This window comes from Microbacterium sp. 2RAF4 (assembly GCF_052115285.1).
GTDB classification, from domain to species: Bacteria; Actinomycetota; Actinomycetes; order Actinomycetales; family Microbacteriaceae; genus Microbacterium; species Microbacterium oxydans.
Genome location: NZ_JBFRGI010000002.1, coordinates 948613 through 1061258, shown reverse-complemented (window position 1 = coordinate 1061258; position 112646 = coordinate 948613). Strand labels below are relative to the sequence as shown.

At 68.4% G+C, this 112646-nt stretch carries 108 protein-coding genes and 1 tRNA gene (2 of these 109 only partly in view); 61 read left to right on the top strand and 48 right to left on the bottom strand.

Annotated features, from left to right (window positions below; translation table 11 throughout):
* Positions 1-44 carry the start of a phosphoglucomutase (alpha-D-glucose-1,6-bisphosphate-dependent) gene (pgm, locus tag AB4070_RS09610; RefSeq protein ID WP_441979881.1) on the bottom strand. Its footprint begins 1600 nt before the window's first position, so the window shows 44 of its 1644 coding nt (coding positions 1-44); the start codon lies at positions 42-44; the stop codon falls past the left edge of the window.
* Between the two features lie 169 nt (positions 45-213).
* On the opposite strand from pgm, the gene pheA reads away from it, so the two are divergent.
* Positions 214-1164, top strand: a complete 951-nt coding sequence (gene pheA, locus AB4070_RS09605) for a prephenate dehydratase (RefSeq protein WP_441979880.1) — start codon at positions 214-216, stop codon at positions 1162-1164.
* A 28-nt stretch (positions 1165-1192) separates the two neighbouring features.
* Here pheA and AB4070_RS09600 read toward each other — a convergent pair whose 3' ends face one another.
* From AB4070_RS09600 to AB4070_RS09590, 3 genes are all read right to left on the bottom strand, one after another.
* Entirely contained in the window at positions 1193-1402 is a 210-nt protein-coding gene (locus AB4070_RS09600) for a hypothetical protein (protein WP_045264467.1), read from the bottom strand.
* Between the two features lie 83 nt (positions 1403-1485).
* Entirely contained in the window at positions 1486-2526 is a 1041-nt protein-coding gene (locus tag AB4070_RS09595; RefSeq protein ID WP_441979879.1) for an LLM class flavin-dependent oxidoreductase, read from the bottom strand.
* A gap of 153 nt (positions 2527-2679) precedes the next feature.
* Positions 2680-3102 (bottom strand): Hsp20/alpha crystallin family protein, encoded by a 423-nt coding sequence (locus AB4070_RS09590; protein ID WP_441979878.1) that lies wholly within the window; start codon positions 3100-3102, stop codon positions 2680-2682.
* Positions 3103-3236: 134 nt separating this feature from the next.
* On the opposite strand from AB4070_RS09590, the gene AB4070_RS09585 reads away from it, so the two are divergent.
* Positions 3237-3563 carry a MerR family transcriptional regulator gene (locus AB4070_RS09585; RefSeq protein WP_046747595.1) on the top strand — a complete coding sequence of 109 codons (327 nt, stop codon included), beginning with the start codon at positions 3237-3239 and terminating at the stop codon, positions 3561-3563.
* A 54-nt stretch (positions 3564-3617) separates the two neighbouring features.
* Positions 3618-5348 (top strand): cation:proton antiporter, encoded by a 1731-nt coding sequence (locus AB4070_RS09580; RefSeq protein ID WP_441979877.1) that lies wholly within the window; start codon positions 3618-3620, stop codon positions 5346-5348.
* A gap of 141 nt (positions 5349-5489) precedes the next feature.
* On the opposite strand, the gene AB4070_RS09575 is transcribed toward AB4070_RS09580, so the two are convergent.
* The 5 genes from AB4070_RS09575 to AB4070_RS09555 all read right to left on the bottom strand — a co-directional run bounded on the left by AB4070_RS09575 (position 5490) and on the right by AB4070_RS09555 (position 9332).
* Positions 5490-6929 carry a dicarboxylate/amino acid:cation symporter gene (locus AB4070_RS09575; protein ID WP_441979876.1) on the bottom strand — a complete coding sequence of 480 codons (1440 nt, stop codon included), beginning with the start codon at positions 6927-6929 and terminating at the stop codon, positions 5490-5492.
* A gap of 126 nt (positions 6930-7055) precedes the next feature.
* Complete coding sequence (locus AB4070_RS09570; RefSeq protein ID WP_282848957.1) at positions 7056-7292, bottom strand: helix-turn-helix domain-containing protein; 237 nt, start codon at positions 7290-7292, stop codon at positions 7056-7058.
* Positions 7289-8056: a hypothetical protein gene (locus AB4070_RS09565; RefSeq protein WP_441979875.1), complete on the bottom strand. Its 768-nt coding sequence runs from the start codon at positions 8054-8056 to the stop codon at positions 7289-7291. Before AB4070_RS09565 ends, AB4070_RS09570 begins: the two co-directional genes overlap by 4 nt.
* Positions 8056-8703 carry a hypothetical protein gene (locus AB4070_RS09560; protein WP_441979874.1) on the bottom strand — a complete coding sequence of 216 codons (648 nt, stop codon included), beginning with the start codon at positions 8701-8703 and terminating at the stop codon, positions 8056-8058. The genes AB4070_RS09565 and AB4070_RS09560 overlap by 1 nt, the downstream gene beginning before the upstream one ends.
* Positions 8703-9332 carry a hypothetical protein gene (locus AB4070_RS09555; protein WP_441979873.1) on the bottom strand — a complete coding sequence of 210 codons (630 nt, stop codon included), beginning with the start codon at positions 9330-9332 and terminating at the stop codon, positions 8703-8705. The genes AB4070_RS09560 and AB4070_RS09555 overlap by 1 nt, the downstream gene beginning before the upstream one ends.
* 204 nt (positions 9333-9536) lie before the next feature.
* On the opposite strand from AB4070_RS09555, the gene AB4070_RS09550 reads away from it, so the two are divergent.
* From AB4070_RS09550 to AB4070_RS09535, 4 genes are all read left to right on the top strand, one after another.
* A complete protein-coding gene (locus tag AB4070_RS09550; protein WP_046747599.1) occupies positions 9537-12071 on the top strand; it encodes an ATP-dependent Clp protease ATP-binding subunit in 2535 nt (844 codons plus the stop codon).
* Between the two features lie 200 nt (positions 12072-12271).
* Positions 12272-12772, top strand: a complete 501-nt coding sequence (locus tag AB4070_RS09545) for an amino-acid N-acetyltransferase (RefSeq protein ID WP_046747600.1) — start codon at positions 12272-12274, stop codon at positions 12770-12772.
* A 71-nt stretch (positions 12773-12843) separates the two neighbouring features.
* Positions 12844-13494, top strand: a complete 651-nt coding sequence (locus tag AB4070_RS09540) for a hypothetical protein (RefSeq protein ID WP_441979872.1) — start codon at positions 12844-12846, stop codon at positions 13492-13494.
* A 374-nt stretch (positions 13495-13868) separates the two neighbouring features.
* Positions 13869-14279, top strand: coding sequence for a hypothetical protein (locus tag AB4070_RS09535; RefSeq protein ID WP_046747602.1), 411 nt, complete (start codon positions 13869-13871; stop codon positions 14277-14279).
* Positions 14280-14345: 66 nt separating this feature from the next.
* Here AB4070_RS09535 and radA read toward each other — a convergent pair whose 3' ends face one another.
* Positions 14346-15713: a DNA repair protein RadA gene (radA, locus tag AB4070_RS09530; protein WP_441979871.1), complete on the bottom strand. Its 1368-nt coding sequence runs from the start codon at positions 15711-15713 to the stop codon at positions 14346-14348.
* A gap of 100 nt (positions 15714-15813) precedes the next feature.
* On the opposite strand from radA, the gene AB4070_RS09525 reads away from it, so the two are divergent.
* Genes AB4070_RS09525 through cydC form a run of 5 tightly spaced genes read left to right on the top strand, consistent with a single transcriptional unit; the run spans position 15814 to position 22309 of the window.
* Positions 15814-16524 (top strand): helix-turn-helix transcriptional regulator, encoded by a 711-nt coding sequence (locus AB4070_RS09525; RefSeq protein WP_127012686.1) that lies wholly within the window; start codon positions 15814-15816, stop codon positions 16522-16524.
* The gene (locus AB4070_RS09520; protein WP_029259882.1) at positions 16511-17926 is read left to right on the top strand and encodes a cytochrome ubiquinol oxidase subunit I; all 1416 of its coding nucleotides are present in this window, start codon (positions 16511-16513) and stop codon (positions 17924-17926) included. Before AB4070_RS09525 ends, AB4070_RS09520 begins: the two co-directional genes overlap by 14 nt.
* 14 nt (positions 17927-17940) lie before the next feature.
* Positions 17941-18969, top strand: coding sequence for a cytochrome d ubiquinol oxidase subunit II (gene cydB, locus AB4070_RS09515; protein WP_441979870.1), 1029 nt, complete (start codon positions 17941-17943; stop codon positions 18967-18969).
* A complete protein-coding gene (gene cydD, locus AB4070_RS09510; RefSeq protein ID WP_441979869.1) occupies positions 18966-20624 on the top strand; it encodes a thiol reductant ABC exporter subunit CydD in 1659 nt (552 codons plus the stop codon). The genes cydB and cydD overlap by 4 nt, the downstream gene beginning before the upstream one ends.
* A complete protein-coding gene (gene cydC, locus AB4070_RS09505; RefSeq protein ID WP_441979868.1) occupies positions 20621-22309 on the top strand; it encodes a thiol reductant ABC exporter subunit CydC in 1689 nt (562 codons plus the stop codon). Before cydD ends, cydC begins: the two co-directional genes overlap by 4 nt.
* 40 nt (positions 22310-22349) lie before the next feature.
* On the opposite strand, the gene AB4070_RS09500 is transcribed toward cydC, so the two are convergent.
* Entirely contained in the window at positions 22350-23126 is a 777-nt protein-coding gene (locus AB4070_RS09500) for a hypothetical protein (RefSeq protein WP_282848340.1), read from the bottom strand.
* Positions 23127-23254: 128 nt separating this feature from the next.
* On the opposite strand from AB4070_RS09500, the gene AB4070_RS09495 reads away from it, so the two are divergent.
* Both AB4070_RS09495 and AB4070_RS09490 read left to right on the top strand, forming a co-directional pair.
* Entirely contained in the window at positions 23255-24301 is a 1047-nt protein-coding gene (locus AB4070_RS09495; RefSeq protein ID WP_441979867.1) for a hypothetical protein, read from the top strand.
* 45 nt (positions 24302-24346) lie between these two features.
* Positions 24347-24437, top strand: a tRNA-Ser gene (locus tag AB4070_RS09490).
* A gap of 142 nt (positions 24438-24579) precedes the next feature.
* On the opposite strand, the gene AB4070_RS09485 is transcribed toward AB4070_RS09490, so the two are convergent.
* The gene (locus tag AB4070_RS09485; protein ID WP_441979866.1) at positions 24580-24909 is read right to left on the bottom strand and encodes a DUF6119 family protein; all 330 of its coding nucleotides are present in this window, start codon (positions 24907-24909) and stop codon (positions 24580-24582) included.
* Positions 24910-25086: 177 nt separating this feature from the next.
* Between AB4070_RS09485 and AB4070_RS09480 the strand changes: the two genes are divergently transcribed.
* Together AB4070_RS09480 and AB4070_RS09475 are read left to right on the top strand one after the other, a co-directional pair.
* The gene (locus tag AB4070_RS09480; RefSeq protein WP_441979865.1) at positions 25087-25380 is read left to right on the top strand and encodes a hypothetical protein; all 294 of its coding nucleotides are present in this window, start codon (positions 25087-25089) and stop codon (positions 25378-25380) included.
* Positions 25367-25531, top strand: a complete 165-nt coding sequence (locus tag AB4070_RS09475) for a hypothetical protein (protein ID WP_441979864.1) — start codon at positions 25367-25369, stop codon at positions 25529-25531. The genes AB4070_RS09480 and AB4070_RS09475 overlap by 14 nt, the downstream gene beginning before the upstream one ends.
* Before the next feature lie 44 nt (positions 25532-25575).
* Here AB4070_RS09475 and AB4070_RS09470 read toward each other — a convergent pair whose 3' ends face one another.
* The 3 genes from AB4070_RS09470 to AB4070_RS09460 form a co-directional block, all read right to left on the bottom strand.
* The gene (locus AB4070_RS09470; RefSeq protein WP_441979863.1) at positions 25576-26511 is read right to left on the bottom strand and encodes a CPBP family intramembrane glutamic endopeptidase; all 936 of its coding nucleotides are present in this window, start codon (positions 26509-26511) and stop codon (positions 25576-25578) included.
* 256 nt (positions 26512-26767) lie between these two features.
* The gene (gene bla / locus AB4070_RS09465) at positions 26768-27703 is read right to left on the bottom strand and encodes a class A beta-lactamase (protein WP_441979862.1); all 936 of its coding nucleotides are present in this window, start codon (positions 27701-27703) and stop codon (positions 26768-26770) included.
* A gap of 57 nt (positions 27704-27760) precedes the next feature.
* The gene (locus AB4070_RS09460; protein ID WP_441979861.1) at positions 27761-28372 is read right to left on the bottom strand and encodes a TetR/AcrR family transcriptional regulator; all 612 of its coding nucleotides are present in this window, start codon (positions 28370-28372) and stop codon (positions 27761-27763) included.
* An 87-nt stretch (positions 28373-28459) separates the two neighbouring features.
* On the opposite strand from AB4070_RS09460, the gene AB4070_RS09455 reads away from it, so the two are divergent.
* Positions 28460-29104, top strand: coding sequence for a hypothetical protein (locus tag AB4070_RS09455; protein WP_441979860.1), 645 nt, complete (start codon positions 28460-28462; stop codon positions 29102-29104).
* 100 nt (positions 29105-29204) lie between these two features.
* Here AB4070_RS09455 and AB4070_RS09450 read toward each other — a convergent pair whose 3' ends face one another.
* Positions 29205-30146, bottom strand: a complete 942-nt coding sequence (locus tag AB4070_RS09450; protein ID WP_441979859.1) for a LysR family transcriptional regulator — start codon at positions 30144-30146, stop codon at positions 29205-29207.
* 121 nt (positions 30147-30267) lie between these two features.
* Between AB4070_RS09450 and AB4070_RS09445 the strand changes: the two genes are divergently transcribed.
* The 5 genes from AB4070_RS09445 to AB4070_RS09425 all read left to right on the top strand — a co-directional run bounded on the left by AB4070_RS09445 (position 30268) and on the right by AB4070_RS09425 (position 35409).
* Positions 30268-31272, top strand: coding sequence for a DUF1852 domain-containing protein (locus AB4070_RS09445; RefSeq protein WP_441980561.1), 1005 nt, complete (start codon positions 30268-30270; stop codon positions 31270-31272).
* A gap of 20 nt (positions 31273-31292) precedes the next feature.
* Positions 31293-32327, top strand: a complete 1035-nt coding sequence (locus AB4070_RS09440) for a methionine synthase (RefSeq protein WP_441980560.1) — start codon at positions 31293-31295, stop codon at positions 32325-32327.
* A 141-nt stretch (positions 32328-32468) separates the two neighbouring features.
* A complete protein-coding gene (locus AB4070_RS09435) occupies positions 32469-33218 on the top strand; it encodes an alpha/beta hydrolase (RefSeq protein ID WP_441979858.1) in 750 nt (249 codons plus the stop codon).
* Positions 33219-33281: 63 nt separating this feature from the next.
* Positions 33282-33671, top strand: coding sequence for a VOC family protein (locus AB4070_RS09430; protein WP_441979857.1), 390 nt, complete (start codon positions 33282-33284; stop codon positions 33669-33671).
* Between the two features lie 331 nt (positions 33672-34002).
* Positions 34003-35409 carry a protein kinase domain-containing protein gene (locus tag AB4070_RS09425; RefSeq protein ID WP_441979856.1) on the top strand — a complete coding sequence of 469 codons (1407 nt, stop codon included), beginning with the start codon at positions 34003-34005 and terminating at the stop codon, positions 35407-35409.
* A 34-nt stretch (positions 35410-35443) separates the two neighbouring features.
* On the opposite strand, the gene AB4070_RS09420 is transcribed toward AB4070_RS09425, so the two are convergent.
* Positions 35444-35881, bottom strand: a complete 438-nt coding sequence (locus AB4070_RS09420) for a hypothetical protein (RefSeq protein WP_441979855.1) — start codon at positions 35879-35881, stop codon at positions 35444-35446.
* 217 nt (positions 35882-36098) lie between these two features.
* Between AB4070_RS09420 and AB4070_RS09415 the strand changes: the two genes are divergently transcribed.
* Entirely contained in the window at positions 36099-36437 is a 339-nt protein-coding gene (locus tag AB4070_RS09415) for a DUF7882 family protein (RefSeq protein WP_441979854.1), read from the top strand.
* A 66-nt stretch (positions 36438-36503) separates the two neighbouring features.
* Here AB4070_RS09415 and AB4070_RS09410 read toward each other — a convergent pair whose 3' ends face one another.
* Positions 36504-36653, bottom strand: coding sequence for a hypothetical protein (locus tag AB4070_RS09410; protein WP_282848363.1), 150 nt, complete (start codon positions 36651-36653; stop codon positions 36504-36506).
* A 101-nt stretch (positions 36654-36754) separates the two neighbouring features.
* Here AB4070_RS09410 and AB4070_RS09405 point away from each other — a divergent pair, with 101 nt between their 5' ends.
* The 3 genes from AB4070_RS09405 to AB4070_RS09395 all read left to right on the top strand — a co-directional run bounded on the left by AB4070_RS09405 (position 36755) and on the right by AB4070_RS09395 (position 38256).
* The gene (locus AB4070_RS09405; RefSeq protein ID WP_441979853.1) at positions 36755-37285 is read left to right on the top strand and encodes a hypothetical protein; all 531 of its coding nucleotides are present in this window, start codon (positions 36755-36757) and stop codon (positions 37283-37285) included.
* Positions 37286-37350: 65 nt separating this feature from the next.
* Entirely contained in the window at positions 37351-37647 is a 297-nt protein-coding gene (locus AB4070_RS09400; protein WP_441979852.1) for a DUF7882 family protein, read from the top strand.
* Between the two features lie 36 nt (positions 37648-37683).
* Positions 37684-38256 carry a hypothetical protein gene (locus tag AB4070_RS09395; RefSeq protein ID WP_441979851.1) on the top strand — a complete coding sequence of 191 codons (573 nt, stop codon included), beginning with the start codon at positions 37684-37686 and terminating at the stop codon, positions 38254-38256.
* A 50-nt stretch (positions 38257-38306) separates the two neighbouring features.
* Here the strand turns inward: AB4070_RS09395 and AB4070_RS09390 are convergent, their stop codons facing one another.
* The 3 genes from AB4070_RS09390 to AB4070_RS09380 all read right to left on the bottom strand — a co-directional run bounded on the left by AB4070_RS09390 (position 38307) and on the right by AB4070_RS09380 (position 40300).
* Entirely contained in the window at positions 38307-38492 is a 186-nt protein-coding gene (locus tag AB4070_RS09390) for a hypothetical protein (RefSeq protein WP_441979850.1), read from the bottom strand.
* A gap of 46 nt (positions 38493-38538) precedes the next feature.
* Positions 38539-38682: a hypothetical protein gene (locus tag AB4070_RS09385; RefSeq protein WP_441979849.1), complete on the bottom strand. Its 144-nt coding sequence runs from the start codon at positions 38680-38682 to the stop codon at positions 38539-38541.
* Between the two features lie 217 nt (positions 38683-38899).
* Positions 38900-40300, bottom strand: a complete 1401-nt coding sequence (locus tag AB4070_RS09380; protein ID WP_441979848.1) for a threonine/serine ThrE exporter family protein — start codon at positions 40298-40300, stop codon at positions 38900-38902.
* Positions 40301-40659: 359 nt separating this feature from the next.
* On the opposite strand from AB4070_RS09380, the gene AB4070_RS09375 reads away from it, so the two are divergent.
* From AB4070_RS09375 to AB4070_RS09365, 3 genes are all read left to right on the top strand, one after another.
* Complete coding sequence (locus AB4070_RS09375; RefSeq protein WP_441979847.1) at positions 40660-41016, top strand: hypothetical protein; 357 nt, start codon at positions 40660-40662, stop codon at positions 41014-41016.
* A gap of 63 nt (positions 41017-41079) precedes the next feature.
* On the top strand, positions 41080-41334 hold the full coding sequence (locus tag AB4070_RS09370) for a hypothetical protein (RefSeq protein ID WP_441979846.1): 255 nt from the start codon (positions 41080-41082) through the stop codon (positions 41332-41334).
* The gene (locus tag AB4070_RS09365) at positions 41331-41774 is read left to right on the top strand and encodes a BLUF domain-containing protein (RefSeq protein ID WP_441979845.1); all 444 of its coding nucleotides are present in this window, start codon (positions 41331-41333) and stop codon (positions 41772-41774) included. The genes AB4070_RS09370 and AB4070_RS09365 overlap by 4 nt, the downstream gene beginning before the upstream one ends.
* An 18-nt stretch (positions 41775-41792) precedes the next feature.
* Here the strand turns inward: AB4070_RS09365 and AB4070_RS09360 are convergent, their stop codons facing one another.
* The 4 genes from AB4070_RS09360 to AB4070_RS09345 form a co-directional block, all read right to left on the bottom strand.
* On the bottom strand, positions 41793-42443 hold the full coding sequence (locus AB4070_RS09360) for a TetR/AcrR family transcriptional regulator (protein WP_441979844.1): 651 nt from the start codon (positions 42441-42443) through the stop codon (positions 41793-41795).
* A complete protein-coding gene (locus tag AB4070_RS09355; protein WP_441979843.1) occupies positions 42440-44620 on the bottom strand; it encodes a YhgE/Pip family protein in 2181 nt (726 codons plus the stop codon). Before AB4070_RS09355 ends, AB4070_RS09360 begins: the two co-directional genes overlap by 4 nt.
* The gene (locus AB4070_RS09350; protein WP_441979842.1) at positions 44617-47595 is read right to left on the bottom strand and encodes a YhgE/Pip family protein; all 2979 of its coding nucleotides are present in this window, start codon (positions 47593-47595) and stop codon (positions 44617-44619) included. Before AB4070_RS09350 ends, AB4070_RS09355 begins: the two co-directional genes overlap by 4 nt.
* A 66-nt stretch (positions 47596-47661) precedes the next feature.
* A complete protein-coding gene (locus tag AB4070_RS09345) occupies positions 47662-48216 on the bottom strand; it encodes a hypothetical protein (protein WP_441979841.1) in 555 nt (184 codons plus the stop codon).
* Between the two features lie 122 nt (positions 48217-48338).
* Between AB4070_RS09345 and AB4070_RS09340 the strand changes: the two genes are divergently transcribed.
* Entirely contained in the window at positions 48339-49166 is an 828-nt protein-coding gene (locus AB4070_RS09340; RefSeq protein ID WP_441979840.1) for an SDR family NAD(P)-dependent oxidoreductase, read from the top strand.
* Here AB4070_RS09340 and AB4070_RS09335 read toward each other — a convergent pair whose 3' ends face one another.
* Both AB4070_RS09335 and AB4070_RS09330 read right to left on the bottom strand, forming a co-directional pair.
* Positions 49167-49820 carry an NADPH-dependent F420 reductase gene (locus tag AB4070_RS09335; protein ID WP_441979839.1) on the bottom strand — a complete coding sequence of 218 codons (654 nt, stop codon included), beginning with the start codon at positions 49818-49820 and terminating at the stop codon, positions 49167-49169.
* Between the two features lie 11 nt (positions 49821-49831).
* Positions 49832-50932, bottom strand: a complete 1101-nt coding sequence (locus AB4070_RS09330; RefSeq protein WP_441979838.1) for an LLM class flavin-dependent oxidoreductase — start codon at positions 50930-50932, stop codon at positions 49832-49834.
* 95 nt (positions 50933-51027) lie between these two features.
* Between AB4070_RS09330 and AB4070_RS09325 the strand changes: the two genes are divergently transcribed.
* Positions 51028-51519 (top strand): MarR family winged helix-turn-helix transcriptional regulator, encoded by a 492-nt coding sequence (locus AB4070_RS09325; RefSeq protein WP_441979837.1) that lies wholly within the window; start codon positions 51028-51030, stop codon positions 51517-51519.
* 16 nt (positions 51520-51535) lie between these two features.
* On the opposite strand, the gene AB4070_RS09320 is transcribed toward AB4070_RS09325, so the two are convergent.
* The 4 genes from AB4070_RS09320 to AB4070_RS09305 form a co-directional block, all read right to left on the bottom strand.
* Complete coding sequence (locus AB4070_RS09320; RefSeq protein ID WP_441980559.1) at positions 51536-53794, bottom strand: beta-glucosidase; 2259 nt, start codon at positions 53792-53794, stop codon at positions 51536-51538.
* A gap of 95 nt (positions 53795-53889) precedes the next feature.
* The gene (locus AB4070_RS09315) at positions 53890-54762 is read right to left on the bottom strand and encodes a carbohydrate ABC transporter permease (RefSeq protein ID WP_441979836.1); all 873 of its coding nucleotides are present in this window, start codon (positions 54760-54762) and stop codon (positions 53890-53892) included.
* Positions 54759-55697, bottom strand: a complete 939-nt coding sequence (locus AB4070_RS09310; protein WP_441979835.1) for a carbohydrate ABC transporter permease — start codon at positions 55695-55697, stop codon at positions 54759-54761. The genes AB4070_RS09315 and AB4070_RS09310 overlap by 4 nt, the downstream gene beginning before the upstream one ends.
* Positions 55678-56970 (bottom strand): extracellular solute-binding protein, encoded by a 1293-nt coding sequence (locus AB4070_RS09305; protein ID WP_441979834.1) that lies wholly within the window; start codon positions 56968-56970, stop codon positions 55678-55680. The genes AB4070_RS09310 and AB4070_RS09305 overlap by 20 nt, the downstream gene beginning before the upstream one ends.
* Before the next feature lie 163 nt (positions 56971-57133).
* Between AB4070_RS09305 and AB4070_RS09300 the strand changes: the two genes are divergently transcribed.
* The 3 genes from AB4070_RS09300 to AB4070_RS09290 are packed head-to-tail and all read left to right on the top strand — an operon-like array spanning position 57134 to position 58819.
* Positions 57134-58144, top strand: coding sequence for a LacI family DNA-binding transcriptional regulator (locus AB4070_RS09300; protein WP_441979833.1), 1011 nt, complete (start codon positions 57134-57136; stop codon positions 58142-58144).
* 55 nt (positions 58145-58199) lie between these two features.
* Positions 58200-58418: a type II toxin-antitoxin system VapB family antitoxin gene (locus AB4070_RS09295; protein WP_441979832.1), complete on the top strand. Its 219-nt coding sequence runs from the start codon at positions 58200-58202 to the stop codon at positions 58416-58418.
* A complete protein-coding gene (locus AB4070_RS09290) occupies positions 58415-58819 on the top strand; it encodes a PIN domain-containing protein (RefSeq protein WP_441979831.1) in 405 nt (134 codons plus the stop codon). Before AB4070_RS09295 ends, AB4070_RS09290 begins: the two co-directional genes overlap by 4 nt.
* A gap of 76 nt (positions 58820-58895) precedes the next feature.
* Here AB4070_RS09290 and arfA read toward each other — a convergent pair whose 3' ends face one another.
* The 5 genes from arfA to AB4070_RS09265 all read right to left on the bottom strand — a co-directional run bounded on the left by arfA (position 58896) and on the right by AB4070_RS09265 (position 64852).
* Complete coding sequence (gene arfA, locus AB4070_RS09285; protein WP_441979830.1) at positions 58896-60431, bottom strand: arabinosylfuranosidase ArfA; 1536 nt, start codon at positions 60429-60431, stop codon at positions 58896-58898.
* 50 nt (positions 60432-60481) lie between these two features.
* Positions 60482-61417, bottom strand: a complete 936-nt coding sequence (locus tag AB4070_RS09280; protein WP_441979829.1) for a carbohydrate ABC transporter permease — start codon at positions 61415-61417, stop codon at positions 60482-60484.
* A complete protein-coding gene (locus AB4070_RS09275; protein WP_441979828.1) occupies positions 61417-62364 on the bottom strand; it encodes a carbohydrate ABC transporter permease in 948 nt (315 codons plus the stop codon). Before AB4070_RS09275 ends, AB4070_RS09280 begins: the two co-directional genes overlap by 1 nt.
* Positions 62361-63698, bottom strand: a complete 1338-nt coding sequence (locus tag AB4070_RS09270) for an extracellular solute-binding protein (protein WP_441979827.1) — start codon at positions 63696-63698, stop codon at positions 62361-62363. Before AB4070_RS09270 ends, AB4070_RS09275 begins: the two co-directional genes overlap by 4 nt.
* A 107-nt stretch (positions 63699-63805) precedes the next feature.
* Entirely contained in the window at positions 63806-64852 is a 1047-nt protein-coding gene (locus tag AB4070_RS09265; RefSeq protein WP_441979826.1) for a LacI family DNA-binding transcriptional regulator, read from the bottom strand.
* A gap of 74 nt (positions 64853-64926) precedes the next feature.
* On the opposite strand from AB4070_RS09265, the gene AB4070_RS09260 reads away from it, so the two are divergent.
* The 8 genes from AB4070_RS09260 to AB4070_RS09225 all read left to right on the top strand — a co-directional run bounded on the left by AB4070_RS09260 (position 64927) and on the right by AB4070_RS09225 (position 77616).
* Positions 64927-66186 (top strand): D-arabinono-1,4-lactone oxidase, encoded by a 1260-nt coding sequence (locus AB4070_RS09260; protein WP_441979825.1) that lies wholly within the window; start codon positions 64927-64929, stop codon positions 66184-66186.
* Between the two features lie 591 nt (positions 66187-66777).
* A complete protein-coding gene (locus AB4070_RS09255; RefSeq protein ID WP_441979824.1) occupies positions 66778-69924 on the top strand; it encodes a carbohydrate binding domain-containing protein in 3147 nt (1048 codons plus the stop codon).
* A 154-nt stretch (positions 69925-70078) separates the two neighbouring features.
* A complete protein-coding gene (locus AB4070_RS09250) occupies positions 70079-71098 on the top strand; it encodes a LacI family DNA-binding transcriptional regulator (RefSeq protein WP_441979823.1) in 1020 nt (339 codons plus the stop codon).
* Positions 71098-72639, top strand: coding sequence for a sugar ABC transporter ATP-binding protein (locus AB4070_RS09245; protein ID WP_441979822.1), 1542 nt, complete (start codon positions 71098-71100; stop codon positions 72637-72639). The genes AB4070_RS09250 and AB4070_RS09245 overlap by 1 nt, the downstream gene beginning before the upstream one ends.
* Positions 72640-72821: 182 nt before the next feature.
* Positions 72822-73820, top strand: a complete 999-nt coding sequence (locus tag AB4070_RS09240) for a substrate-binding domain-containing protein (protein ID WP_441979821.1) — start codon at positions 72822-72824, stop codon at positions 73818-73820.
* A 78-nt stretch (positions 73821-73898) separates the two neighbouring features.
* Positions 73899-75506 (top strand): sugar ABC transporter ATP-binding protein, encoded by a 1608-nt coding sequence (locus tag AB4070_RS09235; RefSeq protein WP_441979820.1) that lies wholly within the window; start codon positions 73899-73901, stop codon positions 75504-75506.
* Complete coding sequence (locus AB4070_RS09230) at positions 75503-76582, top strand: ABC transporter permease (protein WP_441979819.1); 1080 nt, start codon at positions 75503-75505, stop codon at positions 76580-76582. The genes AB4070_RS09235 and AB4070_RS09230 overlap by 4 nt, the downstream gene beginning before the upstream one ends.
* Entirely contained in the window at positions 76579-77616 is a 1038-nt protein-coding gene (locus tag AB4070_RS09225; RefSeq protein ID WP_441979818.1) for an ABC transporter permease, read from the top strand. The genes AB4070_RS09230 and AB4070_RS09225 overlap by 4 nt, the downstream gene beginning before the upstream one ends.
* 80 nt (positions 77617-77696) lie before the next feature.
* Here AB4070_RS09225 and AB4070_RS09220 read toward each other — a convergent pair whose 3' ends face one another.
* A complete protein-coding gene (locus AB4070_RS09220; protein WP_441979817.1) occupies positions 77697-78542 on the bottom strand; it encodes an NAD-dependent epimerase/dehydratase family protein in 846 nt (281 codons plus the stop codon).
* 57 nt (positions 78543-78599) lie between these two features.
* Here AB4070_RS09220 and AB4070_RS09215 point away from each other — a divergent pair, with 57 nt between their 5' ends.
* From AB4070_RS09215 to AB4070_RS09195, 5 genes are all read left to right on the top strand, one after another.
* Positions 78600-79607 (top strand): LacI family DNA-binding transcriptional regulator, encoded by a 1008-nt coding sequence (locus tag AB4070_RS09215; protein WP_441979816.1) that lies wholly within the window; start codon positions 78600-78602, stop codon positions 79605-79607.
* Between the two features lie 90 nt (positions 79608-79697).
* Positions 79698-80417: an L-ribulose-5-phosphate 4-epimerase gene (locus AB4070_RS09210; protein ID WP_441979815.1), complete on the top strand. Its 720-nt coding sequence runs from the start codon at positions 79698-79700 to the stop codon at positions 80415-80417.
* On the top strand, positions 80414-81997 hold the full coding sequence (locus tag AB4070_RS09205; protein WP_441979814.1) for a xylulokinase: 1584 nt from the start codon (positions 80414-80416) through the stop codon (positions 81995-81997). The genes AB4070_RS09210 and AB4070_RS09205 overlap by 4 nt, the downstream gene beginning before the upstream one ends.
* A gap of 9 nt (positions 81998-82006) precedes the next feature.
* Entirely contained in the window at positions 82007-83530 is a 1524-nt protein-coding gene (gene araA, locus AB4070_RS09200) for an L-arabinose isomerase (protein WP_441979813.1), read from the top strand.
* Positions 83527-84447 carry an aldose 1-epimerase family protein gene (locus AB4070_RS09195; RefSeq protein ID WP_441979812.1) on the top strand — a complete coding sequence of 307 codons (921 nt, stop codon included), beginning with the start codon at positions 83527-83529 and terminating at the stop codon, positions 84445-84447. The genes araA and AB4070_RS09195 overlap by 4 nt, the downstream gene beginning before the upstream one ends.
* Positions 84448-84490: 43 nt before the next feature.
* Here the strand turns inward: AB4070_RS09195 and AB4070_RS09190 are convergent, their stop codons facing one another.
* The 3 genes from AB4070_RS09190 to xylA all read right to left on the bottom strand — a co-directional run bounded on the left by AB4070_RS09190 (position 84491) and on the right by xylA (position 88154).
* Positions 84491-85480, bottom strand: coding sequence for a hypothetical protein (locus tag AB4070_RS09190; RefSeq protein ID WP_441979811.1), 990 nt, complete (start codon positions 85478-85480; stop codon positions 84491-84493).
* A 78-nt stretch (positions 85481-85558) separates the two neighbouring features.
* The gene (gene xylB / locus AB4070_RS09185) at positions 85559-86956 is read right to left on the bottom strand and encodes a xylulokinase (protein ID WP_441979810.1); all 1398 of its coding nucleotides are present in this window, start codon (positions 86954-86956) and stop codon (positions 85559-85561) included.
* 7 nt (positions 86957-86963) lie between these two features.
* Positions 86964-88154: a xylose isomerase gene (gene xylA, locus AB4070_RS09180; RefSeq protein ID WP_441979809.1), complete on the bottom strand. Its 1191-nt coding sequence runs from the start codon at positions 88152-88154 to the stop codon at positions 86964-86966.
* Positions 88155-88278: 124 nt separating this feature from the next.
* Here xylA and AB4070_RS09175 point away from each other — a divergent pair, with 124 nt between their 5' ends.
* On the top strand, positions 88279-89433 hold the full coding sequence (locus tag AB4070_RS09175) for an ROK family transcriptional regulator (protein WP_441979808.1): 1155 nt from the start codon (positions 88279-88281) through the stop codon (positions 89431-89433).
* 43 nt (positions 89434-89476) lie between these two features.
* Here the strand turns inward: AB4070_RS09175 and AB4070_RS09170 are convergent, their stop codons facing one another.
* Positions 89477-90049, bottom strand: coding sequence for a GNAT family N-acetyltransferase (locus AB4070_RS09170; RefSeq protein ID WP_441979807.1), 573 nt, complete (start codon positions 90047-90049; stop codon positions 89477-89479).
* Positions 90050-90051: 2 nt separating this feature from the next.
* A complete protein-coding gene (locus AB4070_RS09165) occupies positions 90052-90363 on the bottom strand; it encodes an NIPSNAP family protein (RefSeq protein WP_441979806.1) in 312 nt (103 codons plus the stop codon).
* A 77-nt stretch (positions 90364-90440) separates the two neighbouring features.
* On the opposite strand from AB4070_RS09165, the gene AB4070_RS09160 reads away from it, so the two are divergent.
* Together AB4070_RS09160 and AB4070_RS09155 are read left to right on the top strand one after the other, a co-directional pair.
* Positions 90441-91334 carry a formylglycine-generating enzyme family protein gene (locus AB4070_RS09160; protein WP_441980558.1) on the top strand — a complete coding sequence of 298 codons (894 nt, stop codon included), beginning with the start codon at positions 90441-90443 and terminating at the stop codon, positions 91332-91334.
* Positions 91335-91421: 87 nt separating this feature from the next.
* Entirely contained in the window at positions 91422-92924 is a 1503-nt protein-coding gene (locus AB4070_RS09155) for an arylsulfatase (protein ID WP_441979805.1), read from the top strand.
* 47 nt (positions 92925-92971) lie between these two features.
* Here the strand turns inward: AB4070_RS09155 and AB4070_RS09150 are convergent, their stop codons facing one another.
* Positions 92972-94000, bottom strand: coding sequence for a LacI family DNA-binding transcriptional regulator (locus AB4070_RS09150; protein WP_441979804.1), 1029 nt, complete (start codon positions 93998-94000; stop codon positions 92972-92974).
* Positions 94001-94127: 127 nt separating this feature from the next.
* On the opposite strand from AB4070_RS09150, the gene AB4070_RS09145 reads away from it, so the two are divergent.
* The 7 genes from AB4070_RS09145 (at position 94128) to AB4070_RS09115 (ending at position 104658) form a co-directional block, all read left to right on the top strand.
* Complete coding sequence (locus tag AB4070_RS09145; protein WP_441979803.1) at positions 94128-95363, top strand: amino acid ABC transporter substrate-binding protein; 1236 nt, start codon at positions 94128-94130, stop codon at positions 95361-95363.
* A gap of 7 nt (positions 95364-95370) precedes the next feature.
* Positions 95371-96255: a branched-chain amino acid ABC transporter permease gene (locus AB4070_RS09140; RefSeq protein ID WP_141368535.1), complete on the top strand. Its 885-nt coding sequence runs from the start codon at positions 95371-95373 to the stop codon at positions 96253-96255.
* 73 nt (positions 96256-96328) lie between these two features.
* The gene (locus tag AB4070_RS09135) at positions 96329-97354 is read left to right on the top strand and encodes a branched-chain amino acid ABC transporter permease (protein WP_441979802.1); all 1026 of its coding nucleotides are present in this window, start codon (positions 96329-96331) and stop codon (positions 97352-97354) included.
* Positions 97351-98130 carry an ABC transporter ATP-binding protein gene (locus AB4070_RS09130; RefSeq protein ID WP_441979801.1) on the top strand — a complete coding sequence of 260 codons (780 nt, stop codon included), beginning with the start codon at positions 97351-97353 and terminating at the stop codon, positions 98128-98130. Before AB4070_RS09135 ends, AB4070_RS09130 begins: the two co-directional genes overlap by 4 nt.
* Positions 98120-98872: an ABC transporter ATP-binding protein gene (locus AB4070_RS09125; protein WP_441979800.1), complete on the top strand. Its 753-nt coding sequence runs from the start codon at positions 98120-98122 to the stop codon at positions 98870-98872. The genes AB4070_RS09130 and AB4070_RS09125 overlap by 11 nt, the downstream gene beginning before the upstream one ends.
* A gap of 283 nt (positions 98873-99155) precedes the next feature.
* Positions 99156-103253 (top strand): PQQ-dependent sugar dehydrogenase, encoded by a 4098-nt coding sequence (locus tag AB4070_RS09120; protein WP_441979799.1) that lies wholly within the window; start codon positions 99156-99158, stop codon positions 103251-103253.
* A gap of 106 nt (positions 103254-103359) precedes the next feature.
* Positions 103360-104658: an MFS transporter gene (locus AB4070_RS09115; protein ID WP_441979798.1), complete on the top strand. Its 1299-nt coding sequence runs from the start codon at positions 103360-103362 to the stop codon at positions 104656-104658.
* A 15-nt stretch (positions 104659-104673) separates the two neighbouring features.
* On the opposite strand, the gene AB4070_RS09110 is transcribed toward AB4070_RS09115, so the two are convergent.
* From AB4070_RS09110 to AB4070_RS09100, 3 genes are read right to left on the bottom strand one after another with little or no spacing between them, the layout of a single operon-like run.
* Positions 104674-105891 (bottom strand): LCP family protein, encoded by a 1218-nt coding sequence (locus AB4070_RS09110; RefSeq protein ID WP_441979797.1) that lies wholly within the window; start codon positions 105889-105891, stop codon positions 104674-104676.
* A gap of 59 nt (positions 105892-105950) precedes the next feature.
* The gene (locus tag AB4070_RS09105) at positions 105951-107336 is read right to left on the bottom strand and encodes a sensor histidine kinase (RefSeq protein WP_441979796.1); all 1386 of its coding nucleotides are present in this window, start codon (positions 107334-107336) and stop codon (positions 105951-105953) included.
* Positions 107333-107998: a response regulator transcription factor gene (locus AB4070_RS09100; RefSeq protein ID WP_441979795.1), complete on the bottom strand. Its 666-nt coding sequence runs from the start codon at positions 107996-107998 to the stop codon at positions 107333-107335. Before AB4070_RS09100 ends, AB4070_RS09105 begins: the two co-directional genes overlap by 4 nt.
* Positions 107999-108123: 125 nt before the next feature.
* Between AB4070_RS09100 and AB4070_RS09095 the strand changes: the two genes are divergently transcribed.
* Both AB4070_RS09095 and AB4070_RS09090 read left to right on the top strand, forming a co-directional pair.
* A complete protein-coding gene (locus tag AB4070_RS09095; protein ID WP_441979794.1) occupies positions 108124-108504 on the top strand; it encodes a hypothetical protein in 381 nt (126 codons plus the stop codon).
* A gap of 42 nt (positions 108505-108546) precedes the next feature.
* A complete protein-coding gene (locus AB4070_RS09090) occupies positions 108547-109398 on the top strand; it encodes a hypothetical protein (RefSeq protein WP_441979793.1) in 852 nt (283 codons plus the stop codon).
* A 29-nt stretch (positions 109399-109427) separates the two neighbouring features.
* On the opposite strand, the gene AB4070_RS09085 is transcribed toward AB4070_RS09090, so the two are convergent.
* Positions 109428-109793, bottom strand: coding sequence for a winged helix-turn-helix transcriptional regulator (locus tag AB4070_RS09085; RefSeq protein ID WP_046747643.1), 366 nt, complete (start codon positions 109791-109793; stop codon positions 109428-109430).
* A 99-nt stretch (positions 109794-109892) separates the two neighbouring features.
* Here AB4070_RS09085 and AB4070_RS09080 point away from each other — a divergent pair, with 99 nt between their 5' ends.
* Positions 109893-111248, top strand: a complete 1356-nt coding sequence (locus AB4070_RS09080; protein WP_441979792.1) for an MFS transporter — start codon at positions 109893-109895, stop codon at positions 111246-111248.
* 11 nt (positions 111249-111259) lie between these two features.
* Here AB4070_RS09080 and AB4070_RS09075 read toward each other — a convergent pair whose 3' ends face one another.
* Positions 111260-111856, bottom strand: coding sequence for a TetR/AcrR family transcriptional regulator (locus AB4070_RS09075; protein ID WP_441979791.1), 597 nt, complete (start codon positions 111854-111856; stop codon positions 111260-111262).
* Positions 111857-111902: 46 nt separating this feature from the next.
* Here AB4070_RS09075 and AB4070_RS09070 point away from each other — a divergent pair, with 46 nt between their 5' ends.
* A protein-coding gene (locus AB4070_RS09070) for a DMT family transporter (RefSeq protein ID WP_441979790.1) crosses the window boundary here: on the top strand, positions 111903-112646 show its 5' portion. The gene runs 276 nt beyond the window's last position; the window shows 744 of its 1020 coding nt (coding positions 1-744); it begins with the start codon at positions 111903-111905; its stop codon lies beyond the right edge, outside the window.

The window sequence follows — 112646 nt, the reverse complement described above, 5'->3', positions numbered from 1 at the left end:
ATCAGGTCACTTTCCTCCGCGGGGAGGCCGGCACGGCTCGTCATCCTCTCAGTCTGCCCCCTGTTCGGCATGATCGCATCCGGGAGAGGCCCGCTTCCTCCCCCGCCTCGCCGTTCTCGTCGCGATATGACAGCCAGAACCGCCGACGAAGGTGCAATATTGCGACGGGAGGAGAAGTCACCCGGGGGAGCGGCGGCGTCACCGAGGGATAAGGTGAAACCCGTGACTGAACGCCGCACCTACAGCTATCTCGGCCCCGCCGGCACCTTCACGGAGGCGGCGCTCGATCAGGTGGCCGAAGCCCGCGGTCAGGAGTGGCGCCCCGTGCACAACGTGGGCGAGGCTCTCGCCGACGTGCTCGAGGGGCGCAGCGACGCCGCGATGATCGCGATCGAGAACTCGATCGAGGGCGGGGTCTCCACCACGCAGGACGCTCTGGCGACCCTCCCCGGTCTGCGCATCATCGGCGAGTACCTGGTGCGGGTGAACTTCGTGCTGGTCGCCCCGCGCGGCACGACGCTCGACCAGGTCGAGGTCATCGCGGCGCATCCGGTCGCCTACGCGCAGTGCCACGGCTGGCTCGGCGCGCACCTGCCGTCGCACTCGCACGTGCCGGCCTCGAGCAACGTCGCCTCCGCGATCGGTGTCCTCGACGGAACTCTGCCGGCCCAGGCCGCCATCGCTGCTCCCGGCATCGTGAACCACTACGACGTCGACGTGCTGGCGGAAGGCATCGGCGACAACGCGCAGGCGGTGACCCGTTTCGTGCTGGTCACCCGCACGACCCGTTCACCGGAACCGACCGGTGCGGACAAGACGTCCCTGATCGTCGAGCTTCCGCACGACCACCCCGGATCGCTCCTGGAGATGCTCGAGCAGTTCTCGACCCGCGGCATCAACCTGTCGCTCATCGAGTCGCGGCCCATCGGCGATGAGCTGGGGCGCTACCGGTTCGTGATCGACGCCGACGGCCACATCGAGCACGAGCGCATGGCCGATGCGCTGCTCGGCATCCGCCGGTTCAGTCCTCGTGTCGTCTTCCTCGGGTCGTACCCGCGCGCGGACCGTCAGATCGTGCAGTACCCGGACCGCTACTCGGACGACGTGTTCGTCGAGGCGCGCGATTGGCTCCGCGGGATCCTCTCCGGCGAACCGGAGTCCTGACTCCCCGTTCGTCAGGCCGTGGAGGCGCTCAATGCTCCTGGAAGCGCGGCCAGTCGCTCCCCGGCGTCATGTGCGAATGCAGCGCACCCTTCGCCGAGGCGAGGCTCGGGTAGGTGCCCGTCGTCGCGTCGGCCCCGACCATCGTGACGGTGTAGCCGTCCTCGTCGTGGCGGATGCTGCCGACCACGCCGTTGCGTCCGTAGGCCACCCAGAGTGCGAGTGTCTTCGTGGTGCTCATCGTCGAACCCCTCTCTCTGCCGCCGAGGCTACGCCTGCCCGCACGGTAAGGCCAGGGCTTGACAAGCGCCCGTCACCGTCGGTTCAGAGAGCGGCGGCGATGAGCTCCAGAGTCTGCGCTCGTCCGGTCGGGGCGTCCTTCGGCTCGGCGTCGTAGGCACCGGCGACCGGAGAGAGCATGACCTCGTCGACGCCGTGGCGCTCGGCGAAGGCACGCACCTCGGCCGCGACGCTCTCACCCGTGCCGACGAACCAGCGAGCGCGGGCGGCCTGCACGACCTCGTCGGTCGCCGGGTCGGTGGCGGCGGACATCGCCTGCTCGACGGTCTCGAGCGCGGCGAGGGGCTGATTGAGCCGCAGGCGCGCCATCATCCGCAGCTGCGGCAGCGCGCGAGCCTCCGCCTCGTCCTGGGTCGGCGCCGCCACCGCGTTCACGGTGAGGAACGTGCGCGGCTCAGGGTGCTCTTCGCTGGGACGGTACCCGGTGCGGTAGAGGTCGAGCGCGCGTTCGAGACCCTGCCCCGAGAAGTGGTTGGCGAAGACGTAGGGCAGCCCGTGGGATGCGGCGAGCTGGGCCGAGTAGTCGCTCGAGCCGAGCAGCCAGACCTCGGGGGTTCCGGTCGCGGCCGGAGTGGCACGCACGGTGTACTCCCCACCCGAGGTGAAGCGCAGGGCGGCTCCCTCACCGGAGAGGAGCGCGGCGATGTCCTGCACATGGCGCGGGAACTGCTCCACGTCGCTCGTGGTCCCCGAACCGCGGAGCAGCTGAGTGATGACCGGGTCGCTTCCCGGTGCGCGGCCGAGGCCGAGGTCGATACGGCCGGGCGCGATCGCCTCGAGCGCCGCGAACTGCTCTGCGACGATGAGCGGCGCGTGGTTGGGCAGCATCACGCCGCCCGAACCCAGCCGCACCCGGGAGGTGCGAGTGGCTGCGGCGGCGATCAGCACCGGGGGAGTGGTCGACGCGACCGACGGCATGTTGTGGTGCTCGGCGAACCAATAGCGGCGATAGCCGAGGCGGTCGGCGACCTCCGCGAGAGCGAGCGAGGCGGCGACGGCCTCTGCGCTGGTCTGGCCGGTGCGAACCGGGACGAGGTCGAGGACGGAGAGAGCTGTATCGGGCATCCTCCGGTGCAACGCGTCCGCAGGCGCCGTCATTCCCCGTCTCGCCCGGTTCGCCCGACGGTGTTCAGGACCCGCCGGGGTGGGGGCGACGGCCACGCCGCCCCCACCCCGGCGGTCAGGCCTTGATCCGTTCGTCAGGCCTTGATCGGTCGGTCAGGCCTTGATCGCCTCGCGCTGATCAGCGGACTCCACCGTGATCTTGCGCGGCTTGGCGCGCTCGCTCACCGGGATGATCACCGACAGCACACCGCTCTCGTACGAGGCGCTGATGCCGTCGAGGTCGACGCCCTCGCCGAGCGAGAACTGCCGCAGGAAGGAGCCGGATCCGCGTTCGCGGGCGAGCCAGCGCACACCGTCACGGGTGTCGGGGGTGCGCTGGGCGCGGATCGTGAGCTGACCGCCGTCGAGATCGACATCGATCGAGCCGGGGTCGGCCCCGGGAAGGTCGGCGTGGAGCACATACCGGTCTCCGTCGCGGAACAGGTCCACCGGCATCGGCCGGGGAGCGCGAACGGAGTCCAGCACGCTCGCGGCGAAGCGGTCGAGCTGGCTGAAGGGGTCGAAGGTCAGTGCCATGAGGTTCTCCTTTCGTGCTGCCCAGAGGGCGAATCGATGGTGCAGGAGATCTGCACCGTTGCTATAGATTTTTTATACGACAACTCGTGCTAGATTTGCAACTCCGATTCCCGTCGACCCCAGGGGATGACCGCATGCCGCATCGTGACAGCCGGACGCCGCTCTACGGCATCGCCGTCGCAGCGCAGCTGGTCGAGCTCCCCGAGGCGACGCTCCGCCTGTTCGAGAGCAAGGGCTTGCTCACCCCCGCCCGCAGCGAAGGCGGAACCCGCCGCTACAGCGATGACGACATCGAACGGCTGCGGCGGGCAGCCTCACTGCGTGAAGACGGGGTGAACATCGCCGGGATCGCTCGGATGCTCGATCTGCAGGATGCGAACGACGACCTGCAGGTGCGCAACGAGCAGCTCCGCGAGGCTCTCGATGCTCAGCGCGGGAGAGGCCGCCGCTCCGCCGACTGATCGATGGTGCGAAGCGGTCGACCGCCCATCGGACCCGACCACTACCGTTGAGGCATGGAAGCAGGCATCTTCTACGTCCTCGTCGGCTCGGTCGCCGTCGCCGCCTTCGCGCGGTGGCGTGGATGGCCTGCACCGCTGCTCGTGACCATGGTGGCGCTCGCTGCGTCGTTCCTCCCGTTCGTGCCCGATCTCGACATCGACGGGCATGTGCTCCTGAGTCTCGTGCTGCCGCCGCTGCTGTACTCGGCCGCCCTCGACGTCTCCTTCGTCGGGTTCAAGCGCAGCCTGCCGCAGATCCGCCGTCTCGGGATCTGGCTCGTGCTGCTCACGGCCCTCGCGGTCGGGTTCGTCGCCTGGTGGATCCTGCCCTCGCTCACGCTTCCCGGCGCACTGCTGCTGGGCGCGATCGTCGCTCCTCCCGACGCGGTGTCCGCAGCGGCGATCGGTCGTCGGCTCGGACTGCCTCGACGCATCATGACCGTGTTGTCGGGCGAGAGCCTCATCAACGACGCGACCTCGCTCACCCTGTACCGGGTCTTCGCGGCGATCCTCGCAGGGGCGACGGTCTCGGTGTGGGGCGGTGTCTGGCAGTTCCTGCTCGCGGTCGGCGTCGGCGTCGCCGTCGGACTCGTCTTCGGGATCGTCCTGCACCAGCTGCGCATGCGCATCAGCGATCCGGTCGTCATCGGCACCTTCGGGCTGCTCGCTCCGTTCGGCGCCTACGCGATCGCCGAGCACCTGCTCGGATCCGGGGTCCTCGCGGTCGTGGCGATGGGACTCTACGTCGGCTACAACTCGCCGCGCACCGACTACACCACACGCCAGCAGGAGAAGCCGCTGTGGCTCTCGGCAGATCTGCTCCTGGAGAGCTTCGTCTTCGCCTACATCGGACTGCAGTTCCCGCGAGTGCTCAGCGATCTCGGCAGCGAGTCCGTCGGACAGATCCTGCTGCTCTCCGGCGCGGTGCTGCTCGTGGTGGTCATCGTGCGACCGCTGTACATCTACCCGACCAGTGCGTGGTCGAACTTCCAGGACCGCAAGCGTCTCGAACGCTGGGATCGCGGCGTGGAATCCGGGGAGTTCGAGAAACGTCATCGCACGTCGCGCCGCTGGGGGAACTACACGGCCGACGAACTGCGCAGCCACATCGTGCGGGAGCAGATGGCGGGGCTCACCCTCACCTGGAAGGACAGCGCCGTCATCTCCTGGGCGGGCATGCGCGGGGTGGTGACGCTGGCGATCGCGGTGGCGGCGGCCGACCTCGCGACCCTCGACACCGAGGCGTCGCACGCGATCGTCGTCGTCGCGTTCATCGTGACGGTGGGCACCCTGCTGCTGCAGGGGCTGACGCTGCCCATGCTGATCCGTGGCCTCGGCATCGAGCGAGACGCGGACGAAGCGGAGGACGAGGCGGCTCTTGCCGAAGTGCGAGAGAAGAGCCGCGAAGCCGGCAAGGCCTATCTCGCCGAGAAGCGCGTGGAGTGGGAGGCGAAGTACGGCGAGGTCGATCTGCGCGTGTTCGACGCGTTCACGAAGCGCATGACCCGGGTCGAGAAGGACACCGACGAGGCGCAGAAGGTCGAGGATGCCGCGAGCCGGCCCTCCTACGACGACCTCGTCGCGCTGTCCAGGGGGTGGTTGCAGGTGCGCCGCGACATCCTCCTCGCCGAGCGCGACGCCGGCAACCTCGACGAAGAGGTGATGCGGGAACTCATCGCTGCGATGGACGCCGAGGAGCTCGCGCTCGACACGCGCGGCGCCACCCGCCAACAGAGCCGCGCCTGACCCTCCCTCCCTCCCTCCCGCTCTCCTCGCTCCTCGCTCCGCCGAGACCCATCGTCGTCGCCCAGACCCATCGTCTGAGACGTCTGCGACCGTGGGTCCCGACGACGCGCGTGGGTCTCGGCGGAGGAGAGAGAGAGAGGGTCAGCGAGCGCTGACCGGCTCCTTGTCGGCGGACGCGTCCGACTCGGGAGCGTCGTCGTCGCCGGAGTCGTCGTCGCCGGAGTCGTCGGCGAAGGGCAGGCCCTCACGCGGTGCGTTGTAGAGCTCCTCGTTCAGGATGCCCTCGCGCTTGGCGACGATGGTCGGGATCAGCGCCTGACCCGCGACGTTGACCGCGGTGCGGCCCATGTCGAGGATCGGGTCGATCGCGAGCAGCAGCCCGACGCCCTCGAGCGGCAGGCCGAGCGTCGACAGCGTCAGCGTGAGCATGACGACCGCGCCCGTGGTTCCGGCGGTGGCGGCTGAGCCGACGACCGAGACGATGACGATCAGCAGGTACTGCACGAAGTTCAGCTCGATGCCGAAGAACTGCGCGACGAAGATCGCGGCGATGGCCGGGTAGATCGCTGCGCAGCCGTCCATCTTCGTGGTCGCGCCCAGCGGCACGGCGAAGGAGGCGTAGGAGCGGGGCACGCCGAGGTTGCGCTCGGTCACGCGCTCGGTGAGGGGCAGCGTGCCGATCGAGGAGCGGCTGACGAAGGCCAGCTGCACCGCGGGCCACACACCGGAGAAGTACTGCTTGATCGACAGGCCGTGCGTCTTGACCAGGACGGGGTAGACGACGAACAGCACGAGCGCCAGGCCGATGTAGACCGCGGTGGCGAACCAGCCGAGCGAGGCCAGCTTCTCCCAGCCGTACTTGATCACTGCAGAGCCGATGAGTCCGAACGTGCCGAGCGGGGCGATGCGGATGATCCACCACAGCACGCGCTGGATGACCTTCAGCAGGGACTCGGTGAAGACGAGGAACGGCTCTGCCTTCTTGCCGGCCTTGAGCGCCGCGATGCCGACGACGGCCGCGACCACGATGACCTGCAGGATGTTGAAGCCGACGCTGGAGCTGAAGGTGCCTTCGACCGCGCCGGGGTTGGTGCTGACCGTGAGCCCGAGGAAGTTCTGCGGGATCAGGCCCAGCAGGAAGTTCCACCAGGTGCCGACCGTGTACGGGTCGCCGGTCTCGAGGCCCTCGCCGGCCCGGTTGCCCGGCTGGATCACGAGGCCGAGGACGATGCCGATGATCACGGCGACGAACGCGGTGATCGCGAACCACAGGATCGTCTGCCCGGCCAGGCGTGCGGCGTTCTGCACGCGACGCAGGTTCGAGATGCTGGCGACGATGGCGGTGAAGATCAGCGGAACGACGGCGGCGCGCAGCAGCGTCACGTACGAGCTGCCGATCGTGTCGAGGGTCGCCGACAGACCGTTCGGGTTCTCGGCGGTGGCGCCGAGCTGGCGGCCGATCAGACCGGCGGCGACGCCGAGGACGAGGGCGGCGAGGATCTGGAAGCCGAACGACGTCAGCAGCTTCCGAACCGGTCCGCGGGTGTCTGGCGCCTTCTGGGCGCGTGCGGTGGTGCTCATGGGGTGGGGACTCCAGGATCGCGGCGCGCCGAGTGCGCGCCATGAGGCCCAACGTTATGGCTCCCTGGGAATTCCCTGGGTGGATATGACGAAGGATGACGCACCTGGGCTCAGTGGGGGGTGAGTTCAGCGGGGAGCGAGCACCAGCAGTTCTCCCACTTCGCAGTCGAGCGCCTCGCAGATCGCGCGCAGCGTGGAGTAGCGGATGGCCCGGGCGCGGTCGTTCTTCAGGACCGACAGGTTCACGATGCTCACCCCGACCGCGGCGCTGAGCTCGGTGAGCGTCATCCCGCGCTCAGCGAGGAGCTCGTCGAGCCGGCAGTGGATGCCGGTGAACTCGTCGTCGCTCTCCGCCGGGGTCACACCAGTCCCTCCGTGTCCTTCTGCAACCGCTCGGTCTCCTGCTGCAGTCGCTCGCGCTCCTGGTCGAGGCGTATGCCCTGACGGAACACAGCGGCGAGGGCGAGGAGCCCGAGCGCACCGGCGAACGGCAGAGGGGAGACGTTGAGGGAGAAGTTCGGGTACCACTCGCTGTCCGGCGGGAAAACCTCGCGCAGACCAGTGGTCGCCGCGATGGCGCCGAGGAGATCGGTGGCCACCCCGAACACCAGCACGGCGATTGCCCCGACGGTGAGAGCGCGCGTCACGGTCTCTGAGAACGCGCGACCTCGCAGCGTCTGGAAGCAAATGACCATGAGCATCGCGACAGGCGTCGTGGAGAAGGCCAGCGAGGCGAGCTGCGCGGCGCCCGCGAGCGCCCGGAGCCCGAGCGAGGCGTTGGCCACGGTGAAGTTCGTGATCGAGCCACCGCCGCATTGAAGGGCCGCAGCGGTTACCTCAGCCGCGTCGCTGCAGGGGAGGTCGGTGGGCCAGGGGGCCCAGAGCGACCCCGACGCGATCTCCGCCCAATCGGTTGCGAACACCTTGAGGATGATGATGATCGCACCGACGGCGGACAGGATTACCCACCAGCCGGAGACGGTGAGTGCCGCGTCGATCGCGAGTGTGCGGCTACCGCGGCGTCGGCCGCGCCAGACGACGATGCCCACGATCACGGCGATGACCGCCAGTCCGATCCCGATCTGGCCGAGCGAGGTCCCGAGGTCTTCCGAACTGATCCCGAACATCAGACGAGTCCTTCCGTGTCCTTCTCGAGCGCGAGCTTCTCGTTCTGCAGGCGGATGCCGCGGCGGAACGCGACGGCGATCAGGCCCACGGTCACGCCGGTCGCGAAGATCGGGGCGACGCTCCAGAACTCGATCGGATGCGCAGGCTCTCCCTCGCCGAGGCCGAGTGCTGAGGTGACGCCGTTGCGGCCCATGGTCTCGAACATGACGATCAGGATCGGCGCGACCACCAGGGTCCAGCCGATCACATCGAACGCGCGGGCGTTGCCGCGCACGAAGAAGCGTCCGCGCAGGAAGTTCCACGCGACCAGCGTGACCGACCCGATCACCAGCAGGGCCGCGAGCGCCCACAGGCTGATGGCGGCGATGATCGCCGCGACCGACACCGCGTTCACATCGGCGGCGAAGACCATCGCATCCTGGGCTATCCCCTCGACGGAGATCGCGCCGGAGTCGGTGGTCGCCGAGATCGGCTGCTCGTCGATCGGGATCGACCACGCGATCCCCGAGTCGCGGAAGGTGCCGGCGACGCGCAGGATCGTGGCGAACGCCACCGTGACCAGAGCCGCGGCGGCGTAGAGGATCACGGCGATCGCGTCCGCCGTCTCGGAGCGGGTGGCCCTGGTGGTGGCTGCGGTGGTGTTCATCAGACGAGTCCTTCCGTGTCGCGCTGCAGGCGCTGACCGATCTCGAACGCGCCGGCGACGACCACGAGCGCGAAGCCCCACCCGAACGGAGCGAGGTCGATCGACATCTCGAACGCCGGGACGCCGGCGGAGACGAGGTCCAGTTCGAGCGCGATCTCGCTGAACGCGTTCGCGCGCACCGCCTGGCTCATCAGACCACCCGCCATGACCGCGAGCGCAGCGACGGCGATGCCCCAGGTCGCCGCGCTGCCGAACGGGCGACCGATCAAGAGACGGATGCACAGCCAGGCCACCGCCACGCAAAGCACGAAGGGGCCCAGGATCGCGAGAGCATCGGCGATCGCGAGCAGGAGGCGGGGGGAGAGGCTCAGGCCGGTGGCGGTGAGCGTGACGGTGTCGTACTGCGCCTCGGAGATGTTCGAGGACGCCGCGAGCACCGCGGGCGCCTCGACCGTGCTCAGCGGCATCGACGGGACGGTGACGGACGGGCTCGTCATCAGGACGGCGGTGCGGACGCCGGCGCCGATCAGATCGACGACGGCGATGGCTCCCGCGGCTCCCGCGATGACACCCAGCACGGTCTTCTCCACCAGGCTCGCCGCTCTGGTCGCGGTCGGTGCATCGGTCATGGCGCCTCCTTCTCCGTGGTCCGGCTCGGACCCGTTGTTATCGACTTTCGTTAACATAACGACAGTCGATAACCCCGTCAACCTCCGGTATGCCCACGGCGAACACGGGCATACGTGCCGTTCGCGGTGGTTACTCTCGATGTACAGGCGCAGAGAACGCTATAGGTGTCAGCGCTTCGCCCCGTGCGAATAAGGAGTCACAGCATGTTCGAGAGATTCACGGACCGAGCCCGTCGAGTGGTCGTCCTCGCCCAAGAAGAGGCGAAGATGCTCAACCACAACTACATCGGAACCGAGCACATCCTGCTCGGTCTCATCCACGAGGGTGAAGGTGTCGCTGCCAAGGCGCTCGAGTCGCTCGGCATCTCCCTCGACGCCGTGCGCGAGCAGGTGCAGGACATCATCGGCCAGGGTCAGCAGCAGCCGACCGGCCACATCCCGTTCACCCCGCGCGCCAAGAAGGTGCTCGAGCTCAGCCTCCGCGAGGCCCTCCAGCTCGGCCACAACTACATCGGAACCGAGCACATCCTGCTCGGCCTCATCCGCGAGGGCGAGGGCGTCGCCGCCCAGGTGCTCGTCAAGCTCGGCGCCGACCTCAACAAGGTCCGCCAGCAGGTCATCCAGCTGCTCTCCGGCGCTCCCGGTCGCGAGCCGGCGTCCGTCGGTGCGCAGACCAACGACTCGCAGGCGGGCGCTCAGGGCGGTTCGGCTGTGCTCGACCAGTTCGGTCGCAACCTCACCCAGGCTGCGCGCGACAACAAGCTCGACCCGGTGATCGGGCGCGAGAAGGAGGCGGAGCGGGTCATGCAGATCCTCTCCCGCCGTTCCAAGAACAACCCCGTCCTGATCGGCGAGCCCGGTGTCGGCAAGACCGCCGTCGTCGAGGGCCTCGCGCAGGCGATCGTCAAGGGCGATGTGCCCGAGACGCTCAAGGACAAGCAGCTCTACTCGCTCGACCTCGGCTCGCTCATCGCGGGTTCCCGCTACCGCGGTGACTTCGAGGAGCGCCTGAAGAAGGTCACCAAGGAGATCCGCACGCGCGGCGACATCATCGTCTTCATCGACGAGATCCACACCCTCGTGGGTGCGGGTGCCGCCGAGGGCGCGATCGACGCGGCCAGCATCCTCAAGCCTCTCCTCGCCCGCGGCGAGCTGCAGACGATCGGTGCCACCACGCTCGACGAGTACCGCAAGCACTTCGAGAAGGACGCCGCGCTCGAGCGCCGCTTCCAGCCGGTGCAGGTGAACGAGCCGACGCTGCCGCACGCGATCAACATCCTCAAGGGGCTGCGCGACCGCTACGAGGCGCACCACAAGGTGCAGATCACCGACGGCGCGATCGTGGCCGCGGCGAACCTCGCCGACCGCTACGTCTCCGACCGCTTCCTCCCGGACAAGGCCATCGACCTGATCGACGAGGCCGGCGCACGTCTGCGTCTGTCGATCCTGTCCAGCCCGCCCGAGCTGCGCGAGTTCGACGAGAAGATCGCCGCCGTGCGCGAGCAGAAGGAAGTGGCCTCCGAGGAGCAGGACTTCGAGAAGGCCGCCTCCCTGCGCGACGAGGAGAAGAGCCTCCTCGCCGAGCGTCTGCGCCTCGAGAAGCAGTGGCGCGCGGGCGACGTCGCGACCCAGGCGGTCGTCGACGAGGGCCTGATCGCCGAGGTGCTCGCCCAGGCGACTGGCATCCCCGTGTTCAAGCTGACCGAGGAGGAGTCCAGCCGACTCGTCTTCATGGAGAAGGCGCTGCACCAGCGCGTCATCGGTCAGGAGGAGGCCATCGCCGCCCTCTCCAAGACCATCCGTCGTCAGCGTGCCGGCCTCAAGGACCCGAAGCGTCCCTCCGGCTCGTTCATCTTCGCCGGCCCCACGGGTGTCGGAAAGACCGAGCTGGCCAAGGCTCTCGCCGAGTTCCTGTTCGACGACGAGGCTGCGCTGATCTCCCTCGACATGAGCGAGTTCGGCGAGAAGCACACCGTCTCGCGTCTGTTCGGTGCCCCTCCCGGATTCGTCGGATTCGAAGAGGGCGGCCAGCTCACCGAGAAGGTGCGGCGCAAGCCGTTCAGCGTGGTCCTCTTCGACGAGATCGAGAAGGCGCACCCGGACATCTTCAACTCGCTGCTGCAGATCCTGGAAGAGGGTCGTCTCACCGACGGTCAGGGTCGGATCGTGGACTTCAAGAACACGGTCATCATCATGACCACCAACCTCGGTGCCCGCGACATCGCCGGCGGACCCGTCGGCTTCCAGATCGAGGGCAACGACTCGACCAGCTACGACCGGATGAAGGGCAAGGTGAACGAAGAGCTCAAGCGGCACTTCAAGCCCGAGTTCCTCAACCGTGTCGACGACATCATCGTGTTCCCGCAGCTGTCGAAGGAGGAGCTGGTGCAGATCGTCGATCTGTTCACCAAGCGCCTCGGCGAGCGTCTGCTGGACCGCGACATGACGATCGAGCTGTCGCAGGCCGCCAAGGAGCGTCTGATCGAGATCGGCTTCGACCCGGCACTGGGCGCCCGACCGCTGCGTCGCGCGATGCAGCACGAGGTCGAGGACCGTCTGTCGGAGAAGATCCTGCACGGTGAGCTCAACTCCGGAGACCACGTGAAGGTCGATGCGAAGGACGGGCAGTTCCTGTTCGAGCACGGCCCGCGCGATGGCGGTCCCGTCGCAGTCGGTGTCAACACCGGTGGCGGCGCGATCTCCGGCACCCCCGACCTGGCGGTCGCCAGCGGGGAGTGACCTCCCGGAACCACGAGAAGGGGCGGATGCTGCGGCATCCGCCCCTTCTCGCGTCTCCGCCTCGTGCGAAAACCCAGACCATGCCGCGGCGCCTCGGCGTGTCCAGGCCGGACACGCCTCGAGGGCATCGGACGGTCTGGGTTTTGGCATACCGACCCCGGCTGAGGGACATGCCCAGGGGTGGGTTCTAGGCTTGTGGTGTGAGCGAGTACATCGTCCGGCCGGCGCGCAGCGCCGACATCGTCGGCATCCGTGACCTGCTGCAGCCGCTCGTCGAACAGCGCATCCTGCTCGGCAAAGACCTGGCGGTGCTGTACGGCGCGGTGCAGGAGTTCGTCGTCGCAGAGGCCGACGGCGTGCTGATCGGATGCGGGGCGCTGCACGTGTTCTGGGAAGACCTCGGCGAGGTGCGCACTCTCCTCGTGCGAGACGACTGGCTGCACCACGGTGTCGGGCGCGCGATCGTCGACCGCCTGGAGGAGAACGCCAAGACGCTCGGCCTGACCCGCCTGTTCTGCCTGACGTTCGAGGTCGACTTCTTCGGGCGGCGCGGTTACACCCCGATCGGCGAGCAGGTGGTCGACTCGGACGTGTACTCGCAGCTGCTGCGCAGCGGTGATGCGGGTGTGGAGGAGTTCCTCGACCTCGCCCACGTCAAGCCGAACACGCTCGGCAACACGCGCATGCTCAAGGTGCTCTGACCTCGCACGGACGTCCGCGTGTGCCGTGGGGCCTCCCAGGCTGAGCGCGGCGGATCGCTTAGCCTGGAGTCATGCCCCGTCGCTCTGCCGCCGTCTACCGTCGTCGGCGACTGGTCGTCATCCTCGGCCTCATCCTGGCCGTCGCTGCGATCGGCATCGGCTCCTGGTTGCTGATCGCCCGTCCGTGGGCCTCGGCCGACACGTCATCGACGCCGACGTCGACCCCCTCCACGTCGCCGTCACCGTCCGCGGACACCACGGCCGAGGGGCAGTCGCCCTCTCCCGATCCCTCCGCCGAGCAGACGCCGGCGATCGTCGCCTGCGAGGCCGCAGACATCGAGGTCGCCGCCGTGACCGACGCCGAGAGTTATGCGCCCGGCGTTCTGCCGAAGCTCTCGATCTCGCTGACCAACAAGGGCACGAAGGACTGCACTCTCGACGTCGGCTCCGCCACCCAGGCGTTCAAGATCTCCAGCGGCTCGGATGAATGGTGGCGTTCGACCGACTGCCAGGAGAACCCGAGCAGCATGATCGTCACCCTCACGGCGGGTACCACGGTCACGAGCAAGGACCCCGTCACCTGGGATCGCACCCGGTCGAGTGTCGAGACATGTGCCCAGGAGAATCGACAGCGAGCGCCTGGGGGCGGAGCCTCGTACCACGTCGAGGTCTCCATCGGCGGGTTCACGAGCCCCTCGAGCGCGCAGATCCTGCTCTACTGAAAGACGTCGCACCGACGACCGATGGTTGCGCGGCTCCGCCCCGCTGACTTCGAAGCGATCTCAGGCGGCGCGCTCGAAATCCGTGGTCGTTCGAGGGAGATGGCACGAAATGGAGCGATGTCGCATGCCTTCGGTGCACGATGCTGACATCCCCCACTCTTTGGGATACCATAGAAGCGACTCTCCGCATCTGCGGCAACAAGCCATCCCCAGTGGCGTCGAACTACAGCGTCCCCAGCGCTTCGACATCGCCGCACGAGAGTCCGAGGGCCCTCTCGAGTACCCCAGTCCCCAATGTGGGACTCGAGAGGGCCCCAATCGTCTCCGCTGTCGGATCGGCACTCTGTGCTCGGCGCTCTGCATAAGCTGGATGCATGGCAGCGAAGAAGGCGAAGTCCGGAAAGAACAAGCCGGCACCCGAGGATTTCCGTTCGGACGCTCTGGCGCAGGCTCTGGAGAAGCAGGATGTCGCTGCGGTCGCGCTCGCCCTCCGGCACGGCACCACGATCGTCCCGCTCATCAAGCCCGGCGCGCGGGACAACCCTCTCGACAGCGGCGAGGTGTGGACGTATCGCGACCCGAACACCGGTGACCTCGCCCTCCTGCTCTTCAGCGACGCGAAGAACAAGCCTGCCAACCTGCCTCCAGGAGTGGGCATCTACAGCGCGGACTGGCTGCGGAAGTTCCTCGCGGCGCACCCGATCACGACGGTGTTCCTCGATATCGCCGGACCGCACCCCATGCAGGCCGATCCCGCTGAGCTGCTCAAGGCGCTCGACGCCTGACACGCGACGCCTGACCTTCCACGTCAGAACCTCGACGTCAGACCGTCGACGCGGAAGCGCAGGCGGTCAGAACGGGGGGATGTCGCGGTCGGCACGGCGTGAGGTGTTGCGGGCGCGCACATCGCTCAGCGCGGCTCGGAGCGTCTTCGAGCGATCGTCGACCACCTGCTCGTAGCCGAGGCGCGCGGCCTCGGAGCGTCGCTGGGCCGCCTGCGTGACCGGCCTGATCTCTCCGGCGAGGCTCAGCTCACCCACCGCCGCGACCGTGCGCGGAACCGAGATCTGCTGGATGGAACCCGCCACGGCGATGGCGATAGCGAGGTCGGCCGCGGGCTCGGTGAAGCGCACTCCGCCGACCGTGGACACGTAGACGTCGAGGCTGCCGGTCGCGATGCCGGCTCTCTTCTCGAGGATGGCCAGCACCATGGCGACCCGCGAGGAGTCGACGCCGTGCACGATGCGGCGCGGGTTCGGGGCGTTGCTCGGCACCGTGAGCGCCTGCACCTCGACGGGGAGGGCACGTCGACCCTCGAGCGAGATCGCCACGCATGTGCCTGGTTCGGTCGCCCCCTGCGAGAGGAACAGCCCCGAGGGGTCGGGCACTTCGGCGATGCCGTCGCCGGTCATCTCGAAGCAGCCCACCTCGTCGGTCGGGCCGAAGCGGTTCTTGAGCGCGCGGACGAAACGCAGCGAGGTCTGCCGGTCGCCCTCGAAGTGGCACACGACGTCGACGAGGTGCTCGAGCACGCGGGGCCCGGCGACCTGACCGTCTTTGGTCACGTGGCCGACGATGATGATCGGAAGGTCGCGATCCTTGGCGATGCGGATCAGCGTGGCGGCCACCTCTCGCACCTGGCTGGGCTGGCCGGCGGCGCCGTCGATCAGGGAGGACGAGACGGTCTGCACCGAGTCGACGATCATGAGTTGCGGCTTGACCTCGTCGATGTGGCCGAGGATGGTCGCCAGATCGGTCTCGCTCGCGAGATACAGCTCGTCGTGCAGCGCGCCGGTGCGCTCGGCGCGCAGGCGCACCTGACCGGGGGACTCCTCGGCGCTCGCGTAGAGCACGCGGCGTCCGCCGCGAGCCGCCTGCGCTGCGACCTCGAGCAGAAGCGTGGACTTGCCGACGCCGGGTTCGCCGCTGAGCAGGATCGCCGCCCCCGGCACGATGCCGCCGCCGAGGACGCGGTCGAACTCGCCGACGCCGCTCGATCGACGCGGTGCATCCTGCGTCGTGATCTGCGTGATGGGGCGTGCGGCACGGTCGGCGGTCGGCGCGACCGGACCGACCCGACGGAGGATGCCGGTCTGCGTGGCCTGCTCCTGCACCGTTCCCCACTGCTGGCACTCGCCGCAGCGTCCGACCCACTTGGCGGTGGTCCACCCGCATTCCGTGCACACGTACGCAGGAGGAGCGGGTTTCCGGGTGGCCATGCCCCCAGGCTATCGCCGGCATCTGACATCCCTATCGGTCAGGTGTTTATTCACGGCCCTTGGTCCCCAGATACGACCGTCCCCGCGGGATACTGGGTTCATGGCCAACGGCGGGCCCGTCTGCGGGCCGATCTCGAGCTACTCCCGGGTGCAGATCCTGCACTTGCTCTTCGAAGCGGGAAGTTCGCAGACCCGGGGCGAGCTCTCCATCACCGAGCTGTGCGAAGCCACCGGGCTGCACCCCAACACGATCCGCGAACACCTGCAGCGCCTGATCGAGGGGGGCTATGTGATCCCGACGATCGAGCACCGCACGACGCGGGGTCGACCGCGCACGCTGTACAGTGCGGCGACCGGAGCGCCAGGGGCTTCCAGTCCCGTGGCCCGCGACAAGGCCAAGGCGGCGGCCCGTCGTGGCGACCTGATGCGGAGCATGCTCCCCGACGCGGCATCCGGACTCGGGCGCGAAGCCACCTATCAGCTCGATGCGCTCGTCGAGCACCTGGAGGAGAGCGGCTTCGAGCCTGTGCTCGACGACCGCAGTCTCACGGTCGACCTCAGCCCGTGCCCGCATGCCGCCGGACGGTCGGAAGACCGCCCGATGCTGTGCCGCGTGCATCTGGAACTCATGCAAGGCGTCCTGAACGAGGCAGGCGGACCACTCGAAGCCGAGTGCGTCCGCGACGCTGTCCTCCCGTCGGACTGCACCGTGCAGCTGCGCGACACCACCGCGCCGCTGGTCGAGGGAACGCTGCGTCACAGCACGAAGCAGCGGCACCACAGAACAGGAGTCGTGCATGGAATGGCTTGATCCGCTCGCTCTGGCCCGATGGCAATTCGGCCTGACGACCGTCTACCACTACCTCTTCGTGCCGCTCACGATCGGCATGGCGCTGGTCGCGGCGATCTTCCAGACCGCGTGGGTGCGCACCGGCAAGGTGCAGTACCTGCACCTGACCCGCTTCTTCGGGAAGATCTTCCTGATCAACTTCGCCATGGGCGTCGTCACCGGCATCGTGCAGGAGTTCCAGTTCGGCATGAACTGGTCCGACTACTCCCGCTTCGTCGGTGACGTGTTCGGTGCCCCGCTCGCGTTCGAGGGCCTGCTGGCCTTCTTCTTCGAGGCGACCTTCATCGGCCTCTGGATCTTCGGCTGGGACAAGCTCCCGCAGAAGCTGCACCTCGCCACGATCTGGTGCGTCTCGATCGGCAGCATCCTGTCGGCGTACTTCATCATCGCCGCCAACGCCTTCATGCAGAACCCCGTCGGCTACACGTTCAACGAGGCGACCAACCGTGCGGAGCTGACCGACTTCTGGGCACTGCTGACCAACCCCGTCGCGCTCGCCGCGTTCCCGCACACGATCTTCGGTGCGTTCATGTTCGCCGCCGGTGTCGTGATCTCGGTCTCGGCCTGGCACCTCTCGCGCGGCCAGCACTTCGACACCATGCGCATCTCGCTCAAGTTCGGGCTGTGGGCCATGATCGTCTCCACTGCGGGCGTCGTGCTCACGGGCGACCAGCTGGGCCTCGCGATGTATGCCGCGCAGCCCATGAAGATGGCAGCGGCCGAGGCCACGTTCAACACGGTCTGCGGTCCCGATGCCTCGTTCAGCATCTTCACGCTCGGCACTCCGGACGGCAGCTCCGAACTGTTCTCCATCCGCGTGCCGTATCTGCTCTCGCTGCTGTCGACACACACCCTCGACGCGTGCGTGCACGGCATCAACGATCTGAACGCCGAGTACGCGCAGACCTACGCCGCCACCGGTCTGACCGACTTCGCCCCGGTGCTGTGGATCACGTACTGGGCCTTCCGCTGGATGATCGGCCTCGGCATCGCCGCAGCGCTCGTCGCCGTCGCGGGCCTCTGGGTCACCCGCAAGGGCGCCAAGAAGCCGGTCGCACCGTGGATGTGGAAGGTCGCCATCTGGTCGTTCCCGCTCGCGCTGGCCGCCAACATCATGGGCTGGGTCTTCACCGAGATGGGCAGACAGCCCTGGATCGTGTTCGGGCTGATGACGACGCAGGACGGCGTCTCGCCGGGCGTCAGCGGGCTCGAGGTGCTGATATCGCTCATCGCGTTCACCGCGATCTATGCGGCGCTCGCCGTCGTCGAGATCCGCCTCATCATCCGGGCCGCCCAGAAGGGGCCCGACACCGAAGAGAAGCCGCATGACGAGACGGCCCAGCTGCCGTCGGTCGTCTACTGAGAGGGAGGAGCATCATGGATCTCGCAACACTCTGGTTCTTCATCGTCGCCTTCTTCTTCGTCGGCTACTTCGTCCTGGACGGCTTCGATTTCGGAGTCGGCATGTCCCTGCCGTTCCTCGGCAAGAACGACGTCTCGCGCCGACAGGTCATCAACACGATCGGCCCGGTCTGGGACCTCAACGAGACCTGGGTCATCGTGGCCGGCGCCGTGCTGTTCGCGTCGTTCCCCGAGTGGTACGCCACACTGTTCAGCGGCTTCTATCTGCCGCTGCTGCTGATCCTGCTCGCGCTGATCCTGCGCGGTGTCTCGTTCGAGTACCGGCATCAGCGCGACAGCGCGAAGTGGAAGGCCGGCTTCGACCGGATGATCGTGATCGGCTCGGTCGTGCCCGCGCTGCTGTGGGGTGTGGCGTTCGGCAACATCGTGCAGGGCGTCGCGATCGACGAAAACCACATCTTCGTCGGCGGCTTCTTCTCCCTGCTGAACCCCTACGCACTGCTGGTGGGCGTCACCACGCTGCTGCTCTTCTTCCTGCACGGGGTGCTGTTCGTGGCGCTCAAGACCGACGGCCAGGTGCATGAGGATGCGCAGAAGCTGGCGAAGAAGGCCGCCATCCCGACGATCCTCGTCGCAGCCGCGACGGTGATCTGGACGGTCGCGATCGCGATGGGCCGCGAGGCTCCGCTGCTGTGGCTGGTCATCGGTACCGGTGCGCTCGCGGCGGTCAGCCTGATCGCGGCGGTCGGCTTCTCGCTCGTCCGTCGCGATGGCTGGGCGTTCTTCGCCGGCATGCTCACCGTCATGTTCGCGGTGGTCATGCTGTTCTCCGCCCTGTTCCCGTACGTCATGCCGTCGACGATCGACCCGGCCTACAGCCTCACGATCGCCAACGCCTCGAGCACCCCGTACACGCTGCAGATCATGAGCTGGACGGCCCTGATCGCGATGCCGCTCGTGCTCGCGTACCAGGCCTGGACCTACTGGGTGTTCCGCAAGCGCGTCACCCGCAAGTCCATCGAGGGGGCTCCGGCGCACGCGTGAAACCCGTCGACCCGAGACTGCTGCGATACGCGGGTGCCGCGAGGGGGTTCCTCGCGGCATCCGCGTTGATCGGCGTCGTCCAGACGGCGGTCACGATCGCCTTCGCGTGGCTGCTGACCGATGCGATCACGGGGGCGCTCGCGGGTCGGGACGTCACCTCGTCGCTGCTCTGGCTGCTGCTCACGGCTCTGCTGCGGGGCCTGCTCATCGCGGCCTCGGATGCCGCGGGGACACGGGCGGCCGCCAAGACGGGGATGCAGCTGCGCGCGGCGCTGGTGGCTGCGGTCGGGAGACTGGGGCCAGGGTGGCTCGCGCAGCGCAACCAGACGGCGCTCGCGGTCACCGCGGGTCACGGGCTCGAAGCTCTCGACGCCTACTTCGCCCGCTACATCCCGCAGCTCGTGCTGACGGTGATCGCGACGCCGGTGCTGGTCGCGGTCATGTGGTGGCAGGACTGGCCGAGCGGTCTCACCGCAGTGATCACGCTGCCGCTGATCCCGCTGTTCCTGATCCTGATCGGCATGGCGACCCGCACCGTGCAGACGCGGCAGTGGCAGACGCTGCAGCGCCTCGCGGCCCGCTTCGCCGACACGGTGCAGGGGCTGTCGACCCTGCGGCTGTTCGGACGCGACCGCCGGGCGGCCGACCGCATCGAGGCGACGGCTGACGAGTACCGCCGCGAGACCATGAAGGTGCTGCGGTTCTCGTTCCTGTCGGGCTTCGCGATGGAGCTGCTGGCCTCGATCGCGGTGGCGCTGATCGCGGTGTCTGTCGGCTTCCGGCTGCTGTCGGGCGACCTGACGCTCGAGGTGGGGCTGTTCGTACTGCTGCTCGCTCCGGAGGCCTTCCTGCCCATCCGGCAGGTGGGGGTGCAGTTCCACGCGGCGGCCGAGGGGGTCGCGGCGACCGAAGACGTGTTCGAGGTGCTCGACGCGGCAGGGGAGCGCGCGCGGATGCAGGAGCCTTCGACGGATGTCGGAGGAATCGCCGCCGGACACACCGGCATCCGGGAATCGGTCATGCATGTGGAACCGGCGAAGGGCAGAACCCTCGTGGTCGAGGGGCTGCGCGTGCGTGATCTGCCGCCCGTGTCGTTCTCAGCCGAGCCGGGGACCATCACCGTCATCGAAGGGCCGAGCGGGTCGGGGAAGTCGTCGCTGCTGGCGGCACTCCGGGGTGCGGTCGAGTTCGAGGGGACGGCGTCCTACGCCGGCGCGGACGTGCGGGGGATCGCACCGTCGGCGTGGCTCGCCTGGGCCGGGCAGGCACCTGGCCTCACACGCGGGACCGTGTCGGCGAACGTCACCCTCGGTGATCCCGAGCCGGACGCCGCCCGGGTGCGCGATGCGCTCGATGACGCCTGCGCGGAGGGCATCGACCCCGCGCTGGAACTCGGCGTGCAGGGAGCGGGGCTCTCGGGTGGGCAGGCGCAGCGAGTAGCTGTCGCTCGAGCCCTGTATCGCCAGGCATCCGCGTCCGGACGCGTGCTCGCACTCGATGAGCCGTCGAGCGCGCTCGACCCCGAGACCGAGGACCGGCTGTGGCGATCGCTGCGCGAGAAGGCGGACGCCGGGGCGACGATCCTCCTCGTCTCCCACCGTCGGACCGCACGGGAGATCGCGGATCAGATCGTGGCGCTGGGGGTGAACGCATGAATGCCCCTCGCACAACCGACGCCGTGCATTCCCGCGGTCACCGGGTCGGCGCCATCCTGCGACTCGCGCAGCCGCCGCTCGGCCGCTTCGTACCGGGTCTGATCTGGGGTCTGCTCTCGGCTGCCGCCGCCGTGAGTCTGCTCGCGGTGAGCGGGTGGCTGATCGTGAGCGCCTCGATCGTCGACTCGCTGGTGCCGCTGTCGATCGCCGTCGTCGGTGTGCGCTTCTTCGCCGTCTCGCGCGCGGTCACCCGCTATCTGGAGCGCCTGAGCGGACACGATGCCGCGCTGCGTCAGCTCGCCTCCACCCGTGCCGACATGGTGCGCCGGCTGATCCCTCTGTCGCCGGCGGGACTCGGCTCGACGGACCGCGGGCAGGTGCTCGCAGCTCTCGTGGACGACGTCGAGAACCTGCAGAACCTGCCGCTGCGGGTGGTGCAGCCGCTCGGGGTGGCGGCGCTCGTCGCGGTCGGAGCGGTCGGCTTCCTCGCGTTCGTCTCGCCCCCTGCCGCTCTCGCTCTCGCGGTCTGCCTCGTGACCGCCGCGGCTGCAGCGATCGGACTCGGCTGGGTGTTCGGCTCGCGCGCCGAAGCACGGGTCTCGGAGCGTCGGGCAGAGCTCTCGGCAGCTCTCGTGGACTACCTCGGGAGCCTCGACGTGCTCATCGCCTACGGGGCGGAGCAACAGGCCCGGTCGCGGATCACCGCCGCCGATGCGGCTCTGCGACGCGTGGTCGACCGTGCCTCCCTCGCCCAGGCCGTCGCAGCGGGTGTCGTCTCCGCGGTGGCCGGGGCGGCATCGGTGTGGGCGCTCGCCGCGGCGGCTCCGGGTCTCGCGGACGGCTCGATCGACGGCCCGTGGCTGGCCGTGGCAGTGCTCGTGCCGATGGTGGTCTTCGAGGTGTTCGGAGCGGTGCCGATCGCTGCGGCATCCTGGCGGAGCGTTCGAGCGAGCGCCGGGCGCATCGTCGACGTGCTCCCGGAGCGGATGCCCGAGGAGCTGCGTTCCGACGAGGGGGATGACGTGGAGTTCGCGCGCACTCCCGAGCTGCATCTGCGCGGCGTCAGGGCGACCTGGCCCGGCGGCACGCCCGCGCTGAAGGGAGTCGACCTCGACCTCCGCGCCGGTGAGCGCGTGCTGGTGGCGGGGCCGAGCGGGGCGGGCAAGAGCTCGCTCGCGGCAACCCTGGTCGGCTTCCTGCGCGTGGAGGGCGAGTATCTGGTGGGTGGTCGGGACGCCGCAGAGCTCTCGGGCCCGGCGCTGCGACGCGTGATCGGACTGTGCGAGCAGAACCCTCAGCTGTTCGACGAGGACATCCGCCAGAATCTGCTCTTCGCGCGGGACTCCGCCTCGGATGAAGACCTGCAGGCGGTGCTCGAGCGGGTCGGACTCGGTGACTGGGTCCGCGAGCGCGGCGGTCTCGATGCGAGGGTCGGCGACCGTGGTGCGCTGGTGTCCGGCGGTCAGGCGCAGCGGATCTCGCTCGCCAGGGCGCTGCTGCGCGGCTTCCCCGTGCTGGTGCTCGACGAGCCGACGGCGGGCGTCGATCCTGAGGCATCGGATGCCCTGCTGCGTGATCTGCTGCAGGCCGCGGGGGAGCAGTCGGTGCTGCTGATCTCGCACGTGGCGCCGCCGGCGGGAACCGTCGACCGCGTGGTGCGGATCCACGACGGCCGCACGGTCTGACACCGTCCGGTCGCTGCGGGGAGACCCGCGGGCCGACGTCTCAGACGTTCATGTCCACGGGCGGTTCCATCACGATGCCCTGTGCTTCGAACGCGCGACGTCGCTCTTCGATGCGGCGGTGCAGCTCGATCTGGGCGGCATCGACGAACTGTGGATCGAGGTCGACGGTCTTGGGGTGCGGGTCGCCGTGGTTGGCGGCGATGTACGCGTCGAGCTCGGGGCCGCTGGTCCACGAGGTGATGAGGGCGTAGCGCGGTGCCGTTCCACGGTGCCAGACCGCGTGCCAGAAGCGCTGGGTGTCGACGATGATGCGGGAGCCGGCGCGCAGCGGCAGGCGGATCTCGGTCGCGGGGTCGAAGCGGTCGGAGCGCAGGATCAGCATCGACTCGGTGTCGTCGGAGAGGTTGAAGAACCCGCGGACCACCCAGCCGGTGCCCTCTTCGTTGAGGCGGTTGTTGTCGTCCTGGTGCAGGTTGTAGATCGCGTCGGCGTATTCGTTGGGCTGCAGCTCGATCACGCGGCATCGGCCGATGCCCGCGCCCGGTTCCTGTGCGCGGCGCTGGAGCGTCGGGGCGATCGCGACCTGCGAGTCGACCCAGACGCCGTCCTTGTCGGTACGCGGCGGGGTGTGGTTCCAGAAGCCGTTGCAGTCGACGTCGCCGGCATAGCTGGTGAGCGGGGCGAAGCGCGTGATGCCGGAGGAGCGCCAGCCGACGTACTCGAGGCCCAGCCATTCGGCGGGATCGGTGGCGGAGGTGTGGTCGTCGAGCACGACGTAGCCGGTGTCGGCCAGTGCCTCGGACGTGATGAAGCCCATGATGGAACCTTCCCGTCATCGCTGCCCCCACAGGCGGCGGGTTGTAAGGCCATCCTAACTCGATCGCCCCTGTCCTGGCGGAGCCGTCGCCGGGGAAAACTCCGTAGGCTCGCCGATATTCTGGGGGCATGACTCAGCCGCAGGGCGCCCTCCTCGTGGGCAGCGTGAACTACGACGACGCCGAGACCACGATCCGCACCACCGCGGAGCTGCTCGGCACTCGGCTCCGCCGCATCCCGGACGGCGAGGTCGGCAAGCGGTTCCACTGGATCATGTTCCAGCCTGACGTGATCGGTGAGGCCGCGGGGATCGAGCGCATCGGTGATGAGCCCATCCCGTTCCCCGCCGGCATCGACGCCCGGGGTCTGCGCATCGGCGAGGGGGTGGATGCCGCGGCCATCGAGCTGCCGCCGCTGGGGTACGCCGCCGCTGCGATCGAGTCGTACGCCGTGTTCGTGCGCCTCCGCGCCGAGGGCGCGGTTCCGGCGGGGGTGCGGTTCCAGGTGTCGCTGCCGACGCCGCTCGCCGTGATCTCCTCGTTCTTCCACGGCGATGACCGCGCGGCCATCGAGCCCGTCTACACCGCCGCGATCGTGCGCGAGCTCGACGAGATCCTGGAGGTCATCCCTCACGAAGACCTCGCTGTGCAGTGGGACGTCGCCAGCGAGATGGGCATCATCGAGCGCGCGGCCGGGTACGGATCGGTGATGGAGGCCTGGTGGCCCGGCGACCCGTTCGACGGACTGGTCGCACGGCTGGCAGCCCTGGTCGACGCGGTGCCAGCCGACGTCGAGGTGGGCGTCCACCTCTGTTACGGCGACGCGGGGGAGAAGCACTTCTTCGAGCCGCGGGACGCGGCGAATCTGGTCCGCTATGCGAATGCCGTCGTGACCGCATCCGGTCGCCCGCTCACCTGGTTGCACCTGCCCGTGCCGATCGCGCACGATGACGAGGCGTATTTCGCCCCGCTCGCTGGCCTCACCCCGGTGGAGGAGCTGTACCTCGGACTCGTGCACCGTGAGGACGGCGCGGAGGGCGCCGAGCGCCGTATCGCCGCCGCCGCCCCATACGTCACCGCGTTCGGCGTCGCGACCGAGTGCGGCATCGGTCGTGCGCCCGCCGGCTCGACCGAGGGCATCCTGCGCACCCACGCCGAGGTCGCCGCGGCCTGGTGACCGTTCGATTCGCGCGTCCGGCCCGCGTCGCGTAAGCTGTTCCGCGGTGACGTGTCCGAGCGGCCGAAGGTGCAACTCTCGAAAAGTTGTGTAGGGTAACCCCCTACCGTGGGTTCAAATCCCACCGTCACCGCCACCACGAAGGCCCCGACTCCCGTCGTAACGACTGGGATGCGGGGCCTTCGTCTTGTTCGACGATCGGCTGCGGTGACGCAGTGGCAACGCGAGCCAAATCGTGGTTGTCGCCGCTGATCGACTCAGTGGGGTCGGCGCCATCGCTACGTCTGCCGCCATCGATGACGCCGCGTTTCCGTGAAGGGGCATGAGTCCGTCGTCGGCACCGAAGCGGCCTCTTCTACCGGCACGCGGGCTAGTGCGATGTTTGTGAAACCGAGCCGATTCAGGTCGCGGACGGTTTGCATAAGCGCCAGCCTGCTGAAGAACGGCAGCCACTCGACGCCCTTCCTCTTCGAGTTCGCGATGTCCGCGTAGGTGACGGTGACCTCGTCTCGTTCTGGGGCTACGCCGCCGGGTGGCACGAAAGTCAGCCAGGTCGAGGCATCGGCGTCTCCAACGGCCTTGGCACTTGTTCGCAGATGTGAGTTCATCGTGTGAAACAACTCGTTTACGAGCGAATCGGTCTACCGTCGTCACCGAACGAGGTGGTTCGCAATGGTTCAAATCCCACCGTCACCGCCACCACGAAGGCCCCGACTCCCGTTCAGACGACCGGGATGCGGGGCCTTCGTTCTGTTCGGTCGAGGCGTTCGTCGTACCCTCGATCCATGGTGGGATCGATCGACCGGCGGAGCCTTCGCTTCCATCGCGCCATGCTCGGGTTGTGCGCGGGCCTGTTCGGATACATGATCGGCTTGCTCACGAGGACCATCCAGACCGGCAGCGACTATTCGCTGCCCCAGTGGATTCTCGTCGGATCACTGGTCGTCGGTTCGGCGGCGCTGCTCACGTATCAGATCGGGCAGGTCCGGCGTCGTGGCGGCGGACGACCACGGGACTCCAGACGAAGCCGACGCCTCGAAGCCTCTGCCGCCGACGGGAGCGACGATGCGGGACAGTGACGACGACGAGGATCTGAGCGAAACCGAGCTGAGGGCTCGCCTCCGCAGTATCGAAGACGAACACACGACGCTCCTGTCGACGACGATCGGAGCGGTCAGCCTGGGTAACGCCGAGCTCGCTGAGCAGGCCAACGGGCTCCGAGGCGCATGATGCCCTCAGGTGCGAGCGTGTCGCGTCTGAGGGCATCATGACGATCACAACGGCGCCGGGGTGCGTGCGGGACCGGTTCTCCGTGTGATCCACCAGGCTGCGGCGGTGATCAGGACCAGTGCCGCGCTCGGGATGAGGGTGGCGATGGACCCTGCGATCTCTCCCCGACTGTTGAGCGCGCCGCCGAGGTCGACGTGCAGCGTCGTGCCGAGCACGAGGGCCGAGACGTTGTAGACGACGTGGAGGACGACGGCGGTTTCGAGCCCGCCGGTACGCCAGGTGACGATCGCCAAGGATCCGAACAGCACGAGGTAGGAGGTGAGGATGTACGGGTCGAGCGAGCCGTGGAAGAGAGAGAAGAGGACCGTCGGGATGACGATGCCGATCACTGCCCCGAGGCGCGCGCCTCGCGTCCACCCGCCGATGATGCGGAACATGAACCCGCGGAAGCCGTACTCCTCGCCTGCTGCCGCGAGTGGGGTCAGCAGCATGCCGATCACGAAATAGGCGACGAGGTCGAATGTCGACCAGGGCACCTGGTCGACGGGCGCCAGGAGGAAGCCGACGGCGACGACGACGAGCAGCAACGGACCGAAGGCGAGCAGTGCTCGCCCGAGCACGCCGTATCGGAAGCGCCCGGCGACCGAGTGCAGCGACCGGAAGGGCACGCCGTAGAGCAGGCGCTGCAACAGCATGCAGTAGGGGATGAGCACGGCGAGCGACAGTGCACCCGCAGCCTGCTGAAGGGGCGTGAAACCCGAGCGCCCCAGGATCGCGGTGTCGAGATAGCGCGCCCCGAGCACGAACAACTGCGCGAAGACGACCATCCCGGCGACCACCAGCACGATCGCGAGGATGCCGCGGAGGATGCGGCGCTTCTCGCCGGCGTAGACGCGGTGGTACTCGACGCCAGGGGGAACTCGAGGATTGGGGACGGGGTCGTCTACCTGGAGGAGCCAGTTCGGCGCGGTGTCGGTCATGGGTGATCCTCTTCGATACTAATACAGCGTGATAGTTGCAAGAGGTTTCAAACTAGCACAGCGTGCTAGACGGTAGCGGACCCGGGGAGCAGGTTCGGGTGACGGCGGGGAGAGAGAGGGGGCGGAGCGCGTCGAGTGCGCGATCCGCCCAGGCGATCTGCTCGTCGTCGCCTTCAGCGCCTGAATGTGGTCGCGAGCCAGCTCGACGCCACGCCCGTGATGCCGAAGAGTGCCGCCGGACGACTGAGAACGGCGATCATGAGTTGCTGCGGTCGAGCGCGTGCAGAGCGATGGATGCAGTGCTCGCCACAAGCGTGTCGTCGAAGTCTGCGTGAGGGTCGTTCCGCGACGTCAGCACCGTGATGATGATGGGGCCCTGTCCGGGTCGCGTGACGACGGCGATGTCGTTCCGGATCGGACCTGCGCCTCCCGATTTGTCGGCGACCGTCCAGCCGGCGGGCGCGCCAGAGCGGATGAGGGCGTCTCCGGTCCGGTTATCGCTCATCCAGTCGACCAGCAGCGCCGCATCGGCCGCGGACAACGTGGAACCGTCTAGGATCCGCGTAAGCGAGGTGGTGAAGGCGGCGGCGGTCGTGGTGTCGTCGGTGCTGCCCGGTTCGATCGTGTTGAGAGTCGGCTCGTCGTTCACGACCTCCGTGGTGGCATCGCCCAGCTCGGCGAGTGCGTCGTCGAGGGCTGCGGAACCACCGATCCGGTCGACGATGAGATTGAGAGCGGCGTTGTCGCTGACTCGGACGGCCGCTTCGGCGAGCTGCGCGTAGGTCAGGCCGTCCTCGACGTGCTGCGACGTCACGGGCGCGTGGCCGGCGGCGGCGGCTTCTTCTGTCGTCCAGTGCACGATCTCATCGCGGGCTGCGCCCGACACGGACTGGAGGAACACTGCAGCGGCGAAGGCTTTGATGGTGGATGCGAAGCCGAAGCGGCGGTCCTCGCCGTACGAGACGGATTCGCCGGTTCCGGTGTCGACCGCCATGACGCCGACAGTCGCGTCGTACTCCTGTTCGAGAGCCGCCAGTTCGTCTGCCACGAGCTCGTCGAGGTCCGTTGTGGTCGCACGGGCCGTCGGAGATGCCGGGGCAGATTCGGCGGCAGGCGGGGGCGCCCCCACGCACCCCGCGAGCGCTAAGCCGGCGAGAAGGCAGTAGAGGCTGAAGGCCGGAGTTCGGCGCATGTGGTCACGCTCCGGTGGGCGCGAGGACGAGGTCTCGCACGTTCGTGAGCAGCGAGGTCACGCGGCGGGCCACCCGCTCAAGACCGCGTGGACCGCGAGCCGCAGACTCGTCGTCTCGGCCTCGATGCCCACGGCGTCGGAAGGCAGCGCGCGTTCGGTCATGAGCCCCGCCAGCACGGTCGAGAGGAACCGTGCTCGCTCCTCGACTCGACCGGCGGGGACCGCGCCCTCGTCGATCAAGACGGTCAGCCATTGCGCGATCCGATGTCGCCCCATGCGGTCCAGCGCGATGTAGGTGGCTGCCTCGTCTTCGGACGGAGCCGTGGCCACGTACGCCTCGTAGAGCGCCCCCCACTGCCTCCGTGCGCTTTCACCCACGCCGACTTGACGGAGGATGAGCTGCAAGCACGCGATGAGTCGCTCCTCCGCCGTCAGAGAGCGGTCGTTGATCGGATCATCGGGGAGCTCCAGGTCGTACATCGCGGCCACCACTGTCTCGATGAGCTCCCGCTGTGTTGGGAAGAAGTGGCGTAGCGACCCCGTGCTCACCTGAGCGCGGGCGGCCACTGCTCTCACGCTCAGGCGTGCGGTGGGGTTCTCGCCCAGCATGGTCGCCGCGGCGATGAGGATCTTCTCCCGCGTTCCCGGTTCCTTCGACGCTTCGTCCATTTCTCCCTCATGAGCCATCCGTCTATAACAGTGTGCTAGTTTAGCCCGTCGTCGGCTATCACGCTGTATTAGATTATGGAGGGCGAGATGATGGCGGGAAACAACTGGCGGAACCGTCGCGTCCGTGTCGGTTCCGGCGAACCGCTGCGCCGCTATCGCTGGTGGCAGATGTTCGGCCGGTCTCTCCGATCGATCACGCTGCGCTCTGACGCCGGCACGATGTCGACGTACACGATCGACGTCCGTCATGCCGGCGATATGACCGACGGCGAGATCCGTGCGCGTCTCTACGTCGACGGAGCTCTGCAGTCCTACGCGAAGATGCCCACACGCTTCGCCGTGCCTGGCGGGCACATTGAGGTGGCGATCACCGGGTTCGGGCTCAAGCGGTGCCACTATGTGCGGGCAGACGGCACCGAACAGCAGCTGTCGCCCGATCCTCGATCCGCCGAAGGGCGTCGCGCTCGTTTGCACGAGCGGCATCCTGGCGTGAGCCGCGTGATCGGCCTCGTCTCCATCGCGTTCGTCGTGGTCGGCCTCAGTGTCGAGGTCCCTCAAATCATCGAAGCCCTCTCGAAGATCCCCTTGATCGCCGACTCGGTCGGCACCTTCACCTCTCCCATCCGGCTCCCGCTCGAGCTCAATCTGCTCGTCGGCCTCGCCGCTGTCCTCGGCAGCACGGAACGAGCCCTGCGAATGCGTTCGAGCTGGATCGACGAGCTCGCCAGCTGACCTCTCCGAAAGGGAAGACCATGCATCAGAGCGGCCCTGCCACAACACCGGTGCCGCATGTCGCCGACAACCTCGCTGCGGGGGCGATGAGGTCTCGACGTCAGCCGAGCAGTTCCACCCCGAACTCGGAGACGACGGCGCGCAGTTCGGCGAGGTAGCGCTGCGCCTGCTCCGTGAGCGGGATCGCCGAGTGCCCGATCCAGCCGATCTCGATGTTCTCGTCGACGTCGAGCGGGATGGCGACGATCTCAGGGTCGAGGTCGTCGCTGATGATGCCCGTCGAGATGGTGTAGCCGTCCAGGCCGATCATCAGGTTGAAGATGGTCGCGCGGTCGGAGACGCGGATGTCCTGCGGGCTCGAGAGGGTGGAGAGGATCTCCTCGGAGAAGTAGAAGGAGTTGTTCGCGCCCTGGTCGAACGTGAGCCTGGGCACGTCGGCGAGGTCGGCGAGAGTCACGCGATCTCGGGCGGCGAGCGGATTCTTGCGGGAGATGAAGATGTGCGGGTCTGCGACGAAGAGCGGGTGGAAGGCGAGTCCGGAGTCGCGGAGCAGCTTGTCGATCACGTTGCGGTTGAAGTCGTTCCGGTAGAGGATTCCCAGCTCGCTGCGGAGGGTGCGCACGTCTTCGATGATGTCCCAGGTGCGCGTCTCGCGCAGGGAGAACTCGTACTCGGTCGCCGCTGTCGCCTTGACCATCCGCACGAGGGCGTCGACAGCGAACGAATAGTGCTGCGTCGAGACGCCGAGGAGCCGCCGGGAGGGCGGACGCCCGAGGTAGCGCTGCTCCAGGAGTGCCACCTGCTCGACGACCTGCCGGGCGTACCCGAGGAACTCGACACCATCCGTGGTGAGCGTCACACCCCGCGCGGAGCGGATCAGGAGCTCGCGCCCCACTCTGCCCTCGAGATCCTTCATCGCCGCGGACAGGGTGGGCTGGGCGACATAGAGCAGGTCGGCGGCGGCACTGATCGACCCCTCAGCGGCGACCTCGATGTAATAGGTGAGCTGCTGGAGGGTGATACCGTTCGAACGCTTGGCCATAGATTCAACCTATGCCACGGCATAGTCGACGCGCATTACCCGATGGGCCCTTGCAGTCGTCATCATGGAGAAACCCCCGATCGAGGCCGAGCCCGGCCGATCTTCCACCGATTGGCCGCTCATGGCATCCGAATTCACGTTCCGCATCACGACGACCCGTTTCGACGAGGACTACTCGCCGTCCGACGACTCGCGCATCACCACGAACTTCGCCAATCTGGCGCGCGGTGAGCACCGTCAGCAGAACCTCGGCAACGCCCTGACGATGATCGACCGACGGTTCAACGATCTGGCGCACTGGGACAACCCGAGCCGTGATCGCTACACCCTCGAACTCGAGATCGTCTCGGTCGCGATCCAGTTCGCGACGGAGGGGGAGGATCGGGAGTTCCCTCTTCTCGAGGTGCTGGAGGTGACCATCGTCGACCGGTCGACGGGCACGCGCACCCAGGGCATCGTGGGCAACAACTTCTCTTCGTACATCCGCGACTTCGACTTCAGCGTGCGGTTGCCGGCGGCCACCGCAGCCGCGGGCGGCTTCTCCGTTCCCGACGACTTCGGCGACCTGCACGGCAAGCTCTTCCAGCACTTCCTCGACTCCGAGGCGTACCGGGAGCGGTTCACGCTGTCGCCGGTCATCTGCATCAGCGTCTCGACGAGCAAGACCTACCGCCGCACCGAGAACCATCACCCGATCCTCGGTGTCGAGTACGAGCAGAAGGACGGCTCGCTGACCGACGAGTACTTCGGCAAGATGGGCCTCTCGGTCCGCTACTTCATGCCGCGAGGCAGCGTCGCCCCGCTGGCGTTCTACTTCCGTGGGGATCTGCTGAGCGACTACACCAACCTCCAGCTCATCGGCACGATCAGCACGATGGAGACGTTCCAGAAGATCTATCGACCGGAGATCTACAACGCGAACTCGGAAGCGGCGAGCATCTACCGGCCGACCCTGGAGCAGCAGGACTACTCGGTGACGAAGATCGCCTACGACCGCGAGGAGCGGAGCCGGCTCGCAGCCGAGCAGGGACGCTATGCCGACGCGCATCTCATGACCCCGCACGGCGAGCTCCTCGAGAGATGGGCCGCCGGCCGCTCCGCTGACTCGCTGGTGTCCGTCGGATGACGAACGGACGAGCCCCGATCATGCCCGGGATCCTTCCCACCTCCATCGTCGGCAGCCTGCCCAAGCCCTCCTGGCTGGCCGAGCCCGAGAAGCTCTGGTCTCCGTGGAAGCTGGAGGGCGGTGCCCTGGTGGAGGGCGTGCAGGATGCGCTCCGCATCACCGTGCACGAGCAGCGTCAGGCGGGTATCGACATCATCAGCGACGGGGAGCAGTCGCGTCAGCACTTCGTCACGACGTTCATCGAGCACCTCTCCGGTGTCGACTTCGACCAGCGGGAGACCGTGCGCATCCGCGACCGGTACGACGCCAGCGTGCCGACCGTGGTCGGTGCCGTGAGCCGCGAGAAGCCCGTGTTCGTCGAGGACGCGAAGTTCCTCCGCCAGCAGACCGACCAGCCCATCAAGTGGGCTCTGCCTGGTCCGATGACGATGATCGACACGCTCTACGACCGTCACTACAAGAGCCGCGAGAAGCTGGCCTGGGAGTTCGCGACCATCCTGAATCAGGAGGCGAAGGAGCTCGAGGCGGCCGGGGTGGACATCATCCAGTTCGACGAGCCGGCCTTCAACGTCTTCTTCGACGACGTGCAGGACTGGGGCGTGGCTGTGCTCGAACGCGCAGCCGAGGGGCTGCGCGCGGAGACCGTGGTGCACATCTGCTACGGGTACGGGATCAAGGCGAACACCGACTGGAAGGCGACCCTCGGATCGGAGTGGCGGCAGTACGAGAAGTCGTTCCCGCTTCTGCAGCAGTCGAGCATCGACACCGTCTCGCTGGAGAGTCACCACTCGCACGTTCCCCTGGACCTCATCGAGCTCATCCGGGGCAAGAAGGTCATGCTCGGAGCCATCGACGTCGCCAGCCAGACCATCGAGACTCCGGAGGAGGTCGCCGAAACCCTCCGGAACGCCCTCCGCTTCGTCGACGCTGACAAGCTCGTCCCGAGCACGAACTGCGGGCTGGCGCCGTTGTCGCGTGACGTCGCCCGCGGCAAGCTGCGGGCGCTCAGCGCGGGCGCCGCCCTGCTTCGCGAGGAGCTCGGCTCCGCGCTCTGATAGCCTCGAGCTTCCGTGCAGCAATCTGAGGAGGTGGTACCCGTGAACGAACTCACATCGGTGCTCCTCCAGGGAGACACGGTCGGGCGATAGGTCGTCCGGGAGCGCCGCTTCTTCGCCGCACTCCCGAGAGGCACGACCATGCATTTCACTTCGCAACGAATCCTCGATGACCGCATCACCGAGCGCACGTTCACGCTCGGCGACGTCTCCGGCATCCTCTGGACGCCGCCCGCCGCATCACCGACCGCACCCGTCCCACTCGTCCTCATGGGTCAGCCCGGCGGCATCGGCATGCGGCGCATGTATCCGAGACTGGTCGCGCGCGCCCGCAGCGCCAACGCCCAGGGCTTCGCCGCCGTGGCGATCGAGCTGCCGGGGGCCGGCGAACGCGCTCCACTGCCCGGCGCCGAGGTCGCCAGGGCCGACCTCGTACGAGCGATAACCGCGGGAGAGAAGCCTTCCGCGGATGTGGTGGACCGGCTGATCCTCCCGCTGGTCGACCGCGCGGTTCCCGAATGGCAGATGACGCTCGACGAGACCCTCGAGCTTCCGGAGATCGGCGACCGCGTCGCGTTTTCCGGAGGGGTGATCGCGATCGGCACCCGCCTCGCCGCGATCGATGCACGAATCGTGGCGGCCGGACTCTTCGCCGGGAGCTACGTGCCACGCTCGACGATGGCAGAGGCGCGACGGGTGACGATCCCGCTGCACGTGCTGCTCCAGTGGGACGACGAGGGCAACGACCGTCAGATGGCATTCGACCTGTTCGATGCATTCGGTTCGACGGAGAAGACGCTGTACGCCAACATGGGCGGCCACACCGGAGTGCCGGCGTTCGCCGGGGAGGACACCGCCCGCTTCTTCGCCCGTCACCTCGGGGGCGCGTGAGGGCGGTAGCGGGGGTGTGCGAAGGGATCGATAGATTGAAGGCCGGACGCAGAAAGGATCTCGATGTCGCCCCTCGTCACCGCACTCGATCACCTCCAGCTCCCGGTCGCGAGACTGGACGAAGCCGTCGCGTGGTACACCGACGTCCTCGGCTTCCGGGTGCTGACGAACTACGGTGCCTACGCCATGTTGCGACTCGAGCCCGCGCTCGACCTCATGCTCTGGGAAGCCGGCGACCATGCGCCTCTGCATGTCGCCGTCGACGGGGAGACGAAGCCGGTCTTCTTCCTCAAGACCGAGAGCTTCGACCAGCTCGCCTCGCGCCTCGAGCAGGAGCAGGTGCGGATCGCCGCAATCGAGGACCTCGGGTTCGCACGGTTCCTGAAGTTCTACGATCCCAGCGACAACTTCCTCGGCGCCATCGAGTTCGCGCAGGATCCCGCAGCCGAGTGAGCTGACTGGGGCGCAGAGGCGAGGCGCTCGCCGAGGGGGAGGGATTCGGCGAACGCCCCGTCTGCACCCGATGCCTGCGAGCGCGGCCCCCCACGATCTCGCGCTACGACCGGAGCACGATCAGGATGCGCCCGATGGAGCCGGAATGCAATGGACTTTCGACTCTTCCGGTGCAGTCTGGACAAAAGTCACTGTCGAGAACCCCTTGACCGTGGCATGGAATCCGCCCGGACGGTTCCCGCTCCTGTCAAGGCCCGATACGTCGACGACGGATCATCCTAAAGTCATCGGATGCCGCCCTTGACCCGACGGGTGGCAGGAGGACTCGCCGATGACCGAAGACTCTGCGCCCACGCAAGAACTGCTGGGCGGGCGCTATCAGCTGCGGGAGTGCGTCGGACAGGGCGGAATGGCCCGCGTGTACCGCGCCGACGACGTCCTGCTCGGCCGAACGGTGGCGATCAAGCTGCTGAACGCGGGGAGCGAGGGTGTTCCGTCGGATCGTGCGCGCAGTGAGATGACGGTGCTGGCCTCTCTCAACCACCCCGCGATGGTCACGCTCTATGACGCCCAACTGGTGCCGGGCAAAGCCGAGTACCTGGTGATGGAGTTCGTCGACGGCCCGACCCTCTCCGCGCGCATCGCCCAGGGCCCCGTGCCACCGACCGACGTGGCGATGATCGCCGCGGATCTCGCCGAGGCGCTGCATGTGGTGCACGGCGCCGGCGTGGTGCACCGCGACGTGAAGCCGTCGAACGTGCTGCTCTCGCCCACGTCGCTTCCGGGGAGTCGTTCGGGCGCGAAGCTCGCCGATTTCGGTATCTCCGTGCTCGTCGACGATGCCCGGCTGACGTCGCCCGGTGTCGTGATCGGCACCGCTGCATACCTCGCCCCCGAGCAGCTCCGGGGCGCGCCCCCTGCTCCGGCAGCGGACATCTACTCCCTGGGACTCGTGCTGCTGGAGGCGCTCACCGGAAAGCGGGCGTTCGGCCAGGCGGAGGGGATCGGCGCGGCGATGGCACGTCTGATCGAGGTCCCTGAGGTGCCGAGATCCGTGGGCCCGCAGTGGGCGGATCTGCTGACCCGGATGGTGGCGATCGCGCCCGAGGACCGGCCCAGTGCTGCTGCCGTGTTCGCCGCGGCGTCCATGCTCGCGTCTGCGCCGGCCATCCCGCCTCGCCCTCCCGTGCCCGTGATCGCCCCTCCGGTCCCGGCCACGAGCGCCGCTTCTGCTGCCACCACCACCCCGACACTGCTCCTCTCCTCGAAGCCTTCGGACCGTGTGGTGCCCACGCGTCGCCCGATGCGCCGGTGGGGTGTGATCGGCTCCGCCGCTGTCGCGGTCGTCGCCGCCTCTGTCCTGGTGGGGGTGTGGGCAGCGGGTCAGGGATTCGGAGACACCGGCGATCTGGAGACCGGCGATGTCGATTCCGTCGTCACAGAGCAGACGCCGGAAAGCTCGCCCTCGCCCGATCCCACACCGGATCAGGCTGACGCGCCGGAGGACACCCCCGTGACGGTCGTCCCCGTCGTCCCGGCCGAGAACACGCAGCCGACGCACGTCGATCAGGTCGTCGATCAGACGAAGGACGAGCGCAAGGCGGCGGAACAGGCGGCCAAGGACGAGCGCAAGGCGCAGGAGGAAGCCCAGAAGAAGGCCGACCGGGAGCAGAAGAACGCAGACAAGGAACAGGAGAAGGCGGACAAGGAGCAGGAGAAGCGCGACGCGAAGAAGTAGCAGTGCTGCCCGACGCGATCAGCCCACGGCCCGATCAGCCCGCGGCTGCGGTCCGCTCCCCGTCGGAGTTCGGTGTCCAGCCGTACCAGCCGCCGTCCGTTGCCATCACGCTCCAGTCGCCGCAGACGAAGACGCCCTTCGCCTTGTAGGGATCGGGGGCGCCGTCGAGGGTCCAGGAAGGCGCCGACTGCCGCTCGACCTCGGTGCAGGCATCGGCGAGGTCGGAAGCGCTGGTGAGGAGGATCACCGCGTCCTCGGCCTTCTCGAGCGTCGAGGTGCGCACGGTGATCTGCGAGGAATCTGCGGGAATCCAGTCCGCGTCGACCCCTGCCCCCTTCGCGAAAGCGGCCGCATCGTCGAAGGTGGAGGTGGACTGCTTGTGGACGATGCTGTCGAAGGCAGAGCATCCGGTGAGGGCGAGTGCGCCCGCGACGATCAGGGCGGAGGCGGCGAGAAGCGGTCGTACGTTCATGCCCCCAGCCTCGCGGCTGTGACGCCGTCGCGGCATCCCTCGCGCGAGGTATCGGCGTACCTCGGACGGATGACTCGTGGGTCGTGTCGTGAGTCATCCCGCGACGGGCGACGGCCCGGATGTCCCTCGTGTGTGCGATGCTGGGAAGACACCACTCAGCGATCACCTCGGTCGCGCCTCTGGCACGGGTTCCCGTGGCGAAACAGAGGAGCCCCTCATGGGCAGGTTCATCTACGAAGGCGACGTCAAGACCGAGATCGAGGATCGTGCTCTGACGCACATCCAGCTGGTCATGACCGCCAAACTCCGTCGAGGCGAGCCGTTCGGGTTCAGCTGGAAGGAAGACGTCAGCATCGGCGGCGGACGCACGACCGTCTGGGTGCACGGCGGCAGCGCGCTCGTCTTCAAGTACAGCGGGAGCCGTCAGCCCTCGATCAACCGCGAGTGGATCGAAGCCCTTGCTTTCACGGCGAACTCGCCGAGCGGTCTGTATCTCGTGCGCGAGCCGGTCGACACCTCACCACGCGAGTCGGAGCGGGTCCTCGAACCGGCTTGAGTCGAGAGCAGCGCATCCGCCCACGGTCAGCTCGGCCGCGAACGGATGCGTCCCTCTACGGGTGACTCAGCCGCCGGACGGGTTCTCGAGCGGTTTCCCGTCTTCGTCGGTGGTCTCCTCCTCGAGCACCTCTTCGGTGTCCGGCGCGCCGCCCGATGCGGTGTCCGCCTCCTCGTCGGGGCCGGGGGTGCCCTGCGTGTTCTTCGGATCGCTCATGCTTCTCTCCTGTCGTCGGACTGGCGACGATAGACCTCGGCGTCGATCGACGTCAGGGGGTTGACCGACCGCGGGTGCAGGGTGCTGATAATCTGCGGGCCATGCAGCCACCCGAAGACGAGCATCCTCGGTCGAGCGGAGAGTCGGCAGACGTCGTCACCGCCTCGATCAAAGAGCGGATCTACGCCACCTTCACCGGCCTCGCCATCGTGCTCGTCCAGAACTCGAACGTCGAGCACACCAGCGCCGTCCGGGCGAGCATCACCCTTCTGGTCGGGATCGTGGCCATCGCGGTGGCCGGGTTCGTGGCAGAGCTGCTCGCGCACCTGGCCGTGCACGCCACCTTCCCCGATCGGCGAGAGTTCGGGCGGATGCTCCGCCTCACGAGCACTGCCATCGCCTCGGCGGCCATCCCGCTCCTGGTCCTCCTCCTCGCCGTGTGGGACTGGATCGAGCTGGGGACCGCCCTCACGATCGCGTCGATCGTCTACGTCGCCATCCTCGGGTTGATCGGGTACATCGCCGTCCGCCGCACCCGCGCCCCCTGGTGGAAACAGGTGATCGCGCTGGGGATCCTGGTCGCCCTCGGTGGGCTGGCCATCCTCATCCAGCAGCTCGCCCACGGACACTGAGGGCTCCGCTCTCGCGCCGAGCGCCGGACCAGGGGAAATGTCCTGCTCCGGAGTAATCTCAGAGGATGGGAACTCTCGAGTACAACAGCTCTCGTCCTCCGATCAAGGTCGACGATGCGACGTTGGCGCACCTGAAGATCGTGATCGGCACGAAGCTGCGTCGACACGAGAGTTTCATGATGACGTGGCTGCCCGAGGAGAAGAACCCCGCCGGCCGTCTCACCATCTGGATGCACCCCGCCATCCCGCTGATCCTCGCGTTCGACGCATCGTCGATGCCGGAGATCGACACGAAGCGCATCGAACGCATGATGGAGCATCTCAACGCCCGCGGAGAGCTCGTCCTCGACCAGCTCTCCTGAGCTCGTCCGCCCGTTCCGCCTCCCTATAGTGGGGTCATGCGACGTCGCTCCGCCCTGGTCCTCGGTCTGTCCGCCGTCTTGCTGCTGACGGGGTGCGCCTCCGCGGCGGGCGACGGCTCCGCTGTGCCCACCTCCGAACCCGCCGCCACGCAGAGTGCACCGCCCGCGGGAGTCGACGCGGCAGCGGAGGAGCAGGCACAGGCCTGGCTGGATGCGGCCGTCGTGCCGCCGGGGGCAGTGCGCGTGACCGAGAAGCCGGTCTCGTTCACCTCTTACCAGGGGTGGCCGTGCCAGCCGGTCGCCCAGCTCGAGGGCTACTGGACCCTGGCCGACTCGACGGTTGCGGGGGCCGCGAACTGGTTGGCCGAGAACCCGACCGCGGATCTCGTCAGCACGGCGTCGGGCATGGCGTGGCCCGAGGATCCGAACCTCGACGGCGTGCTCATCGGCTACATCCCCGCCGACGAATCGCAGCAGGGCGTCGTCTACACCGTCGCGAAGATGGACTCGGGCGTCGCCATCCGGGCGGAGGTCGCGGCCCTCAGCGCATCGGCGACGTGTCCTTCGCTCGCGCCCGGAGAGATGCTGGGCAAGCCGGGACAGGGCTGAGCGCCCCCGCGGAAATCCGCGAAGGCGCTCCTCTCACCTGCTGAAGGCCGTCAGTCCCCGCGGGGGTTCTCGGCGTCGGTGCTGCCGTCGGCGTCGGCGTCTGTGTCGTCCGCGTCTGTGTCGGTCGGCGGCACGGTCGGCGGGGTCCCCTTGCCGTCCTCGGCTCCGAGGTTGTCGTTGTCCTCCGGCCCGGGAGAGGGCTCGGTGCTGATGTCGTTCCGGTCGTTCGTGCTCATGGGAGCCTCCTTGGTCGCGGTGGGTTCTCGACGGTCGTCGACGTTCTCAGGGCAGGTCCTCGACGTCGATGTTGTCCTCGTCGTCGATGTCGTCGTCGTCGATGTCGTCGGTGGTCGATGGCATGTCCGGGTCGATGCCCTGGGCTTCGACCTCGGGAGTGCCGTCTGAGTGGTGCTGGGGATCTGACATGCGGTTCTCCGATCGATCAGTGGGCTGGTCGACCAGTGTGGCCCGACTTCCGCCCGGTCCGTCTGCCCGTTGACAGGTGGGCGCCCGCGAGCGGACAATCCCGGGTTGCATCCGTCACCGAATGCACGGCTCATCCGCGAATGCACGGCCTGTCGACGCGGGGAACCTGTGCACTCGGCGAGATCGCGTGCACTCGGCGCAGAACGGGGAGAGGGGGTCAGCGGCGGGTGCGGGCTCGGGTCTTCGCGACGCTGGCGAGGGTGGCGCGGACGGGGGTTCCGAGGTAGAGGCCGAGCGAGGCGCCGGAGGCCAGACCGATCCCGATCACCGCCGCATCGATGAGGGAACCGCCGGCGAGCAGCATCCCCGTCGACGTCCCCGCCGCGTGGACCATCTCGAGCAGGCCCTGGAACACGGCCACTCCGGGAACGAGCGGCACGATCGCCGCCGTGGTCACCGCGACCGAGGGGACATGCAGGTTTCGCGCGATCAGCATCCCGAGGAAGCTCGCCAGCAGCGCACCCACAGCGCTCGCCGCCGCGGGGTGCAGGTTCAGCGCCACCGATCCCGTGTAGCCCGCGAGGGTCACGGCACTCAGGAGCGCACTGACCAGGATGATCCGGATGCCGGCGCCGTTGAACACCGCGACGGCGACCGCGATGATGATCGCACCGGCGAACTGGTTCACGGGCGGCCCGAACGGTGCGGGGTCATCGGGGAGGTCCATCGTGAACCCGAGGACGCCGCCGAGCTCGAGGCCGACGAGGATGCCGATCACCACGCCGAGGGTCTGCATGGTCAGATCCAGGATGCGACCGCCTGCGGTGAGGGCGAAGCCGTCGATCGCATCCTGTGCCGCGCCGACCACCGTGAGACCGGCGAGCATCAGCACGATACCCGAGGCCACGATGATCGATGGGCGGATGCCGACGAACGGCTCGATGCCCGCGGAGCCGAGTGCCGAGACCACGACGGCCACGATCGTCGTGACCAGCCCTCCCGCGATCTGGCTGAAGAACAGGGGAACACGGAGCCGGGCGAGGCCGGCCTGGGTCAGGGCTGCGCACAGCGCGGCGACGAATGTGAGTCCGACGATGATCGGGGCGGCACCGAGCATGATGCTGACGCCGACCGCGAGCAGAGCGCGCGCGACGATCACGACCGGCTGCTGGTAGCGGAACGGCACACGCCGGATGGCGCGGAACGTGGTGCGGGCGGATTCGAGGTCGAGGCCGCCGTCGATGTCGGCGACGAGCGCCTGCACACGCTGCAGCTTCGCGTGATCAGGCGCGGTCACCCGCACCACCCGCACCAGGGTCTCGGGCCAGACCTCGCCGCTCAGGTGGAACGACACCGTGATGGAGTTGTATGTGACGTCGACCTGCACGCCGCGCATCCCGTAGGCGTCGCACACCCGCGTGATCGCGAGCGTGACCTCGTGCGCGGAGGCGCCGACGGCGAACATCGATTCCCCGATGCGCGTCGCGAGGTCGAGCACGCGGGGGACCGTGCGTTCGTCGATGACGGGCATGGCTTCGGTGTGCGCGACCGCCGACGGATCGGTGTGCAGCAGACGGCGCACGGAGGAGAGCAGCGGCCGGCGGGAACTCGCGGACATATGGACCATTCTCTCGCCGCTGCCGCCGATCGCGCGGAAGACTGTCCGGTCCCCCGCGACCCGAACGCGGAGGACCGGCGAAATCGAGTGAGCGGGTGCGCAGACGCACCGACCCCCGAGCCGCCGCTCGGACCCGAGAGAGAATCCGAACACGCCGCCGGTTCGACCGACGTAGAGCGCTGAAGAGGCTCTTCGTGTCGGCCACGATACGCGGGAACCGCGGAAAGACCGCTATCCGGCCCTTCCCTTGACGCAAGCCCTGAGGTGCTGGTATCCGTCCTGTGGCATCGTTAGCGTCAGGGGCGACGGCGATGCAACCCCCTTGGGTGCGCTGCGCCGATCGTGACACCGTCGGGGACATGAAACTCGTGTCTTATGCAGGCCAACAGGTGATCACGACCGACGACGTCGCCGACGCGCTCGTCGCGCTCGCGGCCGCCATTGCGAGCGAAGGCGAGTCGGCGGCGCTCCGGCTGCCGATCGTCATCGACGGGAAGAAGGACTCCGCCGATCTGATCGTCGGCGTCGGCAACGACCTCCTCGTCGGGCCGCAGACCTCCGAGGGCGACGACCCCGACTTCTCCGACGAGGCCGCGGAGATCCGCCGCCACCCCCTCTTCCCCCAGCGCGCCGCCGGAGCTGAGGCGGAGGAGGGGGATGAAGAGATCGGGATCGCGTCGATCGACTTCGACATCGACCACGGGGCTCGTGCGTAGCGCACCGACGCGACCGTTGTAAAGGGGAGCGCACGACGGATGCCGTGCGCCTAGTCTGCTGGGGTGCCGAACTCCGCCCTGCCCGATCCCGACGTCCTCTGGGCGTGCGTCGAGGAGGGCTTCCATGTCGGGAGCCGCCGCGGCGACTTCCTCGGATACATCGACCGGCAGCCGGACGGCGGGTATCGCGCGTTCGATGCCCGATCGCGGTCGCTCGGGGACTTCCCGACGTTGCGTGCAGCGACCGCCGCGGTCGAGCAGCTGACAGACGGGGCATCGCCCGAGATCCACGACGGCGAGCAGGGAGTCACGCTGTGAGCACGGCCTCGGCCACCGGTCTGGTGTCGCTCGTCTACACCAGCACGGCGTCCCAGCCGTTCAGGGAGACCGCGCTCGAGCAGCTGCTCGCCACGTGCCGTCGCCTCAACGACGGGCGCGGCATCACCGGCATGCTCCTTCACCGAGACGGTCGCTTCATCCAGGTGCTCGAGGGGCAGGCGGACACGGTAGCCGGCCTCGTCGACACCATCCGCCGTGACTCCCGGCACCGAGACCTGCGCGTGCTCCTGACGCAGTCGATCGCCGAGCGCCGCTTTCCGGACTGGACCATGGGGTATCGCGCCCTGCACGTCGGCGAGAGCCGCCCGTCGGGCTTCCGGGACTCGTTCGCCGACCTGGACGCCGGTGCCGACGCCGACACCACGCTCAGGGCGCTGACCGAGCTCACCCTCTGGTTCCGGGTACGCGCGCGGGACTGAGCACGCGGCAGCGGGCGCTCAGCCCTGGGCGAAGATCTCGGGATGCGCGTCGATGAGCTCCGCCTGCTCGGTCCAGGAGAGTCCCACGATGCTGAGCACCACGCGCACGACGGTCGCGTCGGCGTCGGTCGTGGTCAGCCGCAGCTCGCGCAGCGTGGCCCTGGCCGTCTCCTCGATCAGGAAGGCGAGCAGCTCAGGGGGCATGTCGCCGCGGAAAGCCCCCGATCCCACCCCCACCGCGGTGAGGTCGCGGATGCGGCGTCGCAGCGGAGCCAGGGCTCGGACGGTGTCGGCCAGATGCGCGTCGTCGAGTGCGATGTTCGCCGAAGCGCGCACGGCCGAAGCCTCGCGCCAGAGCCGGGTCGCCATCCTCGCCAGGGTCACCCGCGGATCGGACTCGTCCGTGGTCTCGGCGATCGCGTTGAAGCGCTGCGCACCCACCGCGATCACCTCGCGCAGCAGGCTGTCACGGTCGGCGAAGTGGCCGTAGACGGCTCGGCGTGTGAGTCCGGCGGCCTGCGCGATCGCATCGAGGGACGCCGTGGGGTTCGTCGCGAGCACCGACTGCGCCGCACGCAGCAGGGACTCGCGGTTGGCCAGGGCGTCGCGACGCCGGCGCGGCGCCGGTGCGGCCGTCTCCTGCCCGTCTCGTGGAGTCACGGCGCTCACGACATCACCTTGGTCGAGGCGAGGGCATCGACCAGTTTGCGGTTGTAATTCACCAGCGGTCGCCGCAGCACGAGACCGAGGAGGAGTGCGGGGACGATGAACAGCGCGAGAGCACCGAGAGCCCACCAGAAGTCGCCCTGATAGACGCCGGCGATCGCCGACCGCACCATGTTCACCGCGTAGGTCGCGGGGAGGAAGGGGCTGATGCTCTGGAACCAGTCCGGCAGCAGCTGCAGCGGGTAGGCGCCGCCCGAGCCCGAGATCTGGATCACCAGGAGCAGCACCGACAGCGCCTTGCCCGCGTTGCCGAACGCCACCACCGCCGTGTAGACGATCAGTGTGAACACGGTCGAGATCGCCCACCCCGCCAGGATCAGCAGCAGCGGATGCGCGGGTTCGATCTGCACGAACAGGATCAGCCCGAGCGTCAGGAGCGTGCTCTGCGCGAGACCCACCAGACCGAAGACGCCGTAGCGGCCGAGGTACTTCTGCGTCGGGGTGAGCTCCGGCCGGTCGGGCAGCGTCTCGGCGTTCACGTCCGTCCGGATCGTCACGGTCATCAGGAGAGCGCCCACCCACAGGGCGAGGATCATGTACAGCGGAGCCATGGCCGCGCCGAAGCCGGCCACGGGGAACACCGCTGTGCGGTCGAGACGCACGGGCTCGGCGAGCGAGGTCGCCAGCACACCGGGGTCCGCGCCGATCAGCGCACTGAGGTCGCCGGTGTCGGCGGCCTTTCCGATCGACTGCTGCACGCCGTCGAACCTGTCGGCCAGGGAGTTCAGCGCCGCCGACAGGCCCGTCGTGGCCTCCTGTGCGCGGGACAGGGTGGACAGCACGGAGTCGGATGCCCCGGACAGGCCCGACGTGATGCCGGACAGGTCGGAGCGGATCGCCGAGACGTCGGAGCCGATCTGCGCGAGCGTCGACGAGAGGGCGTTCAGCTTCGTCTTGAGCCCGTCGTCGTACGTGGTTCGCGCGTCGGCTATCGCCTTCTTGGCGTCGGCGATCGCGGCGCTGATCTCCTGGTGCGAGCCCTGTGCCGCGTCGTTGCCGGCCGCGATCTGCGTCGCCGTGTCCTGGAGCCGCTGCTGCAGGGCCTGCTGGCGCGCGATCGCCTCGTCGAGTCGGCTGATCACTGCGGCGAAGTCGGACTGCGCGGAATCCGGCAGGTTCGGTCCGACCTGGGTCTCCAACGTGTTCTTCACTGCCTGGTACTGGTCGATCTGCTGCTGCACGCGCTCGGCGAGCGTGGTGATCGCCTGAACCTGGCTTCCGCTGAGCGAGTCCGCGCCGGCGTACAGGTCGTCGATGCGCTGACCCACGGCGTCGTAGCTGCTCGACGTCGCGGCGAGGGCGTCCGCCAGCGACTGCGCGGCCGTCTGCAGGGTCGACTTGAGAGCACCCGCCGCATCCACACCGCTGCCGAGAGCGCCAGAGGTGTCCTTGAACGCATCGCCGGCCGAACCGACCAGGCCAGAGGCGCTTTCCAGCAGAGGACGACTCGCCTCGAGCAGAGCGGTGAACGTGTCGGCGGTCGTCGCCCCGGACCGCAGCTGATCCCCGACGCTGCCGAGTCGCGCCTCGATACGGGTCAGCGCCGCCTGCGTGTCCTCATCCGTGAGATAGTCCGACATCGATGAGACGAGGCCGAGCGCCACATCGCCGAGGGTCTGGGCGAACGTGTCGCTGATCGCAGACGACACCCCTTCCGCACCCTGCCCCGTGATCTTGGGGGCCAGCGCGTTCTTCTTCTCGTTCGTGTAGAGCGCGATGTGCGTGCGGTCGCCGTCGTCGGCGTAGAACGTCAGCATGTCGGCACTGAAGGTCTCCGGCAGCACGATCGCGGCGTAGTACTCGCCCGACTTCGTCCCGTCGATCGCATCGTGCTCGTCCGTGATGACCCAGTCGAGCTGGTCGTTCCCGCGCAGCTGCGAGAGCACCTGCTCGCCGACGTTCACGCGGATCGGTACGAGATCGCTCTCGTACCCGGCATCCGTGCTCGCGACCGCGATCTTCAGATCCTTGGTGTTGGCGAACGGGTCCCAGCTGGCGATGACGTTGAACCAGGTGAACAGCGAGGGGATGACGACGAGGCCGAACAGCACGATGCAGGCCATCACGTTCTGGGTGGCGTGACGCACGTCGCGGCGGGTCAGGTCCAGGATGTTCTTCACGCGCGGTCCTCCCTCTCGGCTCGCTCGGCGGTGTCTTGTTCGGCGGTGTCGTGTTCTGCGGCGTCGTGTCCTGCGGTGTCTCGTTCTGCGGTGTCGTGTCCTGTGGTGGTGGGGTCCTGCGCATCGGGGTCCGGTTCGGTCACGCGCTCCGGATCCACCTCCGACTCCACGTCAGGCTCCGCGTCCGTCTCGACCTCCGACCCGAACCACTCGGTGAGCAGCGCATCGGCATCGGCATCGGCATCGGCATCGGCGCCGGCGGCGGGGGCTTCCGTGGTCTCTGTGTCGTCGATCGGAGCGGTGTCGTCGATCGGAGCAGTGTCGTCGATCGGAGCAGCGTCGTCGGTCGGAGCGGTCTCGGTGACCGGGTCGGCTGCGGCGGCCGCGGCGGGCGGTGCCATGTCGTGCGCAGCGGTCCCCACCGGCATGGCCGCATCCCGGACAGCGGGTCCGGCGAGCGCGAGCCGGCGCAGCTCGGTGTCGTCGAGCGCCGCGACCTCGGCACCGTTCTCGAAGCTGTGCTTGATGTACTCGATGGCGACGAGGAATCCGATGACGAGCAGGATCCACAGTGTCCACAGGCCCAGCAGCAGGGCTTTGGATCCGGGGAGCGCCCAGGTGAGGACGCCGAGCACGACGAGGCCCGCTGCCCCGGTGAGCACCGTGCCCTTCAGCAGCATCGGGTACCGACGTGTGAACGGTTCGGCGCGACGTGCCAGATCGTCGCGGTAGTCGCTGCGGTTCGAGAGTGCGCGGATCACGTCGGTGAGCCGGTATCCGTTCCCGACGACCTGCACCTTCTCGCCGATGAGCAGGTCGGTGGCGAGCACCTGTCGATTGAAGAGCAGGGTGAAGTTCGCGAGACGGCGGCGCAGGACGAGTCCGATGAGGAAGGCGAGCACCACGAACACGGCGAGGGCGCCGAGGAAGCGCCAGTAGTGACCGTCGTAGAAACCGCCGATGGTCTCGCGCATCGCGTCGATGCCGTAGGAGAACGGAAGGAGCGGGTAGATCGCGCGGAAGAACCCGGGCATCAGCTCGATCGGGTACAGGCCGGAGGCGCCCGGGATCTGCATGATCACGAGGAGGATGCACAGTCCGCGGCCGACGTGCCCGAACGCCACGCACAGGGCGTAGACGATGCTCACGTAGGCGAGGGCGATGAGCACACCGGTGCCGACGAAGGCGAGTGCGCTGACCGTCTGCACGCCGATGATGAGATTGCCGGTGCACACGATCAGCGCTTGGCCGACGGCGAGCGTCGCGAAGAGGAAGAAGCGGCCGAAGTAGGCCTCGCGCACCGTGACCCCCTCGACCCCCTCGGTGTCGACCTCGACGCGGAAGATCACCATCAGCACGAAGGCGCCGATCCACAGCGACAGGTTCGTGAACAGCGCGGCCATCGCCGAGCCGTAGGTGTCGACCGGGAACACCAGGTGCTCGTCCACCTCGACCGGGGAGGAGATGAACTGGGCGATCTGCTCGGGTTCCAGGTCGGTGAGGGCACCGAGCAGACCCCATTCGGATGCGGCGTTCAGAGCGACCACGTCGGTGCGCGAGGTCTGCAGGCCCTGCTCGATGCCGGCGAGGTCGCCGTCGAAGCTCGTGAGTGCGGCGGAGGTCGCGACGAGCTGCGAGTCCAGTCCGCCGAGCAGCTGGTCCGCCTGGGCGAGCACACCCTTCTGCGCATCCAGTGCGGCGGAGAACGAGCCGACGCTCGCCGACAGCTGCGCCATGGCGCTGTTCAGCGCCGGGACGGTGCCGGTGAGGATGTCGCGCATCGAGGAGGACGCGTCCCTGGTGTCCTGCATCGCGCGGTCCACGGCATCGGCCGTCGCCTGGATCGAGCCGATGGTGTCGGCAGCCCCGGCCCTGAGGGTCTTCAGGTCGGCGAGCAGCTGCTGGTCGGTGGCGTTGCGCTCCTGCAGGGAGGCGATGACCTCGGTCAGGCGCTGCTTCGTGTCCTCGCTGAGGTCGGTGTCGTCGAGGAGCGCCTGCAACCGCGCGGCTGCCGCCTCGTTGGCCTTCAGCACGGTCGAGATGTCGTCGATCCCGGCATCGATGCGCACGCCCGCCTGCTCGAGGCTCTGGGTGAGACGGGTGATGGAGACGTTCGCCTTCGATGAGGCGTCGGCGAGCAGTGTCGTTCCCTGCAGGAACGCGGTGGTGGCGCTGTCGGTGAAGGTGATCACCTCCTTCTGCGTCTCGGCGATGATCGACTGCGTCTGGGCGAGCGATCTCTGCACGTCGCCGAGGGTCGCGTCGACATCGCCGAGCGTGCTCCGTGCGGACGAGAGCGTGTTGCGGGAAGAGGCGAGACCGTCCTGCGTCTCGGCGAGGTTCTCTCGAGCCGAGGCGAGTGTCTGCGCTGCCTGGTCGAAGGCGTCGAGGGTGTTGTCTCTCGCGTTCAGCAAGCGGAGCTCGGTGGAGTCGCCGACGTCTTTGAGGGCGTTCGTCGCCGCGAGGGCCACCTGCTCCTTGAAGGCGCTGGTGACCTGCTTGTCGAGCTCGGAGGCGCCGACATCGGTGATCTTCGGCGCGATCGCCCCGGCCTTCTCGTTGACGTAGTACTTCAGCGCCGGTTGGGTGAAGTCGTCGCTGGTGATGCTGATCAGGTCTTCGCTGAACGACGGCGGGATGACGATGGCGGCGTAGACATCGCCGCTCTTCACGGCTTCCTGGGCTTCGTCCTCGCCCATGAACGTCCACCCGAGCTGGTCGTTGTCCTCGAGCTGCGTCGTCACCTGCTCGCCGACGTCGATGTGGCCGGTGAGATCGGAGGTGGCGCCCTCGTCGAGATCGACCACCGCCACCCGGATGTTCGCCGTGTTGGCGTAGGGGTCCCAGAACGCGTTGATGTTGAACCACGCGTACAGGGCCGGCGTGATGAGCACGCCGATGATGATGATCCACGCCTTGGGCACGCGGGAGAGTCTCTTGACGTCGCGCTTGTAGACCCGCCAGCTCTGTTTCACAGGACGAGTTTACACATTACGTGCACACCAGCGTGCAAGTTAGCTGAGGAAACGGCGTCGCGCACATCAGCCGAGGGTGGTGACGGTCATCTCATTGGTGGCGGTGTCGCACATCGTCAGCTGCCACGAGGGTGCGCCGTCCTTCATGACACGCGCCATCTCGACGATGAGCGGACTCGGATAGGTCTCGCCCGAGAGCTGGGCCGCACTGTAGGCACTGCTGCCGTCCATCTGCTGTTCCGCTGCGGTGAGCTCGGTCTCGCCCGTGGCGATGACCTCCAGCGTGCGGACATCGACCAGGGACTCCTTGCCGAAGCTCGGATCGTCGACCGGCTCGCCGAACATGTCGTGCCGGGTGTCGGCGCTGCGCAGGCGCCAGGTGAAATCCCCGTCGACCCACTCGAGGCGAAGGCCGACGATGCGGCCGCCGATCGCCTCGGACTCCCCGGGGAGGGACTCCAGGAAGTCGGAGGGCCATGACACCTCCGCCGGCAGGCAGGTGCCGGGGAAGCCGTCGCCGACGGCCGCCGGCGGGCTCGGGATCGCGGCCGAACACCCGGCGCACGTCAGGACTCCGGCGAGGAGCAGGGCGCTCACGCGCAGGCGGGGGGAGCTGGGCATCGGTGCCTCCATGGTCGGTGATGCGCGTCGTGATCGGCCGCTGGCGGGCCGCGTCGTCGCGCTCCTGGGATCCTAGCCGTGGGCTCTCGCCCGGTCGGTGGCGGCAGGTCTAGAGTCGCCCCATGAACGACATCGCATTGATCACCGGCACCTCATCGGGCATGGGGCTGCACGCCGCCGTCGAGCTGGCACGGCGCGGGCTGCACGTCGTCGCCACGATGCGCGACACGGGGAAGGCCGGAGCGCTGCGGGAAGCGGCGGCGGTGGCCGGCGTGGAGCTCGACGTGCGCGCCCTCGACGTCGTCGATCACGGGGCAGCGGCGCGTCTGGTGGCGGAGGTCGAGGCGGAGCTCGGCGGCATCCGCGTGCTGGTGAACAACGCGGGGCAGGGGAGCGTCGCCACCGCGGAGCAGCTGACGATGGCGCAGATCCAGGCGCAGCTGGACGTGAACTACCTGGCGCCGGTCAACCTCGCCAAACTCGTGCTGCCCGGCATGCGCGAGCGCGGCACCGGCCGCATCCTCACCGTGACGAGCGTGGGCGGGGCCGTCGGGCAGCCGTTCGCCGATGCGTACTGCGGGGCGAAGTTCGCCGTGGAGGGATTCATGCAGTCGCTGGCGGTGGTCGCCGAGCGCTTCGGCGTGGGGGTCAGCGTGATCGAGCCGGCCGCAGTCGCGAGCGCCTTCGTCGAGAACGCCGTGCGGCCGGAGGGCGGTGGGCCCTACGGTGCACTGTTGGATGCGTACATCGCCCGGACCGCCGGCGCCTTCGCGAACGCGCAGACCGCGGAATCGGCGGGGTCCGCCATCGCCGCCGCGGCGCTGGCGGACGAGTACCGGTTCCGTTGGCAGAGCTCGGAGGGGGCGACGCGATTCGTCGGTGTCTCGCTCGCCGACACCGACGGCGGCACGGTGCTCGACTTCACCCGTCCGTGGATCGCCGCGGACTGATCACCGCGCCGCCACCTGCCGCTCGATCAGCCCGCGCAGCTCCGCCGCCGTGACGTCGGCGCCGAAGGCGGGCGTGCCCGGCTGCAATGCGGCTCCCGATGCCAGGGTGTCCATCGCCACCGGATCGAAGCCGAGCCGGTCGATGAGCGCCGCGACGACGGCGGTGTCCGAGGCGTCGTCCCCGGCGATGGCGATCGCCTTCCGTCCCGCCGCTCCTGCCGGTCGGGCCTCGTCTTCCAGGTCGTGGTAGCCCATGTGGTTCAGCGCCTTCACGACGCGTGCGCCCGAGAGGTGCTCCTGCACCAGCTCGCTGGTCGAGGTGCGTGGATCGCTCAGGTCGTCGCGGATGCCGTCGGTCTCCCACCAGTAGTTCATGGCATCGAGCACCAGCGGGCCGCGCAGCTGCTCGACCGGGAGGGTGCGGTACTTGCCGAGCGGGAGAGCGAGGACCACGGCGTCCGCTCCGGCTGCCGCCTCCTCGGCTGTCGTCGCGATCGCACCGGGGGCGAACACGTCGATGGTCAGGGCGATGCGCTCCGGAGCGCCGGAGCCGGCGATGAGCACGCGGTAGCCCGCAGCCAGCGCCAGGCGTGCGATCGTGGTGCCGACCTTGCCGGCGCCGAGGATGCCGATGGTCTCGATCGTGTCGTTCATGATGCTCTCCTTCAGGCGTGGACGGCCTTGCCGTCCTTCGTGATGCGGGCGAGACCGGGGTCGGCGAACGCGCCCTCTCCCGGGTCTTCCGCGAGCAGTTCGCGCACGCGCGGGGCGACCACCTCCCCGAAGAGACGGATGCTGCGCTCCCGCACATCCTTCGGCAGGTGCATGATGTCGTACTTCAGGTCGAACCGCGACAGGTGGTTGCTGCGAACGGCTGCCGCGACCTTGTGGGCGACCGACTCGGGGGAGCCGACGTAGAGGGCACCGGTGTCGACCTCCTCCTGGTAGCGCTCGAGGGTGGGTGCATAGAAGCCTCGCTCCTTGCTCATCTGCGTCACGACCGGCTCCCAGAACTTCCAGTGAACGTTCTTGGCCTCGTCGTCGGTGTCGGCGATCAGGCCGATCGAATGCTGCCCGATCGGGAGCTCGGGTCGTCCGAACTGCTCCAGCGCGCGCAGGTACAGGCGCGCGTGCCCGGCGAACCGTTCAGGACGACCGCCGATGATCGCCATCATGAGGGGCAGTCCGTGCTCGGCGGCGCGGATGACGGAGTCGGGGCTGCCGCCGATTCCGATCCACGCGGGGATGCCGCCCTCCGGCATCCGAGGGTGCAGTCGCACGTTCTCCAGGGGGCTGCGGTAGGTGCCGCTCCAGGTGACGCTGTCCTCCCGCATCAGGCGCAGGAACAGGTCGAGCTTCTCCTCGAAGATCTGCTCGTACTCCGCGATGTCGTAACCGAAGAGAGGGAACGACTCGATCGCCGATGCGCGCCCCAGGATGAGCTGTGCTCGGCCGTCCGATATGCCGTCCACCGTGGCGAACTCCTGGTACAGCCGCACCGGGTCCTGCGTCGACAGCACGGTCACCGAGGTGCCGAGTCCGATCGTCGACGTCGCCTGCGCCGCGGCAGCCAGCAGCACGGGGGTCGCGGAATCCACCTGCCCCTCGCGGTAGTGCTCGCCGATGCTGAACACGTCGAGGCCGACGGACTCTGCCAGCTGCGCCTCGTCGATGAGCAGCCGTACCGTCTCGCCGTCGGACATGACCCGGCCTGCGTCCGTCGCCACCTCGCCGAAGGAGTTCAGTCCGAACTCGAGTTCCTTCATGTCCGCCACGACCTCTCTCACGCCACCGGCCATTCCGATTGACGTGTCAATAGGCTCCAACCGTAGGATTGACATATCAATTCCCGGGAGGTCGCATGACCGACGAACGTCATCGCCGTACGCCGACGCCCGAACAGCTGCGCGTCTGGCGAGGCTTCGTCGAGACGTCAGCGACGCTGCGGGAACGACTCGCCGCCCAGCTGCAGACTTCGTCGGCGCTCTCCACCGGCGACTACCAGGTGCTCCTCGCCCTGAGCGAAGCGCCAGGGCACACGGCGCGGTCGTCGGAGCTCGCGGCCCTCATCGACTGGGAGCGCAGCCGCCTCTCGCACCACCTAGGGCGGATGGAGAAGCGGGGCCTCGTGCGACGGGTGCCGCGAGCCGATGGGGTGCATGGGGTCGAGGTGCACCTTACCGACGAGGGCGCTGCCGCGTTCCGGTCCGCGAACGTGCCGCACCTCCGCGCCATCCGCGACGTGTTCGTCGACGCGCTGTCCCCGGAGCAGCTCGCGAACCTCGACGACATCACCTCCGCCCTGCGTCGGCACCTCGACCTCGAGAGGGAGGACGGGCCCGCTCGGCAGTAGCGCTCAGCGGTCGCCCTCAGAGCGCAGGGGTGATGTCGATCGTCGTTGAGGTCTCCGCATCGTCGCACGCTGCGCCCACCCAGAGCCGGATCCGCCCTGGCTCCACGCGACGCACACCGTCGAGACCGGTGAAGGCGAGGCGCTCGGTGGGGACCGCGAGCTCGACGACCCGTTCGGCCCCTGCCGCCAGAGGCACGCGCTCGAAGCCGATCAGCTGCGCGACGGGGCGGGCGACGCTGGCGACCTCGTCGTGGGCGTAGAGCTGCACGACATCCGTGCCTTCGCTCGAGCCCGTGTTCCGAACGCGCACGGAGACGTGGAACAGGTCGCCCGCCGCCACCGTGTCGTCGGCCGTCAGCTGGTCGTGCACGAAGGTCGTATAGCCGAGCCCGAACCCGAACGGTCGCACGGGTGTGGGGTCGACGCTGGTGATGTCGGTGCGCCCGCCGAGCGTGGGGTGCAGGTAGGAATACGGCTGGGCTCCGGCTGAGCGCGGCAGCGACACCGGCAGGCGGCCGGACGGCGAGACGCGACCGCTCAGCACGGCGGCGATCGCCGGACCACCTTCCTCTCCGGGGAAGAAGCCGTGCAGGAAGGCGGAGGGAAGCGGATGCTCCTCCTTCCGGGAATCGTGGTCCGGCGCCGGGGAGTTGACCGATCCGAGACCGGCCGTCACCCCGATGGGCGTGACCCGATGGGGGAGCGCCCAGTCCAGGGCATAGGGGCGACCGGTGAGAGCGACGACCACCACGGGGGTTCCGGTCGAGACGACGGCTTCGACGAGCGCACGCTGCACACCGGGCAGCTCGAGGGATTCGACGTCGTTCCCCTCGCCGACGGTGCCGCGTCCGAACAGGCCGGCGCGGTCGCCGATCACGACGATCGCGACATCGGCTTCGATGGCCAGCGCGACCGCGTCCGGGAACCCGCTGCGATCGTCGCCTTCGACGTCGCAACCCTCGGTGTACGTGATCGTGGATGCGGGGAACTCCGCCCGGAGCCCGTCGACGACGCTCGGCAGGGCGATACCTGCCGGTACCTGCGGATGATGGGCGAGCACGTGGTTCACGAAGGAATAGCACCCCATCAGCGATTCGGGGCTGTCGGCGTTCGGTCCGATGACGGCGATCCGCGGCGATCCGGAGGGATCCAGCGGCAGCACCCCGTCGTTGCTCAGCAGAACGAGCGACTCCTCCGCCAGACGCCGCGCGAGGTCGCGGTGGGCCGCCGAGTCCAGGTCGATCGTCGTCGGCGGCGCGGTGAAGTCCGCATCCAGCAGGCCCAGATCCTCCTTCTGGCTGAGCACGCGCCCGACGGCGCGGTCGAGGACGCGTTGCTCCAGCGCACCCTCGCGCACCTGTGCGGCCAGCGTCGTGTAGGCGTCGGGGGAGGGCAGCTCGACATCGATGCCGGCCGTGATCGCCAACGCGGCCGCCTGCGCCGAATCGGCCGCGACGTGGTGCATCGTGCGCAGGAAGTCGACGGCGAAGTAGTCGGACACCACGACCCCGTCGAAGCCCCATCGGCCGCGCAGCACCTCGTCGAGATAGTACGGATCCGCCGCGACCGGGACCCCGTCGATGTCGCTGTACGAGTTCATGACGCTGCGCACGCCGCCCTCCCGCACGGCCATCTCGAACGGGGGCAGGAGCACATCCTCCACCTCGCGTCGACCGGCCGATACGGGAGCGTGATTGCGGCCGGCCCGCGATGCCGAGTATCCGACGAAGTGCTTCAAGGTGGCGTGCACGCCTTCCGACTGCAGCCCTCGGACATACGCCGTACCGACGATGCCGACCAGCAGCGGATCCTCGGCGATGCACTCGTCGACGCGTCCCCACCGTGGATCCCGGATGACGTCGAGCACCGGTGCCAGGCCCTGGTGGATCCCGAGAGCCCGCATCGACGAGCCGATGGCGCGCCCCACCTGCTCGACCAGCTCGGGGTCGAACGCCGCCCCCCAGGCGAGCGGTGTCGGGAAGGTCGCCGCCTTCCAGGCCGCGAGCCCCGTCAGGCATTCCTCGTGCACCAGTGCGGGGATCCCGAGTCGCGTCTCCCGCTGCAGCCGCGCCTGCTCGGTCCACAGCCATCTCGCCCGTTCGACGGGTTCGACAGGCCTCGTGCCGTACACGCGGGTGAGGTGGCCGATCCCGTGCGCGGTCGCCTCCTCGTAGCGCGTCGAGGTCTTCTTCTCGCCGGCCATCGGGGCGACGAGCTCGTCCCCCTGGTCCACCCAGAAGCCCACGAGCTGCGCCTGCTTCTCCTCGAGGGTCATCTGTTCGAGCAGGTTCTCGACGCGCGTCGAGAACCGCGGGCGGGAGGAGGAATCGGACACGTGCGTCTCTTTCTCTGGAACGTCGATCGACATCGTCAGCCCTTGACCGCGCCGGTCAGACCGCCGACGATCCGGCGCTCGAACAGACTGAAGAAGATCAGGGCGGGGATCATCGACAGCGAGGTGAAAGCCAGCACCTTGGCGGTGTCGACGGAGTACTGGGACGCGAAGGACTGCACCCCGAGCGGGAGTGTGAACGCTGCGGCATCGTTGAGCACGAACAGCGGGAGCAGGTACCCGTTCCAGCTGCCGATGAAGGCCAGGATGCCGGTCGTGATGACTCCCGGGATTGACAGCGGGAGCACCATGCGCCAGAAGAATCCGATCCGACTGCAGCCGTCGATGAACGCCGCCTCCTGGATCTCGTCGGGGATGGCGCGCAGGAAGGGGACCAGGATGATGATGGTCGTCGGCAGGGCGAAGGCGATCTGCGGAAGGATCACTCCGCCGAGCGAGTTCATCAGCCCCAGGCTGCGCACCACGATGTACAGCGGGGTGATCGCCACGGTCAGTGGGAACATGAGGCCGGCGGCGAAGAACGCGTAGAGCACTCCCCGGCCCGCGAACCGATAGCGGGCCAGCACATACGCCGCCATCAACCCCAGTGCGACGACGCCGATGGTGGTGGCGAGGGCGACGATCGTGGAATTGAGCACCTGCCGCCAGAAGACCCCTCCGGTGATGACGTCGAGGTAGTTCGCGAACACCCACGGCTGCGGGAGGCCGGAAGGGTCCGTCGTGATCTGCGCGTTCGTCCGGAATCCGCCGATGATGATGTACGCGATCGGGGCGAGCATCAGCCCCACCACGATCAGCGCGACGAAGTACACCGTGGGGTTCGCCCAGGGCAGCCGCGTCCGAGCCGCGCGTCCGGGACGCTGGGTGACGAGTACCGAGGTGGCGGTCATCGCGTCGTCCTCTTCTTCCGTGCAGGGGCGCCGGTCAGGGCGCCGTCGGTGTCGCGACGCAGCACCGCGCGCTGATAGATGAGCGCCACGACGAGCGAGATCAGGAACAGGACGACAGCGACGGCGTTGCCGTACCCGAAGTTGCCGGCGTTGCGTCCCTCCGAGACCATGTACGTCGCCATGGTCGAGGTGCCGGCGGTGGAGGCGATGTACTGCCCCCAGATGATGTAGACCAGGTCGAACAGCTGCAGCGAGCCGATGATCGACAGGAACGCCCAGATGCGCACGGTGGGGGCGAGCAGCGGCAGCGTGATGCGCCACTGGATCTGCCAGTAGGAGGCGCCGTCGATCGAGGCGGCTTCGTGCAACTCCTCCGGGATGCCCTGGAGACCCGCGAGGAACAGGATCACCGCGAACCCCACGTACTTCCAGGTGATGATCACCATCAGGGTCCAGATCGCGATGTCCGGGTTGGAGAGCCAGTCGTTCGCGAGGAACCCGAGGCCGATCTTCTCCAGCAGGTCGTTGAATGCGCCGCTGGTCTGCAGCATGAGGCTCCATCCCGTGCCCACCACGACCTCGGAGATCACGTAGGGGATGAAGATCAGCACGCGGATCAGCGACTGGCCGCGCATCCGCCGGTTGAGCAGGAGGGCCAGGAGGATCGCCGCCGGTCCCTGCAGCACGAGCGAGAGCACCAGGATGAACCCGTTGTGCGCCAGCGCGTCGTGGAACAGCGGATCCTGCAGGATCGTCAGGTAGTTCTTCAGCCCGACGAAGTCGGTGGGCGGACCGTAGCCCTGCCAGCTGAAGAATCCGTAATAACCCGCCATCAGCACCGGGAAGATGACGAAGGCGAGGAACACCAGGAGGGCGGGCCCGGCCAGAAGGATCACTTCCAGCCGGGCGGCCGCCCTATGCCTTGGCTGCGGCATCCTGAACGGCCTTGACGATGTCCTCCGGGGTTCCCTGTCCTGCGAGCATGTTCACGACGGCGACGTTGAGCGCATTGCCGACGTTCTGTCCGTACACGGTGTCGAGCCACTGCGTCGCGTACGGCGCTGCGTTGTACGCCGCGAGGATGTCCTTCAGGTACGGCTCGGTCACGGCCTCCTGGGCGACGGTGTTCACCGGCGGCGCGTTGAAGGCCTTGTAGTACGCGGTCTGCACGTCCGAGGTGCCGAGGTAGTTGAGGAAGTCGACGCAGGCGTCCGGTGCGTCGACCGAGCACGAGTAGCCGTCGACTCCGCCCATCATCGACCCGGGCTCTCCGTCACCGCCCTCGACCTCGGGGAACGGGAACCACGACAGGTCGGGGAGCGGCTTCTGGTCGGGGGTCAGCGAGCCGATCACACCCGGGTCCCAGGCCCCCATGAGCTCCATGCCGGCCTGGTGGTTGGCGATGAGTCCCGCGGAGCTCCCGGCGCCCTGCTGGGCGGTGGTGGTGAGGAAACCGGAGTTGAACGGCTCGGTCGCCGCGAACGCCTGCAGGTCCTCGCCCGCGCGCACCCAGCAGTCGTCGTCGAAGGTCATCTCGTCGGCGGCCTTGGCCAGCGTGTCGGCGCTGCATTCGCGCAGGGCGAGCCAGTAGTACCAGTGGGCAGCGGGCCAGGCGTCCTTCGCTCCGAGGGCGACAGGGTCGATGCCGGCGGCCTTGAGCTGCTCGGTCGCCGTCTCGAGCTCGTCGAGTGTGGTCGGGTTCTCGGTGATGCCCGCCTGGTCGAACAGATCCTGACTGTAGAAGAGCCCACCGGGGAGGACCGCCACGGGCATCGCGTAGATCTTGTCGTCCAGGCTGCTGGCCGAGTATGCGGCGTCGGAGATCTCGTCAGCGGCGTCGCCGGTGATCGAGTCGGTGAGATCCTTCAGCTGACCGGCCTTCACCATCGCGGCCATCTTGCCGCCGCCGCGCTGCAGGAAGATGTCGGGGGCGTCGCCGGAGTTCAGGGCGGTCTGGAGCTTGCCGTCGAGATCCTCGTTCTGCACCGACTGGATCTCGATCGTGACCCCGGGGTTCGCCTCCTCGAAGTCGGCGACGGTCTGCTCCCAGAACTTCACACCGGGCCCGGTGGTGGAGTTGTGCCAGAGCGTCATGGTGGTGTCTCCGCCGCCGTCGTCCGGAGTGCTCGAAGTGCACCCGCTGAGGGCGAGGGTTCCGACGGCGGCGATCGCGGCCGCGGAGAGTAAACAACGCCGTGTGCTGTTCATGTGATGGTTCTCCTCATCGAGAGTTGCGCCGCGTCACTGCGGCGCCGCGGCAGCAGGGGGTGTGACCGCGTCGGGTTGCAGTCTGCTGGCGTTCACGAAGGCCGTCAAACGTTTTCGAAAACAGTTTCCATTCCCCGTGCGCTGACGGATACGCTGGGCGATCATGAGCGGGAGAACCACCATCCACGACGTCGCGAAAGCCGCCGGCGTCTCGGTCTCGACCGTCTCGAAGGCCGTCAACGGACGCTACGGGATCGCGGATGCGACGGTGCGGCGCGTGCTCGACGTCGTGCAGGAGCTCGGCTACGAGTCGAGCCTGGTGGCCAGCAGCATGCGGGCCAGACGCACAGGGGTGATCGGGGTGCTGCTCGCCGACTTCGAGCCGTTCAGCGCCGAGATCCTCAAGGGTGTCGGGACGGCGGTGCACGACACGGCCTTCGACCTGCTCGCCTACAGCGGTTCGCGGCACGGTCAGGGGGAGGGGTGGGAGCGGCGGTCCCTCAGCCGACTGTCCGGCACGCTGATCGACGCGGCGATCATGGTCACACCCACCGTCATCGGGGCGTCGACCGAGATCCCCGTGGTGGCGATCGACCCGCACACCGGGCGCGCCGACCTGCCCACCGTCGAGTCCGACAGCTTCGGGGGCGCTCTGACGGCGACCAGGCATCTGATCGAACTCGGCCACCGCCGGATCAGCTTCCTCGGCGGCCGCCCCGACCTGCGCTCGGCCGGTCTGCGTGATGCCGGCTATCGGCGGGCGCTGACGGATGCCGGCATCGCGGTGGATCCCGATCTGATCCGCGCGGGACGCTATGAGCTCGAGACCACGCGGGAGTCGGCGCGGGTGCTCCTGGGTGGTGCCTCACGGCCCACCGCCGTGTTCGCCGCGAACGACCTCTCGGCCATCGCCGTGATCGAGGTCGCCCATGAGCTGGGACTCCGCGTGCCGGAAGACCTCTCGGTCGTCGGGTTCGACGATGTGCCCGAGGCATCCCGCCGGGCCCTGCCTCTCACCACGATCCGACAGCCGATGCGTCGCCTGGGGGCGGTGGCGGCGGAGATGGTCTTCGCGCTGCTCGCAGGTCAGCCCGTCGAGGAGATGCACGTGACCCTGCCGACGAGGCTGGTGGTGCGGGCGACGACCGCCGCCCTCCGCAACGGCGAGGGATGACACCCGCCGCGTCTCGGTATATAATGCTCTATATAGGCATCGCGAAAGAGGAGTCATGACCGTCACATCCATCGACATCGACCCTCACGAACTGAAGCAGGCGAAGGAGCTCACGGGCACGACCTCCAATCGTGAGACCGTGGACCTCGCACTGCGCACTCTCATCGCGGTTCGTCGCCAACCGGCGGCCGTCGAGCGCATCATCGGCCGTCGCTTCACGCCCGATCAGATCGATGCGTCGACGATCGCCCCGGATTCGAGCACGACCGCGTGACGACGTATCTCGTCGACAACAGCATCTGGCAGAAGGCCGGCACGAGCACGAGAATCGCTGAGACGCTGCGGTCGCTCTCCCCGAACCATCTCATCATCACCTGTCCGCCGCAGGTCCTCGAGTACTGTCACTCGGCGCGGGATCCGCGCGAGTATGAAGAGCTGCGCGAGGACATGGCCGGTCTGCTGCCGGCATGGGAGCATCCGGACGAACGACATGCTCTCGACATCCAGCAGGCGCTCTGGGACGGCGGGCTCGTGCGTGCCGCCGCGGCGTTCGACTGTCTCATCGCCGCCTACGCGCAGGTCAACGACGCCGTGATCCTCAACTCCGACCGTGATTTCGGGTACATCGAGCTGGCGACCGAAGGGCGCGTGCGACAGGAGTACGTCGCGGCCTGACCGCTGCAGTCGCGACGACGAGGCTGGTGGTGCGGGCGACCACTGCGGCGATCGCCCGCACCTAGGGCGGCGCCTGTCAGGCGCGGGCCACGTCGAGCTCGATGACGGACCAGGACAGCGGCGGCAGGGTGGCGCGCACCGCTCCGTCCACGACCTCGGCTGCGCGCAGCGGCACCATGTGCACGCTGTCGGGAGCCGTCTCGAGGTTGGATGTGTGTCGGTCACCACCCTCGGGGATCGTGAGGGTCTCCGCACCGACGACGCGCAGGTCGCCGAGCCCGTGCAGGTCGATCGTCAGATCGCTCGACTCGTCCAGCGAGCGGTTCGCGACGAAGACGACCACTCGACCGGTGGCTTCGTCCCACGTGGCGGCGGCGTCCACCGCGTCGACCCCGCCGTAGCGCTTCGTCTCGATCTGCGGCGCGGACACGGCGAGCTGCAGGATGCGGCCCTTCGCGAGGCGTGCCATCCGCTCGAACGGCCAGAAGCTCGTCTGACGCCAGGCAGCGCCACCCTCCTCGGAGCGGATCGGCGCGATCACGTTCACGAGCTGGGCCTGGTTGGCGATCTTCACGCGGTCGCCGTGGCGCAGCAGGCTGTTCAGCAGCGTGCCGACGACGACGGCGTCCGTCACGTTGTACGTGTCCTCGATGAGTCGAGGGTGCTGTCGCCACCCGGCTCTCTCGATCTCCTTGGCCTCGACGTCGTTGTACCTCACCTGGTCCCAGACGTTCCACTCGTCGAAGGAGATGTCGATCCGCTTCGTGTGCTTGCCCGCGGCCTTGACCGCATCCACGGTCGCGATGACGCCCTCGATGAAGGCATCCATGTCGGTGGACTCGGCGAGGAACGAGGCGGCGTCGCCGTCGTGCTCCTGGTAGTACGCGTGCATCGACACGTAGTCGACCTCGTCGTATGCGTGGGAGAGCACCGTGTGCTCCCAGGTGCCGAACGTCGGCATCGATCGGCCGGACGATCCGACGGCCACCAGCTCGATCGAGGGGTCGACGAGACGCATCGCCTTCGCCGACTCCTGGGCGAGCCGTCCGTACTCGGAAGCGGTCTTGCCGCCGATCTGCCACGGTCCGTCGAGTTCGTTGCCCAGGCACCACAGCTTGATGTCGAACGGCTGCTCCGCGCCGTTCCGGCGACGGAGGTCGGACCAGTAGGTGCCTCCGGGGTGGTTCGCGTACTCGACGAGAGCGCGGGCCTCTTCGACGCCGCGGGTGCCGAGGTTGACGGCCTCCATGACCTCGACGTCGGCCTCCTCGGCCCAGTCCATGAACTCGTGCAGGCCGAAGGCGTTCGTCTCGATGGTGTGCCAGGCGCCGTCGATGCGCACCGGCCGATCCTCCGCGGGGCCGACGCCGTCCTCCCACCGGTAGCCGGAGACGAAGTTCCCGCCGGGGTAGCGGACGACCGTCGGTCCCATCTCCTTCACGAGCGCCAGCACATCCTGACGGAATCCGCGCTCGTCGGCCTGCGGGTGGCCGGGTTCGAAGATGCCGGTGTAGACGCAGCGCCCCATGTGCTCGACGAACGAGCCGAAAAGCCTCCGGGGAACGTCGGCGATCGTGAAGTCGCGGTCGATGGTGATGCGGGCCTGAGACATTGCTCTCCTTGTGAGTGGGCCGGGGTGGGATGGATGCTGCGCAGCGCGCTCTACTGGCCGCCGAAGCCGCTCGTCGCGACTCCCTTGACGATCTGCTTCTGGAAGATGACGAACACGACGATCAGAGGCACCGCCGCGAGCACGGCCTGTGCCATGACCTGCGCGTACTGCACCCCATAGGCGCTGATCACGGTCTGCAATCCGACCGGCAGCGTCATGAGCGTCGTGTCGTTGATGACGAGGAACGGCCAGAGGAAGTTGTTCCACGCGCTGATGAAGACGAAGATCCCGACGGAGGCCATGATCGGGCGTGACAGCGGCAGCACGATCGACCAGAAGATCCGGAACCGCCCTGCACCGTCGACGCGCGCCGCGTCTTCCAGCTCGATCGGGATGGCATCGAAGAAGCGCTTCAGGATGAACACCATCGCCGGCGCCACCACCTGCGGCAGGATCAGGCCCCAGTAGGTGTCCACCAGGTTGAGGGCGAGCATCTCGTAGAACAGGGGGATGATCAGCACCTGCGGTGGCACGACGATCGAGGCGATGATCACCACGAACAGCCACTTGCGGCCGGTGAAATCCAAGCGGGAGAACGCGTACGCGGCCAGCGCCGAGATCGCCAGGGTGATCACGGTGATCGCCACGGACGTGAGCAGGCTGTTGAGGGCCCACGTGTACACGTTGCCCTGCGAGAGGATCGCGGTGAACGCGTCGATGGTCGGTCCGCTCGCACCGATCCAGCCGGGGTCTCCTGACGCGGCGTCCGTCTCGGTCTTGAAGGCTGTCGCCACCGCCCAGAGGAACGGCAGCAGCCATCCGATGGCCAGGATCAGCAGCACGATGAAGGCGCTGATACGGAGCGGTCCGAACGGGTTCTGACCTGGTAGGTGCGAGCGACGAGGACGGCGGGACGACGCGGTCGTGATCGTCTCGGTCGCGGTGGTGGTCGTGGCGGTGGTGACGGTGGCGGTGGCGGTTGACATCAGAACTGCTCCTTCCGGCGGCGCGTGATCAGAGCCTGCGCGACGCCGAGGATGACGATGAGGGCGAAGAACACGTAGGAGATGGCGGCCGAGTAGCCGAACCGGTAGCTGACGAAACCGGCCTCGTAGATGTACTGCACGATGGAGCGGGTGGTGTCGCTCGCGACCCCGCCGAGCATCTGGTACGCCTGGTCGAACAGCTTCAACGAGGCGAGGATCTGCAGGATCAGGATGAGGACGGTCGCCGGCCCGAGCTGCGGGAGCGTGATGGACCAGAACTGACGCCAGGGACCCGCTCCGTCCAGAGACGCGGCCTCGTACTGCTGCGGCGGGATGTTCTGCATGGCCGCCAGATACAACAGGAAGTTGAACCCGACCGTCCACCACACCGTGGCGATCACGATGGACAGCATGTTCGTGTCGGGGTTCTGCAGCCACGCGATCGGCTCGAGGCCGAAGAACTCCAGGATGTTGTTGGCCGCGCCGACCTGAGGGTTGAAGATCCACACCCAGATCTGCGAGATCACGGTCGAGGCGAGCAGGAACGGCATGAAGAACGACAGCCGCCACAGCCACTGCCCGGGGATTCCGCGATCGACGAGGGCCGCCATCGCGAGGGCGATCACCACGAGGGGCACGGTGGAGAGCAGCGTGAACCAGGCGGTGTTCCCCATCGACTGCCACATCTTGGGGTCGGTGAACGCCTCGGCGTAGTTGGCGAACCCGATGAACGAGCCGCCGGCCCCGGTGAGGGACTGGTCGGTGAAGCTGAGGATGATGCCGTGGATGATCGGCCACACGAGGAACATGGCGAACGCCACGAGGAACGGTGCGAGGAAGGCCCAGCTGATCAGCTGCTCGCGGTTGCGCGACCCGGCGCGACGACCACGCGGGGTAGTGCGCGATCCGGTGACGATGGTGCGGGTGGAGTCGGTGGCAGCGGTCATGATCCGAACGTCCCTTCGGGGTCTGCCGGGTTCGGCTGTCGGAGCAGGGTGTTGACCCGTGCTTCGAAGCGGTCGATCGCCGCTGCCGGGTCGTCGCCGGAGAGCAGCACTCCCTGCACGGCAGCGCCGAACTCCGCCTGGAAGTTGGAACCGGAACCGGTGAACCAGGCCATCGGGTCGTACACCACGTGCTGTGCCGCCTCGGCGTAGTTCGCCTGAGGGATCAGGTCGGCATAGGCCGCGGACTCGGTCACGGGGAGGAACGCGGGGATGTGGCCGGCCTCCGCCCAGCCGAAGGAGTTCTTCAGCATGTCGGCGACGAACTCGTAGGTGAGGTCGCGGCGCACCGGGTCGGCGTCGGACTGGTGGGGGAGCACGAACGAGTGCGAGTCGGCGTACACCGCGGGGGTGCCGTAGAGCGTCGGGATCATGGTCGCATCGAAGGGGATGCCTGCGGCCTGCATCGTGCGAAGCTCCCACACGCCCGTGAAGAGCATGCCGCTCTTCCCGGTGGCGAACTCGGCGATCGCGCTGCCGTAGTCGTTCTGCGCCGCCGCGATCTCGCCGTCGAGAAGCGTCTGCATCAGGGTGAGCGATTCGACCGCGATGTCCTTGTCGATCACGGCGGGCCCGCCCGCCGGCAGCTCGATGGCGGCCCCGTGCTGCGAGTAGAAGGTGTAGAACAGGCGCCACATCTGTGCGCCGTCACCCAGATAGCCGAACGAGAGGGCGTGGCCCTTCGCCGCGCCGCCGACCGTGCGCAGCTGGTCGAGGAACTCCTCGGGGGAGGAGGTCTCGGCCAATCGGCCATCGCTGTCCAGCACCCCGGCGGCGTCGCAGACGTCGGTGTTGAACATCATCACGAAGGGGTGCGCATCGAGCGCGATGCTGTACATGCCCTCGCCGACGAAGCCCTTCTCCCAGATGGGTTTCGGGAAGGTGGAGCTGTCGATGCCGAGCTCGGCGAGCCGGTCGACGTCCCAGCGGTCGAGGAGTCCGCCGGGTGCCCAGCCGACCGTGCGGGTGGCGTGCATGATGGCGACGTCGGGAGCGCGACCGCCCGCGCCGGCCATCGCGAGCTTCGTGTAGTAGGGCGTGCCCCAGGCGAGCACGGTCGGGCGGATGCGAAAGGCGTTCTGTGCACCGTTCACCTCGTCCAGCAGCTGCGACATGGTGACGCCGTCGCCTCCGCTGAGCAGATGCCAGAACTGCAGCGTCTGCGGCCCGGAGCCCGGCGCGGAGCCGGGGGCGCAGCCGGCGAGCAGTGCTGCGCCGGCAGCCAGGGAGGTGGCAGCGAGGAACTGCCTTCTGGACAGATCGAGCGGGGGCGTCATCGTCACTCCTTTGTGACCGTGGGCGGGACGACCCATCATTACATCGATGTAATCGACGGCGCAAGCGTTCGCCGTCACGGCGCGCATCGTCGTGGCGTGCGCCGCCGTCAGGGGCGGTGGCCGGACGGGCGACCCTGCGTGCTGGCGCGCTCGAGGAGGTGGTGCGACAGTGTGAGTGCGCGTGGGGGAGCCGTGCGATCGTCCATCCGGGACTCGAGCAGACCGAGCGCCGCGATCGCGAACGCCCGTCGATCGAATGCCACGGAGGTCAGTGCCGGGGAGGTGAAGCGCGAGAACTCCACGTCATCGAAGCCCGTCACGATGACGTCGTCCGGCACCCCGATGCCGTTGTCGTGCAGAGTGTGCAGAGCGCCGAGGGCGAGCGAATCCGTGAAAGCCACGATCGCGTCGAAGGGCACGCGACGCTCCAGCAGCAGGCGCACCGCCTCCGCGCCTCCGTCCATCGACCAGGGCAGGCGATTGATCTCGAGAGCCGGATCCCGGGGGATGCCGGCCTCGCGGAGCGCATCGTGCACGCCCTCGAGGCGCAGCCTGCTCGTGGCCGTCGCGATCGACGGATCATCGTCCGCGCCCACGACGGCGATCCGCGTCGCGCCGCGGGACAGCACGTGTCGTGTCGCGTCGGCAGCGGCCCGGCGGCTGTCGATGCGCACATGATCGGCGCGGTTCTGCTCCACCTCGCCGATGACCACGAGCGGAGGAAGGCGATCGGCGTACTTCAGCACGCTGTCCTCGAGGCGGATCGGGTTGAGGATGAGGCCGTCGACCAGGTGTGCCCTGGCGCGGGAGACCAGCTCCTTCTCGCGCTCCGGTTCCGAGGCCGTCTCCTCGATCTGCACGGCGAGGCCCCGCTCGTGGGCGGCTTCGACGATGCGATGGACGAGCTCCGCCGAGAATGCGGTCGCGAGATCGGGAAGGGCGACCGCGATGATGCCGGAGCGCCCCTTGCGCAGCCCCCTGGCGCTGAGGTTCGGGACGAAGTCGAGCTGCGCCATCGCCGACTCGACCTTGGCGCGGGTGCTCTCATTGACCGGGACGGTGCCGGTCACCACGTTCGAGACCGTCTTGGGCGACACCCCTGCAAGGGCGGCGACGTCCTTCATCGTGGCACGGGGCGGGGGCGGCGCTGTCATCCGGTCAGCCTATCGCCGAGGTTCGATGCGGCCCGACTGCATCGATGTAATCGGGGCGTGGCTATCATGGCGCCATGACGACCGAGCGCAACTGGGCAGGCAACCTCACCTACCGGGCCTCGACCCTCGCCCACCCCGCGTCGGTCGATGAGCTCGGTGACCTGCTCGACCGCGGCGGACCGGTGCGCGTGCTCGGCTCGCGGCACTGCTTCAACGACATCGCCGACACCGAGGGCCTGCTCATCGCGCTGGATCGCCTCCCCATGGTGTGCGAGGTCCATGCGGACCGCACGGCCGTGCGCGTCTCCGGTGGTGCGCGCTACGGCGACATCGCCCCTCTGCTCGAGGCCGAAGGACTGGCACTCGCGAACCTGGCCTCGCTGCCGCACATCTCCGTCGCCGGGGCCATCGCCACCGGAACGCACGGCTCCGGCGATGCGATCGGTTCGCTCGCGAGCGCGGTGCGGGGCCTCACGATCCTCACACCCTCCGGCGAGACGCGCGTGTTGCAGCGTGGGGATGCCGACTTCGACGGTGCGGTCGTGAGCCTCGGCGCGCTCGGAGTCGTCCTCGACGTGACGCTCGACGTCGAGCCGACCTATCAGGTGGCACAGCACGTCTTCGAGCGCCCGGACTGGGACGCGGTGCTCGCCGACTTCGATGCGGTCACCTCGATCGGCACCAGCGTGAGCCTGTTCTCGACCTGGGAGCACACCGACGCAGTCGACCAGATCTGGGTGAAGCAGCGCCTGCCGGAAGCGCGTGAGGCCGCGCGGGAGTCCCTGTTCGAGCGGCTCGGGGCCGTGCCGGCGGTGAGCAAGAGACACCCCATCCTCGGTGTCGACCCCGTCGCGTGCACGGAGCAGCTCGGGGTCGCCGGTCCCTGGTTCGAGCGGCTGGCCCATTTCAAGCTCGACTTCACCCCATCGGCCGGTGCCGAGCTGCAGAGCGAGTACCTCGTCCCGCGAGCGGACGCTGTCGCGTCGATCCAGGCCGTGCGCACGCTCGCCGGACGCATCGCCCCGCTGCTCCTGGTGAGCGAGATCCGCACGGTGCGCGCGGACGATCTGTGGCTCAGCTCGTCCTCCGGCGCTGACGTCGTCGGAATCCACTTCACCTGGCGCCCGGACGAGGCGGGGGTGCGAGAGCTGCTGCCGGCGATCGAGGCCGCCCTCCCCGGCACGGCCCGACCGCACTGGGGCAAGGTGTTCACGCTCGACGGCGCCGAGGTGCGCACGCGCTACCCGCGCTGGGCCGACTTCGCCGCGCTCGCCGCCCGCTACGACCCGGACCGTCGGCTGGTCAACCCGTACCTGCAGCGTCTGGGCCTCTAGTCGCTGGCCCTGGCCCTGCGCCTGTACCCGGGCCCGTAGCCGCCGTTCCTGTCGCGATATTCCAGCTCCGTCGCCCGACGAAGGTGGAATATCGCGACCGGAACGGGCGCCCGACCGGAAGCATCTTGTGTTCCGAAATCTGTTACCGGTAACATCAACGCAGAAGTCATCATCACACGGCCCGTCGGGCCGCCGGATCCGCCTGGTGCAGGGCCCGGTATCTCAAGGAGGAGAGTGCATGAACAGCGTCACCGGAAGTCGTCCCTGTCGACCCGATCGCGGTGCCGCCGGCCCCTGCCCGGCGCGCGGATCGCGGCAGGATCAGCCCCCGCGCTGAGCATCTCCCTCGCGACGCCATGACGCCGAGCGCCCGGAGGACCGCCTCCGTCGGCACCGGTCGATGCGTCAGCCTCATAGACCCCACAAGGGGACCGGAACCCGTCCAACGGCCCATCCGCCGCGACGGACGCTGCCGGTCGCTTCCCACCTCCGCCTGAGCTCCGTCCTCTGCGGTCTTCTCCCGTGCGGGAAAGGCCGTCGTCGGCGTGCGCTCGTGCGCCCTCTAGCGAATCGATCCACAAGGAGAAACCCGTGAAAACACACCGCAGATCCACCGATCGGCAGCGCAGCCGATCCACATCGCGCCCGGCGGCGCTACTGGGGGTCGCTGCCCTCGTCGCGTCGTCCGTGACCGCCGTGGCCATGCCGGGCGCGGCCTTCGCTGCTCCGTCGAACATCATCCAGAACGGCACTTTCGAGTCCGGGCTGTCGGGGTGGACCGCACCTCTGGGCGGAACGCTCGCGGAGAGCACGGATGCCCGTACCGGGTCGAAGGCGCTTGCGATCAGCGGTCGCTCCAGCTTCCAATCAGGGCCGACCTCGACGGTGACGGGCTTGTTGCAGATGGATCGGTCATACGATCTGTCGCTGTCGTTGAAGTTCGACGCAGGTCGTGCCTCGCAGGACTTCAACGTGGTGCTGTGCACCTCGACTCGGAGCCGGTGCGACGTCGTGGCCTCCACCACGGCCACCGCCGGCGAGTGGGCGACCGTCCAGAAATCGTTCACTCCGCTGTCCGCCGACTACGACATCCTCTTCGTCGAGACCCCCTGGAACACCGACGTGCAGTCGTTCGTGATCGATGACGTCTCGCTGACCACTGCCGACGGCGCCGCAGTGTCCGAGCCTCCGGCGGTGCCGGGCAACCTGTTGCCGGACGGCCGGTTCGTCTCCGACCTGAACGGCTGGACCAGCCCTCGCGGCGGCACTCTGGCACTGAGCGACGATGCGGCGAGCGGCGCGCACTCCCTGAAGGTCACCGGCCGCGAGAACACGCAGTCGGGTCCGTTCGCGAACGTCGCGGACAAGATCGAGCTGGGTGCCTCCTACCGTCTCACCGGCACGCTCAAGTACGACGAGGGCAACGCCACCCAGCAGTTCAACTTCACGTTCTGCCCCACGAACTTCAACGGATGCGCCGACTACGGGCACACCTTCACGAAGGGCGAGTGGGGAACGTTCTCCCAGGAGTTCACGGCCGAGGCCAAGCACGTCGCGGCGGGCTGGCTGTTCGTGGAGTCGCCTTGGGGTTCCGAGGCGCTGCAGGACTTCTCGGTCGACGATCTCTCGCTCGTGAAGATCGCCGATGCTCCCGAGGTCCCCGCCTTCACGAGCCTGGAGAACGTCCAGACCAAGCCGGTCGGCGATCACAACCCGCTCGTCGGGCACAAGTTCGGTGCCGATCCGCATCACCTCGTCTACAACGGCCGCCTGTACATCTACTCCACCGATGACACGCAGCAGTACGACCTGAACAGCAAGGACGAGAACGGTCTGCCGACGCAGTCCAACGGCTACGGCGGGATCACCCGGCTCAATGTGATGTCCACGACCGACATGGTCAACTGGGTCGACCACGGCTCCGTGCCGATCGCGCGTGAGGGCGGAGCCGCTCCGTGGGCCCGCAACTCCTGGGCTCCGGCCGCGATCGAGAAGGACGGCAAGGTCTACCTCTACTTCTGCGACAGCGGGACCGGCACGGCGGTCGTCGTCGGCGGCTCGCCGCTCGGTCCGTGGGAGGATCCGCTCGGCAAGAAGATCATCCCCGACACGGTGTCGCGCGACTACATCGCCGCCGGTGGCTTCCCTGCAGGGATGTGGCTGTTCGACCCCGAGGTGTTCATCGACGACGACGGACAGGGCTACCTGTACTTCGGTGGCAACTCGCAGATCGGCACCTCGCCGAACGTGCAGGGGCCGCAGAACCCCAAGTCGACCAGAGTCGTGAAGCTGAAGGACGACATGGTCACCCTCGACGGCGACCCGGTCGAGATCGATGCCCCCGGTATGTTCGAGGCTTCCAGCATGTTCAAGCGCGACGGCAAGTACTACTACTCGTACTCGTCGAACTTCCAGGTGAACGAGGCTCCGGGACTGTACCCGTCGCGGGGCGCGATCGCCTACATGATGACCGATGACCCGATGAAGCTGGGCTCCTCGGAGTACGCGGGCGTGGCGTTCCAGAACCAGGGCACGTTCTTCGGAGCGGGCAACGGCGGCAACAACCACTCCGACATGTTCACGTACAAGGGCGAGACATACTTCACGTATCACGCGCAGACGCGCGGAGCGGCATGGGCCGCGGCTCTCGGGACACCGGGTGCCACCCAGGGCTACCGCTCCGTTCACATCGACAAGCTCGAGTTCAACCAGGACGGCACCATCAAGCCGATCGTCGGCACCAAGGCCGGCGTCCCGCAGGTCGAGAGCTTCGATCCGTACCGCACCTTCGAGGCGGAGACCCTGGCATGGCAGCTCGGTATCACCACGGCCAAGACGGATGCGGCCTCGGTGGAGTTCGCCGAGCACAACGGGGCGGGCAACATGGTGCTCTCCGGCATCGATGACGGGGACTTCTCCGGCATCTCCGGGGTCGACTTCGGCTCCGGAGCGAAGACGGTGTCCGCCACGGTGAAGCCCCTGGTCGCCGGAAGCAGCATCCAGGTGCGCCTGGACGATGTCGATGGTCCTGTCGTGGCCGAGATCCCGGTCGACGGTCCGATCGGCGAGTGGACGAAGGTCGAGGCAGAGGTCAGCGGCGCCACCGGCGAGCACGACGTGTTCTTCGTCTTCGCCGGCGCCGAGGGTGCTGACGCCGACAGCGACCTGTTCGAGGTCGACAACTGGGCGTTCGCCGCGATCGATGACGTCCCTGGGGCTCAGCTGAGCGTGAAGCTGTCGGCTTCGACGGTCGCTGCCGGAGGCTCGCTCACCGTGACCGCCACCGGGGTGACGGCCGACGAGGTGGAGATCGGCATCGAGAGCACGTACCGCGCGCTCGCGACCGCCACCACCGCGGACGGCCGGCTCGAGGCGACCGTCACGATCCCTGCTGACACGACGGCTGGAGCGCACCACATCGTGCTGCGTGATGGCGAGACGGAACTCGCGCGGTTGCCGCTCGCCGTCACCCGCGCGAACACGGGCGGTGGGACCGACGGCGGAACGGACGGCGGCACTGACGGCGGAACCGGCGGCGGCAGCGTCGGCGGCAGCGTCGGCGGAACCGGCGGTGGTGTCGCCACCGGTTCCGACGGCTCCCTCGCGACCACCGGAGGCGACGCGAGTGCGTCGCTGACGGCGGCGTGGCTCGGTGCGCTGCTCCTGGCACTCGGATCCGGGCTCTGGATCCTGCGCCGCCGAGGCCGCCGCTCAGCCGGGGAGGCTGAGACGGAGTGAGGTGAGGGCGCCGCTTCCCGGCGGCGACCGACCCTCTTCGGCCCGTCCCCTCTCACTGCCCCCCGCAGGGGGAGGGGACGGGCTCTCACCCGCCATTGCGCGCCCGATGGTGTTCTCGGTAACATCGCTCAAGGCGGGGCCGACGGAGGTGTGTATGGTGAGCGTCGGCTCGGACAAACCCAACATCCGCCAGGTGGCGGTGATCGCCGGCGTGTCGCACATGACGGTGTCCCGGGTGCTGAACGACCATCCCAACATCAAGCCCGACACGCGACGCCGGGTGCTCGAAGCGATCGAAGAGCTCGACTACCGCCCCAACCTCGTGGCGAGGGCTCTCGCGACGCAGCGGTCCCGGCGCATCGGCGTGCTCGTCGAGAGTCCCGGTGCCTTCGGGCCCACCAGCATCCTGAGCGCCGTCGAGCTCGCCGCCCGCGGGGCCGACTACTCGGTCGCCCAGATCGCACTCCACGAAGGCGACGGCCTCTCGCCGCAGGAGGCCGTCGAGACCCTCATGACGCAGGGGGTCGACGCGCTATGCGTGATCGCGCCGAGATCGTCGTCCGTGGCGGCGCTGCGCCGTGTGGTCATCAACGTGCCGATGCTCGTCGTGAAGGCCGACGCCGACCCCACCTTCCTGACGGTGTCGATCGATCAGCACGCCGGCACCACACTGCTCGTGGATCACCTGGTGGCGCTCGGACACCGGGACATCCTGCACATCTCCGGTCCGCTGGACTGGCTCGACGCCCGTGCTCGCGAGCGTGCATTCCACTCGAGGGCGAAGTCGTGGGGTATCCGTGAGCGTCCGATCGTGGTCGGTGACTGGTCTGCCGACTTCGCCTACGACTTCGCGATGGGGCTCAACAGGCTCCCGGACTACACGGCCGTCTTCGCGGCGAACGACGACATGGCCATCGGGCTCATCCACGGTCTGCACGACAAGGGCTTCAGCGTCCCGGGGGATCTCAGCGTCGTCGGCTTCGACGATGTGCCCCTGGCGCGACATTTCCTCCCGCCGCTGACCACGATCCGCCAGGACTTCCATGCCCTCGGCGTCGCAGTGGTCGAGACGCTGCGCGCCGCGATCGAGGAGCGCGAGATCCCCGCGTTCACCCGCATCCCCACCGAGATCGTCACGCGGGCCTCGACCGCGCCTCCGCGGGAGGCGCGGTGATGTCCGCCGTCGGACAGCAGCCGGTCGTCGAGCTCTCCGGGATCACCGTCGAATTCCCCGGGGTGCGCGCGCTGGACGGCGTCGATTTCCGTCTGTTCCCCGGTGAGGTGCACGCGCTCATGGGCGAGAACGGAGCAGGCAAGTCCACGCTCATCGCCGTGCTGACCGGAACATGCACGCCGGCGGCGGGGACCGTGACGATCGCGGGAGAGCAGCGTCGATTCTCCGGAGTCGCGGACAGCAGGGCAGCGGGAATCGCGACCGTGTTCCAGGAGACGCAGTTGAGTCCGAACCTCACCGTCGCCGAGAACGTGATGCTGGGCCGCGAGCGGCGAGGTCGCTTCGGCATCGACTGGCGCCGTACCCGGACCGACGCGGCTCAGGCGCTCGCCCGACTGGGGCTGGACGATCTCGATCCCCGGACGCCGGTCGCCCTGCTGTCTCCGGCGCAGAAACAGCTCGTCGCCCTGGCGCGCTCCGTGGTCGACGACCCGGACGTGCTGGTGCTCGACGAGCCCACGTCGAGCCTCGACCAGGCCGAGGTCGCCACCCTGATGCGCGTCATCCGCAGCCTCCGCCAACGCGGAGTCGCGATCCTGTTCGTGTCGCACTTCCTCGAGCAGGCCTTCGCGATCAGTGACCGCATGACGGTCCTGCGGGGCGGTCGCCTCGTCGCGGAGAGCGCGACGCACGATCTGGACAGAGCCGAGCTGATCTCCCAGATGCTGGGCAAGGACATCGAGAGCCTGCGGGCGCTCCGATCGGAGCGCACGTCCCACCACTACGCCTCCGACGGTCTGCCTGCGCTCCGGGCTCTGGACCTCGGGCGCCGCGGTGAGATGGGCGGCACCGACGTCGAGATGCAGCGGGGGGAGATCGTCGGCTTCGCGGGCCTGCGCGGTTCCGGCAGAACCGAGCTCGCGAGTCTGCTGTCCGGTGTCGCGCGTGCCGACTCCGGCGAGGTGTGGGTCGACGGCGAGCGCGTGGAGCTGCGCAGCCCCTCCGTCGCGCTGCATCACCGGATCGCGATGTCGACGGAGAACCGCCGCACGCAGGGAATCATCGGCGACCTCACGGCACGGGAGAACATCCTCCTCTCGCTGCAGGCGTTGCGTGGGTGGTCGCGACCGCTGTCGGCGGGGGAATCCGAGGCGCTGATCGACGCCTACGTGGAGGGCCTGCACCTCGATCCCGTCGACATCGACCGCCCCGTGAAGATGCTCTCGGGGGGAGCCCAGCAGAAGGTCCTGCTCGCACGTGCGCTCGCGGTCCGCCCGCACGTGCTGATCCTCGACGAGCCGACGCGGGGGATCGACATCGCGGCGAAGCTCGACATCCAGCGCCGGGTCAGCGAGCTCGCGGCCGGTGGCGTCGCGGTGGTGTTCATCTCCTCCGAGCTCGAGGAGGTCGTGCGGGTGAGCGACCGGATCATCGTCCTGAAGGACCGCGAGAAGATCGGCGAGCTCAGCAACGGTCCGGGAGTGACGGTCGACACGGTGGTCGAGATGATCGCCGCGGATATCGAGCCACTCCTGCACTAGTTGTGTCCGGTAACAGCCGGACCTCATCGAAGAAGCGCCATTTTTCAAATCGACGTTGTGTTCCAGAGTTTGTTCCCGGTAACATCGCCAGCAGGACGGCCTCAGGGTGGTCCTGCAATCACCAGGACCACGATCGGTCCGAAACGGTTTGCCGGTTCATGCCGGCGTCTCAAGGAGGAGAAATGTCCGTGAAGAAGCGCATGCGCGCGGCGATGGGTCTGGCAGCCGCAGGAGTGCTCGCGATCGGCCTCGCCGCCTGCTCGACCGGCGGGTCGGACGACAGCGGCAGCGGTGACGGGGGAGAGGTGACGACCGTCGGATTCGTCGCCGTCGGTCCCGAAGGCGCGTGGCGAGAGGCCAACGAGCGCAACATCCAGGAGACCTTCACCGAGGATGCCGGATTCGACCTCAAGTACGCCCCGGCCACCAACCTCGACCAGAAGTCGCAGATCGACGCGTTCACGTCGTTCGTCGATGCGGGCGTCGATGTCATCCTGCTCTCGGCCACCGAGGCATCCGGGTGGGAGGACTCGCTCAAGCGTGCCCAGGAGGCGGAGATCCCCGTGATCCTGCTGGACCGCGGGATCGAGCCGAACGACGACAGCCTCTACGTGACCCGGATCGCGCCCGACAACGTCGAGGTCGCCAAGGAGGTCGGCACGTGGGCGGCATCCGCCTTCCCCGAGGGCGGCAACTACGTCGTGCTCGAGGGCCCGGCCGGTGTCGGTGTGGTCAACGAGCGCAACAAGGGCTTCGAGGAGGGCCTCGGCGACTCGTCGTTGACCAAGCTCGACTCCCAGACGGCGAACTGGTCGGCGGAAGAGGGCAAGAGCGTCTTCGAGACGATGCTGAAGGCCAACAACAACGACATCCAGTTCGTGTTCGCACAGAACGACGAGATGGGTCTCGGCGCGGCCCAGGCAGCGGAGGAAGCCGGCCTGGCGATCGGCACCGACGTCAAGATCGCGACGATCGACGGCACCAAGAGCGCGATGGAGGCCCTCGCCGAAGGGCAGCTCAGCTACGTGCACGAGTACAACCCGCTGTTCGGCGAGACCGCGCTCGACGTGGTGAAGAAGACGCTGGCCGGAGAGTCCGTCGACTCCTACATCATCGTCCCCAGCAAGGCGTTCGACTCCGCCGACGCGGCCAAGGCCGTTCTGGCCGACCGCAAGTACTGATCACCCCGAGGCTTCGGCCTCACGCCGGGTGGTGCAGCGAGGTCTGCGCCACCCGGCTTCTCAGACGGAGAGACAGCGATGAACCAAGAACGGCCCATCGTCGAGATGCGAGGGATCTCGATCGAGTTCCCCGGCGTCAAGGCGCTCGACGGCGTCGACTTCCGCCTCTTCCCCGGTGAGGTGCACGCCCTCATGGGAGAGAACGGTGCCGGCAAGTCGACCCTGATCAAGGCACTCACGGGTGTCTACACGATCGACTCCGGAACGATCGTGGTCGGCGGGGAGGAGCGCAGCTTCAGCGGCACCGGAGACGCGCAGGCCGCAGGCATCTCGACCGTGTACCAGGAGGTCAACCTCGCCCCGAACCTCTCCATCGGCGAGAACGTGATGCTCGGACACGAGGTGCGCGGCCTGTTCGACATCAACTGGCGGGCCACCCACCGCGCGGCCACGGCGGCGCTCGGGCGGCTGGGCCTGCAGGGGCTGGACACCCACAAGCCGCTCTCGACGCTCTCGATCGCGATGCAGCAGCTGGTCGCGATCAGCCGGGCGATGGCCGTCGACGCCAAGGTCCTGATCCTCGACGAGCCGACCTCGAGCCTCGATGCCGCCGAGGTCGAGGGGCTGTTCACGGTCATCCGCTCCCTGCGCGATCAGGGCGTCGCCATCCTGTTCGTCTCCCACTTCCTCGACCAGATCTACGCGATCAGCGATCGGCTCACCGTGCTGCGCAACGGACGGTACGAGGGCGAGTACCTCACGAGCGAGCTCGATCGCCACGCCCTCATCTCGACCATGATCGGCAAAGACCTCGACGCCCTCACCTCCCTCGGGGGCAACCGCCGACGCGAACCGCGCGACCCCGCGGAGAAGCCGCTGCTCTCGGCATCGGGGATCGCACGGCGCGGAGCGGTCGAGGCGACCGACATCGAGATCCGCCGAGGTGAGGTCGTCGGCTTCGCCGGACTGCTCGGCGCCGGCCGCACCGAACTCGCGCGACTGCTCTACGGAGCCGACCGCGCCGACGAGGGGACCATCGCCCTCGACGGCACCCGCACCGACCTGAGGTCCCCTTCGGACGCGCTCGCCCGTCGCATCGCGTTCTCGACGGAGAACCGCCGCGACGAGGGCATCGTCGGCGATCTCACCGTGCGGGAGAACATCATCCTCGCGGTTCAGGCCAAGCGCGGCTGGGCGCGTCCGATGTCTCGCAAGGAGCAGGACGCGATCGTCCGGAAGTACATCGACGAGCTCAACGTGCGCCCCGCAGACCCCCACCGGATGATCAAGAACCTCTCCGGCGGCAACCAGCAGAAGGTGCTCCTCGGCCGCTGGCTCGCGACATCGCCCGATCTGCTGATCCTGGACGAGCCGACCCGCGGGATCGACATCGGTGCCAAAGCCGAGATCCAGGAGACCGTCGCGCAGCTCGCCGAGGACGGCGTCGCCGTGGTGTTCATCTCCTCCGAGCTCGAGGAGGTGGTGCGACTCTCCGAGCGCATCGTCGTCATCAAGGATCACCGCAAGATCGGCGAGATCCAGAACGGACCGGATGTGACGGCGCAGGAGATCGTCGACGTCATCGCCGCGCACGGGCTGGAGGCCGCCGCCGAGACACTCGACGACGCGGAGGGGGCGCTCCCCGAGGCCGTCGTCCCCACCACCGAGAGCGAGGGCGCGCGATGACCGCCGCAGCCGGCACGACCTTCTGGCATGACCTCATCCGCAAGCCGTTCTTCTGGGGCATCGTCGCCATCGTGGCGCTGCTGGCGCTGAACGTGATGAAGGATCCGACGTACCTGGCGGTGACGATCAACCCGAACAACGGGAATCTGGTCGGCAACGTGATCGACATCCTCCGCCAGGCGGCACCCGTGATGATGATCGCGATCGGCATGTCCCTCGTGATCGCGACCGGTGGCATCGACCTCTCCGTCGGCTCGCTGATGGCGGTGGCCGGCGCGGTCTCGATGGAGTTCCTCCGCGCGGCCGGTGACTCGGAGTCGGTGGGCGTCGCGTTCGCCGCCGTCGGGCTCGCGCTGCTGGTCACGGCCATCCTGGGGGCAGTGAACGGAGTCCTCGTCGCCTACATCGGGCTGCAACCGTTCATCGCGACGCTCGTCCTCATGCTCGCAGGGCGAGGCATCGCCAAGGTGATCACGGGCGGGCAGAACACCTCGGCGACGAGCGCCCCGTTCCGCTGGATCTCGAACGGCTACCTGATCGGCATCCCGGTGGTCTTCATCCTGGCCGTGCTGATCGTGCTCGCGGTCGGCGCAGTGGTTCGTCGCAGCGCTCTGGGCCTCATGATCGAGGCGATCGGCATCAATCCCAAGGCGAGTCGCATGGCCGGGATCAAGCCGGCGGGACTGCTGCTGACGGCGTATGTGCTCAGCGGCCTCCTCGCCGGAGTGGCCGGCATCATGTCGGTGGGCAGCGTCATGACCGTCGACATCTCCCGCACCGGCTATCAGCTCGAGCTCGACGCCATCCTCGCAGTGGTGATCGGCGGGGCGTCGCTCGCCGGTGGCAAGTTCTCCCTCAGTGGGGCGTTCGTCGGTGCGCTGCTCATCGCGACGCTCGACAAGACCGTGCTCTATCTCGGGGTGTCGTCGTCGGCGACGCCCGCCTTCAAGGCGATCGTGATCGTCGTGCTGTGTCTGCTGCAGTCGGAACGGGTGCGCAGCTGGTTCCGCACGCGACGACGGGTCGTCTCGACCACCCCCGCCCAAGAATCCCTCAAAGAGGAGGCGAACGCATGACCGCTCTGATCGACGCCACCGTGCCGCCGCAGCGTGTTGATCCGGTGGGCCGCATCCGGCGGCTGATCCTCGCGAACCCGTCGGTCCTCCCGACGATCGCATCCGTCGTCATCTTCGTGGCGATGGTCGTGTACGGGGAGATCGCGTACGGGCGCGTCGTGCAGTTCAACACGCTGTCCAACCTGCTCATCAACAACGCGCACCTGATCGTGCTCGCCGTCGCGATGACGTTCGTGATCATCACCGGAGGCATCGACCTCTCGGTGGGATCCGTCATCGCGTTCTCCTCGGTCGCCGGGGTCATGCTCGCCAACGCGGGGTGGAACGCCTTCGCCGTGATCGCCGTCATGATCGGCGCCGGAGCGGCGTTCGGCCTCGTGTCCGGCATCCTGATCAGGTACTTCAACGTGCAGCCCTTCATCGCGACGCTGGCCATGATGTTCCTCGGTCGCGGACTCGCCTCGCTGCTCAGCACCACCCCTGAGCGTCTGGGGGAGGACTCTCCGCTGCGCTGGATCGGCGTGCAGCTGAAGATCATCGACGGTCCGAAGGTGAACGACCTCGTCATCACTCCGGCCGTGATCATCGCGGTCGTCGTCGTGCTCGTGGCGTTCTTCGTGCTGCACCGCACCCGCACCGGGCGCACGGTCTACGCGATCGGCGGCTCCGAGAGCTCCGCGCTCCTGATGGGGCTCCCGGTGTGGCGCACCAAGGTCCTCGTCTACGTGATCAGCGGTGGACTCGCGGGGTTGGCCGCCGTGCTCTACACGGCGCGTCTCGGCACGGCTCAGAACATCACCGGCATCGGGTGGGAGCTCGACGCGATCGCGGCCGCTGTCATCGGCGGCACGGTGCTCACGGGAGCATACGGCTACGTGCTCGGCTCCGTCGTCGGCGCACTGGTGCTCGGGCTCATGAACGTGCTGATCACGCGCGACGGCGGCATCCCTCCCGAGATGACCACCATCATCACCGGTGGCATCCTCCTGGTCTTCGTGCTGCTGCAGCGGGTGGTGACGCGCAAGAAGGAGTAGCCGCCGCGGTGCCGCCGTTCCCGTCGCGATATTCCAGCTCCGTCGCCCGACGAAGGTGGAATATCGCGACCGGAACGGTGTCAGATGTGGTCGCGCCAGGAGTGCTGCGGCACGTAGCCCAGTACGCGGCGCGCCTTGTCGATCGACAGGAGCGTCTCGTTCGGGCCCACCTCGCGGGTCACGGGGACCCCGGGGAACACCTCGGCCAGCAACTCCGCGTTCGGGCGCGACATGACGGTGTCGGCTGCCGCGATGATGTACGTCTCGAAACCGGTGGGCGCCACCTCGAGCGCCCGCTGCACGGCCTGTGCTCCGTCGCGGGCGTCGATGTAGCCCCAGAGGTTCCACTTGCGCGCGAGCGCATCGGCGTCGAACGACGGGAACGCGGCATAGTCTTCCGGCACCATGACATTCGAGAAGCGCAGCGCCGTGATGGACAGGTCGGGGTGCCAGCGCACGAGCTCGGTCGCGAGCTGCTCCTCGAGCGTCTTCACGAGCGAGTACACGGACTCGGGGCGCGCGGGATACTCCTCGTCCACTGGCACGTAAGGCGGTGGCACATCGAACGGCAGGCCGAGCACCGTCTCGCTCGATGCGTACACGATGCGGGTGATGCCCAGGCGCACCGCGGCCCAGAACACGTTGAACGTGGCGGGCATGTTGTTGTGGAAGGTGGCGACGTCGGTGCGGATGCCGGGCGCGGGGATCGCCCCGAGGTGCACCACGGCGTCGACCCCGTCATGCTGGTCGCCGACCGCGGTGAACGCGTCGACCACCTGGCCGTAGTCGGTCAGGTCGACCTGCACGAAGCCGGGTCCGCGGTCTCCGGCGAGGTCCATGCCGATGACGTCGTAGCCGCTCGCGCGGAGTTCGCGGGCGACGACGCGTCCGAGCTTGCCCGATGAGCCGGTGAGAGCGATGCGCATGTGACCAGAGTGCCACGACCGCGGGATGCCGGCGGCGAAAGCCGTACACTCGTCGGCGTGAGTGACACCAGCAGCGGCCGCGGCCGACCCATCGGCGTCCGTGACGTCGCCGCCCGCGCCGGAGTGTCCCGACAGACCGTGTCACGGGTGCTGAACGACCACCCCGACGTCGCCCCGGACACCAAGGAGCGCGTGGTCTCCGCGATGGTGGAGCTCGGCTACCGGATGAACAATGCCGCCCGTGCCCTGGGCACCCGCCGGTCCCGGACGCTCGGCGTGCTGGCCTCGGACGCGCTGCAGTACGGTCCGTCGCGCAGTCTCGCTGCGCTGGAGGCCTCCGCCCGCGAGGCCGGCTACTGGGTGAGCGCCGCCTTCGCGGATGCGGCGGACGTCCGGGCCGTGGTCGCCGCGGTCGATCATCTCGTCGTCCAGGGAGTGGAGGGGATCGTCGTCGTCGCACCCCATGCCCAGACGCTCGAGGCCCTCGGGGAGCTGCGCATCGACGTACCGGTCGTGACGCTGCACTCCGCAGGCCTGGGGGCGACGGGTCTGTCCGTCGACCAGGCGGCCGGGGCGCGGTTGGCGGTCGCTGCGCTCGCCGAGGTCGGGCACACGCACATCGCGCACCTCGCCGGACCGGCGGACTGGCTCGAGGCGGAGTCGCGCGCCGAAGGGTTCGCTGCGGAGCTCGCGTCCCGCGGGCTGGTGTCCGGCCCGGTGATCCAGGGCGACTGGTCGGCGGGGTCCGGCTACGCGGCTGTCGAGGCGGTGCGGCGATCCGGTGTGACGGCGGTGTTCGCGGCCAACGACCAGATGGCGCTCGGTCTGCTGAGCGCTCTGCACGAGGCCGGGCTCGCGGTTCCGGGGGACGTCAGTGTGGTCGGCTTCGACGATGCCCCGGATGCCGCGTACTACTGGCCGGCGCTCACGACCGTGCGTCAGGATTTCGAGGAGCTCGCGCGGCGGGCGGTCGCCGCGGCGATCGGCGGTGGCGAGGCCGCCTCCGCCCTGCCGCCCGTGGCCCCCGTCCTGGTCGCGCGCTCCTCCGTCGCTCCTCCTCGCTGACCTGCTGCCCCGGTGTTGACGGTTCGCGCGGTCGCGTGACACACTTCTGTGACCGGTCACAGTGGCCGGCTGAGAACTCTTGAGGCAGCTGTGAGCGACGACGCCCCCACCTTCGCACCCGACATCGAACACGCGATCGCGACGATCCGTGCCGACGTGGCCCGCCTGCACGGCGAACTGGTCCGCTACGGACTGGTGGTCTGGACCGGGGGGAACGTGTCGGGCCGTGTGCCCGGAGCAGACCTGTTCGTGATCAAGCCCAGCGGCGTGAGCTACGACGACCTGCGGCCCGAGAACATGATCCTCTGCGATCTCGACGGCGCGGTGATCCCCGGCACACCGGGCAGCGATCGTTCTCCGTCGAGCGACACCGCCGCGCATGCCTACGTCTATCGGCACATGCCGGAGGTCGGCGGCGTCGTGCACACGCACTCGACGTACGCCGTCGCCTGGGCCGCACGGGGCGAGGAGATCCCCTGCGTCATCACCGCGATGGCCGATGAGTTCGGTGGGCCGATCCCGATCGGGCCGTTCGCCGTCATCGGCGACGATTCGATCGGCCGCGGCATCGTCGACACCCTCAGCGGGCACCGCTCCAGGGCGGTGCTCATGCAGAACCACGGCCCGTTCACGATCGGCTCGGATGCGAAGGACGCCGTGAAGGCCGCCGTCATGGTCGAAGACGTCGCCCGCACGGTGCACATCGCCCGCGAGGCCGGACCTCTGATCCCGATCGCGCAGTCCGAGGTCGACCGTCTCTTCGACCGCTACCAGAACGTGTACGGCCAGAGCGAGGACACCCGTCGATGAGCGCCGTCGACGACATCAGGGACGGGCGCACGAGCCTCGGCATCGAGCTGGGCTCGACCCGCATCAAGGCCTGTCTGATCGGCCCCGAGCCGACCGAGGTGCTCGCCACCGGCTCCTTCTCGTGGGAGAACAGGCTCGCTGACGGGCTCTGGACCTACCCGATCGATGAGGTGTGGAGCGGTGTGCAGGCGGCGTACACGGCACTGATCGACGATGCCGAGCGACGTCACGGCATCCGTCCGGACACGTTCGGCGCCATCGGGGTCTCGGCGATGATGCACGGCTACCTCGCCTTCGACGCGTCGGGCGAACTGCTGGTGTCGTTCCGCACGTGGCGCAACACCCACACGGGCACCGCTTCCGCCGAGCTGGGGGAGCTCTTCGGCGTCAACATCCCCCTCCGCTGGTCGATCGCGCACCTGCACCAGGCGGTGCTCGACGACGAGCCGCACCTCTCCCGGATCGCGAGCATCACCACGCTCGCCGGCTATGTGCACCACCGGCTGACGGGGGAGCGCGTGCTCGGTGTCGGCGACGCGTCCGGCATGTTCCCGATCGACCCCGCGACCGGCGACTACGACGCGCGGATGCTCGGGGCCTATGACGCCGTCGTCGGCGAGCGTCTGCCCGTGCCCGTGGCCCGTCTCCTGCCCGCCGTGCTCCCCGCCGGTGCCGCGGCCGGTGCGCTGACGGCCGAGGGGGCGGCGCTGCTCGATCCACGGGGCGGCCTGCGACCCGGCATCCCGCTCTGTCCTCCGGAAGGCGATGCGGGAACGGGCATGGTCGCCACGAATTCCGTCGCCCCGCGAACCGGGAACGTGAGCGCCGGCACCAGCATCTTCGCGATGGTCGTGCTGGAGCATCCGCTCTCCGAGGTGCACCGCGAACTCGATCTCGTGACCACGCCGGCGGGGGACGAGGTGGCGATGGTGCACTGCAACAACGGTGCCAGCGAGCTCGCCGCGTGGGCGGGTCTGTTCACCCGTTTCGCGGCCGCCAGCGGGAACCCGACAACGGACGATGCCGCGTTCGACGTGCTGTTCCGTGAGGCGCTCGAGGGAGCGGCGGACGCGGGAGGGCTGCTCGCCTACAACCACCTCGCGGGGGAGCCCATCGCCGGGCTGGTCGAGGGCCGTCCCCTGTTCGTGCGCACGCCCAGCAGTGCTCTCACGCTGCCGAACTTCATGCGCTCCCAGGTGTACGGCGTGTTCGCCACGCTCACCCTCGGGATGCGGGTACTCGCCGCCGAGGGGGTGCAGCTCGACCGGATGTTCGCGCACGGCGGCATGTTCCGCACGGCCGGCGTGGCGCAGCGCTTCCTCGCCGGCGCGCTCGGCGCCCGTGTCGCTGTGGGAGAGCTCGCGGCAGAAGGCGGCGCGTGGGGCATCGCCGTGCTCGCCTCCTACCTCTCCGAAGCCGACGATCTCACGCTGACCGAGTATCTGGATCAGCGCGTGTTCGCCTCGGCATCCCTCGTCACCGTAGACCCCGATCCGGCCGACGTCGCCGGCTTCTCCGCGTATCTCGACCGCTACCGGGCGGGGCTGGCCGTCGAGGCCGCCGCCGTCGCCTCACTCTAAGGACCGCTCATGACCCGTACTCCGCTCACCACCTCGCTCGACGGCTACGAGGTGTGGTTCCTCACCGGCAGCCAGCACCTCTACGGACCCGAGACCCTCGCGCAGGTCGCGGCGCAGTCGCAGGAGATCGCCCGAGTGCTCGACGAATCGCCGGAGGTGCCGGTGACCATCGTCTGGAAGCCGGTGCTGACGGATGCTGCGGCCATCAAGCGCACCGCGCTCGAAGCCAACGCGGACGACCGGGTCATCGGACTCGTCGCCTGGATGCACACCTTCAGCCCGGCGAAGATGTGGATCGCCGGCCTCGACGCACTGCAGAAGCCGCTCGCGCATCTGCACACCCAGGCCAATGTCGAGCTGCCGTGGGCCGACATCGACTTCGACTTCATGAACCTCAACCAGGCCGCGCACGGTGACCGCGAGTTCGGCTACATCCAGACGCGTCTGGGCGTGCCGCGCAAGACCATCGTCGGGCATGCCTCCGACCCGCGTCTGCGACGTGAGCTCGGCACCTGGCAGCGGGCGGCGGCGGGCCTCGCAGCTTCCCGAGACCTGAAGCTCGCGCGCTTCGGCGACAACATGCGCTTCGTCGCCGTCACCGAGGGCGACAAGACCGAGGCGGAGCTGCGTCTCGGCGTACAGGTCAACACCTGGGGGATCAACGAGCTGGCGGAAGCGGTGGCCGCAGCCTCCGACTCCGCGATCGACGCCCTGATCGCGGAGTACGAGGAGTCGTACGAGGTCGCGCCCGAGCTCCGGCGCGGGGGAGACCGGCACTCGGCGTTGCGCGACGGCGCCGCGATCGAGGTCGGGCTGCGCTCGTTCCTCGAGGAGGGCGGCTTCGGAGCGTTCACCACCTCGTTCGAGGACCTGGGCGCGCTGAAGCAGCTCCCCGGTCTCGCGGTGCAGCGGCTGATGGCGGAGGGCTACGGCTTCGGTGCCGAGGGCGACTGGAAGACGGCCGTGCTCGTGCGGATCGCGAACGTCATGGGTGCGGGTCTGCCCGGTGGGGCGAGCCTCATGGAGGACTACACCTACGACATGACCCCGGGTGATGAACTGATCCTCGGAGCGCACATGCTCGAGGTGTCGCCGTCGCTGACCACGGCGAAGCCCACGCTCGAGCTCCACCCGCTCGGCATCGGGGGAAAGGACGACCCGGTGCGCCTGGTGTTCACCGCCGACCCCGGTCCCGCCGTCGTGGTGGCGCTGACCGACATGCGCGATCGTTTCCGGCTGACCGCGAACGTGGTGGAGAACGTGCCGCCGCGCGCCGCTCTGCCCCAGCTCCCGGTCGGTCGTGCGGTCTGGAAGCCGCAACCCGACTTCACCACGAGCGCGGCCGCCTGGCTCACCGCGGGAGCCGCGCATCACACGGTCATGTCCACCGCGGTGGGCATCGAGGCCTTCCGCGACTTCGCCGAGATGGCCGAGATCGAACTGCTCGTGATCGACGAGGGCACGACGCTCCCGGAGTTCCAGAAGCAGGTGCGGTGGAACCAGGCCTATTACCGTCTGGCTCAGGGCCTGTGACGGCGATCGCGCGTTCCGGGCGTCAGCTCTCCATCTCCGCCCACGGCTACCGTGCGGAGATCGCGAGCATCGGCGCGACACTGCGCACCTTGACGTGGGGCGGTCGCGACCTCACCGTACCCTTCGACGCGGACGCGGTGCGACCCGGATACCGCGGTGCGACGCTCGCCCCGTGGCCGAACCGCATCGTCGACGGTCGCTACCGGTTCGACGGAGAAGAGCACCAGCTGCCACTGACCGAGCCCGAACGCGGACACGCACTGCACGGACTGCTCACCTGGGTCGACTTCGAGCGCCGGCTCGTGCAGGACGATCGGGTGGTTCTCGCAGCGGTGATCGTGCCGCAGTCGGGGTATCCGTTCCGCATCGAGGTCGAGGTCGAGTACCGGCTCGATGTCGAGGGGCTGCACCAGACGGTCACCGCGCACAACGTCGGGACCGATGCAGCGCCCTGGGGCACCGGACCGCATCCGTACCTCGTGGCGGGTCAGGGCATGGTGGACGACTGGTCGCTGTCGCTCCCCGCGGCCGAGGTCCTCACCGTGACGCCGGATCGGCTGAGCCCGGTGGCGGTCGAACCGGTGTCGCAGCATCCGCAGTGGGACTTCCGCGAGGCGAGGCGGATCGGTGACGTCTTCATCGATCACGCGTTCACCGCCCTCACCCGCACCGACGGATTCGCCGAGGTGCGCCTGCTCGAGGACCGGGGCGGTGGCGTCGGCATGGCGTGGGATGACCGGTGCCCGTGGGTGCAGGTGCACACCGCGGACACCCCGGCCGTCCCCGCGACGCATCGCATCGGTCTGGCGGTCGAGCCGATGACGTGCCCGCCCGACGCGTTCAACTCCGGCATCGACCTCGTCACCCTCGCCCCCGACGCCACGCACACGGCTTCGTGGAGGATCTTCGCCATCTAGCGCTCCCGTCGCGATATGACAGCCCGATCGGCTCGGGAAGCTGTCATATCGCGACCGGAGCGTCCCGGAGCGCGGCTCGCACGCGATGGACCAACACTTCCGGACGGGCGAACAGGGGTGCCGTCACCTCGATGAGCGTCCACCCGGCGGCCCGAAGGCGCGCGGATCGTTCCACGTCAGCCGCCCACTGTGCGCCGTGCACCATGCCGTGATACTCCACGAGCACCCGGTGTCTGGGATAGACCAGGTCACCGCAGCCGAGGAACTCCTCTCCGTCGTGGAGGTCGACATTGAGCTCGGGCTCCGGAAGGCCGGCAGTGACCAGGACGCAGCGCACCTGACTCTCCCGCGGTGACCACGAGTCCTCGCGGATGAGCGTGATCGCCTCTCGGAGCCTTCGGATGCCGACGCGGCGGCCTGCGCGGACAGCCGCCTCGAGATCTGCGACCCTGGCCAGGGGCGGACGCCCAGGATCCGGGCGACCGTACCCTGCACGCCAGACTCGGCAGAAGTGGTCTCCGAGCGCGACCAGGTCGAACAGCGGGAGTGCGCCGAGCGATGCCCAGGTGCTCGCAGGCGTGGCGAGGCGGATCCCGTCCCGCTCGGTGGTGGACGTGCGCTCCGGGTGTCCACGATGTCGGATCACCCCGCGCGACCGGGCGAGCGGGCCGGATCCGATCGTGGTGACGTGCACGCCGAGCTCGTCTGCGGCGGCGACGCGTCCATCGGAGGTGCGGGCGAGGGGCAACGGTGCACCCCACAGGGCGGCAGCGGACTCGTGGCTGATGTGCTGGGCGTCGATCATCCGATGCGCGTAGGCGCGTGCCCCGCTGATGCGCGCGATCCGTTGACGTTCATACGGATTCTGCTGCTGAGCCGATGTCGGAGCCGTCCTCCGTCTGCGCACCGCGGGGAACGGGCGCTCCAGATCGTCTCCGTCGAGTCGTCCGCGCCCGAGGCCCGCATGATGGGCTGTGCGCAGACTGAAGCTGTCGCCGAGATGGGGAGGAAGCGGGATGCGTGGCCGTGTCATCCGGCGACCATCTCACTTCACCCTCGCACGCTTCCCCCTCCTTCCCCAGTTCCTCCCTCTCCCCGCAGCTCCCCTCCGTCAGCCCTCACCTGGGGAGGAGGAGTCACGTCCGTGTTCCGGTCGCGAAATCGCATCTGATCCGGGCGAGGAGGGTGTCATATCGCGACGGGAGCGGAGCAACCCCGAGGCCTGACGGGCAGCCCCGAGGGCGACGTACTCTCCGGCGGGCGGTACCTCGACCGGGATCCCGAAGATCTGCGGGGCGATCTCCCGCACGGCCGCCGACTGCGCCCCGCCGCCGATCAACAGCGCTCGCCGCAGCGGCACCCCGGCGCCGCGCAGGGCGTCGAGTCCGGCGTCGAGTCCGGACAGCATGCCCTCGACCGCGGCACGTGCCAGGTTCTCGCGGGTGGTCGAGGCGAGGGTCATGCCGGTGAGCGTGGCGGTGGCGTCCGGCAGGTTCGGAGTGCGTTCCCCCTCGAAGTACGGCACCAGGTTCAGGCCGTGCGCTCCGGCGGGCGCGGAGAGGGCGAGCCGACCGAGCTCATCATGGTCGACACCGAGCAGCGCGGCCGTGACGTCGAGCACTCGCGCCGCGTTCAGGGTGCACACCAGCGGGAGGAAGTGGCCGTCCGCCGAGGCGAAGCCGGCTATGGTCCCCGAGGGGTCGGCGGACGGCTCGGTGCTCACCGCGAAGACCGTGCCGCTGGTGCCGATCGAGACGACCACATCCCCCGGTCCGACGCCGAGGCCGAGGGCGGCAGCGGCGTTGTCGCCCGCCCCTGGTGCGACGCGGCGTCCCCCGGCGTCCTTCACTGATTCCTCCGCTCCGAGCACTCGCGGCAGGATCGCGTCATGCCCGAGCGACGCGATGACGAGCTCGCGGTCGTACTCGCCGGTCGCCGCGCTCCAGTAGCCGGTGCCTGAAGCGTCGGAGCGGTCCGTCACGAGTTCCTCGAGCACGGCTCCGAGCGGCGCGGACTCGGCCAACGCCGGTCCGTATCCGCGCAGCCGCCAGGTGAGCCAGTCGTGGGGGAGGGCGACAGCTGCCACACGAGCCGCGTTCTCCGGTTCATGGTCGCGCAGCCACCGCAGCTTCGAGATCGTGAAGGAAGCCACCGGCACCACTCCGGTGCGATCCGCCAATTCCTGCGCACCGAACTCCGTGACCAGGTCCGCCGCGGCATCCGCTGATCTGGTGTCGTTCCACAGCAGGGCGTCGCGGATGACCGCACCGGAAGCGTCGAGCGCGACCATGCCGTGCTGCTGTCCGCCGATGGCCCACGCCTCGACGTCGTCGATCCCGCCCGCGTCGTCGATGGCTGAGGTCAGCGCGGACCACCACGCATCCGGGTCGACCGAGGTGCCATCCGGATGCGCGGCGCGTCCCGAGCGCACTACCGCTCCCGTCGCCGCATCGACCACGACGACCTTGCACGACTGCGTCGAGGAGTCGACGCCGAGGACGAGTGCCATCAGCCGATCACCGGGCGCCCAACAGGTGCTCGGTGGCCAGCTGCTGCAGCCGGACGAAGCCGAACCCCTTGCCGCCGAGATACGCGTCGGTGTCGAACTCCTCGTAAGCGCTGCGGTCGGTCAGGAAGGTCTCGTAGGACTCGCCGTCGTCCAGAGTGGGGGTCGACAGCTCGGAGACCTTCGCGGCAGCCAGAGCCTCCTGCACCTCGGGGTCGGCGCGGAATGCGGCAGCGCGCTCCTTCAGCAGCAGGTACGTGCGCATGTTGGCGGCGGCCGAGTCCCACACCCCCGTCTCGTCCTCGGTGCGGGACGGCTTGTAGTCGAAGTGACGCGGGCCGTCGTAGGCGGGTACGCCGCCGGGGCCGCCGTTCTCGAGCAGATCGACGAGGGAGAAGGCGTTGTGCAGGTCGCCGTGGCCGAACACCAGATCCTGGTCGTACTTGATGCCGCGCTGGCCGTTGAGATCGATGTGGAAGAGCTTGCCGTGGTAGAGCGCCTGGGCGATGCCGGCGGTGAAGTTGAGGCCGGCCATCTGCTCGTGCCCGACTTCGGGGTTCACCCCCACGAGCTCGGGGCGCTCGAGCGAGTCGATGAACGCGATCGCGTGGCCGAGCGTCGGCAGCAGGATGTCGCCGCGGGGCTCGTTGGGCTTCGGCTCGATCGCGAAGCGGATGTCGTAGCCCTTGTCGGTCACGTAGTCGCCCAGAAGGTTGACGGCTTCCCGGTAGCGCTCGAGCGCGGCGCGCACATCCTTGGCGGAGTCGTACTCCGCGCCTTCGCGGCCACCCCACATGACGAACGTCTTGGCGCCCAGCTCCGCGCCGAGGTCGAGCTGACGGAAGACCTTGCGCAGGGCGTAGCGCCGCACCGCGCGGTCGTTCGACGTGAAGCCGCCGTCCTTGAAGACGGGAGCGCTGAACAGGTTGGTGGTGACCATCGGCACGACGAGGCCGGTGTCGGCGAGCGCCCCCGTGAGTCGGTCGATCTGCTTCTGGCGCTCCGCGTCCGTCGAGCCGAAGGCGAAGAGGTCGTCGTCGTGGAAGGTGAGGCCGTATGCGCCGAGCTCGGCGAGCTTCTCGACGGCGTGCACCACGTCGAGTGCCGGGCGGGTGGGACCGCCGAACGGGTCGGTGCCGTTGTATCCGATCGTCCAGAGTCCGAATGAGAACCTGTCGGCGCGGGTCGGGGTGAGGCTCATGATGCTCCTTCGCATGAGGCGCACGACGACGTGCGCGTATATGTTGTGAAGCACAACATATCTCTCGGGGGGCAGGATGTCCAGCCTCCTAGACTGAGACGCCGAAGCGGAATGCGAGGACGATGTGACCGAACCCGGGACGCCGGCTGTGCTCAGGGATCAGAGCGGGGGCGTGCGCGCCGGCAACCTCGCACGGGTGCTCCGACTCATCCACCTGGGCGGTGCGCAGTCGCGCGCCCAACTGACGGCGGCGACCGGGCTGAACCGCTCGACCATCGCGGATCTGGTGGCCGAGCTGGTCGCTGACGGGTGGGTCGTCGAACGTGATCCCGATCCGGTCGGGCGGGCGGGCCGCCCCTCGCCCGTGGTCGCGGCATCGCCGAGCACGGTCGTGATCGCCGTGAACCCCGAGGTCGACGCGGTGGAGGTCGCGGCCATCGACCTGGCGCGGACGATCGCCGTCCGGGAACGCGTGGAGTCGTCGTCTCTGCTCACGGCCGATGACGTCGCCTCCCTGGTCGCGAGCGTGGCCGAGCGCTGGCGACACGGCGCACTCGCGGGGGCGCGGGTCATCGCGGTGGGCGTCGCCGTGCCTGGGCTCGTGCGTGCCGCGGACGGCCTCGTGCGCAATGCGCCGCACCTGGGCTGGACGGATGCTCCGCTGCGCGCGTCGATCAGCGCATCGACAGGACTACCCGTCGCCGTGGGCAATGATGCGAGCCTCGGTGCTCTCGCCGAGCATCTGTTCGGTGCGGCGCAGGGCGTGGACGACCTCGTCTATCTGAACGGCGGCCCCTCCGGGATCGGCGGCGGCATCATCGTGAACGGCGCACCGGTCGGAGGCGTCGGAGGCTTCGCCGGCGAGTTCGGTCAGAACCGTGTCGACGGCGCGTCCGAAGAGGTGCTCGAAGGGGTCGTCAGTCGGGCGCGGCTGCTCTCGGCGCTGGGTCTCGTGGCCGCCGACGATGCGACTCTCGCGGGGGCGCTCGCAGCAGCGTCCGAGAGGGCGGCGGTGCGCGAGGAGTGTCTCCGCCAGCGCGGATTCCTCGCCCAGGCGATCGCGGATGCCGTCAACATCCTGAACCCCTCGATCGTGGTCCTCGGCGGGTTCCTCGCCCAGCTCGAGGCGATCGACCCCGAAGCCTTCGCGGCCGATGTGGCTGCGCGGGCGATGGCGGAGAACGCCGAAGGACTCCGCATCCGTCCCGCATCGCTCGCCGCCGATCGCCTGCTGCTCGGTGCGGCCGAGCTGGCGTGGGCGGCCATGCGCGTGATCTGAGTCACGTGCCGGACGAGCGCGTCGACATCCGGGTGCAGCCGCCTCAGCGTGCGGGGCGCTCGTCCGTGCTCAGCACCGACATGAGGAGGGAGTCGACCCACTCGCCGTCCCAGAACAGCGTGTGACGTTGCCGTCCTTCGTACCGGAACCCGGCCTTCTCGTAGGAACGCTGCGCGCGGGGATTGAACGAATAGACATCCAGACTCACACGGTGCAGCCGGATGCGGTCGAACGCGTGGTCGAGAACCGCGTGCGTGGCCTCGGTGCCGAAGCCGCGTCCGGGCCGTCCGGGGTTCAGGGCGATGCGGAAGTTCATCGACGCATCGTCCGTCTCCAGCTCGTTGAGCACGATCTCGCCGACGTACTCCTCCGTCGCGAGGTCGATGATCGCCCAGTCCGCCCGGTCGTCTCGGCCGCCGACCGATTCGAGGTGCCGCACGACCGCCTCGCGGGTGAACGTCTGACGCGTGCCGGTGAGTCGCATGCTCTCCTCGTCGAACAGCCCCTCCCACACGCCGTCGATGTGCGCGATGCCCAGCGGTTCCAGTCGCAGCCGCGGGGTGGTCAGGGTGGCGACATCCGTGAGCGCGGACACGTCGACGGCCGGTGCATCCATGCCTATGCTCCGTCGAAGACCGGGCTGAGGAAACGGCGCTCGTATCGGCGGATGCACTGCGTCCTGCGCGCGAAGTCGAAGGCCTCGATGCACTCCGGATCGGTCGTGGATGCCGTCCGATACACCTCGTACTCCGCGAGGGAGGGGAAGGTGAACAGCGCGAAGGCCTCGTCGCTGTCGCCCTCGCTCGGCAGGAAGTAGCCGTGGTGGGCGCCGCCGTGCTTCTGCACGAGACGGATCCAGGTGCGGCCGTACTCGGTGAACTCGTCCAGCTTGTCCGGATCGATCTCGTAGCGCAGGTGAACGGTGATCATGCGGATGATCTTCCCAGATCACCCGGACCGCGGGCGAACCGGACACTACGCTCGGTCTCGTGACGAACTCCCGCGACATGGTCCACATCCCCGGCGGCACCTTCCTGATGGGATCCGAGGACTTCTACCCCGACGAACGTCCGGTGCACGAGCGCGAGGTCGCCTCGTTCTTCATCGATCGCTACCAGGTGACCAACGCCCAGTACGCCGAGTTCGTCGACGCGACCGGGTACGTCACGGTCGCGGAGCGTCCGCTCGATCCCGCGGCCTTCGCCGGCGCCGACCCCGCCGACCTCGTGCCCGGGGCGATGGTGTTCACCCCGACGTCGGGCCCGACGAACCTCGGAGACTGGCGCAACTGGTGGCGCTGGCAGCCGGGAGCGTACTGGCGTCGGCCGTTCGGCCCCGACTCGTCGATCGACGACCGGCTGCAGCATCCCGTCGTGCACGTCGCGTTCGAGGATGCGGTCGCGTACGCCGACTGGGTGGGCATGCGGCTTCCGACCGAAGCCGAGCACGAGTACGCGGCCCGCGGCGGTCTCGAGGGTGCTCGATTCGCGTGGGGTGACGAGGCCTACCCTGGCGGCGTCGCTCAGGCGAACTCGTGGCTCGGACGCTTCCCCTACGACAACCAGGGGGTGGGCGGCACGGCCCCGGTCGGCTCGTACCCTCCGAACGGCTTCGGCCTCTACGACATGATCGCGAACGTCTGGGAGTGGACGACCGACTTCTACACCCCGCGCCACCTCCGCCTCTCGGACACCCCTGTCGATGCCGGCAAGCGCACGAACCTCCTGGCCGCCGCGAGCGCGCAGGAAGGCTTCCCCGACATCCCGCGCCGCGTGCTCAAAGGCGGATCGCACCTCTGCTCGCCCGACTACTGCCTGCGCTTCCGGCCGGCGGCGCGCTCGCCGCAGGCCGAGGACACGGGTATGTCGCACATCGGGTTCCGGCTCACCCGCTCCGAGTGAGACCCGCTGGGTTTCCGTGAGGGGAACTGTTTGGCTTCGACCGAGGGTGATCGCCCTCGCCTCACCGGTTGAAGCAAGGAGTCTCCCATGGCTGAGAAGCCCAACATCCTCATCATCTGGGGCGATGACATCGGCATCAGCAACCTGAGCACCTACTCCGACGGCCTGATGGGCTATCGGACCCCGAACATCGACCGGATCGCCGACGAGGGTGTGAAGTTCACCGACTACTACGGCGAGCAGAGCTGCACCGCCGGGCGCGCGGCGTTCATCACGGGGCAGAACCCGTATCGCACCGGACTCACCAAGGTCGGGATGCCCGGCGCGAAGCTGGGACTGCAGCCCGAAGACCCGACGATCGCCGACGCGCTCAAGCACCACGGCTACGCGACGGGTCAGTTCGGCAAGAACCACCTCGGTGACCGCGACGAGCATCTGCCGACGGCGCATGGATTCGACGAGTTCTTCGGCAACCTGTATCACCTCAACGCCGAGGAGGAGCCCGAGCACCCCGACTATCCGACGGACGAGGAGTTCCCCGGCTTCAGCGAGCGGTTCCGCCCGCGGGGTGTCATCCATTCCTGGGCGAACGATGACGGCACCCAGCGCATCGAGGACACCGGACCCCTGACGAAGAAGCGGATGGAGACGGTCGACGAGGAGTTCCGCGACGCGGCCGCCGACTTCATCCGCACCAAGGCGGAGGACGACACCCCCTTCTTCGTCTGGTTCAACTCCACGCACATGCACTTCCGCACCCACACCAAGGAGGAGAGCAAGGGGCGGGCGGGGCGCTGGCAGTCGAACTATCACGACACGATGCTCGATCACGACGACGTCGTCGGGAGTCTGCTCGACCTCCTCGACGAGCTGGGCCTCGCCGAGAACACCATCGTGATGTATTCCACCGACAACGGTCCCCATATGAACAGCTGGCCGGACGCCGGTATGACGCCGTTCCGCAATGAGAAGAACTCCAACTGGGAGGGCGCGTACCGTGTGCCGGCGATGGTCCGCTGGCCCGGACGCATCCCTGCGGGGACGACGCTCAACGGCATCGTGAGTCACAACGACTGGTTCGTGACGCTGCTGGCGGCGGTCGGCGACCCCGACATCGCCGAGAGGCTGGCAGCGGGGACCGAGCTGCACGGCGCGGAGTTCACAGTGCACCTCGATGGTCACGACCAGCTCGACTACATCACCGGAGCCGTCGACCACAGCCCCCGGCGGCACTTCTTCTACGTCTCCGACGACGGCGATCTCACGGCCCTGCGCTTCGAGAACTGGAAGCTGGTGTTCCTCGAGCAGCGCGCCGTGGGAACGCTGCAGGTCTGGCAGGAGCCGTACATCGAGCTGAGATTCCCGAAGCTGTTCAACCTGCGCACCGACCCGTATGAGCGCGCGGACATCACCTCGAACACCTATTGGGACTGGGTGCTCGAGCACGTGTTCCTCATGATCCCCGCGCAGGCGTACGTCGCGAGGATGCTGCAGTCGCTCGCGGAGTTCCCCGCTCGTCAGAAGTCGGCGTCCTTCACGATCAATCAGGTGATGTCGAAGCTGGAGTCATCGACCGCGGGCGCCTCCTGAGGACTGCTCCCGTCGCGATATGACAGCCAGAAGTCGGACTGAGGCTGTCATATCGCGACGGGAGCGGTGCGCGGCGGGCCGGAGGAGCCGCGCACGATCAGCTCGTGCGTGGTCTCGATCGTGCGCGCCTCGTCGCTCGCGGGGCGGAGGATGAGGGATACCGCGTGCCGGCCCATGTCGAACATGGGGATCCGTGCGGTCGTGAGCGCCGGTGCCACGTCGGCGGCCACCGCGATGTCGTCGAACCCGACGACGGACATCTCCTCGGGCACGCGGATGCCGTGCTGTCGCAACTCGCTGAGGATGCCGATGGCCATGGCGTCGTTGAGCCCGACGATGGCCGTGACGTCGCGATCGAGAAGCTCCCTCGCGCCCTCGATGCCGCCTTCGCGGGTGAACGCTCGAGAGATGACGGTGAGCTCGACGCCGGTGCCGTCGGTGCCCTCGCGCAGCCCGGCGATGCGGTCGGCGACCGTGTTGAGGTCGAGGGGGCCGGCGACGACGCCGATCCGGCGGTGTCCCAGCCCGGCCAGGTGACGCCCGACGGAGACCCCGGCGCCGTGGTTGTCCGGCAGCACGGCGTCGACGGGGAGGTGGTGTCGACCGATGACCGCGGCGCGTCCGCCGGCGAGTGTGAAGTCGAGGAGCGCTTCGGACATGCCCTGCTCGCGATCGGAGTCGGCGTAGCCGGAGCCCGCGATGATGATCGAGCCGATGCGCTGACGAAGCAGCGACTTCACCTGGGCGAGCTCGCTGTCGGGTGTGCGGTCGGCCTGCGCGATCTGCACCGAGCGGTTCTCGAGGGTCGCACTGCGGATGACACCGCTGGCGATGTCGGAGAAGTACGGGTCGCCGATCTCGTGCACCACGAGTCCGATGGTCGGCACGAGCCCGCCGGCCAGCCCCCGAGCGTGCATGTTCGGCTCGTAGCCGAGCTGCTTCGCGATCACGCGCACGTGTGCCGCCACCTCGGGGGAGATGCCCGAGCCGCCCGTCATCGCCCGGGAGGCACTCGCCAGGGAGACCCCGGCTGCCTCGGCCACGTCGATGAGTCGTGGCGCGCCCTCACGCTTCACGAAGCCTCCCCCTGAGGAGCAAGATCGACGCTGATTGCGCTGTAGGTTGCTCTTCGTTCTTCCGTCCCACTATAGTGGCGGAAGCGCTTACGAAAGCGCTTTCGCTACGATGACGTAGGAGACTCGGATGACTGCACCCAGACACGGTCGGCGGATCGCTGCGGCGATCGGAACGCTCTCGATCGCCGCGCTCACGGTTACGGCCTGTTCCGGAACCGGCGACCAGGGTGGGGGAGGTGGCGCCGATGATCCCATCGTCATCGGCATCTCGCTTCCCCTCACCGGAGACTTCTCGGAGCCGGGCAAGGGCGTCGAGCGCGGGTACGAAGCCTGGCGCGACATCGTCAACGAGAACGGCGGCCTTCTCGGGCGGCAGGTCGAGCTCAAGATCCTCGACGACCAGTCGAACGCCGACCGCGTCGTCTCCGACTACGAGTCGCTGATCGCGCAGGACGGCGTCGACCTCGTGTTCGGTCCGTTCTCCACTCGGCTCGTCGTCCCGTCCGCCCGCGTCGCGCAGGAGTACGGCATGCTCTTCGTCGAGCCGGCCGGTGCCGCGGAGGAGGTCTTCGAGCAGGGCTTCGACAACCTCTTCTACGCCGCGCCCGCGATCGCCAACGATCACTACAACAACCTCGCCGACTACCTGCTGGCCCTTCCCGAGGACCAGCGCCCGGAGACCGCGGCCGTCGCCGCCATGGACGACCCCTTCGCCCAGGGCACCGCCTACGGTCTCAGGGACAAGCTCGAGGAGGCCGGGGTCGAGATCCTCGTGAACGAGGTCTACCCGCCCAACACCACCGATTTCTCCACGATCGCCGCGAAGATCGCGCAGTCGAACGCCGACATCGTGATCGGCGGGACGCAGTACCAGGACGCGGTCAACCTGATCATCGCGCTGCAGCAGCTGAACTACCAGCCCGAACTCGCCGCGTTCTCCACCGCTCCCACCAACCCGGAGTTCGCGTCGGCGATCGGCGGCGCGACCGAGGGGATCCTGGCGCCGACCGGCTACTCGCCGAAGTCGCAGTTCCCGAGCAACGTCGAGTTCGTCGAGAAGTACACCGAGATGCACGGCAACCCGCCATCGGAGGACGAGGCGAACGCCTACACGACCGGACAGGTCGTCGCGGCGGCGGTGGAGGCCGTGGGCTGTGCCGAGCAGGGCGACTGCCAGCAGAAGCTCATCGACTGGTTGCGCGACAACGAGGTCGAGACGGTCGTCGGTCCTCTCAGCTGGGACGAGACGGGCAAGCCCACCGGCGCCCACCTCATCCAGCAGTGGATCGACGGCGAGATCCTGATCGTCCTCCCTGAGGACGTCAAGGAAGCCGACTTCCTGTACCCGAAGCCGACGTGGTGATCCGCGCGTGAGTGGAGCACTGCTGCTGCAAAGTCTGATCCTCGGCGTCCTGCTGGGAGGGCTCTACGCCCTCCTGGCGGCCGGGCTCACGCTGTACTTCGGGATCATGCGCGTCGTCATGATCGCACACTCGGCCTTCCTCATCCTGGCCGCCTACCTCGCCTGGTGGTTCAACCGGGAGACGGGCATCGATCCGCTCGTGTCGCTCGTGGTCACCGTGCCGCTGTTCTTCGTGACCGGCGTCGTGATGCAGCGTCTGCTGGTGTCGAGGCTCAAGCCCCTGACTCTGACCATGATGTCGGTGCTGCTCACGTTCGCGGTGGCGCTCATCATCGAGGGAGCGCTCGGGTTCTTCTTCTCCGGAACCCAGCGCCGCATCCCGCTGCCGTACGCCAGCGCAAGTCTCGAGGTCTTCGGTGCGCAGGTGCCGGTGGTCAAACTCATCGCGTTCGGTCTCGCGGCCGTGGCCCTTGCACTGCTCTTCGTGCTGCTCAAGTACACCAAGTTCGGTCAGGCGCTGCGGGCGACGATCCAGCACCCCGAGGCCGCGCGGCTGGTCGGCATCAACACCGACCGCGTCGCCGGCTACGGATTCGGGCTCGGACTCGCGACCGCGGCGATCGGAGGCACCGCGCTCTCGCTCGATGCCACCATCTACCCCTCGCTGCACTGGCACTGGATCGGTCCGCTCATGGCGATCATCGTCGTCGGCGGCCTCGGCAGCATCCCCGGCGCCGCCATCGCCGCCCTCGTGCTCGGGGTCGCGCAGAGCCTGCTCCAGCTGCCGCTGGGGCCGACGTGGGCGCAGACGATCTTCTACGTCGCACTGTTCGCCACGCTCATGTTCCGTCCGCAAGGTTTCTTCGGAGGTCGTCTTGCCCAGCGTTTCTAGTCGAGAGCCGATCGCCACCGAGACGGTCGTGATCGCTCCACCCGCCCCGGTCCGCAGGACCTCCACGAGGTGGGTGAACATCGTCCTCCTGATCGTGGGGGCGGCGCTCGTCCTCTCGTTCCCCACCATCGCCCCGAACCCCTACATCCTCTCGGCGGGCGTGGTGATCCTCAACTACGCCGTGCTGTCGACCGGGTGGAACTTCATGGGCGGCTTCACGGGGTACATCTCCCTCGGGCACGCCGCCTACTTCGGGCTCGGAGCCTATGGCACCGGGCTGCTGATCAAGTACCTCGACCTCCCGGGATTCCTGGCCTGGATCCTGGCCGCCGTGTTGGTCGCGGTCATCGCGATCCCGATCGGCATCGCCGCCCTCCGTGTGCGCGGAGCCTCGTTCGTGATCGTCTCCATCGCCTTCGTGCTGATCATGCTCCTGGTGTTCCAGAGCTGGCGGGATGTGACCGGCGGATCCGAGGGACTGAACGTCCCGCGTCCGTTCGACGTGCTGCGGCCGGAGCATCACCGGATCTTCTACTACCTGTTCGCCGGCCTCCTCGCGGTGGCCCTCGTCGTGTGGTGGATCATCGACCGGTCGAAGTTCGGCACGGCGCTGAAATCCATCCGCGAAGACGAGGACAAGGCGCAGGCGCTCGGCGTGCCGACGACGAGGTACAAGCTGATCGCATACGTGCTGTCGGCCCTGTTCGTCTCGCTCGGCGGCGGACTCTACGCCCTCTGGTTCGGCGACCTGGATCCGATCTTCCAGTTCTCGATCCTCATCGGCTCGTACATGGTGCTGATGGCGCTGCTCGGCGGGGTGCGGAATCTCTTCGGACCGCTGCTCGGAGCGGTCGTCGTCGGAATCGCGCTGGAGTACTTCAAGCTCGAGTTCGGCGACACGCAGTTCCACCTGATCGCCACGGGCATCCTGCTCGGCATCGTCGTGCTCTTCATGCCGGACGGCATCATCCCCGCGGTGAAGGGGCTCTTCACGCGGTCGTCGAGCGCCGCCTCGATCCGCGAGGTGACCGCAGGCGAGCTGCTGGAGCAGAACAAGGCCCGAACAGCGGATGCCTCGACGAAGGAGACGGCGTCATGAATGCCCCCACGGCTCAGCACGCAGCCGCTCAGTCCACAGCCACGCTCGAGAGTCTCAGCACCGTCGCGATGACGAAGTCGTTCGGCGGCGTCACGGCGGTCGACGGCGCCACGGTCACGTTCCAGGAGGGCAAGGTCAACGGCCTGATCGGGCCGAACGGCTCCGGGAAGACCACCTTCTTCAACTGCGTGACCGGCATGATCAAGCCGGACTCCGGAGAGGTGCGCTACCGAGGACAGGCGATCACGCGCAAGTCACCCGACCGCATCGCACGCGCCGGCATCGGACGCAGCTTCCAGCTGTGCCGGGTGTTCCCCCGCATGACGGTGATGGAGAACCTGCTCGTGGCCGTGCGCAGCACGAGCATCCGTCAGCAGTTGCGCTCGGCTCACGACCCCGAAGAGCTGGAGCGGGCGCGCGGTTGGCTGCGGCGCGTCGGCATCGACCACCTCGAGCACGCCGAGGCGCGCAACCTCAGCTACGGACAGCAGAAGCTGTTGGAACTGGCCGGTGTGCTCATGGGCGAACCCGACACGATCATGCTCGACGAGCCCGCAGGAGGCGTGAACCCCGCCCTCATCGGCCGCATCGCCACCCTGGTGCGCGAGCTCAACGACGAGGGCAAGACGTTCATCATCGTCGAGCACAACATGGAGATGGTCATGAGCCTGTGCGATCACGTCGTGGTGTTCGACCGCGGCCGCCAGATCGCCGAGGGAACGCCTGAGATCATCCAGCAAGACCCGCGAGTCCTGGAGGCCTACCTTGGAGTCTGAAGCGAAGAACCTGCTCGAGCTGCGTGACATCGAGGCGGGCTACGGACGTGCCGCCCTCGTGCTCAGGGGTCTCACGGTCGAGGTGCCGCCGGGGTCGGTGGTGTGCCTGGTCGGCCCGAACGGCGCCGGCAAGTCGACCGTGCTCAAGGTGGCCAGCGGCATGCTCAAGCCCCGATCCGGACACATCACCGTCGACGGCCGCGACATCACCGGCGAGGGGCCGCAGTCTATGCTGCGTCACGGGCTCGCTCACGTGCTGCAGGGGCACAGCGTCTTCCGCGAGATGACGGTCGGCGAGAATGTGATGCTCGGCGCCTTCACGCTCAAGGACCAGAAGGTCATCCAGGAGCGCGTCGAGTTCGTGCAGAACCTCTTCCCCATCGTGGGGGAGCGGTGGAAGCAGCTCGCGGGCCTCCTGTCCGGCGGTCAGCAGAAGCAGGTGGAGTTCGCGCGGTCGCTCATGGTCAGCCCCAAGGTGGTGCTGCTCGACGAGCCGTCGATGGGGCTCGATCCCAAGACGACCGAGAAGGTCTTCGAGCAGATCGTGCGGATGCGCGATGCCGGAACCGCTGTGCTGCTCGTGGAGCAGAACGCGCGCCGGGCCCTCGAGACCGCCGACATCGGGTGCGTCCTCGACCTCGGTCGGGTGCACATCTCGGGCCCCGCGTCCGAGCTGCTCGCCGACCCGACCCTGGCCGCGCTGTATCTCGGCGGCAAGCCTTCGGTCGCCGACGCGGGCTGATCCTCGGCGGAAGGAGGCAGTCGCTGCCTCCTTCCGCCTTTCTCGTCCAACCGGCGAAAGCGCTTGCGAGAGCGCTTCCGCCCCGAGCAGCAGTACCGCTTCACGTCTTCCCCGCTGCAGTGCCGCCCCGGGGAAGCGGGCACGAACCATCGGCACGACACCGCACGACGACGACGTTGAGAGGTTTCTGATGCACGAAAGAACCATGCGACCCGCGAGCTCGAGCACCCGGTCGGCGGCACCACCCCCTCGATCCTCCGGGGTGCGACGAACAGGTGCGCTGGTGGCTGCGGCGGCCGTCGTCGGAGCCCTGCTGACCGCGACGCCCGCTGCCGCAGCGGAGCCTTTCACCGAGCTGGTCGACTTCGAGACATACGAGCGCGTCGCCCTGAACGGTCAGGACGGCTGGACGTCGTCGAGCGCGCCTCGCGTGATCGCCGACCCGTTGAACGGCAACAATCAGGTCGTCGAATCCGTCGGGGGAGGGCAGCAGTCGTACCGTGCCATCCCCGCGATCGCCGAGGGCACCACCGGCACGCTGTTCTTCCGGTTCCTCCGCACCGGAAGCGTCGACACCTCGTTCGGACTCACAGACGTGGATGCACCGAGCGACTACGCGCACAGTCGCGCCTACGTGAACAACCAGAACGACGACGTGCTGCGCGTGCGCGACGGCGGCGCTTTCACGCCCGCCGGCGTGTGGTCGAAGGACGCCTGGCAGTGCGTGTGGATCGTCGCCGACAATGCGACCGACAAGGTCACGGTGTACAGCCAGGGTGGCGCCTACGAGGAGCAGACCCGCCTCCCGGAGGGGACAGAGCAGCAGTTCGGCTTCCGGCAGGCCGTGAACGGCGCGCTCGACCGCTTCTTCTGGAAGAACGGCGCCACCAGCACAGGGCGCCTGCTGCTCGACGACGTCGCGGTCGACAACACCGGGGAGAACCTCGCGATCGCCACAGGCAACCCCGGCGACTGCGCGCCCGGCGGCACGGCGAACGAGCCGCTGCTGAACCCGCTTCCCGACCCCGCGCTCGCCGACCTCGGCATCGAGGTGACGGAGCTCGCACAGCTGCCGAAGTCGCAGACGACGCCCGCGACGCAGGATCAGCGCCTGGTGCGCCACAACCGCATCACGCACCTCGATGAGGTGCCGGACGGCTCCGGTCGGCTGATGGTCCCCGACAACAACGACATCCTCTACCTGGTCGACAAGGCATCGGGCGAGTACGTGCCGTACCTCAACGTCCGGAACGAGTTCATCGACAACTTCCACAACAGTGCAGGTCTGGGCACGGGGCTCGGCTCCGCGGAATTCCACCCCGACTTCGCCGAGAACGGGTTGTTCTACACCGTGCACACCGAGGGGGGATCCGCCCTGACCGAAGACACCCCGGACTTCCCGGCCTTCGGCACCACGGCCTTCCACAGTGTGATCACCGAATGGAAGGCGAGCGATCCCTCCGCTGAGACCTTCTCGGGAACGCACCGCGAGGTCATGCGGATCCCGTTCGCCGGACGCGTGCACACCGTGCAGCAGATCGCGTTCAACCCGACCGTTTCCGCGGGCGACGCCGACTACGGCAACCTGTACATCCTCGTCGGCGACGGCGGCAACGGCGTGGGCAACGGCAACCCGCAGGACCTGGCTACTCCGCAGGGCAAGATCCTGCGCGTGAACCCGACCGGCGACGACAGCGAGAACGGCGAGTACGGCGTGCCGGGTGACAACCCGTTCCTCGAGGAGGCGGAGGCACTGCCCGAGATCTACGCCGTCGGCATGCGCGACCCGCACCGCATCAGCTGGGACACCGAGGGCGACCACACCATGTACCTCGCGCACATCGGCGAATGGCAGGTCGAGTCGATCTACGCCGTCGAGCCGGGAGACAACTTCGGCTGGTCGGTGCGCGAGGGGTCGTTCCTCGCGGAGAACCGACAGATCTTCCCGCTGCCGGAGGACGATGCCGAGAACGGCTTCACCTACCCGGTGGCCGCCTACGACCACAACCGCGACCCCGGTCAGACCGGCGATGCGGGCGTGGCCGTGAACGGCGGGTTCGTCTATCGCGGCGACATCCCCGAGCTGCAGGGTCGCTACCTCTTCACCGATCTCGTGCGCGGCTGGGTGCTGTCCACCGATGCGGAGGAGATGGTGCGCAACGACGGGGACATCGCCGACCTCGCCACGATCGAGGAGCTGCGGGTCTTCGCCGACGGCGTGGAGACCACGTTCCAGGAGCTGGTGGGTGACAAGCGTGTCGACCTGCGGTTCGGCTCCGATGCCGACGGCGAGCTCTACCTGGTGTCGAAGGCGAACGGCAAGATCTGGAAGGTGACGGGAGCGCGTTCGGTGGACGAACCGACCAACCCGTTCGTCCTCCCGGCACTCGCTCCGAACCTCGTCACACATCACGACTTCGACCACCTGGATGCCACGAAGCCGACGGTCGAGCTCGACCAGGGACGCTCCGGCACCCCCATCTCGCTGATCAACGGCGGGGTGGAGATGCGGGTCGCGGATCGCGCCTACCCGGGTGCGGGTGAAGCTCTGCAGACACAGCAGATGAGTCCGCGCACCGCGTCGAACGACGATTGGAAGGCGGGCGTCTACGACGCGAAGGGTGTGGAGTCGCTCGACCGATTCGCTGCTACCGACAAGGCCTCGGTCATGGGCTGGTTCAAGCCGACCGGTGACCACCCGGCACTGAACTCGGGGACCGCGAATCCCGACGACGTATACAACGCGATCGGGCTCGCGGGCGTGCTCACCGGCACCTCCGACGGTCATGCGGTGCGAGCGCTGCTCGAGGTCATCACGGTCGACGGTGAGCTCAGGCTCGTGGCGCTCGGGCGCCGCGTCGACGGCGGCGGCTCCTGGACGTTCGCGGCCGATCTGCCCTGGAACGAGATCCTCAAGAAGGGGCAGTGGGTGCATCTCGCCGCGACCTTCGACTTCGCCGCGGGTGAGATGAAGCTGTTCATGAACGGCGAGGAACTCGCGGGCAAGTACACCGCGGCGAATCCGTGGGGTGAGGGGTCCACATCCGACACCGCGCCGGCCGGCATCAAGATCGGCGGGAGCTTCCCGCAGAACACGAAGGAGGCCAACCCGTTCAACGGACGGATGGATGACATCATGCTGCTCGACACGGTGCCGACGCCGGAACAGGTCGCCGCGCAGTACGCGCTGTACGCGGTGCCGCCCGTCGTGCCGCCGACCCCGCCTGCGTGCACTCCGGATGGCGAGACCATCACGGATGTGATGGCGAAGGACGACTGGGCGCCGCGGACTCCGGCCAAGTGGAGTTTCCCCGGTGACGAGGTCGTGCTCACCGAGGCGGGAACCAACCCGAACGACGGGATCCGCCGACCGTTCGAGTACGCCGTGCTCACCGAGGGGCCGGTGCTCGGATCGTTCGACCTCACCGGCCAGGTGCGGCTGGACGAGAAGGCATCGGTCAACAACCGCGACGTCATCATCGTCTTCGGATGGAAGTCGGACACGGAGTACTACTACGCGCACCTCTCGCAGGACAACTCGATCTACCCGCACAACGGCATCTTCAAGGTGAACAAGGCCGACCGGGAGCGGATCGACGACCAGTGGGACGGTGCGATCGGTGCGCCGCCGGCGGTCACCGACGAGGAATGGCACGACGTGCGCGTGCTCCGTTGTGCCGACAGCGGCGACATCGCCGTCTACGTCGACGGGCTCGACACCCCGCTGATGACAGCGAACGACACCACGTTCCCCGAGGGGCGGGTGGGGTTCGGCTCCTTCGACAACTTCGGACGTCTGCGGGGCCTGTCGGTCACGGCAGCGGCCGAGGACACCACCGCACCCGTCGCGACTGTCAAGAGCGGGTCCGACTTCACGGTCGGACGTGACGGCGTCTACAGCAAGGTGTCGTTCAAGCTCCAGGATGCCGGCAAGATCGATCGGCTGACGCTCAACGGCGTCGAGAAGGATCTGACGGACGATGTCTGGTCCGACCTGAACTCGGTGGTGCCGGGTGCGTTCGGCGCAGTCGAAGGGGCCAACACGCTCGTCCTGTACGACGTGGCGGGCAACACGACCACTGTGAGCTTCACGCTCGATGTCACCGCCCCCACGGTCACGGTCAAGGACGGCGGGCAGTTCACCGTCGGTGCCGACGGCGCCTACAGTCTGGTGTCGTACAAGCTCAACGACGCGGGCAAGGTGGATCGACTGACCCTCAACGGGGTGGCGAAGGATCTGACGGACAACGTCTGGTCCGACCTCAACTTCGTGAAGCCCGGAGCCTTCGGAGCCGTCGCCGGGGCGAACACCCTGGTCGTGTACGACGTGGCAGGAAACGCCACGACCGTCCCGTTCACGCTGACGGGAGCAGTCGGATAGCGGGCGTGGAGGCTCGAGCCGGCGCCCCCGGCTCGAGCCTCCACGCGCTCCACCCTCGATAGCATGGCCGTTCCCCCTTTCGCACGGCACACGAGGATGGTTCTGCGTGGCATCTCGGCTTTCGGAGACCGCGGAATCGTCGAGCGGCCCACCGTCGGCGTCGCGCTACATCCTCCGCTCCCGGCTCCTGCGCGGTGTCTTCATCAGCCTGGTCATCTCCGGTATCGGGATCTCCGTCACCGTCCCGCAGATCACGCTGTTCCTCGTGGGAGAGCTGCATCTGTCCACGGCCCAGGCAGGCCTCTACTTCCTGACCAACCTCACCGCGCCGATCGCCGGCTACCTCGTGGGCTCACTGTCCGACCGCGCCGGCTCGCGACTGCTGGTCTTCCGGCTCTCCGCCATCGCAGGGTTCCTCGGGTGGGTCCTGATGGCGGTCGCCATGCAGGCGTGGATGCCGTTCGCCATCAACATGCTGCTGTTGAGCACGGCCGGAGCGGGGGCGGCGCAGCTGCAGGCTGCGGTGCGGGACGAACTGAACCGCAGGCCGACGCCCGCGGACAACGAGGTCGTCGCGGTGATGCGCATGGCCATGGCGTTCGGGTGGATCGTCGGGCCGGTCATCGGCGCCGTCCTGGGCGCTGTCATCGGTCTGCGTCCCCTGCTGCTCGTGACCGGCCTCTGCGTGCTGCTCTCCCTCGTGCCGCTCATCGGGGTGAAGTCCGACTCTGCCGCCGCGCGGCGGGCTCTGTCCACGCCGATCCGCGAGCCAGGACAGGCCGTCTCCTCGCCCGCCGGGCCGCCCGTTCCGCACCCGCGCTCGATGCTGCCCCTCCTGGTCTTCACCGCGATCTACGTGCTCATCATGTGCGGCGAGACGGTGAAGCTCGCCTACCTGCCGCTGTACATGGACGGCGAGCTGCGCGTCGATGCGGGCGTGCGCGGGGCGGTCATCGGCTTCCAGCCCCTCGTCGAGCTGCTCCTCATGCCGTTCGCCGCACGGCTCGCGACACGCTTCGGTCTCGCGCGCGTCCTCACGGCGGGTGCGCTGATGGCGGTCGCCGCACACATCTCCTATGCCGCAGCGGGTCAGATCACGCCGCACATCGTCCCGCTCATCGTGGGGCAGGTGCTGATGGCAGGAGTGATCGCGACCTTCGGCGTGCTGGGCATCACCGTGGCGCAACGCCTCGTCCCCACCCGCGTCGGCATGGCCACGAGCGTGTTCATGAGCTCCTATGCGATCAACGCCGCCGTCGGAGGCTTCGTGGGGAGCATCGGCTCGCTGTGGCTGGGCCTTCCGCAGCTGTTCTGGATCCCCGCCGCGATCTCCGCCGTCGGGGGCGTCGCGCTGCTCATCCTGAACTCCCGCGTTCCGCTCGATCCGCCCGCACGCGACCACTGACCTGTCGCGGTGCGGCTACCCGGCGTTCGGACGCACGCAGGTGTCCTGGGCCGCGCTCTGCCCGTCGACGTTCGACGGCAGGGTGTTCGTCTCGGGCTGTGTCGTCTCGGGCTGTGTCGTATCGGGTTGTGTCGTCTCCGCACCCTCCGAGTCGGCGGACGGCGGGGTGGCCGGCGCGGAGAGCTCGCTGCCACGACCGGTGTGGTCGGAGCTGATGCTCACCGTCTCACCGGAGATCACCCGTTCCATCAGCGCGGCGGCCGACTGCTCGTCGGGGACGACGCGGTCGCCCGCGGGAAGGTGCGGGTACGACACGAACGCGATGTTCTCGAGCGGCAGGTCGCTGAAGACCTTCGCCATCGAGGCGAGCGTGCCGAGGTCGGCGAGCGGGGTCGACAGCGTCATGTTCCTGGTCGCCGCGTCGGCGATGCCGTAGAGCTTCACCGGGTCGGTCAGGGTCGATTGGTCACGGAGCGTCCGCACGAGCGAGGAGAGGAACACCTGCTGGGTCGAGATGCGAGCCAGGTCGCTCCCGTCCCCGATGCCGTAGCGCGAGCGCAGAAGCGCCAGGGCCTGCTCGCCGCTGAGGTCGTAGGTCCCCGCCTCGGGGATCTCCAGTCCGGAGTGGCGATCGTGGACGGGGCCGGCGAAGCAGATCGGCACGCCGCCGACGGCGTTCGAGGCATCGATCACTCCCGTGAAGCTGATCTCCGCCGCGTAGGCGAGATCGATCCCGGTGAGGGCCGTGACCGTCGAGGCGACGCAGCCCAGCCCTCCACGGGAGAGCGACTCGTTGAACTGCACCCGGTGCCCCGCAGCCCACGTCTTCCCGGTCTCGGGGTCGGTGCACGAGGGCATGTCGACGAGCAGGTCTCGGGGGAACGAGATCACGGTCGCCGCGTCGTGAGCGTCGTTCACGTGCAGCAGCAGGGTGACGTCGTTCCGGCTGCCTTCGACGTCGCCGCCCTCCCCGTATTGGGCGCCCTGCCCCGCGCGGCCGTCCGAACCGACGAGCAGCACATCGAACGCGCCGTCGAAATCCGCCACGACGGGGGGCTCATCCGTGCGGGTGGGGTGCAGTTCGACCGTGGTGACGTTCTGGGACAGCCGGAGCGCCGCGACGGCGACCGTACCCCCGCCGATGACCAGGACCGCGACGGCGGCAAGGGTGAGGAAGCGCCGGAGGCGCCTCCGGCGCCGTCGGCTCGGAGCGGGGAGCGGGGGAAGACTCATGGGGAAGACCTCTCGACATCGGCGAGCAGCCAGTGTCGAGCACGAATGTCACACGAGTGTCACAGGCGAGGAACGGTCACGCGGAAGGTCGCGCCCGGGGATCCGGACAGGAGTGCGAGATCACCGCCGAGGAGGCGGGCGTTGTCACGAGCGATCGCGAGGCCGAGCCCGGTGCCCGCGCCGTCCGAGCGGGACCGATCCGTCGTGACGAACCGGTCGAACACCCGCTCGCTGTCGGCATCGGCGATGCCGGGCCCGTGGTCGCCGACGTCGATGTGCAGCACGTCACCGTCCTCCCGCACGCGGATGACGACCGGCGGGCGTCCGTGGCGGGAGGCGTTCGTGAGCAGATTGGCCACCACGGTGTGCAGCCGTGCCGCGTCGGTACGCAGCCGCAGGCTCGGCGCGACCGACAGCTCGTCGACGTCGACTCCCGTCGCGTCGACCACGTCGGCGAGCAGGTCGTTCAGCACCACGGTCGTACGGTGCACGCGTGCGACTCCGGCGTCCAGGCGGGACAGCTCGAGCAGGTGCTCGATCAGGGTGTGCAGACGCCGAGTACCCGTGCGCACGACGGCTGTGGCGACCGCTCGCTCCTCGGCCGTCGTCTGCTCGTCCTCGTCGAGCATCTCGTCGACCGCCATCATCGAGGTGAGGGGGGTGCGCAGCTCGTGGGCGACGTCACTCACGAGCTGTCGCGACTCCGCCTCGCGCTGTCGAAGCCGCTCGATGGTGTCGCCCAGGCGTTCCGAAGAGCGGCGGAGCGCGTCGGCCACCCGGTCGACGTCGTCGAACGACGGCTTCCAGGGCGGAGGGCCGTCGCCGGAGCCCACGGCCCGTGCCGTGTCGACGAGGCGGCGGAGCGGACGTGTCAGCGCACCGCCCAGCAGGCGCTCGAGCAGGACGACGAGGACCACGACGCCCGCGCTGAGGAGCACCCCGGAGACGATCAGCTCCCGCACCTGCTCCTGCTGCGGCTGCATCGAGTACGCGGTGACGACGGCGAGGCGGCCACTCGGGTCCTGGGGGAGGTCGTCGCGGACGACGGAGACGAAGAACACCTCCCGGTCGTCGAGCGTGGTCATCAGCGAGGTCACCTCGCCGGAGCGGCGGCTGTCGTCGATGCGCAGGGCATCCGGCACCTGATCCGGTCGGAGCTCGCCGGCGCTGCGGACACTGTCGAGGTCGATGATGACCGTCTCGCCGGGGAGGATGTCGGCGTAGTAGCTCCATGTGTCGTCGGGGGACACCGTGGAGATGGAGGTGAACAGGGCATCCGCCGTCGTCGCGAACTCGTCGAGCAGACCCTGCTGTCGGGACTCGTAGACGATCCGCCCCGCGGTGAAGACGACGACGCCGGTGACGAGGACGGAGACGGCGACCGTGCTGCCGATGAGAGCGAGGGCGATGGCGGTGCGGAGCGTGAGCCGGCGGCGGGCCGTCATCGCAGCCGGTATCCGATCCCGCGCACGGTCTCCAGCTGCGGTGTCGCGACGTTCGCAGCGGTCAGCTTCGCACGCAGCCGCTGGATGGCGGTGTCGACGACGCGGGAGGTGTCGGGCGGTGACTGCGCCCAGACGGCGTCGATCAGGCGCGAACGGCTGAGGGTGTGCCCGTCGTTCAGCGCCAGCTCATGCAGCAGACGGAACTCGGTCGCGCTCAGCGGCAGGGCCTCGCCGCCCGCCAGGGCTTCCGCCGAGTCCTCGTGCAGTTCGAGGGATCCGACCCGCAGCGGCTCCGTGGTGAGCCGGGAGCTGCGACGCAGGACCGTCCGAAGACGTGCCTCGAGCACGGCCACGCTGACCGGCTTGGCGATGTAATCGTCCGCTCCCGCGTCGAGACCGACGACGACGTCGGCATCCTCGTCACGGGCGGTCAGCATCACGGTGGGGAAGCCCCAGCGCGCCCGGATCTCCCGGCACAGCGAGAACCCGTCGCCGTCGGGGAGCATGACGTCGATGATCGCGACGTCGGGGGTCGTGCGTTCCGCGAGCAGGCGTGCGGAGGCGACATCCTCGGCGGTGTCGACGGTGTGGCCTCGGCGTCGCAGCGCGGTGGTGAAGCCGAGACGGATCTCCGCGTCGTCGTCCACGAGCATGACCTTCATCCCACCCCACCTCCCGGACACCGCGCGATTGCGATGATAGACGGCGACGCCCGTGCATCGGCTCCGAGCACGGTCGCCGAGGCGGGTCGCAGGGGCTCGTCAGGTCGAGCGGCTACCCTCATGCCATGCGCCGAATCGTGGTCCTTCCCCTCGTCCTCGCTGCCGGACTCGGTGCCGGGGCGCTCGCCGGCTGCTCGCAGGTCACGCAGATGGCGGGAGACGCTGTCGGGATCGACGTGCAGGCGACCTGCACCACGATCGACGGTGCCTACGGGCAGTACCAGGCGCTGCTCGATCAGGGCGCGGTCTCGGCCGAGCAGGCCGACGCCGCACGCGACGACCTCGTCGCCTCGCTCGAGGGGATCGCGGCGAACGTCGACGGACAGCTGGGCGATCTGATCCGCTCCGGCGCCACGCAGATCGGCGGCATGACCGACCTGCAGGCTTCGGAGACGGTCGAAGCGATCGAACAGCTCAAGGACTCGGCCTCGGCGTTCTGCGGCTGAGTGTTCTGCGGCTGAGCTCCCCCGTGTGAGACGATGCCGGAGATGAGCACTGCGGCTGATGAAGAGCTTCGCGCCCTCCGGGCCCGCGCCTATGGTCCGACGGCGGACATCGAGGACGATCCCGCCGCACTCCGACGGCTCCAGCAGCTGGAGGCACGGAGACAGCCGAGGCCTGTGGCCGAGGACGTCGTCCCGCGCGCACCGGCGATGGAGCCCATCGACTCGGAGCCGATGCGCGCTGCGGAACCCCTCATCCGCACCAGACGGTCGAGGCGACAGCCCGAGGACGCGGAAGGCGATGCGCTCGGCGTCTTCGCCACCTCGGTCGACGACGCCGATGCGGCCCCGCCGACGGTGGAACCCGCCGAGCGTCTGGCGGCGTGGTTCTCGGTGCGCACGACGAGGATCCTGTGGGTGGTCGCGATCGTCGCGGCGGCCGCGATGTCGGCTGCCGTCACGTTCGCCCTGGTGAAGGTGACCCCCGTCGCCTCCTCCTCCGGCGCTCCGCAGATCGCCACGCTCGACGCGAACTCCGACCTGGTGATCCCGGCCGGATGGATGGGGGTGGGTCCGAGCTCCGCAGTGTTCGACTTCTACGGGTTGGTCATCGTGGAGAGCTCAGGCGGTTACTACAACGGTTCGGTCGGCTCGGACTGCCTCACGGTGGCCAGAGCGGATCAGGTGCCTGACAAGGACGACTTCGACTCCTCCAACGGGTGGACCTACGACGGGCCCATGTACACGGGGTGCACCGTCGGCGCGTTCCCCGCGACCGTCGAGGTGCCGTTCGACAGCAACGTGCCCAAGGAGCTGACCGAGCGCTTCCCCGACGGGACGGCGCTGCAGTTCGTGTACGAGGCGGAGCGGGTCGGGGTGTTCCTCGACAGCGAGTGACCGGCCCCCGCTGACTCACCCCCGCGGACTCAGGAGACGGTCGTGGCCGCGCGCTGCTGCTCGGCGTACTGCGTGCCCCACCGCGTCAACTCGACGAGCAGGGGTGTCGCGCTCGTGCCCAGCTCGCTGAGGCGGTACTCGACCTTCGGCGGCACCTGCCGGTAGACGGTGCGGGTGATGAGGCCGTCTTCCTCCAGCTCGCGCAACTGGCGGGTGAGCACGCGGGCGGTCGGGTTCTCCAACAGACGGCCGAGCTCTCCGAAACGCAGCACCTCGTGCTCGCCCAGCAGCGTGAGGATGCTCGGTTTCCAGGCGCCGCCGAGCACGGCGATGGACACTTCCGCATCGCACGACTCCGACCACTCGCGCACGATCCGCTCGGTCTTCTCCCGCATCGCCCGCTCCTCTGTCGTCCTTCTCGGTATCCGAAGTGTCAGTACGTGACAGAAATGACAGTACTTGCAGCTTCTGTCTGTACTTTACAGACTGAGCACGTGACTTCCACCCCCACTCAGTCCCCGTCGCGTTCGACCCTCCGTCTCTGGTTCGCGATGGTGCCCCTGCTCCTCGGAATCCTCATCGGCGCCCTCGCCATCAGCAGCGTCTCCACGGCGCTCCCGGCCATCCGCGGCGAGCTGGCACTCAGCGACACCGAAGGGCTCTGGTTGGCCGACGTCTATGCACTGTCCCTCGCCGCCACCCTCATCCTCGCTGCCCGGATCGGCGACGCCTTCGGGCGCAAGCGGATCGTGCTGATCGGTCTCGGCGGATTCGCCGTGCTCAACGCGGTGGGCGGATTCGCGCAGAGCGGTCTGCTGCTCATCGTGATCCGCGCGCTCCTCGGCGTGGCCGAGGCGTTCGTCGTCGCCGGGGTGGTCGCCACGATCGGGGCCAAGTATCACGCCAGGGAGCGCGTGCTCGCCTATGGGCTGTGGACCGCGACGTTCGGAGTGGGCAGCGCGCTCGGTCCCGTCCTCGGCGGACTCCTGGCGGAGGGTCCAGGGTGGCGCTGGCTGCTGCTGGGGAGCGTGCCGCTGGCTGTGCTCGCCGGAGTGCTGGCCGTGTGGCTGGTGCCCGACTCCCGCAGCTCGCGAACGCCCTCGTGGGATCTCCCGAGCATCATCACGTCGATCGTGGCCCTCGGCGCACTCGCCTTCGCGCTGCATGAGGCGCTCGCCGCCCCCGTGCCGGCGGCTATCGCCGCCGCGGTCGCTGCCGGCAGCCTCGTGTCCTTCATCCTGCGCCAGCGCCGACTGCCCGAGCCGCTCATCGACATGCGCCTGTTCGCGATCCCCGGCTTCAGCCCCGCGATCAGCCGCATCCTCGTCGCCAGCGGAGTGTCCTCGGCATCCGTCCTCCTCGTCAGCCTGCATCTGCAGGACACGCGGGGCTGGACCGCGGCGGAGGCCGGCCTCGCGATCCTGCCGCAGGCGGCCGCGATCGCCATAGGCGGGGTGATCGCCCCGATCGCGCTCCGCTGGCTGCGGACCGAGACCCTGACCGTGGGCGCGCTCCTGCTGCAGGCCGTCGGAATGCTGTGGCTGTTCACCGACCCCGAGGTCGTGGCCGCTCCGCTGGTGCTCGTCGGTCTGGGATTCGGAATCGGCGCGACGCTCGCCGCGACGGCGCTGTTCGACGTCACCGTCGAAGACGACGCCGGACAGGTGGGAGCGATCCAGGAAGTCGGATTCGCCCTCGGCGGAGGTCTCGGCATCGCGGTGCTCGGAACGATCGCCGTCGTCGCGGCGGGCGGTTTCGGCACGGCTGCGCTCGCCGCCGCGATCGTCGTGGTCGCGTCCGCCGTCGTGCCGCTCCTGCGTCGCCGGGTTCCTCGTCCCTCGAACAGCTGAGGGTCAGCGGGTCAGCTCCGATCCTGCTCCAGGGTTGCACGCGCCAGTCTGCGCGCGACGACGAACGGCTCGGCGAACGTCTCCATGCCGACCGTGACGATCGCACCCTCGTAGAGCAGCATCATGGCCTTCGACATCAGTTCGGGTTCGGAGACTGCGGCCTCGCGGCACAGCTCGAGGAAGAGGTCGAGCAGCCACGCCTTCTGGCGTGACACCTCGGGGAAGACCGGGTGGCCGTCGTGGCCGTCGCCGATCTCGGCCCTCGCGTTGATGGCGCTGCACCCTTTCGGGCTGTACTCGTCGGACCAGGTGATCGCGGCGTCGAACACGGCGAGCACCCGCTCGACCCCGGGTCCGGAGACGGATTCCAGGTGTCGTGCGACGTGGGCGCGCCACAGGGCGTCGCGGTGCTGCAGGTAGGAGACGACCAGGGCCTCCTTCGACCCGAAGCGGTCGTAGAGCGTCTTCTTCGTGACCCCGGCCGCTTCCGCGATCGTGTCGACGCCGACGGCATGGATGCCCCGTTCATAGAAGAGGCGGGACGCCGCGTCGAGCACGCGCGTGGCTCCCGGCGTGAGCGGGGCGAGTTCGGGTACGGGGACGGCCATGTCTTCACTATAGCCGTCGAGTAAACCGACCTGTATAGTCACACAGATGAGTAAACAGATCGGTCTACTTCACGGCATGGTGACGGTCCTGGCGGCCGCGGCGTTCGTGGTGACCTGGAGCTCCGGCTTCCTCGTGCCCGCGATCGCCGTCGACGCCAGCTCTCCTCTGACGCTGCTCGTGTGGCGATTCGTGCCGCTGGCCGCGGTCCTGCTCGTGGTCGTCGCCGTCACCGGGGCGGCGCGAGGTGTCACCAGGGCAGACCTCGGGCGGCAGGCGCTCATCGGCCTGTTCGCGCAGTTCGGATACTGCGTCTCCGTGTACGCGGCGATCGCCGCGGGGGTCGCGACCGGAACGACCGCTCTGATCGATGCGGTGCAGCCGCTCATCGTCGCGGTCCTCGTCGGGCCGCTGCTCGGTCTGCGCGTCCGGGGTGCGCAGTGGATCGGACTCGTGGTCGGAGCCGGCGGTGTCCTGCTGGTGGTGCGGTCGCAGCTCGACGATTCGGAGGCGCATCCGGCCGGGTACCTCTGGCCTGCTCTCGCGATGGCCTGTCTGATCGTCGGCACCTTCCTGCAGCGCCGTTCGGCTCCGCGCACCGGAACCCTCCTGACCCTGGCCATCCACGTGACGGTGACGGCCGTGGCCCTCGTGCCGATCGCCGCGGTGTTCGGGGCTCTCGTTCCTCCGGCGTCCGTATCGTTCTGGCTGGCAGCGGGGTTCGCGGCCGCCTCTCCGACGCTCGCCGCGTACGGGCTGTATTGGTGGCTGCTGCGCCGGGTGGGCATCACA

What these genes read in the sequence shown, in the direction of transcription:
- AB4070_RS09460 (WP_441979861.1), bottom strand. Translation starts at nt 28,372, where the DNA reads ATGGACGAAGCGTCGAAGGAACCGGGAACGCGGGAGAAGATCCTCATC.
- AB4070_RS09310 (WP_441979835.1), bottom strand. Translation starts at nt 55,697, where the DNA reads ATGCCGCAGCCAAGGCATAGGGCGGCCGCCCGGCTGGAAGTGATCCTT.
- AB4070_RS09230 (WP_441979819.1), top strand. Translation starts at nt 75,503, where the DNA reads ATGACCGCCGCAGCCGGCACGACCTTCTGGCATGACCTCATCCGCAAG.
- AB4070_RS09305 (WP_441979834.1), bottom strand. Translation starts at nt 56,970, where the DNA reads ATGAACAGCACACGGCGTTGTTTACTCTCCGCGGCCGCGATCGCCGCC.
- AB4070_RS09450 (WP_441979859.1), bottom strand. Translation starts at nt 30,146, where the DNA reads ATGGCCAAGCGTTCGAACGGTATCACCCTCCAGCAGCTCACCTATTAC.
- AB4070_RS09275 (WP_441979828.1), bottom strand. Translation starts at nt 62,364, where the DNA reads ATGACCGCTGCCACCGACTCCACCCGCACCATCGTCACCGGATCGCGC.
- AB4070_RS09470 (WP_441979863.1), bottom strand. Translation starts at nt 26,511, where the DNA reads ATGACCGACACCGCGCCGAACTGGCTCCTCCAGGTAGACGACCCCGTC.
- AB4070_RS09155 (WP_441979805.1), top strand. Translation starts at nt 91,422, where the DNA reads ATGGCTGAGAAGCCCAACATCCTCATCATCTGGGGCGATGACATCGGC.
- AB4070_RS09435 (WP_441979858.1), top strand. Translation starts at nt 32,469, where the DNA reads ATGCATTTCACTTCGCAACGAATCCTCGATGACCGCATCACCGAGCGC.
- AB4070_RS09520 (WP_029259882.1), top strand. Translation starts at nt 16,511, where the DNA reads ATGGAATGGCTTGATCCGCTCGCTCTGGCCCGATGGCAATTCGGCCTG.
- cydC (WP_441979868.1), top strand. Translation starts at nt 20,621, where the DNA reads ATGAATGCCCCTCGCACAACCGACGCCGTGCATTCCCGCGGTCACCGG.
- AB4070_RS09440 (WP_441980560.1), top strand. Translation starts at nt 31,293, where the DNA reads ATGCCCGGGATCCTTCCCACCTCCATCGTCGGCAGCCTGCCCAAGCCC.
- AB4070_RS09555 (WP_441979873.1), bottom strand. Translation starts at nt 9,332, where the DNA reads ATGACCGATGCACCGACCGCGACCAGAGCGGCGAGCCTGGTGGAGAAG.
- AB4070_RS09335 (WP_441979839.1), bottom strand. Translation starts at nt 49,820, where the DNA reads ATGAACGACACGATCGAGACCATCGGCATCCTCGGCGCCGGCAAGGTC.
- AB4070_RS09445 (WP_441980561.1), top strand. Translation starts at nt 30,268, where the DNA reads ATGGCATCCGAATTCACGTTCCGCATCACGACGACCCGTTTCGACGAG.
- AB4070_RS09145 (WP_441979803.1), top strand. Translation starts at nt 94,128, where the DNA reads ATGACTGCACCCAGACACGGTCGGCGGATCGCTGCGGCGATCGGAACG.
- AB4070_RS09535 (WP_046747602.1), top strand. Translation starts at nt 13,869, where the DNA reads ATGGCAGCGAAGAAGGCGAAGTCCGGAAAGAACAAGCCGGCACCCGAG.
- cydB (WP_441979870.1), top strand. Translation starts at nt 17,941, where the DNA reads ATGGATCTCGCAACACTCTGGTTCTTCATCGTCGCCTTCTTCTTCGTC.
- AB4070_RS09475 (WP_441979864.1), top strand. Translation starts at nt 25,367, where the DNA reads ATGCGGGACAGTGACGACGACGAGGATCTGAGCGAAACCGAGCTGAGG.
- AB4070_RS09410 (WP_282848363.1), bottom strand. Translation starts at nt 36,653, where the DNA reads ATGAGCGATCCGAAGAACACGCAGGGCACCCCCGGCCCCGACGAGGAG.
- AB4070_RS09295 (WP_441979832.1), top strand. Translation starts at nt 58,200, where the DNA reads ATGACCGTCACATCCATCGACATCGACCCTCACGAACTGAAGCAGGCG.
- AB4070_RS09485 (WP_441979866.1), bottom strand. Translation starts at nt 24,909, where the DNA reads ATGAACTCACATCTGCGAACAAGTGCCAAGGCCGTTGGAGACGCCGAT.
- AB4070_RS09480 (WP_441979865.1), top strand. Translation starts at nt 25,087, where the DNA reads ATGGTGGGATCGATCGACCGGCGGAGCCTTCGCTTCCATCGCGCCATG.
- AB4070_RS09595 (WP_441979879.1), bottom strand. Translation starts at nt 2,526, where the DNA reads ATGCCCGATACAGCTCTCTCCGTCCTCGACCTCGTCCCGGTTCGCACC.
- AB4070_RS09405 (WP_441979853.1), top strand. Translation starts at nt 36,755, where the DNA reads ATGCAGCCACCCGAAGACGAGCATCCTCGGTCGAGCGGAGAGTCGGCA.
- arfA (WP_441979830.1), bottom strand. Translation starts at nt 60,431, where the DNA reads ATGTCTCAGGCCCGCATCACCATCGACCGCGACTTCACGATCGCCGAC.
- AB4070_RS09540 (WP_441979872.1), top strand. Translation starts at nt 12,844, where the DNA reads ATGCCCCGTCGCTCTGCCGCCGTCTACCGTCGTCGGCGACTGGTCGTC.
- AB4070_RS09205 (WP_441979814.1), top strand. Translation starts at nt 80,414, where the DNA reads ATGAGCGCCGTCGACGACATCAGGGACGGGCGCACGAGCCTCGGCATC.
- AB4070_RS09495 (WP_441979867.1), top strand. Translation starts at nt 23,255, where the DNA reads ATGACTCAGCCGCAGGGCGCCCTCCTCGTGGGCAGCGTGAACTACGAC.
- AB4070_RS09190 (WP_441979811.1), bottom strand. Translation starts at nt 85,480, where the DNA reads ATGACACGGCCACGCATCCCGCTTCCTCCCCATCTCGGCGACAGCTTC.
- AB4070_RS09270 (WP_441979827.1), bottom strand. Translation starts at nt 63,698, where the DNA reads ATGACGCCCCCGCTCGATCTGTCCAGAAGGCAGTTCCTCGCTGCCACC.
- AB4070_RS09590 (WP_441979878.1), bottom strand. Translation starts at nt 3,102, where the DNA reads ATGGCACTGACCTTCGACCCCTTCAGCCAGCTCGACCGCTTCGCCGCG.
- AB4070_RS09455 (WP_441979860.1), top strand. Translation starts at nt 28,460, where the DNA reads ATGATGGCGGGAAACAACTGGCGGAACCGTCGCGTCCGTGTCGGTTCC.
- AB4070_RS09585 (WP_046747595.1), top strand. Translation starts at nt 3,237, where the DNA reads ATGCCGCATCGTGACAGCCGGACGCCGCTCTACGGCATCGCCGTCGCA.
- AB4070_RS09315 (WP_441979836.1), bottom strand. Translation starts at nt 54,762, where the DNA reads ATGACCGCCACCTCGGTACTCGTCACCCAGCGTCCCGGACGCGCGGCT.
- AB4070_RS09075 (WP_441979791.1), bottom strand. Translation starts at nt 111,856, where the DNA reads ATGGCCGTCCCCGTACCCGAACTCGCCCCGCTCACGCCGGGAGCCACG.
- AB4070_RS09385 (WP_441979849.1), bottom strand. Translation starts at nt 38,682, where the DNA reads ATGTCAGATCCCCAGCACCACTCAGACGGCACTCCCGAGGTCGAAGCC.
- AB4070_RS09395 (WP_441979851.1), top strand. Translation starts at nt 37,684, where the DNA reads ATGCGACGTCGCTCCGCCCTGGTCCTCGGTCTGTCCGCCGTCTTGCTG.
- AB4070_RS09235 (WP_441979820.1), top strand. Translation starts at nt 73,899, where the DNA reads ATGAACCAAGAACGGCCCATCGTCGAGATGCGAGGGATCTCGATCGAG.
- AB4070_RS09320 (WP_441980559.1), bottom strand. Translation starts at nt 53,794, where the DNA reads ATGACCCTCGAGGAGAAGCAGGCGCAGCTCGTGGGCTTCTGGGTGGAC.
- AB4070_RS09090 (WP_441979793.1), top strand. Translation starts at nt 108,547, where the DNA reads ATGAGCACTGCGGCTGATGAAGAGCTTCGCGCCCTCCGGGCCCGCGCC.
- AB4070_RS09560 (WP_441979874.1), bottom strand. Translation starts at nt 8,703, where the DNA reads ATGAACACCACCGCAGCCACCACCAGGGCCACCCGCTCCGAGACGGCG.
- AB4070_RS09220 (WP_441979817.1), bottom strand. Translation starts at nt 78,542, where the DNA reads ATGCGCATCGCTCTCACCGGCTCATCGGGCAAGCTCGGACGCGTCGTC.
- AB4070_RS09525 (WP_127012686.1), top strand. Translation starts at nt 15,814, where the DNA reads ATGGCCAACGGCGGGCCCGTCTGCGGGCCGATCTCGAGCTACTCCCGG.
- AB4070_RS09300 (WP_441979833.1), top strand. Translation starts at nt 57,134, where the DNA reads ATGAGCGGGAGAACCACCATCCACGACGTCGCGAAAGCCGCCGGCGTC.
- AB4070_RS09170 (WP_441979807.1), bottom strand. Translation starts at nt 90,049, where the DNA reads ATGGATGCACCGGCCGTCGACGTGTCCGCGCTCACGGATGTCGCCACC.
- AB4070_RS09580 (WP_441979877.1), top strand. Translation starts at nt 3,618, where the DNA reads ATGGAAGCAGGCATCTTCTACGTCCTCGTCGGCTCGGTCGCCGTCGCC.
- AB4070_RS09165 (WP_441979806.1), bottom strand. Translation starts at nt 90,363, where the DNA reads ATGATCACCGTTCACCTGCGCTACGAGATCGATCCGGACAAGCTGGAC.
- AB4070_RS09095 (WP_441979794.1), top strand. Translation starts at nt 108,124, where the DNA reads ATGCGCCGAATCGTGGTCCTTCCCCTCGTCCTCGCTGCCGGACTCGGT.
- AB4070_RS09415 (WP_441979854.1), top strand. Translation starts at nt 36,099, where the DNA reads ATGGGCAGGTTCATCTACGAAGGCGACGTCAAGACCGAGATCGAGGAT.
- AB4070_RS09085 (WP_046747643.1), bottom strand. Translation starts at nt 109,793, where the DNA reads ATGCGGGAGAAGACCGAGCGGATCGTGCGCGAGTGGTCGGAGTCGTGC.
- AB4070_RS09105 (WP_441979796.1), bottom strand. Translation starts at nt 107,336, where the DNA reads ATGACGGCCCGCCGCCGGCTCACGCTCCGCACCGCCATCGCCCTCGCT.
- AB4070_RS09260 (WP_441979825.1), top strand. Translation starts at nt 64,927, where the DNA reads ATGACGACCGAGCGCAACTGGGCAGGCAACCTCACCTACCGGGCCTCG.
- AB4070_RS09380 (WP_441979848.1), bottom strand. Translation starts at nt 40,300, where the DNA reads ATGTCCGCGAGTTCCCGCCGGCCGCTGCTCTCCTCCGTGCGCCGTCTG.
- AB4070_RS09160 (WP_441980558.1), top strand. Translation starts at nt 90,441, where the DNA reads ATGGTCCACATCCCCGGCGGCACCTTCCTGATGGGATCCGAGGACTTC.
- AB4070_RS09400 (WP_441979852.1), top strand. Translation starts at nt 37,351, where the DNA reads ATGGGAACTCTCGAGTACAACAGCTCTCGTCCTCCGATCAAGGTCGAC.
- AB4070_RS09130 (WP_441979801.1), top strand. Translation starts at nt 97,351, where the DNA reads ATGAATGCCCCCACGGCTCAGCACGCAGCCGCTCAGTCCACAGCCACG.
- AB4070_RS09250 (WP_441979823.1), top strand. Translation starts at nt 70,079, where the DNA reads ATGGTGAGCGTCGGCTCGGACAAACCCAACATCCGCCAGGTGGCGGTG.
- xylA (WP_441979809.1), bottom strand. Translation starts at nt 88,154, where the DNA reads ATGAGCCTCACCCCGACCCGCGCCGACAGGTTCTCATTCGGACTCTGG.
- AB4070_RS09425 (WP_441979856.1), top strand. Translation starts at nt 34,003, where the DNA reads ATGACCGAAGACTCTGCGCCCACGCAAGAACTGCTGGGCGGGCGCTAT.
- AB4070_RS09430 (WP_441979857.1), top strand. Translation starts at nt 33,282, where the DNA reads ATGTCGCCCCTCGTCACCGCACTCGATCACCTCCAGCTCCCGGTCGCG.
- AB4070_RS09240 (WP_441979821.1), top strand. Translation starts at nt 72,822, where the DNA reads ATGTCCGTGAAGAAGCGCATGCGCGCGGCGATGGGTCTGGCAGCCGCA.
- AB4070_RS09225 (WP_441979818.1), top strand. Translation starts at nt 76,579, where the DNA reads ATGACCGCTCTGATCGACGCCACCGTGCCGCCGCAGCGTGTTGATCCG.
- bla (WP_441979862.1), bottom strand. Translation starts at nt 27,703, where the DNA reads ATGCGCCGAACTCCGGCCTTCAGCCTCTACTGCCTTCTCGCCGGCTTA.
- AB4070_RS09245 (WP_441979822.1), top strand. Translation starts at nt 71,098, where the DNA reads ATGTCCGCCGTCGGACAGCAGCCGGTCGTCGAGCTCTCCGGGATCACC.
- AB4070_RS09600 (WP_045264467.1), bottom strand. Translation starts at nt 1,402, where the DNA reads ATGAGCACCACGAAGACACTCGCACTCTGGGTGGCCTACGGACGCAAC.
- AB4070_RS09330 (WP_441979838.1), bottom strand. Translation starts at nt 50,932, where the DNA reads ATGAAGGAACTCGAGTTCGGACTGAACTCCTTCGGCGAGGTGGCGACG.
- AB4070_RS09375 (WP_441979847.1), top strand. Translation starts at nt 40,660, where the DNA reads ATGAAACTCGTGTCTTATGCAGGCCAACAGGTGATCACGACCGACGAC.
- AB4070_RS09500 (WP_282848340.1), bottom strand. Translation starts at nt 23,126, where the DNA reads ATGGGCTTCATCACGTCCGAGGCACTGGCCGACACCGGCTACGTCGTG.
- AB4070_RS09100 (WP_441979795.1), bottom strand. Translation starts at nt 107,998, where the DNA reads ATGAAGGTCATGCTCGTGGACGACGACGCGGAGATCCGTCTCGGCTTC.
- araA (WP_441979813.1), top strand. Translation starts at nt 82,007, where the DNA reads ATGACCCGTACTCCGCTCACCACCTCGCTCGACGGCTACGAGGTGTGG.
- AB4070_RS09390 (WP_441979850.1), bottom strand. Translation starts at nt 38,492, where the DNA reads ATGAGCACGAACGACCGGAACGACATCAGCACCGAGCCCTCTCCCGGG.
- AB4070_RS09345 (WP_441979841.1), bottom strand. Translation starts at nt 48,216, where the DNA reads ATGCCCAGCTCCCCCCGCCTGCGCGTGAGCGCCCTGCTCCTCGCCGGA.
- AB4070_RS09110 (WP_441979797.1), bottom strand. Translation starts at nt 105,891, where the DNA reads ATGAGTCTTCCCCCGCTCCCCGCTCCGAGCCGACGGCGCCGGAGGCGC.
- AB4070_RS09325 (WP_441979837.1), top strand. Translation starts at nt 51,028, where the DNA reads ATGACCGACGAACGTCATCGCCGTACGCCGACGCCCGAACAGCTGCGC.
- xylB (WP_441979810.1), bottom strand. Translation starts at nt 86,956, where the DNA reads ATGGCACTCGTCCTCGGCGTCGACTCCTCGACGCAGTCGTGCAAGGTC.
- AB4070_RS09340 (WP_441979840.1), top strand. Translation starts at nt 48,339, where the DNA reads ATGAACGACATCGCATTGATCACCGGCACCTCATCGGGCATGGGGCTG.
- AB4070_RS09265 (WP_441979826.1), bottom strand. Translation starts at nt 64,852, where the DNA reads ATGACAGCGCCGCCCCCGCCCCGTGCCACGATGAAGGACGTCGCCGCC.
- AB4070_RS09575 (WP_441979876.1), bottom strand. Translation starts at nt 6,929, where the DNA reads ATGAGCACCACCGCACGCGCCCAGAAGGCGCCAGACACCCGCGGACCG.
- AB4070_RS09420 (WP_441979855.1), bottom strand. Translation starts at nt 35,881, where the DNA reads ATGAACGTACGACCGCTTCTCGCCGCCTCCGCCCTGATCGTCGCGGGC.
- AB4070_RS09550 (WP_046747599.1), top strand. Translation starts at nt 9,537, where the DNA reads ATGTTCGAGAGATTCACGGACCGAGCCCGTCGAGTGGTCGTCCTCGCC.
- radA (WP_441979871.1), bottom strand. Translation starts at nt 15,713, where the DNA reads ATGGCCACCCGGAAACCCGCTCCTCCTGCGTACGTGTGCACGGAATGC.
- AB4070_RS09565 (WP_441979875.1), bottom strand. Translation starts at nt 8,056, where the DNA reads ATGTTCGGGATCAGTTCGGAAGACCTCGGGACCTCGCTCGGCCAGATC.
- AB4070_RS09280 (WP_441979829.1), bottom strand. Translation starts at nt 61,417, where the DNA reads ATGTCAACCGCCACCGCCACCGTCACCACCGCCACGACCACCACCGCG.